Here is a 115,343-nt window from a genome sequence, read left to right as displayed (position 1 = left end):
CCGGTCAGGGTTACCTCAAGCTGGTCGACGCCGGCGGGGGCGGCCGTCTCGCTATCGCCCGGAATGGAAACGGGCGCTCGCGCGGTCGGCAACGGTGGAGCGAAGGTGGGCGGCGTGATCTGGCTCGCGGTCTGCGCGAGCGCCGGGATGGCAATGCCCGTCAAGATTACCGAGCACGCCAGATGTGGCGCCCAGGAACGCAAGGTTCCCGCCGGCTGCTGTCCAATCCTATCGCGCAAATGCTCCCCCTGCCGCCGGAAGCCACGCCGCCCTACAGCAGCTCGGCCGTTCAATATCCGTCGCAGCCGGTAGTTAAATTACGCGCTTTTTGGCCATTACATCTTGTAACATCATTTGTAATGAACGGAGGTAGCTTTCAGTAATCTGAAACGAGTCCCTAGAAGACTTTGATTTAGACGGACGAATATTCTATGGCCCGCCATCGCGTAGCCGCTGGCCTCGCGGCCGGAGGCAAGCGAGCGTGGCCATTCGTCGGTGCGGTTGTGGTTCGCAACGGCACGGCTGAGCCCAGCGCAATATCTTCAAGCTCTCAAGAATATATCTCCTCTGTGTTAGAGGGTTTATACGAGAGTTAAGAGGTTAAGCCCGGTTCACGCCGGTGCAATCCCGCCCAAAAGCACGATTCGCGCCCAATGCCGCGTTCTTGAAATATCGTCGCACCGTTCCTGAAGGATCGATGCCTGCGTTCCTGTTGTACCGTCTGATCGTTCCGAAAGTATCGTTCGCCGTTCCCGGAGTATCGAGACGCTGGCTAGGACGCGCATCTCAGCCCAGCGATTGAATCACTTCGGCTCCAGGCACGACGAGGGACGTTCAAATTCATTGAAGCTGGTGCGCGTTTCACCAGCGCTGGCGATGCACGATCGGTGAAGCCCGATACATCGGGAACGCCAAGCGGTCCGGAAGATGGCCGAGGGAGTACCCCCTGCCCTATCGCAGCGTGTGACGGTTCTTCGCGTCGAAGCGCCGGACGTATCCGATGAAGGCACTCTGGTAGCTGACCGGCGTCCGGGCCGGATCAGCTTCGATCCACGCGCGAAAATCGGCGTGGAGCGTCTGATAGTCCCAGCCGGGACATTCTGCGCGTAGCGTCGCCAGCGTCGCATCGGTGAGATCACCGAACGTCGCGCGACCCGACAGGCTCTTGACGCTGCGACGGATCAGCGCCGCGGCGTCGATAGCCGGTAGATCGGGCAATGGGGCAGGGGCGGGAGCAGGAGTTTCAGTCGGGACAGCCTTGGCAACGGAGCCGATAGTCGTCGTCTTTACCTCGCCCTCGGCCCGGCGGCGCATCCGCAGGTGCGGTTCACGCTTGCCCTCGGGTTGCTCGATTATCAGCGCATAGCCGGGCAGCTCATCGCGTTCGGCGATCCTGGCGATCTCGAACTTGAAGCGGCGATATTGCCCCTCCGCGCCCGACTTTTCAAACAACGTCGGCATCGAAATCGCAAAGCCGTTCTCGCCCGCGCCTCCGGCATGTTTGCGCGCGACCTTGTAGAGCCAGCGCTCCCGCCCACCGGTGATGTCGAAATAGGCGCGGTCGATCGACAGCACCCCGCCGGTCATCATCACGCCTTCCCAGAACCAGTTCGACAGCTCGATCGTCATCCCGCGCGAGCGCTCGGTCTTTTCGTCGACCAATTGCGTCCAGCCGTCCAGCCAGCTGAACGTCGCCTCGCGGCGGTTCTCGGCGCGAATGTTGGTCTTGACGGTTGTCGACACCAGCCGGTCGAGTGCCTGTCCGAGCAGTTCGTAGGCGCGCCCCGTCGGCTGGCGCCCGATCGCGCGCAGCAGGTCATAGGGCATCAGGTGCAGCTTCCGCGGCACGTCATTGACGCCACGCCGCGCCATGTCGGCGAGCATCGACGCGCAGTAGATCAGGATGTCGGCATCCCAGATCGTCGCCATCCCGTAATCAGGATTGGCGGAGACATGGACCCACAGCTTGCCGTCCGGGGAGCGATAGTCGATCGGTTTGACCCGCTTCGACTTGGCGAGGCTGAAGAACGGCCGCTCCATCATCTCACGCTGATCGCGCAGCGGCAGATCGGCGAGATAGGGGAGAAACAGATCGATCTGCTCGGAGCCCGTGTCGCGACGCGGCCGGCTCACGCGATGTTTCCCCGGGGAAACGCTCGCGACAGGTGACACGGTGCCTGGGATCGACGGCTGTTTCCCCGGGGAAACATCAACGCTGGAGCCCCTTCCCGCTCGCATCCAGATGCGCCAGCGCGTCGCGCAATGCCGCTACCAGTTCCTCGGTGTCGGCACCCGATCCCGCGTGAAGCCGGATCGTCACCCCCTGCCGGTTCGCCGACATAACGGTCAACGCGGTGCGTCCGTAGCGCGTGGCATAGCGATAAGGCTCGGCCTTCTCCTCGCCCGCCAGCATCTTCGGCGCATCGAGCAGGCGGCGAAGTACATCGGCGGCAGGGTAGGGGAGGTCCCCCGCCTCGCGCCGCTCGACCTGTTCCTTCGCGATCTGGCGCGCGACACCCGTGATCGCCTTCGCTGTCTCGCGATCGTCCAGCGCCTGCGCCAGCGCATAGGCCGGCTTCAACTGCACGTCGGACGGCGAGGCGAAGGCGGCGATCACCGCATCCGGGATCGTCGCCACCTTCAGCATTTTGGACAGCCAGCCCTTGGAGAGCTTCAGCCGCTCGGCCATCCGCGTCTGGTGGTTGCCATAATGCGTCTTCAGCGCGTCCAGATAATTGCGCGCACGCTCCAGATCGGAAACGTCGGCTCGCGCGCGATTCTCCAGATCCGCCAGCCGGAACGCCGCCTCGTCATCGAGGCTGGCGACCTGCGCGACGAACTGCATGTCGGGATAGCTATGCGCGCGCAGCCAGCTGATGGACCAATGCCGCCGTGTGCCCGCGATCACCTCGTAATCGCAGGCGGGATCGCCCTCGATCCGACGCACGACCGCGGGCACCTTCTGCCCACCCTCGGCGATGATCGAGTCGATCAGCTCGCGGCAATTTTCCTCGGTGAGATGCGCGTAGTTGCGTGCATTGCCGGGCCAGATCCGTACCCGCGCCGGATCGAGCAATAGCTGCGTGACCTGACGCACCTCGCCATTGGCCACGCGCGCCAGGGCGGACTCGCGTCCCAGCAATGTCGTCGCGCGCGCACGCTCGTGCGCCGGCTCGCGCGCCGGGGCGGGGGAGGGGGGACTCGTCCCCTCGTCTTCCGCATCGGCAAGCAGCGCCGCGAGATAATCCGACTGTTTACGCGCCATGGCCAACCTCCGGCGCAGAACGTAGCAAGAACGAAACGATGTAGGAAAGGGGGGTGGCGCTGCGCCGTCCGCCGTGTGTGTCAGGCCGCCGCATGGATCACCGCCTCCTCGCTGGCAGGCTCGACCCGGCCCCAGGACTGGCGCACCAGTTGCTCGACCTGGCGCAGCGCTTCGTCTAGGTTGGCGCGACACCGCTTGTGCGTCTTGGGCGTGCCGATCGGCTTCTCCAGCTCGTAGATCGTCATCATCCGCATCGCCGCATGGCTGATCTCGGCCGATTCCAGGATCGGCACGGGCAGCAGCGCCGCGCCGAAGCTTTGCTCCATGATCGCGCGCACCATCGCGTGGCTGGGATCGTTGCCGTCGAACTTGGAGCAGATCAGCCGAACGAACTGATAATCCACCTCGATCCCCGCCTGGGTGAGCTGGTGCAGCACCTGATCCATCATCGACAGGAACTGGACGGTCGAACAGAAATCGGGCGTCGTCGCCGCCAGCGGCACCAGCAGCGCGTTCGCCGCCTGCATCACTGCCAGGCTGATCGTGCCCAGCGCCGGCGGCGGATCGAGCAGCACCACGTCATAGTCGCGGGCAAGGTCCGACAGCCCACGCTTCAGCTTGCGGAAACGCGCGGCCAGCACCGATCCGCCGTCGCTGCCCGCCGCGGCCAGCTCATATTCGACATCGAAAAGCTCTAGGTTCGACGGGATCAGGTCGACGTTGGGCCAGGGCGTGCGCTTGACGGCATAGAGCAGGTCGGCCTGCGTCGGATCGATCGACAGATAGGGGTAAAGCGTTTCGTCGCGCTTGATGTTGAAATGCGGATTGAAGCCGAACAGCGTAGTGGTCGTCGCCTGGCTGTCGCAATCGACCACCAGCACCCGGTAGCCCTGCACCGCGAAATAATGCGCCAGATGGGTGGTGACGGTCGACTTGCCGACGCCGCCCTTGAAATTCTGCACCGCGATGATCGCCGGGACATCGAGCGGTGCGCGGGCGGGAGACGCGCCCAGCACCTCGCGCATGTTCAGCATATCCTCGACGGTATAGCCCAGCCGCCGGCCGTTCTCGGACGCCGGGGCGGGGGGCAGCCGCCCGTCGTCCTCCGCCATGCGGATGCGGTTGGTCGAACAGCCCAGCAGTTGCGCGGCCTCGGCGATGCCGATGCGCACATTGAGTCCCTTGCGACTGTCGGGCAGGAACGCCTTGCGGCGCAACCGCTCGATCATCCGCTCGCCTGCCTCGGCAAGATCGCCGATCTGTGTCAGCACTGCACCGTCCTGCGCCAAGCTCATACCCTTTGAAGCTTTTTACGCCCTCTTCCTGCCATAAATCGTTCAGAGGGACAAGGAAGCATGGTGCAGGATGCAGAACGTCGGAAATGGCGCGTTCAACCTGCCGATACTCCGCGTGGCAAACAGATTGGCCTGACCAAATGGTTGCGCTAACAAGTGTCTGAGAAACAAGGCCGCTGCGGCTCGCGCGACGGCCCGTGCGCCCGGGCGGCACCATGGTCGCGGAGTGACAGTCGGAGAAGATCGATGCTCAATCGCCGTGGTGTCATGGGTGGAGCCCTGACCGCCGGACTGTTCGCCAGCCCGCTTGCCGGCGCGGTCCGCTTCGGCTCCGACAGGGCATCCGCGTTCACGATCGCGCACGGCGGGGCCGTGCTCGCCGCCGTATTCGTCGATGCGCAGGATCTGCCGGGCGTCCGGCGCGCCGCCGACGATCTGGCCGCCGACATCGGGCGGGTCGTCGGTCAACCGGCGCCGGTCGTGTCCGACGCGAGCGGCTTGCCCCGGCGCACGATCATCGTCGGCTCGCTCGGCAACAGTCCTGTTATCGACGCGCTGGCGCGCGCGGGACGGCTCCGGGTCGATCGCATCCAGGGCAAATGGGAATCCTACCTCATCCAGACGCTGCGCAACCCGCTGCCCGGCGTTGAGGAGGCGCTGGTGATCGTCGGCAGCGACAAGCGGGGGGCGATCTACGGCGTCTACGATCTGTCGCGCGCGCTCGGCGTGTCGCCCTGGTATTGGTGGGCCGACGTCCCCGTGCCGCCGCGCAAGGATGTCAGCGTCGCTTATGGCGACTATGTTCAGGGCTCGCCCGCGGTGAAGTACCGCGGTATCTTCCTCAACGACGAGGCGCCGTGCCTGTCGGGCTGGACGACCGAGAAGTTCGGCGGGATGAACCGCCAATTTTACACCCGGCTGTTTGAGCTGATGCTCCGCCTGCGCGCCAATTATCTGTGGCCGGCGATGTGGAACAATGCCTTTGCGGTCGACGATCCCGCCAACGCCGTGCTGGCCGATGAATATGGGATCGTGATGGGTACGTCGCACCACGAACCGATGATGCGCGCGCACAAGGAATGGACCGACAACCACCGGCAATATGGCAATGGCGCGTGGAACTACGCGACCAACCGTGACGCGATCCAGCGCTTCTTCAAGGAGGGCATGGAGCGGAACGGCCGCAAGGAAGCGATCGTCACGATCGGGATGCGCGGCGACGGCGATACCGCGCTGGAAAGCACCGGCAGCATGGCGTCCGACGTCAAGCTGCTCGAAGGGATCATCGCCGATCAGCGGCGGATCATTGCGGAGGCGGTCGGCAAGCCCGCGTCCGAGGTACCGCAGGTGTGGGTGCTCTTCACCGAGGTCTACAAATATTACGACGCCGGGCTCCGGATCCCCGACGACGTCACGCTGATGTTCGCCGACGACAATGTCGGCAACCTTCGCCGGCTGCCCACCCCGGCCGAGCGAAAGCGCAGCGGCGGCGCCGGCATCTATTTCCATATGGACATGCACGGCGGCCCGTTTTCCTACCAATGGATCAACTCCAACCCGCTGCCCAAGATCTGGGAGCAGATGAACCTCGCCCATTGTTATGGCGCCAACCAGATCTGGATCGCGAACGTCGGCGATCTCAAACCGCTCGAACTGCCGATTGAATTCTTCATCGCGATGGCCTGGAACCCGGCGGAGGTGTCGAAGGATCTGATCGCCAGCTGGACGCTTGAATGGGCGAAGCGGCAATTCGGCGCGGATCATGCCGCCGAGATCGCGCTGCTCGCGTCGCGCTACGCCAAATATAATGCGTGGCGAAAACCGGAGCAATTGTCGCCGGCGACCTACAGCCTTGAAAACTATCGCGAGGCGGAGCGGGTGTGCGCGGCCTGGGCAACGCTGGAACAGCGCGCCGAAGCGGTCGATGCCGCGCTGCGTCCCGAACAGCGCGACGCCTTTTTCCAGCTCGTCCTCTATCCGGTGAAGGCGTGCGCGAACCTGACGCAGATGTACGTCGCCGCCGCGCGCAACGCCCGCTACGCGCAGCAGGCGCGCCTTGGCACCCGCGACGAGGCGGTGGAGGTCAGACGGCGCTTCCAGGCGGATCGTGCGCTGCGCGACCGGTACAATCACGTCATGGCCGGCGGGAAGTGGAACCATATGATGGACCAGACCCACATCGGCTATTTTCAATGGTATCCACCGGAGGCGGACATCATGCCCGCCGTTGCCGATCTCGACCTCGCGGCGGTGGACGGCTTCGGCGTGTCGGTGGACGGATCGGCGAATGCATGGCCCGGCTATTACCTGCCGCCCGCGCTGCCGGTGCTCGACAGCCTGACGCGTCGCCCGACGTATTTCGAGGTCTATCCGCGCAGCGCTGCGCCGGTCGCGGTGAAGGTCGCCGCCGATCGTGACTGGGTGATCGTCCGCGAGGCGGCCGCGTTCAGCGCCTCGCCGCACGACCGTCGCTACTGGGTCGACGTCGACTGGAGCCGCGCGCCGGTCGGCCGCGCCGAGGCGCGCATCACCGTCGAGGACGCGGGCGCGCACGCAGGCGAGGGCGCAGGTGAGGGCAGGGCAGGGAGTACGATCACCATCAAGCTCGTCGCGCTTCGCGCCACCGCGGAGCAGGAGCGGGCGGCGAAGGGAGCGTTCGGCGGCCTGACCGGTGCCTTCGCGATCCCGGCGGACGGCTATCAGCGGAACGTCGCGGCGAACGGCGTCCGCTGGGAGGCGATCCCCGATTACGGGCGCGTCGCGGCCGCAATGTCGATCTTCCCGGTCGACAGCCCGTCGTTCCCCGACCCGCAAACTGCGCCGCGGCTGGAATATGCGGTCTTTCTGCCCGAGGCGGGGGTCTACCGGGTCGATCTGGTGACGGGGCCGACGCTCGAGACGATCCCGGGCCGCAAGCTGGCCATCGCGGTCGGGCTTGATGACCAGCCGATGACGACCCGGGCCGTGTTCGGCACGGAGGAGGGGCGGCAGCAGGACTTCCTCGGAACGGCGCACCCGACCAGCACCGCCAACAACGCCCGCGCGATGCGTTTTTCGGTCACCACGGATCACCCGGGCCGCCATGTCCTGGCTATTTCCATGATTGACCCGACACTGGTGCTGCAATCGCTGATTATTTCGCGCGATAACCTGCTCCCGTCGTTCTTCGGGCCGCCCTGCAAGGGCATGCTTTGAGCAGCGAGGAATGCTTGCGCGTCGCCGCCCGGACCATCCTGGCGCGACGGTCGTTGCACAACATATGGCAGCGATTTCAGCACGATCGACGGACGCGGTCCGACCATTGACAGGATGGCGGCCGCGCCGGTTGCTGGTCACGCGCTCGGCGCTGACGTTCGATCATGGCCGAGCCATCATCGCCCGCGCAGAGGCGCAAGCGGTTGAGATCGTGCTGCTTAATGGGGACCGGCTGGCACTGGACCTGCCCGATGATCCGCGGCGCGCCTATGCGGCGGCGAAGTCGACGGTGGCGCTGGTTGTCGCCCCACCCTCGAAACGGCGGCTGCAACCCATTGCTCCCAGTGCAGATTGGCGGGTCGACCTTGCCGAAGGATGCCCGGCGCATTGCAGCTACTGTTATCTGGCGGGGTCGTTGAAAGGCCCACCGATCACGCGCGTTTATGCCAATCTCGACGAAATACTCGACGGGCTGCCGGCCTATGTGGGGCAGGGAAGCGTCACCTCGCGCAGCCGGGACCGGGCGCATGAGGGCACGACGTTCGAGGCCTCCTGCTACACCGACCCGCTGGCGCTGGAGCCGCTCACCGGTTCGCTGTCGACGGCGATCGGCCGGTTCGGCGATTGGGACGCCCCGGTGCAGTTGCGGTTCACCACCAAGTTCGCGGATGTGGGTCCGCTGCTCGGGCTCGATCATCGTCGGCGTACGCGGATGCGGGCATCGATCAACCCGACGACCTTCGCCCGCTTCGAGGGTGGCACCGCGCCGGTCGCCGCCCGGCTCAAGGCGCTGAGCGACATGGCGCGGGCAGGGTATCCGATCGGCCTGACGATCGCGCCGATTATTGCGGCGGCGGGGTGGCGCGAGGCGTATGAGGCGCTGTTGGTCGACGTGGCGGCGGCGCTGACGGGGGTCGCCGATCTCGATCTGACGATCGAACTCATCACCCATCGTTTCACGCCCGGATCGAAGGCGGTGCTGGAAAGCTGGTATCCGGGGTCTGCGCTCGACATGGGAATGGACGGGCGAACGACGAAGCGCACCAAATTCGGCAGCGAAAAGCTGGTCTATGACACGCCGACGATGCGGTCGCTCCGCGCGTTCTTCGAGGAAAGGCTGGCGGCGTTGCTGCCGTCGGCATGGATCCTCTATTGGACCTGACTGTCGTCTTCACGGCGGATACGCATGTGGCGATCAGCGCCCTTCGTACAGAGCACCGCCACGGAGCGAGGCAGAGCCGTGTCAAGAGCGCCGAGGAAGGGTCCGCCAGCGGCAAGGAGCAAGTGCCGGTCGGTGGTAAGCGGCTATGATGCGAGCCGGATGGCGTTCCTGCCCGCCGCCTTGGCGGCGTAGAGAGCTTCATCGGCGCGTCGAGCGAGATCGACGTATTCTTCGTCCGGCAACGCCGCCGCAACACCGATGCTGAGACTGAGCATCGTCACCGCACCCCGATCTATCGTCAAAGGCTCATGTCGGATCGCGGTGCAGAGGCGCTGGCCGATGATGCTTGCCTCGACAAGATCGACGGCTGGCAAGAGGATCAGGAATTCATCACCGCCCAGCCGCCCGATGATGTCGGTCGGCCTTACCTCCGCCGCGAGCACGCGCGTGAGATGGCGCAGCGCGTCGTCGCCGACCTGATGACCCCAGCGGTCGTTGATCGATTTGAAATGATCGAGGTCGATGGCGAGGAGGCTCAGCGCCTGCCCGTCTTCGCGGTGATGGAATACGTGCGCCACCATCGACGCGAAGCCGTAGCGGTTCAGCAATCCTGTCAGGGGATCGGTGCTCGCTTTCTCCATCATCTGCCGGTCATGCTCGGCCAGGGCGGCGGTCAGGCGCGCGCGCTCCGTCACTTCGGCTGCAATCGGCATGCAAGTAATGAGGAGGACACCCAGAAAAGCCTGAAACAGAAGCGCTTGCGCCACCGGGCCGTCGGCGAGGAATGTGATCGGCCCCTCCGCGCGCATCGTGGCAACGCCACCGATCAGCGCAACGATGACGACCGCCGCCTTCGTGCCCAGCCGACCCATCCGGAAGGTGACGAGCAGGACGGGCGGAAAAAGCACAAACAGGATCGGCCGAACGGCGACGAAGAAGACCCCATACGCGATGAGGGCGGTGATCATGAGCAGCCCGAACGTTTCGCAGCGCTCGGGCCATGTCTTGGCGCGGAAACAGTCAGCGAAGTCGCCACGAAACAGCGCCAGGAAGACGGGGGTGAAAATGATCAGGCCCAGACCATCCGCCAGCACCCACACCAGAAAGGACTGTCCGATCGGCTCTTCGAACACTAGGAAGGCGGTGGCAGCGCCGACGAGCCCGCTGGCGCCGGGGGCGATCAGCCCGGCCGTCGCCAGGAACCGCAGCGATCCTTTGGTGGTTTGCAGCAATCCTCCCGGCACCCCTGACGTGCCGATCAATCGCGCCGCAATTGCGATTTCGAGAAGGTTGGCGACCGAGTAGAGTAGCGGTGCGGCGAGCGTGCCTCGCGTCAGCAGATTGGCGGCAACGTTGCCGACGAACCCGGCGCTCAGGATCGTGAGCCAGCGCGGTTTCCGAGCGGCAAGAAGAAGCGCCAGCAGAATGGCGTTGGCGGGCCAGATCGTCGCAATGTCGTGGCCGTTGCTCGTGAGGTGGATTGTCGCCGCGGCTGCCAGAAAGTGGAGCACCGCAGCCGCAGGCCACAGCATCTTAGCACGAGTTTGGACAATCAATGGTGCCCGCAAATCCATCATCGCAGTGGTGACTCTTGATGATGAAAAACACCTTAACATCCTTGCCATGTGCCTGCCATACCACCCATTTCGCCGGCGCAGCGCGACGACGTGACACCTGCTGGCCGCTTTGATCGCCGCAGCTTTCCCAGCCCCCGCCCGAGCTCGTCTTCACCACGATCAGCGGCGTTGTGTGAGGGGAGCTGCCTATGTGTCAGATTGGAACAGGTGCGTGGACAATCGCTGAGCAGCCAATGCAACCATCTGATACATATCAAGAGATTACAGAACGGGTCGTGCAGCCTCCTCAGAGCTTACTTTAGGGAGAAGATCTGTGCGTAACGCAGTCCTTGCCACGGCGCTGACCATCGCCGCCTTTGCTGCCGGCTCCGCCGACGCCGCATCCTTCGTCAGCGGTTCCGGCGCGATTTCGCTTGATGCCAGCGACGATTTCTCGTGGACCACCAACTTCGCGGCAACCGCCGGTTCCGGGCTGGTCGGCACCACCGGGACGATCGTCTTCAACTTCCTCAGTGCCAATGCAGCCGGCACGTTGTGGAACTTCAGCTATTCGGTCGACAATACTTCGGTCGCGCCGAGCGCGATGTCCGAACTGTCCTCCTTTGGCTTCAACACGTCGGCAACACCATCCGCCGTCAGCACGGCTTCGGGGCTGTTCTCCGCCGGGATCAGCATCGGGAACTTCAACGGTCTGGGCAGCCGCAGCATCTGCCTGTACGCCGGCCCGAACTGCAATGGTGGCGCGAGCAACGGTGTCGAAGTCAACGATGCGCCGGCGAGCGGGACGTTCTCGATCGGCTTCGGGACGGGTACGAGGGCGCTCACGCTCGATGGCTTCGTCGCGCGCTGGCAATCGACCGGCGCGAACGGTCGGGGATCGGCCTCCGGTCCCGGCTCGGTCACCGGAGCTGTTCCCGAGTCGGCGACTTGGGCGATGATGATCCTCGGTTTCGGCGTCGTCGGCTGGTCGCTCCGCAGGCGTGCGGCGACGCGCTATGTGCTGCGGCCGTCGCTTGTCTGAGTTGCGGTTTGTTCGGAGGCAGACCGCGGCCATAATTCAGCGTGGTGTGTCTCACAATGATCCAGTCGGCATAAAGCCGTCGACAAGGATGTTGCGGGGTCGGATGACAATCCTCATCCTCCGAGACGGCTTTGAAGAGCCGGCGCGCTTCGCATATCTTCCCTTGAGGTGTGAAGCGCGCCACCCTCTTGATCAGAGTTCGACATCCTGCGCAGGCTAAACCTCGCCGCCCGCATCGGCCCTGCGCTATCGGCTGGCCGTCGTCGACAGGCGGTCGGTGATGGCGCCGCCATCGCTGCACCGGCCATTCGCGGGCCAGCGTCATTCACCGAATACCGATGCCGCGCTCGCGGGCCCAGATCACGGCTGCGCTGCGGCGGTTGACCCCGATCTTCGCATAAAGTCGGGAGACATGATTGCGCACGGTATTGCCCGTCAGGCCGAGCCGTTCCGCGATCGCCTTGTCGTCCGCGCCCTGGCAGATCAACTCGAGCACCTCGCGTTCGCGTTTGCTGAGATCGAGCGGGCCGCTCCGCTCGGCATCGCCGCCGCGCAGTGTCGCCAGCTTGTCCATGATCGAGCGGCTGAACCAGCTTGCATCCTTCATCACCGCCTCGATCGCCTCGACCAGCTCGAGTTCGCCATGGCGGCGTTCGGTCACGTCCTGGTAGAGCCACAGCGCGCAGCGCTCGCCCCGCACGTCGATGATCTCCGCCGAAACGAGGCAGTCGATCGGCGATCCTTCCGCCGGTAACAGGCGGACATCGCGCGTTCGTATGCCGCCACGCCGATCGAGCTCGTCTTCGATCGCTGCGCGCTGCGCGGCGTCGCTCCAAAGCTGGATCTCGTCCGCGTCATGCCCGATCAGCGTGCGCGCGCCGCGTCCGGTCAACTGCACAAAGGCTTCGTTGACGTCGACAATGCGATGGCCGGGCAGCACGGTGACGACCATCCCGCCGGGGGCGAGCCGAAACATCGTCGCAGCGCGATGTTCGCTCGATACCAGCGCCCGCTCGGCGAGCCGGCGCGGTTCGAGATCGGCGAAGGTGAAGAGCATGCAGCGCTGGTCGGCGACTTCAATCGGCTGACCGGCGAGGATGACGAGCCGGGAGGAGCCATCGGGCAGCGGCAGTTCCGCTTCGACCTGCGGGATTGTCGCGCCCTCCTGCAGCCGCTCCGCCACCAAGGCGCTGCGGTCGGTCTGTGCCAGGATATCGAGATCGCGCAGATGGCGGCCTTCGATGGCTTCGCGTGGGCAACCGCAGAGTTCCGCGAAGCCCGCATTGGCCCGGACGAAGCGCTGGTCGGACAGCCGCAGGATCAGCGCCGGCGCGGGATTGGCCTGGAACATCGCCTCGAACCGGGCCTCGGCGTCGTAGCGCTCCGAGACGTCCTGAATGACGAGGGCGAGATAGTCCGGCTCGCCGCCGTCGACGTCCATCACGACATCGTGCACCATATGCGTCCAGCGCGGCTCTGGAGTGTCAACAGGGGCCACGTCAACGACCACGTCCGGGAAGTTTTCGCCGGCGAGCATCCGCATGATCGGATAATCGCGCCGGGCGAGCCGCTGATGGTTGCGATAGCGCAGGCAGAAACGCTGGCAATAGTTGTCCGCGGTCGCGCCCAGTTCCTCCGCGGTTTGGACGCCGTGCATCGCCAGTGCCGCCTCGTTGGTGCCGATGATCGCACCGGACGGATCGACCAGGATGACACCAACCGTAAGCCCCGCGATCAGCTGCTCCAGATGACGCAGGGTGGGGGCGTGCGACGGATGCGGCTGCATGTGGGTCATGCGGCATCAAGCCGCTGTTGTCGCCTGAAGTTCCGGCGCTGCCCGCGCGAAAGTACCAACCGGATCGTGACGAAACTACCATGTGCGCGGACGCCGGCATTTACCGGAATTGAACGTCCCGCCCGACCCACGTGTTGAGCGCCAGCAGAGGCGATGGTCGGCAATTCCGCCGGTTCGCCCACGGAGGATGTCATGGGCTTGGTAATCTTACTCGTCGTCGGAGGGCTGATCGGCTGGGTCGCCAGCATCATCATGCGGACCGATGGACAGCAGGGCATCTTCCTCAACGTGGTGGTCGGCATCGTCGGCGCCCTGTTGGCCGGCTTCCTGCTGACCCCGCTCGTCGGCGGTGCGCCGATCACCAGCGGCGTTATCAGCCTGCCGTCGATCCTGGTGTCGCTGCTTGGTGCGGTGGTCCTGCTGGGCATCGTTAACCTCTTTCGCCGCGGTTCGGTTCGCTGAATGTCTCCGATAGTCACCTCTCGCCCTCACGCGTGCGGGGTGACTGTCGACGACCCACAATCAAGGAGCGCGATATGTACAGACACGTCACGGCCGCGATTCTCGCGGCGACGATCGCGACCGGCGCGTCCGCGCAGAATGCGGACGGATCGCACAACCCGGCGGTAAAGCATCCGGCCGCACATCGCGTCGCGGCACCGGCGAAGGGCCACAATTCCTTCACCGAAGCGCAGGCGCGCGGCCGCCTGGAGAAGGCGGGATTCACCACCGTCAGCGACCTTGCCAAGGATGGCAACGGCGTCTGGCAAGGCACTGCCGTCAAGAACGGCGCGAAGGCGACCGTCATGCTCGACTACAAGGGCAATATCACCACCCGCTAGGCCGTGAAGGTCATTCAGGAGACAGATCATGACGAGGACGATCACGCGTCTGTTCGACGATTACGCGGACGCCAAGGCGGCCGTATCGGCACTTGAGAGCCATGGCATCCCGCATGACGACATCAGCGTCGTCGCCAACAATGGTGACGGGCGGCATCAGGTGGGCGATGGCGCCCATGATGGCGTCAACGACCACGGCGATGTCAGCCGCGGCACCACCACCGGCGCCCTTCTCGGCGGTGCCGGCGGCCTGCTGGCGGGGCTGGGGCTGCTCGCCATTCCCGGGCTCGGTCCCATCGTCGCGGCGGGCTGGCTCGCCGCGACCGCAGCGGGCGCGGGCATCGGTGCCGCCGGTGGCGCCGCAACCGGCGGCATCGTCGGCGCGCTCAAGAACGCGGGACACAGCGACGATGAAGCCAACGTCTATTCCGAAGGCGTCCGCCGCGGCGGTACGTTGGTCAGCGTACGCACGAACGACGAAACCGCGCCGGGGCAGGTAGAGTCGATCCTCGACACTTATCGCTCCGTCGATGCAACGGAGCGCGGCAGTGCCTATCGCGCCGAGGGCTGGAGCGCGTTCGACCCGTCCGCTCCGACCTATACCCGCGACGAGATCGGGCGGGATCGCGCCTCTTCTTCGACGCACGGTCGCGTCATCTAGGACGAGCGCACTGCGGCAGCCGGGGTCGGATCGTGGGACGCAAATTGCCCGAGTTCGGCTGCCGCATTTGCGGGCGCGGTGCGGATCTGTTCGGCCACCCCGCCGCAATCCTTCTGGTCGCGTTATTCTGCGCGATACGGTTTCTGGTGGCGGGGCGGCCAGTGAAAATGCACTGACGCTGATCCTGTCGGTCTTGTCCATCACGCTCACGCAGATGGTCCTGAACGGCCAGCGCCGCAGCGAACAGGCGCTGCATCTGAAGATCGACGATATGGTCTATGCGATTCAGGGCGCCCGCAACGAGGTGGCCGGAATCGAAACGAAGTCGACCGGGGAACTGGATGCCCTGCGGCGCACCGGCGAAGCCGCCGAAGACGAACTGAAGCAGAGGACCTTTATCGTCGCGCCGGACTGATTGATTGGTCAGAAGCGTGGCGTCGGTCTGCTGTTCCGGGCCACGTCACGGCGCATTACGAAGCGCCAGCGCGACGGCGCTTAACCGAGGAGCCGGTCGATCGAACTGGCGGTGGTGATGGCGATCCGCTGTCCCGCCCCCAGCAACTGCTCGGCCTTTCGCACCTGCGGGTCGGTGCGCAGCCAGGCCTCGAATCTTCCGTCACCTCCGATGACCACCAGCGTGGTCGTGCTGCCGACCGAGCTTCGGATGACGCCCCCGGCTGCGGCGATGGCATGCGCCAGTTGACCGTCGCGCGGCTCACCGACGATAACGACACGTTCGCCGGACAGCGGACCCGATGGCGCCGCCCGCGGGGCGGGGCCGCCCGGCCGGACGGGGGCCATCCAGTCGGCAAGTGACAATCCCGTATGCTCGATCGCCCGCACCAGAACCCATCCGGCGGCGCGTGCATCGCTCAACGCGTCGTGATGGCGGTGTTCGACGCCGAGAAAGCGGGCGAGGTTGCCGAGCTTGTGGTTGGGCAGATCGGGCCAGGCCCGTTTGGCGACGCGAACGCTGTCGAGCCAGACCGCCTCGATCTCGTCGCAGCCGTGCATCCGGCACGCCGCCGCCAGCGCGCCCTTGTCGAACATTGAATGTGCCACCGTGATCGCGCCGGACAGATGCCCGTCGATCATGGCGTGGACATGCGCAAAGGTCGGCTGGCCCGCGACATGGTGCGCGCAGATGCCGTGGATGCGGCTGTTCATCGGGTGAAAGTCGTCGCACGGGTCGAGCAGCGTCTCCCACGCGAACAGCTCGCGTCCGTCGCGGAAGCCGACGATCGCGACCTGACAAATACTGCTGACGCGCGAACACGCTGTCTCGACGTCGATCACGACGAAGTCCGGCATCTGGTCTGCGCGTGATGGCGTCGTGATCATGCCAGCCCGATAGCCTGTCGGCCGCGCTCCGATAAGCTGCGCAGCGTGATCGACCAGCGCGTTGCCGTCATCGGCGCGATGCTGTGCTCCCACCCGTGACGTGCCTCGCCATGGAGGTGATAGACACCACGCGCGGGCAGCGGCAGCGTGCGACGCGCGAAGCCGTCGCCCGTCCGGCGGCGGAACCGCATCTCGGCGTGCGCGCCCAGCGAGACGCCGACCACATGCTCGAAGTGCGGCCGGTCGCGATGCCAGCCGATCCCCGCACCCGGGTCGTAGCGGATGAGCAGCGCCTGCCGCAGGGTGCCGGGCGGCAGTCCGGCAAAGCGTTCGGCGCGGTCGCGGATGCGCACGAGCCACGCGGGCATCGGATCGGTGACGGCAAGCGCGCCGCCGTCGAAGTCGTAATGCAGGCCGAAGCTGTGCGTCAGCCGCTTTCCCTCCCAGCCCTGAAATCGGAACGGCTGGAGGTCGAGCGCGTCGATCGCGGCGATCAGTTCGCCTTCCTCGGCCATGGTGACGAGGTCGTCCGCCGTCGCCAGACCGGGCAGAAGGGGAGTGTCGAAAAGATCACGCATGCGGCGCAGGCTCAAAGCGAAGGGCCGCTCCTTGCAGGAACGACCCTTCCATTGTCGGCCGGAGCCGGCGATTGTTCAGACGAGGACTCGACCCACAGAAGCGACCATGTGCTCGCCGTTCGCCGATGCCGGCGTATGACAATGAGACATTCGACCACCTCCTTTCCGTTGTTGATGTTGAATAACAGATTGTCACGCCGGTGGTTTTTTTCAAGGAGGCCACCGGCCGTCGCGAACGGGCGCCGGTTCGTTCACGTTGCCGGCCGATCCTTCACGACATCAAGGGCAGGCGAAGGCGTCGTGGCTCCTCAGGATCGCAATCGCGCGGCAGCGTTGGCGAGCGTGATGTACATCGCGCCTTCCGGCACGACATATTCGTTCTCGCCCCAGAAGAATGGCCAGTCGTCGCGGTTCTCTGGATAGTCGGGCTTGAGCAGCAGGACGCCGGGCACCACCCCGCCGGGGATGAACGAGAAATCCGCCCGGTTGCTGCCATAAGCCACCTCCTTCGATACCGCGCCCACGCCCGACACGAACGAGCGGTCCGACGCCGGATGATGGCCGTGGAGGAAATCAAGCGCGCGGAGAACCGGTGCGCCGTCGACGATCGCCGGAAAAGCCCGGTGAAGCGCGTCGGCGGTCAGGCCGAAATTGAGTACCGCGCCGCTCCCCGCCCAGCCGCCGGCGGTGATCGGCACGCCGAACGGATTGGCGGTCTCGACCGCTTTCGCGCGCACGGCCCACGCGCGCGCAGCTTCTTCGACCAGCAGTCGGTACCGGTCAGGCAAGTGCGGCAACGCTTTCACCATCGTCGTCGCGGTCGCATCGAAGCGGCGCAACATCGCCGGGGCAAGCGCTTCGACCCGCTCGGCATAGCGCTGGTCGCCGGTCGCGACGAGCAATTCGACCGCGGCGGTGAACTCCTCCTCGTCGATCGGGCCGCCGGTCGTGTTGCCGTGGCGGAACAGGTCGGGCGCATGGCGATGTTCGTCGACCCAGATCCGGCGCGCGCGATCGAGGCAGCGCGTCGCGAACGCCGGGTCGCGGTCCTTCCAGACGCGATAGGTGGCCGCCAGCGCCGCCGCTGATCCGTAATCGAGCGCCGACGCCTTGCTGGTGAACGCCCAGCGATCGTCCGGCGTGCCGCTGCGCCCGCCGCGCGTGTCATAGGCGCGCTGATAGGGTTTCAGCGCCGGGTCGTAGACGAGCCCGTCCGTCTTGCTCGCGGCATCGCCAAGGTGGGTATATTGGCCGACATCGGGTTCGACGATGCCGTGGATCGCATGACCGACCGCGCCGAACTGCGCGAGCAGCTGCAAACTGCCGTGGCGGATCTGCTGCAGGATGTCGGGTACGCCATCCGGCACGTGCATCTCGACCCGCCGCGTCGTCCAGTCGACCGATACCGTATCGCGATCGATCCCGAACGTCTCGGCGGCGTCCACCAGCTGACGCACGACCTGATATTGCGTCTGGGTGCGGATGTCGAAGTCGCCCGCGTCGAGCCAGCCGCCCACCGCAAGGCCGGGAATATGCTCGCCCGGCTTGAAGCGGCTGTCGGTGGTCGGGCCCTGCCGATAGAGGTCGATATGTTCGTGGTTCACCGGCGCCTGCCGCGCGTCGTCGCGGTGCGAGTCACCGTGCCAGACACGATAGGCTTCGTTGACCGTCATATGGTCCATGGCGATCGGCAGATAGACGTCGTTGGTGAGGTGCCACAGCCCGCGCAATGCCCCGGCGTCGATCGGGAACGCGGCGCTGCGGGTCGGGCCATAGTCGATCGCATAGGTTCCCGGCGTGGTCACGTCGCTGAAGTCGAAGCGCACATAGCGGTAGCGCAGGTAATTGCCCCACTCGCGCGTTGACCCGCCCGCGACCGGCGTGAAGTCGCCGCCCGGCGTCAGCCGCAACAGGCGCGGCCGCAACGCGCGCCGGTCGTCGCGGTCGAGCTCGATCGTCGCGATCTTGGGCAAGTCGCTTCGATAGCCGACCTGCGAATGACCGATGACCGGCGGGCGCAGCCAGTCGGGCACGCTGTTGGCGTCGAGCGTCCATTCGATCACCTTGCCCGTGCGACCGCCGGGCAGAAGCTGCCGAACGACAAACCATCCATTCTGTGCCTGATTGCGCCCGTCGAACAATGACACCGACCCGTCACGCGTCATGATGCCGACGCGGCGCGCCGGATCTTCTGGGGCAAGCACGAGCTGGCGCGCGCTGGCGATGGCGCGCGGCTCGGCGCCCGGACCGTCGCTGCGCCCGCTGGCAAGATTGCGCTCGGCGGTCAGCGTCATGGCGTCGGCGGGGTAGCGAGGAAAGAGCGCCGGCTTTCCATCGGCGGCATAGCTTTTGTGGAAATAGGCCGAGGGCACGAATTCGAGGTTCAGCCCCGCCTTTCCGACCTGCGCCGCGGGCAGCGGCCGGTCGAGCGAAACCGACAGGACGACGGACGCGCCGCGCCGTTGCGCCTGGATGGTGTAGCCGAAATCGGGATAGCGCATCACGACGTCGATCACGCCGTTCGCCTTGTCCACCCGCCGGCTGACGAAGGCGGCGGCCGGATCCCACTGGCCGGGCGTCGCCGACAGGCGCACGTCGCCGTTTGTGGCGGTGCGCACGCCCTGCTGGATCAGCTCGACGCCGCTGATCTTGGAATCGGCGAACAGCCCCTCGTTGACGTTCGAGAAGACGAGCCAGTTGACGCCGGGCGCCTCGAAATAGTCGGCGCGATCGAGGCGAAGCTGCGGTCGTTCCGGCGCCTGTGCCACGCTCGCACCGCTCGTCGCCAAAAGCGCGAGAATCATCCAGCGCTTACCACTCGAGCCCATCGACACCCCTCCTGATCATTTAGTTAGCGCTATCATATATCGAGCCCCGTCAATTGCCTATCGTCGAAGCCTTGCGCTGCATCAAAAATGGATCGTCGTTGCGAGGGGCAGGCATGAGGTCAGCCGGTCGGCGGCAAGACGACCCGCTTCCTCGGATCGCTCCCAGGCCATAAAGCGCGAGGCCAGCAGCCGACGTCGCCTGCAAGGTCGTGATGACGCCCGACCTCCTCATGAAGATCGCGCCGCAAGCGCCCGGCGACAGGACCAAGGCATAGAGCGCGAACTATATCGCTAGGTTCAGAACGACGCCGACGACCGCTGCGGTGATGGCGCAAAGCGCACTGGCAACCGCCGCATTGCCGCGCAGCCGTTCGATGAACGGGACGCCGAGGAAGATACACGGAAAGCACGCCGATGGCCCGGGTGATCAGCCGCTCATCGCCGATCGTTCCGCCCTGCTCAGGCTAGAGCAGGCCTTGCACCCGTGCGAGCACGTCGAGACGATCGCAAAAGCGCGCGGAAATCGGCGAAGTCGGTGCTGGTGCGCTTGAGCGCGTTATCGCGTTCGGGAAGCCGGGTCGCGCCAGATCCAGCGCAATGCGTCGGGAAGCAGCAAGCCTGCGTCCGCGTCGGAGTGCGCGCCGTCGGTCCAGACGTGATTGATGTCGTAGCAGGGTCCGGTTCCGCAGTCCGATCCGGCGTGCGCATTGGCCCATTCGAGCGCCTTCAGCATCTGCTGGTTCGCGAGGAACCAGTTGCCATGTTCGTTGTCGAGGTCGTTGCGGCCGTCCTGCAGGAAAATACGCAGCGGCCTGATCGCGGATTTGCGGATCAGACCGGGATAAGTGTCCCCGCCATAGGTTCGTGGCGTACCATCCGGCGCCAAGGTCAGCCCGATCGAGGTGTAGCTGCCGATAAAGCTGAGCACGTTGCGGAACTGGTCGGGATGGCGCCACGCCACGGTCCATGCCGCGATCGCCCCGCTCGAGGTGCCGCCGATCGCGCGTCGCCTGGGATCGTTGGCGAACCGCCAGCGCTTCGCGACTGCCGGCAACAGTTCGTCCAGCGTCAATCGCGCATAGTCATCGGAGAGCGAGTCGTATTCCTCGACGCGGTGGTCGGGATTGTTCATCCCCAGGTCGCCAGGATAATGGGCGCCGCGATGGCCGGGCGTGACGAAGATGCCCAGCGTCGACGGGATGCCGCCGGTGCGGATCAACCCGTCGAGCGCCGCCGGTATTTTGAGCGAGCCGCCGGGGTTCACCGCGCGTTGCCCGTCCTGGAACAGCAGCAGATTGGGCGGGCGGGCAGGGTCGTAGTCCGCCGGAACATACACCCAGTACCGTCTCACCGTCCCGGGATAGATGCGCGAGTGGAGTTCGAACGGACCGTAAAGCTGTGACGCTGCGCGATCCGCGATCGGTTGCGAAGGCGCCGGCGCGGCACTGGCGGCACTTGAGTTCGCCACGATCATGGCGGCGGCGATCAAGGCTGTTCGCACGTTTGTCTCCCGTTCCTTTGATCGGGCATCTACCGGAACCGGGCCCGGCGCGCGTCAGAAAAACGTGTGATCGCAGTTACCTCTATTGTCGGCGACCCGCGCTGGTGCAAACGTAAGCTCCTTCCAAGGGCAAGGGCTACAGGCGATGACCGGCAGCAGGATCGTGATGGCGGCGATGGTTATGCTCGGCGCGAGCGCCGCTGCGCCCGGCACCGCGACGGCGCAGTCCGGCGGCGACAGGCAGGCAGGTGACCCCACCGCTTTCGCCAGCGCTTCCGCCGTCCGCGCGCAGATCGCGACGATGCTTTCGACGATGAAGCCCGATCAGGGCTTCGCATGGCGCCCGCTGGTGCAGGACGGTCCCCGCGTGTCGGCGATAGAGATCTGGAAAAAGCCGGGGCGTCCCGCGGTTCACCCGGCCGAGGCCGAATATGCCATCGTTCTGGAAGGCACGGGGACGCTTGTCTCCGGCGGGACGCTGATCGCCCCGGTCACGCGGCGTGAGGGGCTCGTCGAGGGCGAGCGGATCGAGGGCGGCACGACGCGATCACTGCGGGCGGGTGACGTGCTCCTCGTCCCGGCCGGGGTTCCTCATTGGTTCGGGATCACCGGCGAGCGGCTCGTGTTGCTCGGCACCAAGCTTCCGGCGCGCCATGAGCGATAGCGACACTGCCCGTCGGCAATCGCCGATCAGGCACTGCAATGTCGCCCGCGCGGGAAGGCGGAATGCGTGCCATCTGCGATGATGTCGCGGGATTGACCGACACGTATCTGCTGCGGATCTACGAGCGGCTGTTCAGTCCCAGGATGAGGTCGGTCTTCGACAAGCGGTGACGGCGGAGACCGGCGCCGAATATTGGTGTGGATTAACGACAAGGCTACAGTCACCCGCCATGATGCTCGTCATCTGCCGGGGGGGCGAAGCTGTGAAATCGGTTGAGCGTCGACTTAACGCCATCGTCAACAATTCCACGATGGCGATCTTCCTCATGGACGACCGGCAGCACTGCATTTTCATGAACGCCGCCGCGGAGGCACTGACCGGTTATCGAGTGGAGGAGGTGCTCGACCGTCCCTTGCATGATGTCGTCCATCACCAGCACCCCGACGGGCGTCCCTATCCGCTGGCCGACTGTCCGATCGATCGCGCCTTTCCCGAGCGCGAGCGGATGCAGGGCGAGGAAGTCTTCGTTCACAGGAACGGGCATTTCTATCCCGTCGCCTTCACCGCTTCACCAATCTCGGGCGACGACGGGCAGCCGGTCGGCACGATCATCGAGGTGCGCGACCTCACCGCGGAAAAGGCGCGTGACGCCGCGCTGCGCGAGAGTGAGCGCCGCTTTCGCAACATGGCCGATCATGCGCCGGTGATGATGTGGGTGACGGATCCGTCGGGTCATTGCACCTATCTCAACCGGCAATGGTACCAGTTCACGGGTCAGACGCCGACCGAAGCCGAAGGGTTCGGCTGGCTTGATGCGACGCACCCCGACGATCGGCAACGCGCGCAGGGGGCGTTCGTCGCGGCCAATACCCGGCGCGAGCCATTCCGCGTCGAATATCGGCTGCGGCATGTGTCGGGTGATTATCGGTGGGCGATCGATACCGCCAGTCCGCGCTTCGGCGACGATGGCGCGTACCTCGGCTATGTCGGTTCCGTCATCGACATCCATGAGCGTCGGGAAGCCGAGGAGCGGCTGTTGCTCAGCGAGGAGCAACTGCGGCTCGCGCTCAAGGTGGCCGAGATCGGCCAGTGGGACGTCGACTCGGCCACCGGGCGGTTGTTCTGGCCGCCGCGCGTGAAGGCGATGTTCGGCATCTCCCCCGACGTGCCGGTGACGCTGGACGATTATCGCAACGGCGTGCACCCCGATGATCGCGAAAAGACGCTCCGCGCGTACGAGGCCGCGAGCGATCCCGATCAGCGCACGCTGTATGACGTCGAATATCGCACGATCGGCAAGGAGGACGGCGTCGTCCGCTGGGTCGCCGCCAAGGGACGCGGGCTGTTCGATGCGCAGGGCCGCTGCGTACGCGTCATCGGCACCGCGATCGACGTCACCGCGCGCAAGGCGGCCGAGATCCGTCTTCGGCAGCTCAACGAGCAGCTTGAGCAGGAGGTGGCCCGCCAGACCGCGGAGCGCAACCGCGTCTGGGAGATGAGCCCGGACCTGCTGGCGATCATGGGCTTCGATGGCTTCCTCAAGGCGATCAATCCGGCCTGGGAGACCACGCTGGGGCGCGATACCGCGACGCTGCTGACGATGCCGTTCCGCGAACAGGTGCATCCCGACGACCATCAGGCCGTGCAGGATGTCATGGGAAAGCTGCTGCGCGGCGAAAAGGTGGAGCGGTTCGAGGATCGGCTCGCCCATGCCGACGGAAGCTGGCGCTGGATCGCCTGGACGCTCGTGCCCGAAGGCGAGGTCTTCTACGCGGTCGGTCGCAACGTCACGCTGGAGCGTGAGGCCGCGCACGAGCTGATGCAGGCGCAGGAAGCATTGCGCCAGAGTCAGAAGATGGAGGCGATGGGGCAGTTGACCGGCGGTGTCGCGCACGATTTCAACAATCTGCTCACGCCCATTATCGGCTTTCTCGACCTTTTGCAGCGCAAGGGCGTGGCGGGCGAGCGTGAGCAGCGGCTGATCGTCGGCGCGATCCAGTCGGCTGACCGCGCCCGGACATTGGTCGAGCGCCTCCTCGCCTTCGCGCGCCGTCAACCGTTGCAGCCATCCGCGGTCGACGTGGGTCGGCTGGTCGAGGGCATGGCCGATCTGCTCGCCAGCACCACGGGGCCGCAGGTCCGTGTCGTGGTGGATATCGCTCCCGACCTGCCACCCGCGAGGGCGGACGCCAACCAGCTTGAGATGGCGCTGCTGAATCTCGGCGTGAACGCGCGCGATGCGATGCCGCGCGGCGGCACCTTGCGGATCAGCGCGACGCGCGACAGCGTGCACGCCGATCGCGGCATGCTCCGCCGCGGCCATTACGTCCGGCTGTCGGTGGCCGACACCGGCGCGGGCATGGACGAGGCAACGCTCAAACGGGCGATCGAGCCGTTTTTCTCGACCAAGGGGATCGGCAAGGGCACCGGGCTTGGCCTGTCGATGGCGCATGGCCTGGCCGGTCAGCTTGGCGGAGCGCTGACCATCAGCAGCCATGAAGGTCTTGGCACCAATGTGGAATTGTGGCTGCCGATCACCGCACGGGCTTCGGGCACTGTTGATCCGGTGACGATTGCGCTTCCCGCGGGAGTGGCGCGCGGGCGCGTGCTGCTGGTCGACGACGAAGATGCCGTGCGGGCCAGCACCGCGGACATGCTCGCGGAGCTTGGCTATCAGGTCGTCGAGGCGGCATCGGGCGAGGCGGGGCTGGCGCTCGTCGCGCAGGGGGTTTCGCCCGACCTGTTGATCACCGATCACCTCATGGCCGGGATGAGCGGGGTGGAACTGGTCTCCGCCGTCCGCGCGACCTTACCCGATCTGCCGGTGCTGATCGTCTCGGGCTACGCCGATGCCGAGGGGATTTCACAAGAGCTGCCGCGCCTGACGAAGCCGTTCAAAAGCGCCGAACTCGCCGCCGGCCTGTCGCGGATCTTGGCGACGAGGGCGGACGCGCAGACTTAGGAGCGTCACCCGCCCCACGCACCCCGGTGTTCTGCTCCGCGCGCCGTGCTAGGGGCGCCGGCATGTCGAAAACGCACAGCACCGAGGGCACCGTCGTCGTGGATGGCGCCACCTACGATTGGCGCCTCCAGCGTGAACCGCATCAATCGGATGACGAAGGATGGAAGGGAATGACGATCGCGTTGCTACAGCACGACAGCAAGCGTGAGGCATGGGTGGAGTTTCCGCCGCCCAAGCGGCTGTTGAAAGGCTTGCCGCGCGGTCGCCTGCAACTGGACGACGCCACGATCTCGCGCTGCGTGCGTGCCGCGTTGGCCGCCGGGTGGGAGCCGATGTCGCGCGGCAAGCCGGTGGTGTTTACCGTCGATGCGGAAGGCAATTAGACCGGCGATGCCGGAAACAGCCGTTTAGGACAGCGCCACGGTCGAACAGCGACCGAGGATCCGCCAGCGATCGCCAGGATTTTGGACCCGCCGTGAACTACCGTCATTCCTTCCACGCCGGCAACAGCGCCGATGTCGTGAAGCACAGCCTGCTCATCGCGCTGGTGCGGGCCTTGCAGCAGAAGCCGGGCGCGCTGACGCTGATCGACACCCATGCCGGCTGCGGGCTGTACGATCTTGAGGGCGATCAGGCCCAGCGCACCGGCGAAGCGCAGCAGGGCGTGATGCGGGTGGTGGACGACCCGCACCCGCTACTGGACGACTATCGCGCCGCGGTACAGGCGGTGAATGTCGCGCCAGCGCCGCGTTTCTATCCCGGCTCGCCACGGTTTCTGGCGCAGCTTCTGCGTCCGCAGGACCTGCTGATCCTGAACGAAAAGCACCCCGAGGACGCCCATACCCTGCGCGGCGCGATGCGCGGCACGTCGGCTGCCGTGCACGAACGTGACGCCTATGAATTCTGGCTGGCGATGGTGCCGCCCCGCACCGCGCGCGGCGTCGTGGTGGTCGACCCGCCCTATGAACAGACCGACGAACGCGCGCGGATCGTCACCACGCTCGCCGCGGCGTCCCGAAAATGGGCGCATGGCGTCACGGTGATCTGGTATCCGCTGAAGGACCGCGCGACGCACATGCGCTGGAAGGAGCAATTGCGCAGGCTCGGCATCCCGAAGTTGCTGACGGTGGAGCACTGGCTGTACGACCACGACCAGCCCGGCATCTACAACGGCGCGGGTCTGTTCATCATCAACCCGCCCTTTGCTTTCACCCAGATGCTGCCGCCGCTGCTGGAGGCGCTGCGCGTCGTGCTGGCGCCCGACGGGCACAGCGGTGAGATGACCGCCGACTGGTTGAACGTCTAGCAGACCCTCACACCGTCTGCCCCTGCGACATCCGGCGCGCAAAGGCGTTGCGCGTACGAAAGGCCGAAGGGCGGCGACATGGCGCGGCGCTACAGGCCGGCCCTTTCCGGCCGCTCGGGCGTCACCGTCACTGCCATCGTCACCCGGCGGTTCGCGGGGGCGACTTCCTCGTCCCGGGTCATGTCGAGCAGCGGCCGGCCGTCCGCGGCCCAGTGCACGCGGCGCACCCGCGCGTCGCGCCCGTCGCCGCCGACGCCGTTGCCCCAGGTGTGATAGACGTACAGCGGGTTGCCGTCCTCGTCGGTGGTGAAGGCGCCATGCCCTGGCCCCTGTTCATAGCCGCGGTAATCGGTGATCCCGGCGGGCATCGGCACGCTCTTCTGCAGCGGCGCCGGCCATTTGCGCCACGCATCGATGCGGGTGGGGTCGGCGTCGAGCGGCGCGGAGAGGCCGTTGACGACATAGGTCGGGCTGACCCCCGAGCTGGAATAGACGAGCGTCAGTCGCCCGTTGTGGGTGAGCGCGAACGCGCCCTCGGCGAGGTTTTCCTCGACCGAGGTCTGCGGCGCGATGATCGGCGTCGGCGCGCCGGTCAGCCGCGTCGGGTGTGCGGGATCGACCGGCGCGATCCATGTCAGCGGATCGCCGAGCGTGCCCGACGTCGGCAGATAGCGTTGCGACCAGATGTAATAAGCGCGCTTGCCGACCGTAAGGAACGACATGTCGAGGCTGATGTTCGCGGGCATCTCCGCGCGACCGAGCGGGGTGCCATCGGCCTTGCGGATCGCGGCGGGGCGCGACCAGTCGGCAGGGTTGGCGGGATCGCCGCCGTCCCGCAACTGGATGAGGTGCGACGCAACCCGCGACCATGCGCCGCCTTCGTTCGACTGGTCGTCCTTCGGGTTGAAGCACGGCGCGAACAGGATCGAGAGTCTGCCGCCGATCTCGTGGATTTCGGGGGCCCAGTAACAGCCGGCGATTACGCGGCCCTCGGTGGTGCGGTCGCGGCGCGTGCGGCGGTTGAGCAGGTCGATCTCGCGCGCCCGCCCGCCATGGTCGTCGGCAAGGTCCGCGATCCGGTCGGCCACGCGCAGCGGGAGGTGCACGGAGCCGACGTTGTCGTTGTCGGTGTCGTCGGTGGCGGTGAGCAGATAGCGCACCCGCCCGTTCTGCTTCCAACGATAGATGTCGGGATCGGCGCGATTATAGGCGAAGATCGCCGGATAAAGCCGTTGGCGGACCGTGCCGTGGACCAGATAGCGGCCCGGTCGCGTGAGCCGGGCGAGATCGGCGGCATCCCAGTCGACCGCGCGCGTCGCGGCGGAGCCGTCCGAATAGCCGAGCATCACCCGCGCGCCGGCGAGATCGGCATTGCGGCCAGTGGCGATCTTCTGGGGCGCAACCATGGCGGTGGTGTTGACGATGCGGCCGAAGTGACGGGTGAGGGCGGTCGCGGTGTCGGCGCTGATCGCGAGCGTGTCGGTGCCGGTAGCGGCGACCGCTCCGATCCGCGCGTCGCCGACGTTGCCGGCCGAGACGATCCGCCGGCGCCGCCCGCCGTTGTCCGGCTGCCACGTCGCGCGCTGCCATTCCGTCCGCGCCAGATCGGCGACCGTCGTCCAGCGCGGTCGCGCATCGCGATCGGTCCACGACACGAGGTAGCGGCGCGTAGCGCTGTCCCACACGGCTCGCGGCTTTACCACGCCGTCGGCGCTGCGCAGGTCGAGCGTACCCAGCTCCTCGAAATCGGTTGGTCGCGCGGGATCGCTGCGGAAGACGACCGTCGCGGTCGCGGCGGGATCGGGGGTGCCGTCCATGTCGACGCGCGTCGCGATCACGCCCAGTGCGCCATCGGCGAAATAGAACAGCGACGGATCGGCGACACCGCGCAACGCGACGCGGTCGACTCCGATATAGTCGCCCTTCGCGAACGCCACGCCGTAATCGTCATTGAGCGGCGTCATGCGACCGTCGGCATCGCTGAGCGCGAGATGCACGCTGCGCGCGACGGTCGGCTGGTTTGCATCATGCGCGCTGGTAGGTGTGCGCGCATAGGCGTTGAGCCGGCGCGCGCCGTGGCCGAGCACGCGCACCGTGAAGCGCTTGGCGAGCGTTGTCCCGTCCGCCTGCGTCAGCCTGCCGGCGAGCCGGACGACGCGGTCGACCGTCCCGCGGTTGGTGAGCACGCCGTCCTCCAACGGTCGGTCGTCCGCGCGCCACGTGGCGGCCAGCCCGTCCGGCACCGGCAGCCGCGAGCCGGATGCCAGCACCGGCGGCACTACCCAGCGCGCCGCCATGGTCGGCGCGGTGGCGGGTGCCGCACCGATCAGTGCGACGGGCAGCAGGAGACGGGTGATCCTCAACGTGTCATCCATCCGCCGTCTCCTGATCGCGATGTGTCCCATCCGCTGTATCGCGATGCCCCCGACATGATCGTCGCTCAAGAACCACCTTTCGGATTTCCGTCGCCCCGGAGCAGGTCCGGGGCGACGAACGAGCAACGGGCCGAACGCCCTAGAAGCGGAACCGCACGCCCGCCGACAACAGGCTCGCCTCCCAGCGTACGTCGCGCGGATAGCGCGCGTCCTTGACGTAGCTGTGGTACGGCGTGCGCAGCAGGTTGGTGGCGTCGACAGTCAACGTGATATTGTCGTTGACGTTGTAGCTCGCCGAGAGATCCAGCCGCCCGACCGCGTCCGAATAGACGGTGGTGAACACACCGGGCGCGCCGAAGCCGTCCACGTTGGCGCTGCGATAATTATAGGCCAGCCGCACGCTCGCCGGGCCGAGTTCGTACAGCCCGATCACGTTGAAGCTGTACTTGGACACGCCCGGCAGCGTGTTGCGCCCGCCCGCGAAATTGGCGGCGGCGGGGACGACCTGCTCGCCGTCGATATAGGTGAAGTTTGCCTGCGCGCCGAGCCCGCGCAATGGCCCCGGCAGGAAGTCGAAGAAGGTGGTCGCCGCCGCCTCGACGCCCTTGATCGTCCCCGAGCTGGAGTTCGACGGGCGATAGACGAGGATGTTGCCGAACGGCTGGACGTTGACGACCTGCGGCAGCGAATTGATGAACCCCTCGATCTCGCGATAAAAACCCGCGACCGACACCGACCCGGTGCGCGAGAAATAATATTCGAGCGACGCGTCGTAATTGTTCGAGCGGATCGGCTGCAGGTCGGGATTGCCGCCGTTGCCGGTGTACGAGATGTTGCCGCCGATCGTCCCCTGCGTGATCGTCAGCGTCGGGTTGATCTGGTTGAAGCCGGGGCGGGTCAGCGCCTCGGTGCGCGACAGCCGCAGCTTGAGCCGGTCGGTGAAATGCAACTGCGCGCTGATGTTCGGCAGTACGTCGACATATTGCGTCGAGGAATCGATCGGGACGAGCTGCGTCTGGTTGGTGCCGGGGATCGGCAGCGAGTTGGTGCCATCGAGGCGGTTGCGCGTGATGACGACGCGCGTGCCGATCACGCCGTCGATCGGGAAGCCGACGTCGAACGCATAATCGAGCTGCGCATAGCCCGAGAACACCTGCTCGCGCGCTCGGAACGACGCCAGCGGGTCATAGCGCGGCTCGTCCGACGCCCACGCCGCCTGCGTCCCGGCATCGGCGTTGAGCCGGGCGAGGCCGTCGCGGACATAGCCGCGCACGTCGTTGAGCTTGTCGTTGAACAGATAGGCGTCGGGCGCGTACCAGCTCCGGAATTGCTGGACGTCGTCGCCGCGGAAACCGGCTTCGATAATTCCGCCCTGCGACACGGTCGGCACCTTGCTGATGACCTCGCGCAGCCCCGACAGCCCGGCATAGCGCCCGCCGAACTCCGACCGCGCATTGCGATCGGCGTAGCGCACGCCGAGCCGGAACTTGGGGAACAGTGCCGAGCCGGTGTCGATCAGCGCATTGCCCTGCCATTGCCACTGGCTGCCCTCGGAGCGGCGACGCTCGTCATAGACGCCGCGCACGTAGAAGCTGTCGGGATTGGCGAAGTCCACCCCGCTGGGGGTGAAGTTGACGCTGCGCTGGTCGTTGAGCCGCACCGCGAGCGACAGCGGCGACACGGTCTGCGTCTCGAAGCGGCCGAAGGTATTGCTGACCACCGAGCGCGTATAGGCCAGATCGGTGGTGAAGACCGCGTTGCCGACCTCCCATTTCGCGCCCAGCGCGCCCTGATAGGTGTCGGTGCTGCTGTCGCCGAACTCCTTGGTCGGGCCGTTGACGATGCCGAGGTCGATGTCGAACGATTCCAGCGTCGTGCCGTCCGGGGTCAGCACCGCGTTGCGGATCGTCGGCGGGGTGCCGCCGGTGGTGCTCGACTGGATCGGCACGCCGAAGAAGTCGTTGGCGTTCTTGTTGCGATACGCCTGCCACAGCCCGTCGGCGTAGATCATCAGATTGTCGGTCGGCTGCCATTGCAGCGAGCCATTGACCGACGGCCGCTGCCGCGTGCCGCGCCCGTAGAACAGCCCGATGTCCTGCGGGAAGGTGAAGTCGCGCCCCACCGAGGCGGGCAGAATCGCTTGCGCGGCGGGAACATTGTCCTGAAAGCCCTGGTAGCGGACCGAATTGAGGTAGCGCGTCTGGGTGAAGGAGACGTTGAGCAGTGCGCCGATCTCGCCGATCCCGGTCTGCCAGCGGTCGCTGACCAGCAGGCTGCCGATCGGGTCGAGCTTGCGGCTCTGGTCGTTATACACCCCGCGCAGGGCGCCGGCGAGTTCGAAGCCCTTGAAGTCGAACGGCCGGCGCAGCCCGACGTCGAGCAGGCCGGCGATCCCGCCTTCCAGATTCACCGCGGTCACCGCCTTGAACACGTCGACGCGCGCTACCGCCTGCGCCGGAAAGTCCTGGATCGCGACCGAGCGTCCGTCGGCGGTGAAGATCTCGCGGCCGTTGACGGTCGTCTGGACGTTGGGCAGCCCGCGGATCAACACGCCGTTCGCCTCGTCGAGATAGCGCGTCACCTGCACGCCGGTGATCCGCGCGATCGCTTCGGAGGCGTTGTTGTCGGGGAATTTGCCGATGTCCTCGGCGACCAGGGCGTCGACGATCGCGTCGGAATTCTGCTTGATGTTCTGCGCGCTGCTCAGGCTCTGGCGGATGCCGGTGACCACGATCTCCTCGGGCGCGTCGGCGGAGGGCGGCGTGGTGCCCGGCTCGGGCGCGGTCTGCGCGGCGGCAGTGGTCGCGGCGACGGTGATCGCCAGTGCGGCGCTCGAGGCGAGCAGGCGCGCATTCATCAGCATGAACATGATAATCCTCCCATTTTTATGTCGTTTTTGCTTGTCGTTCGGCGGTGCGGATCACGGCATCGGCGTTACCGTGATCCGGTCGATGTTGGGGGCGAAGCGCGAGCGCAGCAGCACGCCCGGCCACACCTGCGAGGCATAGCTCTTGCCGTCCCAGTTCGGCTGTTCCTCGCCGGCGATACGCACCGTGTTGCGGCCGGCGCGCAGCGTGACCGGCACGGTCATCTCCCACCAATTGTTGCGGTGGAAGCTGTTGGGGAAGGTCGCCAGCACCGGCGCGGCACCGTTCACCGCGATCCGCGCGACGCGCGCCAGCGGATCGGGATTGTAATGCGTCGCCTTCGACTGTTCGTCGTTCGAGAAGCGCAGTGTCAGCGCATAGGTCCCCGCGCGCGCGACGCGCACGTCGGGGAAGGTCAGCGTGTTGCCGTTGCCCGGCGCGCCGCCGATGTCGAACACCGCCTGCCCGCCGCTTGCCCGCGACGCCGCCGCGATCCGCGCACTGCCCGCGACCTGCGCCGCCTCGGCTTCGTAATGCTGCGCACCGACGGCCGGCGTCGACGTCACCTTCAGCCCGCTGCCGCCGGTCACCATCACCTTGTTGACCCCGCCAAGCAGGAACGCGCGGTCGCCGCGCACCACGCGCCCGTTGACGCGCAGCACCCGTCCGCCCGCCGTTGTCAGCCGTGCCGGCCCGTCCTGCGCCGCATAGACCCAGTACGTCGCCGCCGCGCCGTCGCGCTTGGCATCGCGCGCGTCATAGACCTGCGCCGCCTCACCCGGCGCTTCCGTCAGCGTGATCCGGTCGACCAGCGCATTGCCCTGCGTCCGCCCGCGCCCGTCGCGGCTGCGCGTCGTCAGTGTCACGACATGCCGCCCCGTGCCCAGCGTCAGCTCGGTATCGGCATGATCGAGCACCGCCGGCTTGTAGCCGAGCGGCAGATACAGCTCGCCGACCTCCTTGCCATCGACGCGCAGGAAGACGTTGGTCGCGCCCTCCGCCGCCGCCAGCGGGTCCTTGTTGAAGGTGCTGGCGAGCACGCGCAGCGCATAGCGGCCCGCGCGCGGCACCTGCACCGCAAAGTCGAGCGCGGCATCGTTGCCACCCGCGAAACCCTCGACCGAATAGCCGCCGGACGTATGGAAGCGCGACACGTCCTTGGGCGATCCCTCCGGCCCGCGCACCTTCAGGCCGCTGCCACGCCGCGTTGCCGCCTCCGCCTCGTAATCTTGCCGCCACGGCGCGGACGGCGCGGGCAGGGCGGCCCCGGCCGGCGTGAGGACCAGCTCATAGGCTGATTCCTCGCGCAACGCCGGCAGATCACCGCGCCCAAACGTCAAAGCGATCGCACCGTCCGTTACCGGGACGCGCCGGTCGGCGACAATGACCGGCGGGGCAGCGTCGCCCAATTGCCCGGTCCACGCGATCTCGCGCACGCGCACCTGCGCCGCCGCCCCGAACAGCGCGGGCAGGTTCGTCAGCGCCACCGTCGCCGCACCGCTCTTCCCGCCGAGCAGCACGCGCGCCTGCTGCCGAGCCGGGTCGAGCGTTGCGACCCCCTGCAACGTATAGCTCTGGTCGCGATGCGGCGGTGTCACCGCCAGCGTGTGCCCGCTCATCGTCGCATAGGCGTTGAGGAGCCACCATTGCCCGTTGCCGCGGTTCGCCTGCACCGCGCTGTCGCTCAGATTGCCGTCGATGTTCCAATAGGCGATGTCGGCATCGACCTTCGCATCCTCGATCGCCGCGACCCACTGGATCATCTGCCCCGGCACCGAGCTGTGGTAATTATAGGCATATTCGTTGATGTTGATCGGCAGGTGGCGCCCCTGCCACTTCGTCCCCGCGAACAGCCGGTCCTCCCATGCGCGATACTTTCGCACGCTGGTCCGCACCGTCGCCGGGTCGCTCAGCTCGTGCCACGTCACCACGTCGGGCATCGTGTCGGCGGCGATGGCGTGGCGCAGGAAGCCCTCGACCTGATCGAACAGGATGCTGGTGTTCGGCCCGGCGATCCGCGTTCCCGGCGACGCCTGCCGCAGCGCGCGCACCGCACGGTCCCAGGCGTCGAGGAACACCGCCGGCTCCTTGAGCCAGCTCACGCCGTTGCAGCTCTTGGCATCAGCGCTGAACATGTTGCCGTCGGGCTCGTTGAACGGCACGAACACGATCCGGTCGCGATAGCGCGGCGGCAGCGCGCGGACCTGCGCGGCCTGCCGCTTGAGCACCTCGATGTAATTCGTCACCGATTGCGCGCAGTCGCCGCTCTTCCACTTGTACGGAAACTCGCGGAAGATGTCGGTCATATAGATATAGGTGTCGCCGCCCGATGCATCGGTCAGCAGCGTCGACACCTCCAGCGCGTCGGCGCCGGGATGTTGCGGCCCGTCCTGCGCTTTGGTCGATACCGTGCGCAGATTGATGCCTTCGAGCAGATTGGGATGCGGCAGCCGCGCATCGTAAAGGCCGTACAGCGTCCCCGACGCGCCGCCGTGGAACGCCCCGGTGTCGCTGCCCATGTCGACGGTCAGCCGTTCGGGCGCGTCCTGCGCCAGCGCGGGAGCAGCAGTGGTGGAAAGCAAAGCGGCAACAGCGAGGGCGCGCATCGGTCGAAACTCCGGGAGGGGCGGGGCGGCGGTCATGCCGCGCGCGCCGCGTTCATGCGCGCGATCGTCGCGCGGTTGAGGATCAGCCGGCTGATTGTCACGGCGAGCAGCAGGTGCATCGCGGCGGGCACCAGCGTTGATAGCGCGCGGATGCCCGTCAGCGACAAGGGAGTCTGGTTGCCCGCGCCGGCCTTGTAGGAGACGATCACCAGCACCGCGCTGATCAGCGCCCCCGCGACCGCCCAGGCCAGCTTCACGAAGAACTGGTTGAACGCGAAGCTCATCCCCGACGAGCGCATCCCCAGCTTCCACTCGCCATATTGGTCGGCAAGCTGGATCAGCGTGAAGTGCAGCGGCAACGTGCAGCCCAGCACGATGCAGCACAGCCCGACCAGCACCAGCCACAAGGTCGGATAGTCGCCCGGCACAAAGAAGGCGGCGACATGCCCGGCGACGAGGATCAGATTGACCCAGATATAGATCGTCCGCACGTCGTAACGGCGCGTGAAGAAGGTGACGACGATCGAGCCGATGAACCCGCCGATCGTTGCGATGCCGAAGAAGAACGCCTGATAGGTCGTCCCGCCGTTCAGCACATAGGTGATGAAATACAGTGCCGCGCCGCCCTTGGTGTTGAAGATCGCGATCAGCAGCAGCGTCATCGCGAAGGTGATCCGCAGCTGGTCGTTCTTCAGCGTATTGGCGATCGCGACGCGCAGCGGCGGTTCCTCGGCGGCCGCGAAGGTGACGCGCTCGCGCACGAACAGAAAGCAGATCAGGAACATCGCCACCGCGGCGAGGCTCAGGATCGCCACGCCGTCGCGATAGCCGCGCGCGACGTCGCCCGCGCCCAGCGCGCGCACCATGATCGGCAGCCCGACCGAGACGGTGAACGAGGCGATCGCCACCATCGCGAACCGCACCGACTGGCACGCGACGCCTTCCTCGGCGCTGTCGGTCATCCGCGTGACCAAAGCGCAATAAGGGACGTTGTTGAGCGAATAGGAGAAGGCGAGCAGAAAATAGGTGATCGCGGCATAGGCGACCTTGCCGTCCTGCCCGAGATCGGGCGACTGGAAGGTCAGAAAGCAGCTCAGTCCGACCGGAATCGCGGTCCACAACAGATACGGGCGGAATTGTCCCCAGCGCGTCTTGGTGCGGTCGGCCATGATCCCGATCAGCGGATCGGAGATCGCGTCGAAGATGCGCAGCGACAGGAACAGGATGCCGACCACGCCCGGCGCGATCCCGAACACGTCGGTATAATAGAAGGTCAGGAAATTGGCGATCAGCCCGGTGATGATCGTCCCGCCGGCGTCGCCGAAGCCATAGGCGACCTTCTCGCCGAACGGCACGCGCGCGACAGGTGTCGGCGCGGTGTGGACCGGCGCGGCGTCGCCCTGTTGCGCGATCGTCGTCATGCCTCGGGGTCCACGAAGACATCCGCGATGCGTGCGCCGGCGCGAACGAACACCGGCAAGCGGTCGCGCGGCGCGGCGCAGCGGATCGTCGCGTCGCCGACCATTTCCGCCCCGGTCCATGCGTCGACCCACGCGCCCGCCGGCAGCCATACGTCGCGCGCCGCGACGCCCGCCTCGGTAATCGGCGCGACCAGCAGGTCGGGGCCGAACATATATTGGTCGTCAACCTCCCAGCTGCGCGGCTGCTCGGGATAATCGTAGAACATCGGCCGCATCGGCGGGTCGCCCGCTTCGTGCGCGATACGCATCAGCCCGGCGACATACGGCCGCAACCGCTCGCGAAGCGCAGCGAAGCGGCGCAGGATCGCGAACACGTCGTCGCCGAAGCTCCACAATTCGTTGCCCGCGCCGGTATCGCATTGCGCGACGCCGTCGCGGAACGGCTCGGCGGGCGGGGTGATCGGATCGCGATGCCCGTGCATCCGCAGCACCGGGGTGAACACCGCCCATTGGAACCAGCGGATCATCAGCTCGTGGAACGCCGGATCGTCGACGTCGCCGCCGTGGAAGCCGCCGATATCGGTCGTCCACCACGGGATGCCCGCCATCGCCATGTTGAGCCCGGCGCTCAACTGGTTGCGGATCGCGGTGAACGAGCTGTGGATGTCGCCCGACCAGATCAGCGCGCCATAACGCTGGCTCCCCGCCCAGGCGCAGCGCACCAGATTGACGGTGTCGGTCGTGCCCTCGGCGGCCATCCCCTCATGGAGCGCCTGCGCGTAATGGAGCGGATAGGCGTTGCCGACCGCCAATACCTCGCCGGCATGATAGCGGTAGTTATCGAAGTCATAGGCGCCATATTCGGGCTCCGCCTCGTCGAGCCAGAACAACGTCACGCCCTTGTCGCGATAGTTGCGCTTCAGCGTCTGCCACAGGAAGTCGCGCGCGCCGGGGTGCGTGACGTCGAGGAACCGGGTGTTGCCGAGGAACTCCTGCTGAACGTCGACGCCGCGGTTGGCGCGTACCAGATAGCCGCGCTCGGCGAGCGCCGGGTAATTCTCCGAACGCGGATCGACGGTCGGCCACACCGATACCATCAACGCGGTGCCCATCGCCGCCAGCTCGGCGCACATCGCCGCCGGGTCGGGCCATTCACGCGCGTCGAACCGCCAGTCGCCCTGCACCGGCCAGTGGAAGAAGTCGGCGACGATCACCGCCAGGGGGATGCCGCGATCGCGATAGGCACGCGCGACCGTCAGCAGCTCGTCCTGCGTGCGATAGCGCAGCTTGCTCTGCCACAGTCCCAGCGCATAATCGGGCATCATCGGCGCGGTGCCCGTGACCTGCGCATAATTGCGGACGATCTGCGCGGGCGTGTCGCCGGCGGTGATCCAGTAATCGATCTCATGCGCGGCGTGCGCGGTCCAGATCGCACCATTGGTCGCGAAGCACGCCTCGCCGACCGCCGGGCTGTTCCACAACATCCCATAGCCGTGGCTCGAGACGACGAACGGGACGCTCGCCTGCGAGTTGCGCTGCGCCAGTTCGAGCACGCAGCCGGCGAGGTCGAGGTTGGGTTGCTGGTACTGGCCCATGCCGTACAGCCGCTCGCCCGGCCGGGCCTCGAACCGCACCGTGATCTGCGCCGCACCGCCCGGCAGCGGACGGAATTCGCGGCCCGCCAGACCCAGCGCGCTGATCGTCTCGACCGCCTCGCTGCCGATTGTCCAGAATTTGGTGACCGTATCGCGCTGTCGCCACTTTTCCTCGATCAGCACGCGTCCGTTGCGATCCAGAAAGCGCACCCGGCCTTGTAAATCCAGCTCTGCCGTGATCCCGCCGCTGCGAATACGTGCGACCGAACCGTCCCGTTCGATCGTCGCGGCAACCGGCTCGATGTCGAGCAACGCCCCCGGCGCGGCGGGGCGGGCGGCGTAGGTCGAGGCGCGCAGCCGCAATCCGCTCGGGCCATGCGCCTCGATCCGCACCCAGTCGCCATCATAGGCCCAGGCGATCGCGCGCTCTTCAAGCGTCAGCGTATCCACGCTTTTCTTCCTCTCCCCGCTCGGCAGTTCCGAGCCGTAAACGTTTCCGGTCTTGTGCGTTTGACGTGAGTGTCTGTCAAGGGCCTTGCGTCGCAGGCGTGCGGCGGCGATCAGGCGCGGATGGACATTCGGGCGCTTGCCGGCCATCTGGGCTTGTCGATCGGCACGGTCTCGCGCGCGCTGAATGATCGTAAGGATGTCAGTCCCTTAACCCGGCAGCGCGTGCTGGAGGCGGCCTCGGCGCTCGGCTACACGCCCAACCAGTTCGGTCGGACGCTGCGGAGCGGGCGGACGGCCACGATCGGTTTTATGCTGACGCTGGAACACGATAGCGCGGTGCACGGAGACCCGTTCTTCATGGCGCTGCTCGAAGGCGTGCAGGCCGGGCTGGTCGACCACGGCCTCGATCTGGTGATTCTGCTCGCGCGAAAGGGCGAGGACGGCGAGACGTTCCTCCGCCGCCACATCGCGCGCGGCACCGCCGACGGCTGGTTGCTGTCGGGCACGCAATATCAGGACGCCCGCATCAAGTTGCTGTCGGAGCGCAATATTCCCTTCGTCGCGCTCGGTCGTACCGCTTCGATCGAGGATTATTCGTGGATCGACCTCGACTTCGAGGGCGTCGTCGCGGAGGCGATGGCGTTGCTGCTCGCCAGCGGCCATCGCCGGATCGGACTGGTGACGCCACCGGCGACGATCAACAACAGCCATATCGTCGTCGCCGAATATCGCGCCGCACTCGCCAGGGCCGGGCTCGCGGCGGATGAGGCATTGATCCACCGCGGCGACACCGACGAACATGATGGGGAAGCGGCGACGCGCGAGTTGATGGCGCTGGAGCAACCGCCGACCGCATTGTTATTGATGGGAGAAACCGCCCCGGTCGGTGCCTATCGCGCGCTACGCGGGCTGGGCCGCGAACCGGGCCGGGACATTGCGGTGATCGGGTTGCGCGACAATCCGACGTGTCAGGCCCTCTCGCCCGACCTGACCTGTTTCACCCTCGATCTGAACGCATTGGGGCTGGCGCTTGCCCGCGAACTGGTGACGATGATCGAGGGCCGGGAGAGTGAAGTGATCGAGCGCCTGCAGATGCGCTGGCCGATGCAGCTCCGCCTCCGGCAGAGCCATGAGGCAGGCAATTTGCCCCGAACCTGATCGCCCGTGCAATATTCTTTTGTCTGACCTCAACAAGTTACGGGCGACGCTCAACCTGCGGTGAAGGTCGCCCGCTGGTCAGGTGGACTATGAGACAGCCTCATCTTTCGCAGCCGCGGCGCCGTTGAGCGAGGCCGGCTTGGGAGACGGCGAACCGGAAGCGATGGTGCCCGATAGCATGCCGTTCAACGACCCACCGGCGATACCGAGCTCTGCCATCAACCCGTCGATCAGCGGCCCGCCCACGCGATAGCGCATCGCCGCCGACACCGCCGCATCGGCAAGATTGGCCTGACCCACGCTGCCGCCCGTGTCAGCGCCGGGTACGTCACCGTGCAGGCCGCGGGCGTCGACGATGCTGATGCGGTCGATACTCTCCATCGGCTTGCTCGCGGCGGCAATGATCGCGGGCAATGCCTCGAGCATCGCCTTGCGGATCAGCAGCGCGGTCTGCGCGTCGCTGAGGATATTGGTCGCTTCGTTGAGCGAGGCCTGACCGGCGGCATCGACCTTGAACGCCGCCTCACGACCCTGCGCGCGGACCTTTTCGGCCTCGGCTTCGGCCTGGGCCTCGGTTCGCAGGGCAATGGCCCGCGCCTCCGCGGCTTCTTTCTCGGCGGTCGCGGCGACGGTGATCTGGACGGCTTCCTCCTGCGCGCGCTGTGTGGCGGCGATCACCGCCACGTTCTTGTTGCGGTTGGCGATTTCGGTCGCCTTGGCCGTGGCGACGCTTTCTTCCGCACGGACCGCGAGCGCCCGCGCCTCGTTGGCGGCGGCGGTCGCGGTCGACTCCTCCTCGGACTTCTGCGCGGTCTGCACCGCGGTGGTAATGCGCGCGATCTCGATGGTCCGGTCACGTTCGATCGTCGCGGTCTGGATCGCGCCGTCACGCGCGATCGTGGCGGTCTTGATGACCTTGTCCGCCTCGGTTTGCGCGACCGTCTGCGCCTGCGTGGCGGTGATCCGGGCGATTTCGGCCAGACGGGTCTGTTCCGCCTCCGCGGTGGCGATTGCGGTCGCCTGCTCGGCGCGGCGTGCGGACAATGTCTGTTCCTGCAGCAAGCGCGCCTGTTCGGCAGCCTGTGCGATCTCCAGTGACTGGTTGTTCGCCTCCAGGTTGCGCTGCTCGATCGCGACGCGGTTGGTTGCGACGATATCGTTGCGGGTTTTCTTGCGCTCCTCGATCGTCCGGGTGAGCACGGTCAGCCCTTCGGCGTCGAAGGCATTGTTTTCGTTGAAATGCTCGAATGCGGTCTGATCGAAATGGGTGATTGACACCGACTCGAGGTGAAAGCCGTTCATGTCGAGATCGGTCAGCAGCGCTTCCTGAACCTTCTGGATGAAATCGGCACGATTGGCGTGGAGATGCTCCATCGTCATTGTCGCGGCGACCGACCGCAAGGCGGAAACCAGTTTGCCGTCGAGCAGCGATTTGACCGCGTCGGGGTTGTTGACGGAATCGCCCAGCGTCTGCGCAGCGGCCGCGATCGATTCCGCATCTGGCTTCACCTTGATGTGAAACAGACCGACGACATCCACGCGCAACTTGTCGAGCGTGATCAAGGCGTCCTTGTTGAGCCGCGATACCTCCAGCTTCACCGTCGTCAGCCGAACCTGCATCAACTCGTGCAGGACGGGAATGACCATGATCCCGCCGTTCAGGACGACCTTCTCGCCGCTGAAACCGGTGCGGATCAGCGCGACGTCCTTTGTCGCGCGGCGATAGAGGCGGGTCAGGATGATGCCGATGACGACGAAGGCGAGCAGGATGATGCCCGCGTAGATCAGGACGTTCACGAGCGACGCAGGCATGTATTCCCCCCAATTTCCCAGAACTTGTCAGATCGAACGAAGAAGTGGATCCTCCTCGGACAACGCGAAGAAGCGCTGCCCCTCCCGACGGACCAGCAGGACACGTTGCCCCGCGCCGATGACGACGCTGTCCTCATGCGGCTCGACCATGATGATATGCGCCTGTCCGTGCTGGTCGACGACCTTCGCGCGCGCCGGTGCGCCCCGCCGGGCCGCGCCTTCGAGGATCGTGCCCCGGCGCCGCAACAGGTCATCCGTCGAGATCACGGTGCTCTCATAACCCGGCATGATCCGCGCGAGGCCTGGCGCCACGATACTGTTGAGCAGCCCGCCCCCGATCAGCGCGGCGGCCGAGGCGAGTGGCCAGGCGAGCGGCGTGCCGAAGAAGGCTGATACGCCTTGCTGAAGCCCGACGCCGATCAGGGTGAAGCAGCCAAGCAGTGAAGTAAGCCAGATCAGCATGGGCAATTCGCCGCTCAGGCCAAGCCAGTCCAGCACACCGTCATGTCCGTCAACGCCGACGTCCGCATCCAGATCGAGATGGCCGAGCCCCAGCCCGATCGCCTCGATCAATCCGATCCCGACCATGACGAAAAACGCGACCGCGAAGGGCAGGTAGGCCGGGGTCAGGAAGAGGGCGAACATCGACACAAACTAACATGCAGGCGGAATCATGCCAGACGTTACACCTGCGTTTCTCTCGCCCACGAAGAGTTTGTCGATCAACTGTTCGGCTGCCGGTCGACGCCCTGCGCGACGACCGGCAGTTCCGGCGATCGGTCAGTTGCGCAGGCTGTCGGGCACCACGCCACCGTTCTCCGCCAGCTTCGCCATAACGGCCTTGTGGAGTGCGATATTCTGTTCGGCGGATCCGTCCGCGCCGGCGTGCACGTTGAGTTCGCCCGCGAGTTCCTTGCGCGCCGCAAGGCTGGAATCGAGATCGAGCAGCTTAAGAAGATCGACAATCGAGCTTTGGTAATTGCCACCGCCATCCTTCATCGATGCCATTTCCGAGAGTACCGCGCCGACATCGACGCTCTGTGCGGCGACGGGCTCGGCCGCCGGGGCCGCTGCTGCCGTGGGCGTCGGCTGGGCTGGGGCGGGCGTAGGCTGCGGCGAGGGTGCCGCCGGACTGGAGGATGCCGCGGGCTTGTTCTGCCCGTGGTGAAAAATCTTGCTCATGATGTTGCCAAAGATGCTCATCGTGCCTGTTCCTGCATAGCGGCCGCATGAACGCGGCACGCCGGTGAACGATGTGATCGCTCGCTAGGGTCCATGGACCGGGAACGCGGCGGGAGCATGTGCGCTTAACCGGCTACGCGCCGACGCGTTTGAAAGGCTTGTACATGACCATCCGGACAACGATCATCGCCTCCACCGCGCTGCTTGCGCTCGCCGCCTGCGGCAAGAACGCCGACACCGCCCAGAACAGCACGGTCGCGAATGCGCAGATGGGGGATACGGGGGTCGCGAACAGCGCGACGCCAGTCGCGAGCGCGGCGCAAGACTTCGCCAACACCGCGGCTGCGAGCGACGCATTCGAGATCGCCACCTCGCAGGCCGCTCTGACGCAGGGCTCGTCCGCAGCGGTGAAGACCTATGCGCGCAAGATGATCGACGCCCACACTGCGTCGACGGCGAAGCTGAAGACAGCGGCGGCCGAGGTCAGCCCGGCGGTGACCCCCGACGCGACACTCACCGCCGAACAGCAGCAACAGCTCGATCAGCTGAAGGCGCTGAGCGGATCGGCTTTCGATCGCGCATACATAACGCAGCAGAGCGCGGCGCATCAGCAGACTCTGGACGCGTTGAAGGCCTATGCGGCCAGCGGCGACGCACCGGCGCTAAAGACGTTCGCGACCGGTCTGATCCCGACCGTCACCGCGCATCTCAACATGGCGAAGGGTCTGAAGGCCTGAGGCTGACGCTCGGTTGACCAAGCGTGCCCTTCGGCAGAGCGCCGGAGGGCACCGGTCGACCGCCCGACCGGACCGGTCAGCGCCAGCGGGTGGCGCGCCGGATCGCGCCGTCGACCGGTACGTCATGCAACTGCCGATGCCGCGCTTCCACCAGGCTGAACAGCCCGAAAGCCAGCAGACCCGCGCCGACGATCAGGTCATAGGGATTGGTCAGCCAGGCGAGCACCCGCGCCATGCCCCCGGCCTCGTCGACCTGCTCCTCCAGTCCTGCCCGCGCCAGCAGATAGCCGCTGATCAGAAACACCAGACCGCGTGCCGCATAGCCAGCGCGCCCGCTCCATTGCACCCACGACCGACGCGCCACCGCCGGGTCGAGATAGCGCAGGAACGACCCTTTCGCGGCCTTGGCGAGTTGCACGACGCCAAGCCCGGCCAGCACGAACGCGCCGAATAGCACCAGCGCCCAGCCGCCCGGCAGCTGCAAGGCGGTGCGCGCGCTTTCCTGGGTTCCGTCACCCGCCGAGGCGGTACCGCGCATCAGCGCGACCGCTTGCCACGCCAGGAACAGGTGGATGGCACCGCTTACGCCGGCGCCCACCCGCTCTGCCGCACCCTTCCGATCGCTCCCGTGCCGCTCCAGGTCGAGCGCGGCGTCGGCGAGCCGCCAGATTCCGTAGGCGGTGAGCCCGAGCGCGATGACTGCCAGCAGCAACTGCCCCCCGCCTCGGCCGAGATACTCGATCGCGCCACTGGGATCTTCGGCCCGGCCCGTGCGCATGATCAGCATGGCGATGACGATGTAGAGCAGGCCGCGCGTCGCGAAGCCGATCCGGGTAAGGGCCGTCAGGCGCGAGCTGGCAGTCATTCAAATTCCTTTCGCCCGATAAAACAGGAATTTTGCCGCCTCGTTCCGCCGGAGCAACGATTTGGCCGCCCCGGCGTCTTACCGACAGGCATGCGCCGACTTTGCTCTTGCCGCTGCGCCGCAAGGAAGCCTTCGCTCGCACTGCGCGTTCCTTGCGCAGCCGACGTGGCAAGATGGGACACTGATGAATGGGATTGTTGCGAGCGTTTGGTCTGATCGCAATCGTCATCACGCTGGTCGTCAGCGCGGCGGCCTATGCCAATGGCCTGCCGATCGCGGCGTTGGCGCCGATGGGTTTCGCCGTGCTGGCCCTGCTTCTGGTGCTGCCATTCCCCGCCTACGAGCGGGTGAGACGAAGCCGGGTGCTGATCGCGTGCCTGTTCTATACGGCCGCGACAGCAGTCTCGTGCGGCATCGCCAATGCGATCGAGCTTAATGCCACCAATCTCTTGCTGTCGGTTGCGCCGGCGAGCGGGCTGATCCTTTCGCTCTGGGCACGCCGGACCTGGGAACGGCGACGGCGTGTCGGCTTCTCCAATTACTACGACGCCTGATCGGTTGAAGCCGCCCGTGTTCGCCTACCATTGTCGCCGGAACGCGCGGATTGCGGCGACGGTGTTGCGGCGCACCTGCGCGGACGGACGTGCCGGAATGACACCGTCATCAATGGTCGACGCGTCGCTGACCTGAACAACCGCCGGTCTGGCTTCCCGAGGCCCGGCAGGCGGGAGAGTCTGCGCCAGATCGCTTGCAGGCCCGAAGGTGGCCGAACCCTGATCCACCACGACAGGCGGCGCGTTGTTCCCGCGGACCACCGCGGCTACGTCGACCGGCGGCGTGCTTCGCCGTGCCCATGTCTTGCGGCGGGAGCGTAGCAGGCGCTTGCCGCCGTGTTTCCCGTCGGCGGTTGCCTGAGGCGCGGGGGGCACGTCGGTCGAAGGTGCCTCGGCGGGAACGCTGGCGAGGATCTCCGCGCGAGCAGCGCGCGAATTTGGCGCGATGGGCGCCGCAGTTTCGGAAGCGGGTAGCTGCCCGTCGCGGGGAGGGGCCATCAGAAAGGCGGTGGTTCCCAGCATGGCAACAAACACGGATACGCCGATAGTCGCCGATGCGCGCGGCGAGCGTAGCGCGCTGGCGATGACATCCCGCCACCGCCTTGGTCGACGGTCGATCGATGGCGCTCGCCCACCCTCGGGCAGTCGAAGGATCGCCGACAAATCGGCGTTCAGCCGGGCATCGTCAAAGGCGTGCAGATTTTCCATTAGCGCCCTCTCCAACCGTCGCCGACCGATCGTTGCATGTGGCTCTCGACGCCGGCGGTGTCCACGAACCACACCTCGCCGCGCTCGATCCCGACCGCGGTGAGGCGGTCGGTGCGAAAGGCTCCGGTGTCGACGCCGATCCGGTTCGCCCGCACGTCGGGCCCGTCGTCAGTGATCGAGTGTCCATGCACCACCGTCATGCCATGATCCAGCTCAGAGTCGAGAAACTCGTCGGTTATCCAAAGCATGTCATTGGGGTCTTGTTGCCTCACAGGCACGGCGGGCCGGATCCCGGCATGGACGAACAGATAGTCTTCGTGCTGATGGCAAAGCGGCAGTTGATCAAGCCACGCCAGTGCCTCCGGGCCCACCGTCCGCGCCGCGTGGCGCAGGTCGGTCTTGGTGGCATCGGCAGTAACGGCGGCGGAATCGACCCCCCAGCCGATCAGCGTTTCGCGCCCGCCGAACTCCAGCCAGGCGCGATAGGTTTTCAGATCGCCGCTCAGCGCCTGCACCATCATGGCCTCGTGATTGCCCTTCAGGACCATGAAACGATCGCTGGCCGCGGTCAGCCTCATGCACCCTTGCACCATCGCCGCGCCATCAGCGCCCCGATCGATGATGTCGCCCAAGAGGATGATCCTTGCCGCGGCGTCGACTCTGCCTTGCTGATCGCGGCCGATACGCGCGATCAGCCTGGTGAACAGGTCGAGCCGGCCATGAACGTCGCCGATCGCATAGATGCGCTCGACCGGTTCGTCGTTAGGTTTCGAAGACATGGCGGCCAGACGTTTTCGTCACATTCCCGCTCGCGGGCCCAGCCCGATCGACAGCGCGGCCCCGCCCGAGATCGCGGCGGCACCGCTCGACAGCCCGGTGGTGACGAAGCCGGTCAGGCGAAACGGGGTTCCCGCGATCCGCTGCGAGGCCCCGGCGAACAGTTCGTGCGCCGCCGACACCTGGCGGGTGGCCGCGCTCGAATAATGGTAGGAGGCGACCAGGAACGCCTCGCTGCCCAACCCAAGCGACGCGCCCGCCGAGGCGGCCGGGCCGTCACGCAGCACATAGGCGTCGGTGTCGCCCAGAAAGCGGTACGTAAACGAGGCGAAGGGCGTCACCTTGCCCAACGGCACGGACACGTCGGCACCCAGCGCATAGTCGTTGGAACCGCTGGAAAGACCGCTGCTGCTGCTGGCGGTGTTGAGCTTGGCGCGCGCCGAAAGCTCGACCTCCACCGGCAAGCCGGTCGGCGCAATCGTGTAGGCGGCGCCGACCGTCAGGTCGCCGAAGCCCTCGGTCGTCCTTTTCGCGATCGCCGTATTTGGCGCGATCAGCACCGGCGTCGCGTCAATCCCGGTGAAGATGGTCGAACGACTGCGGATCTGCATCCACGGCAGCGAGGCGGACAAGGTCAGGTTGTCGATATGTACCCGGGCGCTGGCCGCGGAACTCCAGATGGTGGTGGTGGAGCCGGTGCCGAACTTTCCGGCACCGTAGAGCGTGCCTAGCGACACGTCGACCGTCGAACCACCGCCGTCCAGTCGTTCCATCGCCTGTGGGACGCTGCTCGCCGAGACGGTCGCGGTCGCGCTCGACGGCGAAATCGCGGTCGGGCTGTCGAGGCTGACTCTCTGCAAGGACGGACGATCCCCGCCCGTGCGGTCCTGCGCCAGCGCCGGGGTCGCGATCAGCGCCGTCAGTGTCGCAGACCAACGTAACGTCCTGTTCTTCATGCCACCTCCTTTTTGCTACGGTAGCACGACCATCGCGACAAGCCGCGTGCCGATCGGCGGCAGATCGCTCCTAAACGTCCGTCCTGGCGCGAATATCCGTCCTGTCGCCGGGCGCCCGCCCAATCACGCATCGACCGGCCTGCGCCGAAGCGTCAGTCGCGTAATCTCGGGCGGCACGCCGAGCCGGAGCGCGAAGCCGGGCCACAGCCCCGTGCCGTTGCTGACATAGAGCGTCATGCCGCCGACCTCATACCGACCGGACACGAAACCGGCGTTGCCCCGCGCGACGAGCCAGTCGAGACCGACGATCATGCCGCCATGCGTATGCCCCGATAATTGCAGCGCGATGCCGCGTGCGGCGGCGTCACGCGCCTTGCGCGGTTGATGGTCGAGCAGCACGATCGGGGCATCGGTCGGCGCGCCGCGCAAGGCGGCATCCAGGTCGGGGCCCGCCTCCCTGACGCCCGGTGCGGACAGATCGGTCACGCCGGCGATCACCAGCGCGGCGCCGTCGTGCTCGATCACCGCATGGGCGTTGGGGAGCATGCGAAAGCCCATCGCCGAGAGCTGGCGCATCCACGCACGATAGTCGAAGAAATATTCGTGATTGCCCGGAATGGCGTAGATGCCGTCGGGCGCTTGCAGGCCGCGAAGCGGCTCGATGTCGTCGCGACGCATCGCAACCGATCCGTCGATGAAATCGCCGGTGACGACGATCAGGTCCGCGCCGGCGTCGTTGGCCCGATCGACCACTTGGCGTGCCCAGGCCGCGGTGAACAGGCGGCTGATGTGCAGGTCGGTCAACTGGACGATGCGATAGCCGTCGAAAGCGGCCGGAAGGTACGGAATTTCAACGCTGACGTCGCGTACCGGCGGCACCCGGATCGCGTTGGCCACGCCGATCGCGGCAAGGATCGCGGCCAGCGCGGCCACGCCCCCGCGCAACGCCACCGGTTCGCGGACGACCTGCTGGCGAACGACCATCGTTACCAGCGCGCCCAAGTCGACGATAATCTGGAACACGGCCAGCAACACCAACGCCCCGAAAGCCCAGTTGAACAGGACCACCACGAAGCGCGGGAATTCGGGAGCGAATACCGACCCCGACGACAGTCTGCTCCACAAATGGAATTGCGACGCGCCGAACAGCAGCAGGCCCGTCGCTATTCTGGTCCACAAGGGCAATGGCAGCGGCCAGAGCCAACGGACCGAAACGATCAACGCCGGGACGGCGAAAACAAGGTTGAAGATAGTTCGCGCTCCATAATGCGTCGACGCGGTAGGCAGCGGAGAACAGGCGCGGGAAGGCCGCCCTTCCTCAGCCCGAACCGTGTATCACCCGACCTGCACGCCTTTCCAGAAGGCGATGCGACCGCGTATGTTCTCCGCCTCTTCCATGGGATCGGGATAATACCAGGCTGCGTCAGGATTTTCGGTGCCGTCGACATGCAGGTCGTAATAACGCGCCACGCCCTTCCATGGGCAAATGCTGGTCGTCTCGCTTCGGCCCAGGATTGCGGGATCGACGGCGTCCACAGGAAAGTAATGGTTGCCCTCGACGACGACGGTATCGTCGCTTCTGGCGATGAGCGTGCCGTTCCACCGTGCCTCAACCACGATATGTCTCCGATCGATCTGACGCACCGTCGCGTCGCATCACGGGGCTGAACGAACGCCGGAACCCGAAGCTCCGGCGTGGCTTAGGCGTCCTGTCAGAACACATATACGGCGATCCCGGATTGTCTTCGCCTAGCGCTCGTCACTGACCTCTGCCATTTCGACGACGCGATGTTCTCGCGCGCTGATTTCTGCGGCAACTCCCATCTGAACAGCGCGTAAGCCGTCCAGGGCGGTGACTTGCACGGTGCCTTCGCCGCGGATGGCGTGTGTAAAGGCGAGGTGTTGAAAGAAGGAGGCGCCTTCGTGGCTGCCGGCGGCGCGCGCCACCGGGTCGATGGCGACATGCGTGCGTTCGATGCGCTTCTCCCCCCGAAAGCCGACGCGGGGGCTAAATACCAGTTCTCCCGGCGGAATCAGGACGTCGAGACGCGCCTTGTCGCCCGTGGCGCTCATTTCTTCCTGATGTTCGGCGCCGTCCGCGAACATCGAAAGGTCGAGCATCGCGCGCACCCCGTTGGCGAAATCGACGGTGGTGAAGCTGTTATCGATGATGTCGGGGCGCTTTCCGTCGTACAATTCGTCGAGATGGTTCACGTCCGTCGCGCCCGAACAATAGATGCGTACCGGTTCCGAGCCGATAATAAGGCGCATCAGATCGAAGAAGTGACAGCATTTCTCGACCATCGTGCCCCCGGTGTTGCGGGCGAAGCGGTTCCAGTCACCGACTTTCGACAAGAACGGAAAACGATGCTCGCGGATCGAAAGCATCCTGAGCGTACCGACCCGTCCGGCATGGACCTGTTCGATGAACGCCGCGGCCGGAGGCATGAAGCGATATTCCATCCCGGTCCAGAACGGTCGCGGGTGCGCGGCGGCGCGCTCGACGATCCAGCGGGCGTCGGCCAAGGTGGTGGCGAGCGGCTTTTCGCAGAGGATCGCGGCGTCCATCCCGAACAGCGGCTCCAGCACCGCGCGGTGCGTGTGGTTGGGGGAGGCGACGACGATGGCATCGACCTGCGCGGCCCGCGCGAAGGTGGCGACGTCGGCGAAGCTCTCCACCGCACCGGCGCGCTGGCCAAGTGCCTCCCTTGCCCAGCCGAGCGAGGTGGCGACCGGATCGACGATCGCGACGACCTCGGCATCGGGGAGCAGCGCGATGTTGCGGAGGTGCTCGACCCCCATCATGCCCGTGCCCACCACGCCGTACCGGATTTTTGACGTCATCTTCGGTCCTTGCTTTCGCCTTGGCGTCACGCTTTCCTGCTGATCGCCGCCCTTCGACAAGAGGGCAAAGCTTTGCGGCGGCAAAGCGGCGGCATCTGGCGAGCGCTGCCGCCCGGTGGCATGAGCGCGGCCGGACAGGCTGATGGAGAGCAATGCCGTGACCACCACCCCCGGGCCTTGCGAGATCAGCTGGTTCTCCGCGCTGTGCGACGACGATTACGAGTTTCTGGGCGTTCCCGACCCGGCGCTGCAGTCGACATGGGAGCATTGCCGCGACATCGTGGTGCAGGCGGAAACCGCCGGCTATGACAATTGCCTGCTGCCCTCGGGCTATGCGCTGGGGATCGACACGACCGCCTTTGCCGCGGGGATCGCGCCGCTGCTGCGCCGGATGCGGCTGTTGATGGCGGTGCGGATCGGCGAAAGCTGGCCGCCGCAACTGGCGCGACAGATCGCCACGATCGACCGGATGCTGGGCGGACGGCTGACCGTCAACATCATTTCCAGCGACCTGCCCGGCGAGACGCTCGACAGCGCGCCGCGCTACGCCCGCACGGTCGAGGCGATGCACATTTTGCGCACCTTGCTGGACGGCAAGCCGCTTGATCATGACGGCGCCTTCTGGAAGCTGAAGCTCGCTCCGCCACGCGTGACGACGCTGTCGGGACGGTGTCCGTCCTTCTATTTCGGCGGCCTGTCCGAGGCCGCACGCGAGGCGGCGGCGCAGGGTGCCGACGTCTATCTGATGTGGCCCGACACGATGGACGGCGTGCGGGCGATCATCGCCGACCTGCGCGCGCGCGCCACGAAGCATGGCCGCACCCTGCGCTTCGGCTACCGCGTGCATGTCGTGGTGCGCGAGACGGAGGCGGAAGCGCGCGCCGCGGCGGAGCGGCTGCTGTCGAAGCTGGATGACGCGACCGGGGCGGCAATCCGGGCGCGCTCGCTCGACTCCCAGTCCGCCGGGGTACGGCGGCAGGCGGAGCTGCGCGCGGGGGCGGACGACGGCTATGCCGAGGAAAACCTCTGGACCGGCATCGGGCGGGCGCGATCGGGCTGCGGCGCGGCAATCGTCGGCGATCCCGATCAGGTGCTCGCCAAATTGCAGGCGTACCGCGCCGCCGGGATCGATGCCTTCATCCTGTCGGGATATCCGCACGCCGCCGAGGCCGATCTGTTCGCCCGTCACGTCCTGCCGCGGATCGACCATGCGCCGCTGGTATTGTGAACCGCTTGGCGGTGCGAAAGGGATTGTTGTTCGTCGCCTGCGTCCTCGCGCCGCCATGCTGAGCGCATGAGAAACGTTGCTGAACTGAGCGGACGGCACCGCGGTCTCCTGTTCGCCCTAGCGATCACCGCTGGCGTGCTCAACCTGGTCGACCGGCAGGTGATCGCGGTGCTGAAGCCGGTGATCGCCACCGATCTGGGCTGGAGCGACGACGATTACGGAACGCTCGCGGCATGGTTCCAGGGCGGCGCGGCGGTCGGTTTCCTGTTCAGCGGCTGGATCGCGGACCGGCTGGGCGTGCGCTGGGCCAATCCGGTCGGGGTCGCGGCATGGAGCGTCGCGGCATTGCTGCACGGCTGGGCGCGGTCAATGACCGAGTTCATCGCGGTGCGGGTGGCGTTGGGCGCGACGGAAGCGATGGGAACGCCGACCGGCATCAAGACGATCGCCGCGGTGCTGCCGCCGCGCTGGCGCTCGACCGGGTTTGGCGCGGGCAATGCCGCCAACAGCCTCGGCGCGATTCTCGCCCCGCTTGCGATCCCGGTACTGGGGCTGTGGCTGGGGTGGCGGGGGACGTTCGTCGCCGTCGGTATCGTCGGGTTGCTCTGGGCCCTGGCATGGTTGGGGACAGCGCACGGCGTCGCCTTTTCCGCGCCGAAAATGGCGGATGCCGCATCGCCGCTGCCCTCCGAACCGATGCTGCGCGATCGGCGGACATGGGCGGTCGCGGGCGCCAAACTCCTGTCCGACGCGACATGGTGGCTGCTGTTGTTCTGGCTGCCGGATTTCTTTCACCGCCAGTTCGGTCTGTCAGGCGTGGCGCTGGGCGTGCCACTGGCGCTGGCATACGGCGGGGCGGCGATCGGTTCGCTACTGGGGGGCGTGATCCCGACGCGATTGCTCGGGCGCGGCGCATCGCTGAACCGGGTCCGCAAGGGCGTGCTGCTGGGCGCGGCGCTGGCGGTGATGCCGATCCCGCTCGCGCTGCTGACGGACAGCTATGCGGTCGCGGTGTCGCTGATGGCACTGGCGCTGGCGGGGCATCAGGCGTTTTCGACCAACGTCTTCGCGATGATCGCCGATATCGTCCCGCAGCAGCGGGTCGGGCGGGTCACTGCATTCGGATCGTTCTGCGGCAATATGGGCGGCGTGGCGATCGCCAAGATTGCCGGGCTGACGCTGGCGGCGGGGCTGGGATACCTGCCGCTGCTGGTGTTCGCCAGCGTCGCCTATCTGGCGGCGTGGGGATGGATTCAGGTGTTGCTGCCACGGCTTAGCCCGATCGAGACGGATCGGTAGGTCGGGATGACGTCAATCCGATCCGTCATTGCTGCGCGACGCTCGCAATGACGGCCGTTGGTTTCACGGGGGGACGAGGATGGCGGCAGCGGGCAGAAACCAACGAATGGCCCTAAAGCCGGCCTGTATCCGTACGATATGCTTCTTTATACCCGATCTATGAAGTAGGCTTTAGCGTCCGCCACGATCTGAAAGGGGACCCGATGATCGATCGACGCCTGTCCGTGCTGCTTGCCACCACCGCCTTCTCGCTGTTCGCCTCACCCGCCATCGCACAGGACGCGTCCGCGCCGCAGGGTTCGACATCCGCCGGGACGCCCGCCACGCCATCGGCCGCCGAGGGCGACGTGGTCGTCACCGCGCGCTTCCGCAACGAATCGCTCCAGCAGGTGCCGATCGCGATCACCGCGGTCGACGGCAAGTCGCTGGCGGAGCGGCAGCTGAACAATCTTGAGCGCATCGCGGCGTCGATCCCGTCGGTCGGGTTCCGCAGCGGCGCGTCGAACAAGGATCGTACCGTCTTCATCCGCGGCATCGGCACGATCACCACCTCGCCGGGGGTCGAGCCGTCGGTGTCGACGGTGCTGGACGGCGTGGTGCTGACCCGCCCCGGCCAGTCGACGCTCGATCTGGGCGAGGTCGAGCGGGTCGAGGTGCTGCGCGGGCCACAGGGAACGTTGTTCGGCAAGAACGCCTCGGCGGGCGTCGTGAACATCGTCACCCGCAATCCGACCGACGAATTTCACGCATTCGGTGAGGCGGGCGCGACCACCGATCAGGAATATCGCATCAAGGCCGGCGTGTCGGGTGCGATCGTGCCCGGCAAGGTGCAGGCGCTGATCGGCGGGCTTTACAGCGACTTCGACGGTAATTTGCGTAATGTCGTCACCGGGCACGACGCCAATGGCTCACGACGCTATGGCGCGCGCGGCAAGCTGGTGGTGACGCCGTTCGACGCGCTGAAGCTGACCGCGATCGGCGATTATCTCAACACGCGCGAGACGGTGGCGGGTGTCTATCAGTCGACGCAGCAGATCGCCTATCCGACCGGCGCGATCACCAATTCCGCACCACTCGCCGCCGCGCTGGCGTCGCAGGGGATCGTCGCGGTACCGGGCAATCGCCGGCTGGCCACCAATCTCGACACCAATGTCCGCGACGAGAATTACGGCGGGTCGCTGACCGCCGATCTGTCATTGGGCGATTATCAGCTGACCTCGATCAGCGCGTGGCGGCAGTGGCTGAACCATCAGCGGCAGGATTATGATCAACTGGCGCAGTTGACCACGACCTTTCCGTCGGGCGTCGACGACGGCAGCGTCGACAGCCGGCAATTCTCGCAGGAGTTGCGGCTGACCTCGCCGCGCGGCGGGCTGATCGATTACGTGCTCGGCGCCTATTACCTGCGCGCGCAGACCGAAGAGCGCTATCAGCGCGCGCTGACGACGCTGGCCGGGACGACGCAGACGTCGACCACCGGTGTCGCGAATTACGGCATCACCAACCACAATTACGCGGTGTTCGGGGAGGCGAACGTCAACTTCACCGAGCATTTCCGCGCGATCGCGGGCTATCGCTCGACGTGGGACTCGCTTGATTTCACCCATGTCCGCACGTCGAGCAACGACCCGACCAACAGCGGGGCGGCGTCGCTCGATCGCCCGGGCATCCGCGCGTACCACAATGCCAGCGGGAGCACCGATGCGCGCGGCGACAGCTATCGGCTCGGGCTGCAGCTCGACATCGGCGCGCACGCGCAGACGTATTTCACCTATTCGCGCGGCTATAAGGGGCCGGCGTACAACGTCTATTTCAACATGCGTTCGCTCAACGCCACGACGCTGCTCGACGAAGTGCCGCTGAGCCCCGAGACGTCGAACTCCTATGAGGGCGGCGTCAAGGGCAGCACCGCCGATCGCGCGCTGAGCTATGCGGTGGCCGTCTTTACGACCGATTTCGACGGCTATCAGGCGAACTTCACTGACTCGGTGGGCGGTGCGCCGGTGACGCGGCTGATCAATGCCGGGTCGGTGCGATCGCGCGGGGTGGAGGCGGACGTGACGTTGCGCCCGATCAGGGGCCTCACCTTCGACCTGTCGGGTGCCTATACCGACGCCACGGTGCGCGACTTCAACTGCCCGGTCGGCGCGCCGGTCAGCTGCAACATCAACGGCCAGCCGCTTCCCTATGCGCCCAAGGTGCGGCTGTTCGAGAATGCGACCTATCGCTTCGGGCTGACCGACAGCCTGTCGCTGGAGCTGCAAAGCGACGTGACGTTCAGCAGCAAGGTGCAATATTCGCTGGCGCAGACGCCGAACACGGTCCAGCCGGCCTATGCGATCTGGAACGCCAGCGTCGCGCTGCTCCATCCCGGCGACGGGTGGCAGCTGCGCGCCTATGTCAAGAACATCACCGACTCGCCTTATGCGAGCTTCCTGACCAATGGCACCTTCGCCGGCACCGTGCGGTTCGTGCCGCGCGACGACCAGCGCTATGCCGGGCTGTTGCTGCGCAAGGATTTCTGACGATGGGCGATGAGACGACGCGTCGTGGCGTGCTGCTGGCCGGGACCGGCGGCGCGTTCGGGCTCTATTCGATGGCGGCGGGGGCGGTGCCCGCGCCGAGGCGCTCGCGTCGCTTGCCGAAGCTGCCGGGCGTCAAGCCGCGCAACATCCTCGTCGTACTGACCGACGACCATCGCTACGACGCGCTGGGGTTCATGAAGGCGCAGGCGTTCGGCGACACGCCGACGCTCGACCGGCTGGCACGCGAGGGCACGCATTTTCGCAACGCCTTCGTCACCACGGCGCTGTGTTCGCCGAGCCGCGCGTCGATCTTCACCGGGCTGTACGCGCATCAGCACAAGGTGGTCGACAACAACCATCCGATCCCGCCGGGGCTGGTCTTCTATCCCGAATATCTGCAGGCCGCCGGCTACGACACCGCGTTTATCGGCAAATGGCATATGGGCGACGAAGGGGACGCGCCGCAGCCGGGGTTCGACCATTGGGTCAGCTTCAAGGGGCAGGGGAGCTATCTGCCGAGCGCCGACGGGCTGAACGTCGACGGGCGGCGCGTGCCGCAGAAGGGGTATATCACCGACGAGCTGACCGGTTACGCACTCGACTGGATCGGCAAGCGCCCGGCGGGGCGGCCGTGGATGATGCATCTGGCGCACAAGGCGGTGCATTCCGAATTTATCCCGGCCGAGCGCCACAAGGGCCGGTACGACAAGGAAACGTTCCGCTATCCGGCGTCGATGCAGCCCGGCGCGCCGGGGCGGCCGATGTGGGTCGAGAACCAGCGTAACAGCTGGCACGGGGTCGGCTTTCCGTACCACGGCACGCTCGACATCGGTGACTATTACAAGCGCTACATGGAGACGCTGCTGGCGGTCGACGAAGGGCTGGCGCGGATCATGGACCTGCTCGAGGCGCGCGGCGAGCTGGACGACACGCTGATCCTGTACCTCGGCGACAACGGCTTCATGTTCGGCGAGCATGGCCTGATCGACAAGCGCACCGCCTATGAGGAATCGATGCGCATCCCGATGCTCGCGCGTTGCCCGGCGCTGTTTCCGGCGGGCAGCGTGGTCGAGCAGGTGGTCGCGAACATCGACATCGCGCCGACCATGCTGGCGGCGGCGGGGTTGCGCGCGCCCGAGGGCATGGCCGGCAGCAACGCGCTGCCGCTGGTCCGCGACGCGCACGCGCCGTGGCGCAACGAACTACTCTACGAATATTATTGGGAGCGCAATTTCCCGCAGACGCCAACCGTCCATGCGCTGCGTGAGGACCGGTACAAGTACATGCACTTCCACGGTGTCTGGGACATCGACGAGCTGTACGATCTGGCCGAAGATCCGCACGAGACGAACAATCTGATCGCGCGGCCCGGACATGAGGAACTGGCGGAGCGGATGAGCGGCAAGCTGTTCGCGCTGCTGGAGAAGACCGACGGCATGTCGATCCCGCTCAGCGCCGATGCGGGGGTGCGCAATGCGCTGCGCGATCCCGCCGGGCCGGCGCAGGCGCCATTCCCGGCGATGCTGCAGCGGCGCGGGATCGATCCGCGTTGACAAGCCAGCGCCGCGATACGCCGGCGTCGAGCGGAGAAAGACCAGTGTTCAGGGACATCGCTCCGCTGAGTAGCGCTGATCGCGGTCCCCGACCCACCGGTTGATCGTCATCAATGGCGCAGTTTTTCCGACTGGGTTAAGCCGCTGTGATGAAGATCGAAGACGTCAGTTGACGACATGGTCGCCCGCCGCCCGCGCCGGTGTCGCCATCTGCGTGCCGGCGCGCAACGAGGCGGACATGTTGCCGCAGCTTTTCGCCGCGATCGAGCGGCTCGATCGGTGCGGGGTGGCACCGATCCTGTGTCTCCTTCTCGACAGTTGCGACGATCATAGCGCGTCGGTCGCGCGCAGCTATGCCGAACAGGCATCGTTGCCGGTCCATGTCGCACGCGCGCACCAGACGGAGCCCAACGCCGGCCGCGCGCGGCACCGTGCGATGCAACTGGGCGCGCGAGCGCTGAACGGCACCGGAATCCTGCTGGCGACCGACGCCGACAGCAAGCCCGAGGTCGACTGGTTGCAGGCGATGGTCGCCGCGCTCGGCCATGCGGAGGTCGTCGCCGGCCGGGTGAGAAGAACCGTCACGCAGCCTCATCCGACACAGGATCGCATCGAGCGCTATTACGAAGCGCTCCATGCCAGGCGGCGTGTCCTCGATCCGGTGGCATGGGAGGCAGCGGCGACCCACCATCAGACGAGCAGTGCCAATCTGGGGATCTCGGTCCACCATTATCGCTCGCTGGGTGGGTTCCAGCCGCTGACCGCCGGCGAGGACGCGCGGCTCGCCGACGACGCGGCGCGTGCGGGGATGCGGGTCCGGCGCGACGCGGCCAGCGTCGTGCATACGTCCGATCGGCGAACGGGACGGGTCCTGCACGGTTTCGCGCACGGGCTGCGCACCCTCGACGGCGCAGGCGACGGGATCGAAGTGGCGCATCCCGACGATGCGACATGGCAATATCGCGGCCATGCGTCGGCGCGCCGTGCGTACCGGGATGGCGAGCTGGCGGACCTGGCGGACGCGATCGATATCCCCACGGACCATCTCCGCGGCGTGATGCGCGACAGCCCGAACGCCGAGGCCTTCGCGATGCGTGTCATACCCGTGCCGCTCGGCGGCATGCGCCGGGTGACGCTGCCTGTGGCCGAGGCTGCCCTGGCGGCGATGTCGTCCGGGCGGCACGCTGCGTGACCGACCTGCGTCGCGCCATCGCCATTCGCTCGGCATTGCTGCCCGACCTCGGCGACCCGTCAGACGAAGGCGCATTGCTGCAGTTGCTCCGGCTCCTTTACGCGACCGGCCGCCTCGACCTGCCGCTGGGCCGCCTCTTCGAAGGGCATGTCGACGCATTGCAGATTGTGCGACGGTACGGCACCCCGCGCCAGCGCGATGACGTGGTCGCGATCGTCGCGGGCAGCGGCGCACTGGGCGTGTGGAACGCGGATCTTGCCGGCGAGCCCCTGCGGCTAGCCGACAATCGGCTAACCGGTGGAAAGAGTTTCGCCAGCGGGGCGGGGGTCCTGTCGCATGCGCTGGTCACCGTCGATGCGGAGGGCGGCCGCCAGCTGTTGCTGCTCGACCTCGCCCGCACGACGCCCGCAGTTGACCGCTCCTTCTGGCATGTAACCGGCATGCAGCGGTCGGAAACGCACGTCGTACGCTGGTTCGACGCGCCGATAAGCGACCACGACCCGATTGGGGCACCGGGCGATTACGTGTGCGAACCGTGGTTCAGCGGCGGCGCCTTGCGGTTCGCGGCCGTGCAGGCCGGCGGCGTCGCCGCTCTGCTCGATCATACGACGGCGCATCTCGTCGCAGCCGGTCGCGCGGACGATCCGCATCAGAAGGGTCGTCTCGCCGCGCTATATGGCCTGGCCGAAGCGGCAGCGGGGGCGGTCCGCACCGCCGCGGCGGGCTGGTTCGGTGCGCCGGCGTCGCGCTTGCCTCTGGTCGCCGCGGCGCGTGCGGCAGTCTATGCGGCCGGCGGTCAGGCGATCGAGCTTGCCGAACAGGCGGTGGGGGTACAATCGCTGTTCGTCGGGCATCCGCTTGCCGCGGTCATCACCGACCTTTCGGTCTACCTTCGTCAACCATCGCCCGATGCGCAGCGCATGCAGGTGGGGGCGGCCCTGGCCGCCGGGAACCTGAAGGCGAGCCTGTGACATCGTGGCCTGTCATGCCGCGTCGGTTGCTCGTGGTCGCACCGCACCCGGACGACGAGACGATCGGAGCGCATACGCTGATGGCCCGGATGCGACGACGTGGTGTCGCGGTGCGCGTTGTCGTCGTCACGGATGGCGCCGCCTCACATCCCTACAGCGTCCGTTGGCCACGCCGGCGGCTCGTGGCGGAGCGTCGGCGTGAGAGCCGGCGCGTGTTGCGGCAGATCGGTGTGACGGCGAGTGCGGTGACGTTCCTCGACCTTCCGGACGGTCGGCTTGTCACGCAAGCGGCGACCGCGCGTCGCGGGCTGGCGCGCGCGGTCGCCGGTCGTGGCGCGGCGCTCGTCGTGGCGCCGTCCCACAGCGACGACCATCCAGACCACCGCGTCGTCGCTGCGTGCGTGGCAATGCTTCGGCAGCCGGGTCTACGGACGCTGTCGTACCCGGTCTGGCCGGCGGGCCAGAAGATCGCGGGCGCCAGGCATCTGTTCCTTACCACGCAGGAGCGGCTGGCCAAGCGCCGCGCCCTCCTCACCTACCGCACGCAGACCGGGCGCATCGCCGACGACCCTCAGGGTTTCGCGATGACACGACGGCAGATCGCTGCCTTCACGAGCGCGCAAGAGACATTTGCGGAACGACGACGATGAGGCCGATCACGCTGGACGGCTTCGACGCCAAGTTCGCGGCCGATGACGATCCATGGTCGACGTTCACCGGCCACGACGAGGTGGTGAAACGTCGCGCGATCCTGCGCGCGATGGGGCCGGGACCGTGGGGGCGCATCCTCGAGATTGCCGCCGGCAACGGCTCTAACAGCGTTGCGATCGCCCGACGCGCGTTGCGCCTCGACGCCACCGAAGCGACGGCGAGCGGCACGGCGTTGGTGGCGAAGGCGCTGGCGCAGCGGCAGCGGGCGCGTGCGATCAGGCTGGCCGTCCCCGCACGGCTGCCGCGCGCACGCTATGACATCATCGTGGTGGCCGAGGTCATCTACTATCTGAACGAGCGCGACATGGCGCAGACCGCGCGCGATGTCGCCGCCGCATTGCGTCCCGGAGGAACCCTGGTGCTGGCACACCATCGGGTCGATTATCCTGACTTCGCGCAACATGCCGCGAACCTGCAGCGTGCCTTCCTGGCCGCGACCCGTCGTCGCTGGCAGGTGCGGGTCGGTCGGCGCACGGGCCGCTGGATCGTGCTTGCGTGCCGGCCCGATGACGGGGTGCAGGAAAGGCGGTCCTGTGGCAATCTATGATGGCAGGTCGTCCGTCAGCCAGCATTGTCACGGCTGTTCCAATTGCTCGGCTGGCGGTGCTCCCGTGCCCATTCACCTGTACCGGTGACTGAAGCCGGGCTCATCGACGCGCCGCCTGGTCAATCGGGGATCCTCGAAGAGATCGCGGATGGCTCGCTGCCGGAACCTGTTCCACCAACGCTGCCAGCGATGCTCCGCCGCGTCGTGGAGGAGGTGGCAACGCTGACAGAGCGCAGCGAGGTTGGAGCGCGCATTGTTGCCGGGATCATGGTCGAGATGCGCACAAGCGAGCACGACCTTGGTTGTCCGAACAGATGAGAGGGCGAGATAGCCAGACAACGATGTCCGCCTTCCCCGCTGTGACCGCCAATACCCGGACCTGGCATCCCACCACCGGCCATCTCCCAGGTGGATCACCCGACGCAAGTGAGGGCGACCACAATGATCACACCGCGAACCCGCGCGCTTGAAGCGCACGACCGCCGACAACTGCACCCAGTCGATCGGATAGAGCCAGCGGTTCTCGGGACGGATCGGCATTTCGATTCTATGAGTCAGCGGCCTCAAGAACGAAAGGGAAAACTGATCACACGGCCAGGAGCCGCGTCCGCAGGGACGAAGCGGCAAATTGATGCCCGGTGCGACTATTGGAGGCGCGTCAGCACCTCCTGCCAATAATCGAGTTCACGTCCGAAGGCCTGTAGCGGGATCCGCTCGTCCGTGCCGTGCGCGCGGCTGTCGTCGGGCAGCACCAGCCCGAGGCTGCCGGCGCCCCAGGTGGGGATGCCGGCGCGGCGATATTCCCGTCCCTCCGTCCCGCCCGACGACATGGTCGGGTGGAGCGTCGCACCCGGATAGGTGGCGGACAGGCCGGCTTGGAGCAACGCCGTCACCGCCGCGCGCGGCTCGGACACCGGGCTCTCCACGGCCTCGTCGACCAGTGTGATGGCGGTGTCCGGTCCCGCCGCGCTGGCCAGCCCCTGCCGTACCGCCTCGACCGCGACGCCCGGCAGGATGCGGCAGTTCACGGTAGCCGTCGCGTTCTGCGGCAGCGCGTTGGGCGCGTTGCCGGCCTCCAGCATCGTGGCGACGCAGGTGGTCCACAAGATGTTCGACACGTCGGGATAGCGGCGCACGACGTCCAGCGCCCGGGCGTCGTCCGGCACGGTCGTCAGCCGGGTCAATGCCTCGCCGAGCGCCCCGCCGCGCTCCGCCGCGATGCGGGTCACCATCGCGCGGGTCACGCTGTTGAGCTGGACCGGAAAGCGCGTGCTCTCGATCCGCGTCAACGCATGCGCAAGTTGGTAGATCGCATTGTCGTCGCGCGGCACCGAACTGTGACCACCGCGATTCCTGACCGTCACCGCGAAGGTGGCGTTGGTCTTCTCGGCGGCCTGCATCCCGAAGGCGATCGGGCGCCCGTCCGCCGTCACCGACCCGCCGCCCGCGTCCGAGTTGAGCGCATAGGCCGCCCGCGCCACCCAAGGATGCGCGATGACCGCGCGGGTGGAGCGCATTCCGGTTTCCTCGTCGCCGGAAAAGGCGAGCAGCAGATCGCGGTTCGGCCGCCATCCGGCCCGGCGCAGGCGCACGAACGTTTCGACCAGCACCGCGACGCCGAACTTGTTATCCTGCGTGCCGCGTCCGTAGAGATAGCCGTCCTTTTCCACGGGCTTGTACGGGTCGGTCGCCCAGTTGGCCGCGACCGCATCGACCACATCCATATGCGCGAGCAGCGCCACCGGGGGGAGCTTCGCGTCGCGCCCCGCGTAGCGCACGATCAGCCCCATCGTCTGCTCGCCATCCACCGTGACCGGCCGGCGCACGATATCCTCCGGCGCAAAGCCGGCCTTCGTCAACTTCGCCGCGAGCACGTCGACCAGTTCGGGAACGCGCCCACGTCGCTTGGCGGTCGGGATGGCGACCAGCTGCTTCAACAGCGCCACCGCCTCGGCGCGATCGGCCTCGGTGGGCGAGGCAAGCCTGCCGGTTGCGGCTACAGCGGGCAGCGGTGCCGCCGCCAGGGAGAAAACAAGCGCAATCCGCAGCATCGGTGTCTCGTCCTTTTTGACGACGGGCGAGGCAGGTGGCGCTTCGCCCGGTCCCGTCACATCAGAAGCGCAGCGAGGCGCTGGTGAACAGATACCGACCCGTGGCATCGTAGAATTGCGGGTAGGTGTTGCCGTTGCCGCCATCCTCGATCGCGGAGGTGGTGGTGAGCGGCGGCTGCTTGTCGAGAAGGTTGTTGACGCCCAGCGTGAAGCGGACGTTCTCCCTGGCATCGAAGGTGAAGGCCAGATCGAAATAGCTGCGGCTGTTGAGCTGCCTGTTCAGCGCGGCGAAGCTGCCCGAAAGCGCCGGCTGATCGCTGGTCTGCGCGATCTTCACCGCGGAGATGTAGCGCCAGGTCAGGTTCACACCGACACCACCCGGCGTGTTCCAGGTCGCCAGCATCCGGTGACGCCACTCGGGGCGCGGCCGCCCGCACAGGCCGCCGTACAGGCCCTTGCAGTCGTACACGTCCGCGGCGGGCGAGCCGGGCAGCGGCACCGTCTCATATTCCGCCAGATAGGTACCCGCCAGATTGAACGCGAGGCTGCCGAACCGTCCGCTCGGGACGCGATAGTCGAGCGCGACGTCGATCCCGCGCGTGCTCAGCGAGCCGGTGTTGACGTTGAAGCGGCGGAAATAGCCGGTGTCGTTGAGGAACAGCGTCCCGCCCGCGCCGCGATTGATCAGCCCGCAGAAGAACGCGTCACCCGTGCCGAGACAGTTGGTGAGCGCCAGATTGGGGTTCACGCTGCCGACCAGGTTCTTCACGCGGATGTCGAAATAGTCGACCGACAGCGAGAGGCGCGGTACGAACGTCGGCTCGAACACCAGCCCCGCCGACCAGGTATCGGCCTTCTCCGGATCGAGATCGCGGTTGCCGCCGATCAGCGAGTTGAACTGGCCCGCCGGATTGTCGATGATCCGTCCGTATTGCGCGGCGGTCACGCCGGTGCGGGCGCATTGCTCGGCGGTGGCGAAGGGAGTCTCGCCGGCGCAGGGATCGTAGAGGCCGTTGGCAAGCTCGGTCAGCTCCACCTCGAACAAGGACTGGGAAGCGAACAGCTCGACCACGTTGGGCGCGCGCACCGCGCGCTGGTAGCTGCCGCGGAACCGCGCGGAGCGTGCCGGCGCCCAGTTGAGGCCGAGCTTGTAGGTGTGCGTCTTGAAGCCCGTGTCATAGTCCGAATAGCGATACGCGCCTTCGAACGAGAGCAGGTGGAAGAACGGCCGTGACTCGACGAACGGCACGTTCAGCTCGCCGAACACCTCCTTGGCGGTGGTCGAGCCGCTGACCGGAAATTCCGGCGACGTCGAATTCTGATACACTTCGTCGGGCAGCAGCTCGAGCGTGTTCTTGCGATATTCAACGCCGAACGCCACGCCGATGCCGCTGTCGGCCCAGGGCAGGATCGCGCCGTACTTGCCCAGGTCGCCGTTGAGCGAGGCGACGATGTTGGTCAGCCCGGTGTCGCCGATAATGCTCTTGGCCTCGGCGATATAGCCGACCGCGGCCGCGCTCGCCGGGCGTCCGCTGAAGTAATCGAGCGGGGCGCAATTCGGATCGTCGTTGGCCGAGACCGCGTCGGCGTTGATGGCGCACACCGCCTGGCCGAAGGTCGCCGAGCCGGCGCGCCGGTCGACCACCGCGTTCAGCGCGTTGGCGACCCGCTGCACGTTGGCATCGCCGGTGAACCGGCTGCGATAGTCGACGCGCGCATAGCTGGCGTAGACGTCATAGCTGAAGGCGCGATCAAGCTGGCCGCGCACGCCGCCGACGATGCGGAAGGTGGAGTGGCGGATGTCGTCCTGTCGCGCGCCGCCTTCCACGTTGCGTCGGCTGATCAGGATGCCCGGCGCGATCGCCGCCGGCCCGACATAGGCGCCGGCCGCGTTATAGTTGCTGGCGGTCGACAGCCCGGCCGCGCCGCAGACGAACTGGACCTGCTGCGCACTGAGCAGCGGGTTGTCGCAGTTGAGGCCGCCCGCGCTGCCCAGCACGCCGCCCGACACCGTTCCCGGCGCGATCTGCGCGGTCGAGCGGTCGTTCATGTAGCTCAGTTCGAAATAGGGGATCAGCCGTTCGCTCAGCTCGATATGGCCGATCGCACCCAGCGTGTAGCGCTCGTCTGGGCGCTGATAATAGTTGGAGGGAGCGAAATTATACGTGCGGCGCCCGGCGATGAACTGCCCATTGTCGACGCGGAACTGCGTCGGCACATTCGCGACCGCGCCGGTGTTGGCGATATTCGCGGGATCGTTGAAGCCGGAGCCGCTGCACGCATAAGTGTCGCCGCCGTTGCCGGCAGTTCCCAGGGCGCACGCGCTATAGTCATAGTCGGCCTGCAGGATCGGTCGAATCTTGCGATAGGTGGCGTAAGCGGTGATGTTCCCGCGTCCATCGGCCATGTTGGTGCCCATGACCGCCGAATAATCCTGCGTGAAGCCGTTCCACACCGACTTGTCGGGTTTGGGATAGGCGCCCGGCACCAGCCGATCGTTCGTATCCAGCAAGTCGCGCAGCTGACGATTGCCGTTGCTGTGCTGGTAGATGCTGAGCCCGGCGTTGAGCTTCAGCCCCTCGAAATTGTCGATGAGGTTGAAGTTGACGACGCCGGCGATGGCGTCCGAGCCATAGACCGCCGATGCGCCGCCGGTGAGCACCTCGACATTGCGCACCAGCGCGGCGGGCACCTGGTTGAGATCGGACGGCACCGCCTTGGGACTGCCATAAGGCAGCCGCTTCCCGTTGACGAGCACGAGCGTGCGGACCGGCGTCAGCCCGCGCAGGTCGACCTGCGCGGTGCCGGTCGCCTCGTTTGAATTGGCGGACCCCTGCGCCGCGAACACCTGCGGCAATTGATTGACCAGATCCTCGCTGCGGGTCGCGCCGCGGGTCACGAACTCCTCGCCGGTCACCTGGATCACGGGGCTGATGCTGGTGGCGTTGGCGGACCGGATGCGCGATCCGGTGACGACGACCGTGGCGCCTTCCCCTTCGGGATCGTCAAGCCCCGGATCCGCAGCTTGCGCCTCGATCGGGGGGGCGGGGGTCGTCTCCTGCGCCGCGGCGGGGAGCGCGATCACGCCCCACATGATGGTGGTGGCCAGCAGGGTCGAGCGATGCCTGTTATTCACGTCCCATGTCTCCCTTTTTGGGCGCGCACCGCCGCGCTGGCGGCGGGCGCGCGTCTATCCGCGACGCGCCGCCCCGTATGGGCGGGCGCCTGTTCCTCCGGTGATCGCGGCCGTTGTCGGCCGTCGTGCGTGGGTCTTCAGTATCGCCAGCTGGTGAGGTCGGCGCCCTTTGGAGCACTGGCCTCAATGCGCTTCAGGATCTTCGGCAAGTAGAAGCTGTTGTAGCGCAGTCGTCCGATCGCATTCGACGTGGCATGATCGCCATTCCAGCAATGTTCGCGGCGATCGCCGTAATCGACCTCGCCGCGATAGGCGGGGCTGGCCGTCTTGAGAAAATCCTCCATGAGATAGACGGCGTTGTTGAGATAGAAATTGTCCATATCGCCGACGTAGATGTGGATTTTGCCCTGCAGCTTGGGGGCCAGCGTCTTCCAGTCGCGCTGTAGGATATGACGAAGGTCATAATTCTCACGCCAATAGGCAGCGACCTCCTTGTCGATCACGCCGGTACGCTTGTCCCAGATTCGCTTGGGATAGCCGTCGTCGCCCTGCGGTGAGTACACCGCTTCCCAGATGTCCCACTGGCCGCCCGACCGTGACCTGTCGCCGAGCACCAGCTCGAGCCGGTTCTCCTGCTCGATCGTATAGGGCACATGGTCCAGCCAGTCGCGCTTGCCCGGATGCTCGACGCTGCCGAACGGGCCATCGTAGCGAAAGGCGTTGGCGTCGTCGTAGATGTTCACCGTCATCGTCTGGCGGAAGTCGATCGGATCGGGGCAGGCGGCGAAGGCACCGTTATACTGGTCGGGATATTTGATCTGGACGCCCAGCGCTTCCCAGCCGCCGGTCGAGCCGCCGTAGAGAAAGCGCGACCAGCCCGCCCCGAGCCCGCGATACCGCCGCTCCAGCTCTGGGATGAAATCATAGGTGATGGCGTCGCCATACGGCCCGAGATTGGCCGAGTTCACCGCATAACTGTCGTCATAATAGGGATTGGAATGGTCGATCTCGACGACCAGATAGCGCGGGAATTTGTCGGACACCCACTTGCGGTAGAAATCATACGCTTCCTGCTGCTCGTCGCGATTGTAGCAGGGAAGGCCGAAGCGCTCGCTCGGCTCGCATTTCAGCTTGGGGTCCGGCGGGGTGGTGCGGAAACCGCCAAAATCGTCCGGGAAATGCCCGTGGAAGATCATCAGTGGATAGCGCGCTTCCGGGTGCTTGTCGAAATCGCGCGGCACGAGCACATGCCCGCGGATATAGATGTCGCGACCCCAGAATTTCGACAGCCGTTCGTTGCGCACCTTGAAGTGACGGACGAATTCGGTGTCCCTGGGTTCAGCGATCGGCGGGTTCACCTGATCCAGTTCCAAGGGGATCGTGGTGCGTCCGGCGGGGTCGAAGTCGATCTGGCGCGGCGTACCGAAGAAATTGCCCGGCTCCAGCCGCCAGTTCTGGCCCGCACCGCGCGGGGCGGGCAGCTTCACCGTGCGGCCGTTCGACAGTTTGTAGGTATCGTAGCGGTGCAGCACCGGCTGCGCCCAATAGCGGCCCTTGGGCACCTGCGTCGTGCTGAGCGCCGGAAAGCCGAGTACGTCGGCACCGACGGTCGCGGATTGCCCGCGACGCAGTCCGTCGACGGTCACGCCGAACACCTGTGCGCCGAAATAATCGGGGCGCACCTGAAAGCGTGGTTCGGTCGCCTTTTCCTTGCTCAGGATCACCAGCACCCGCCCGTCGACGCCATCCGCCACCGCAGTTGCCGGCAACGTCACCCGGAAATCGTCCGCCAGCGCCGGCGTTACCGCCATCAGCGCCGCTGTCACCCCTGCCGCCCATCGCTTCGCCATTGCCCCATCCCCCTTTTTCAAGCCGCCCCGCACCCGTCCGTCACTCGGACGGGATCGGGGTGATCTCGGTTTGCCGCCCGTCGAGGAAGCGCACCCGCCGCCCGTCGTAGAAGGCGTTTTCCTCCGCGCGGAACTGCACTTCCTGCCCGCCCCATTCCGGCACCGGCGCATAGGCCGCCAGCTCGATCGACCAGGCGGTGTCGGCATGGATCGGATACTCACCGCGCTCGTCGCCGCTTTGCTTGTCCCAGAAACCGATCGCGGTGCCGGCGGCGTGGCCGTGGTAGCCGAGTGGGTGGGTGTAGATGGTCGGCTTCAACCCGGCTGCGATCGCTCTGGCCCGCGCCGCCGCCAGCACCTGGTTGCCGCTCTTGCCAACCTCGAACGATGAAAGCAGCGCGTCCTGCACTCCGTTGGCCGCCTTCAGGCCCGCCGCCAGACCGGCGGGCACCGCGCGCTCGCCCGGCTTGAGGACATAAGCGAGATGCTGCGTGTCGGTGTTGAGCCGCAGATAGGTGATGCCGAAATCGGTCCACAGCAGGTCGCCCGGCTGGATCACCGTGTCGCCCTCCAGCATGGTCGACGCGCCGCGGCGGATGATCCCGACCGAGGGCTGGAACCATGTCGACAGCCCCAGGTCCGACACGCGTTGGCGATACCACCAGACCACGTCGTCGCTGGTGGTGCGGCCCGGGGTGATGACCTTGCGCGAAAACGCCTCGCCGATAATCCCGTGCGCCAGCCGGACGATGCCGGGATAGATTTTCATCTCGGAGGGGACGCGGGTTTCCAGCCAGCCGACCGCCAGCCGGTCGCCGGGAATGATCCGCCCGCGCAGGTCGGGCGACAGCGCCGCGGTCATTTCGTTATACTGGCTGAGCGTCATCCCGTCCGCGAAGGCCGAGACGGCGGAGGTGTTGATCGCGATCTTGCGCGGGTTGCGCGCGGCGATCAGATCGGCGACCGCCTTCCACTGGTCGGGCTGCTTGTCCGGATCCCACGCCGGGCTGAACAAGCCGCCAAGCCCGTAGCGGCTGACCGTCAGCCGCTCGATCGGCTTCCCCGCGCCGGGATCGAAGAAGATCAGGATCGTGCGCCGCCGCGCGTGCAGGCTCTCCGAGTTGAGCATGGTGGCGACCACCGGCTCCTCGAAATATTCGCGCGCCATCAGCACCCACATGTCGACGCCCTGCGCGCGCATCAGCTTCGGCACGACCGTGTCGAGCCGTTCGGCAAGGATCGCGTTCTGCAGCTGGGCGCGGTTGCGGATCGAGAGGACACCGGGCAGGGCCGGCGCGCGCTGCTCGATGTCGCTCATCGGCAGGATCGGCGCCGCGACCGGCGCCTGCGCCATGCGCTGGCCCATCTGCGCGCGCGACGGCCCCTGCGCGGCCGCCACCCCGACGAGCGCCGACGCCCCCAACAACGCCGCCGCATATCGCACCGAGATGGACCCCTTGCCCCACGCCATCGCCTGAACCCCGTTTTTATAGCTGTTGCGTGAAAATGAACGTAACCTTATGCCACTGTCAAGCGGTCTTATTTGCTGTCGCGCATAGGGGTGGCCGATCGTCGTGCCGGCGGGCGCGGAGCATGGCGGAGCGGCCCGTCCCGATGGCCGAATGGATGAGGCGGCGAGCGGCGCCGCAGAGAGGATGCGCAATGACCGGGAACCGGATGTTCGATCCGACCAGCGAGGCGTTCCGCCTGGCCACGTCGCCTTTCTATCTGATCGCGCACGCCGATTACATGTACCACCGCAACATGGATGCGGTGCTTGCCGCGCATGGCGCGAACAAGGCGATGTACCGGATCATGACCGTCCTGCGCGACCATCAGCCCTGCCGCATGACCGACCTTGCCGACATGGCGCTGATCAAGCGACCGACCGTTAGCCGCATCGTCGAGCGTATGGTCGAGCTGGGCCTCGTCCATGCCGCGCAGAGCGAGGAGGACAGCCGCGCCACCGACGTGCGGATGTCGCGCGAGGGGCGCGCCTTGCTCGACACGCTGACCCCGCTCGTCGCACCGCTGTTCGTGGAAGCGACCGCAGGGCTCAGCCATGACGAACTGCAGCGTTTCGTCGCGACGTTGCAGATCATCGGCAGCAATCTGTCCCGCGCGGGCGACCGGAAGACGCCGGAAAGTTGACATCGCCGCCGCCCTCCGTCGATACGTTCATTTGAACGCGAACCGGGGGGCGCGGCATGAACATACGATCGGAGCGGAGGCGGTGAGCCGCCCGCATCGCGACGCCGGCGGGCCTGACCGGGTGGACGCGGCATCCTTTTGGCAGACGCACGCCGGTGAAGCGGCGTCGCACCCGCCGCTGCGCGGCGGCGTGGAGACCGAATTCGCGATCGTCGGGGCGGGGATCGCCGGCCTGTCGCTCGCGCTTCAGCTTGCCGAAGCGGGACGCGAGGTGGTGGTGGTCGAGGAGAGCGTGCCGGGCGCGGGCGCGCTGGGCGCCTCGGCGGGAATCGTCGCGCCGCAGCTGGTGCGCACCACGCCGCGGCAGGTTCTTTCCCGCCTTGGGCGCGACGTCGGGGGCGGATGGCTCCGGCTGGTCGGGGAGAGTGGCGGCCATCTGTTCGGCCTCATCCGTGAGCACGGCATCGACTGCGACGCCCGGCCGCATGGCTTCGTCGCCCCCGCCCGCGGCGCGGACGCGCTGCGGCGCCTGACGTCCGTGGTCGAGGAATGGCGGCCGTTCCGGCAGGATCTCACCATTCTGGACGCCACCGGCGTCGCCGCCCTGACCGGCACCGAAGGCTATACCGCCGCCGTACTTGACGCGAGCGGAGGCGGCATCGATCCGGTGCGGCTCGCGCATGGGCTGGCCGATCGGCTGGTGACAGCGGGCGGGCAGCTCTTTCATCATAGCCCGGCGACCGCATTGACCCGCGAGCAGGACGCGTGGCGTCTCGTGACGACTGGCGGGTCGGTGCGTGCGGCGCGGGTCATCCTGTGCGCCAATGGCGGCAACCACCGGCTGCACCCGCTGCTGCGTGAAACGGTGCTGCCGATGCGGATCCACGAACTGGTCACGCACCCGTTGTCCGCGGCGATGCGCGCGGCGGTATTGCCGCGCGGGCAGGCGCTCACCGATCTGGAACACGACATCTTCTCGATCCGCTGGATCGCCGGCGATCGATTGCTGACCTATTATCCCGTCGCCGCGCACGCCACCGCCACTGCCATCGAGGCGGCGGTAAACAAGCGGCTGCGCGACATGCTGCGCTATCACGAGCCGGTCGGAATCGCGCATCTGTGGCAGGGGGTGGCATGGATGAACAGCAGCCTGCTTCCCCGCGTCGTGCGGCTCGACGAGCGGTTGCTGGCGGTGCAGGCGTGCAATGGCCGGGGCATCGCCACCAACGCGATCGTAGGGCGGGAGGTCGCCAGGATGCTGCTTTCGCCAACGACGTACCGCCCGCAAATCGCTTTGGACGTGCCGCGTCGCGTGCGCGGTTTTGCGCTTGCCCGGCACCTGCCAACCGTGCTGTTGCATGGCGCACGGGCGATGGCGCGATGGTCGCGGCGGTAGGGTCTGCACTCGATCCAGCCAGGGGGCGGGAACGGATGATTGAGACGGTCATGTTGCCGGCGGTGCTGGCGCTTGCGATGCTGGGTGCCGGGCTCGACATCGATCTGCGCCGTCTGCCGAACGGCCATATCGCCGCGCGCACGATGTTCGCGGGTCTGGTCGTGACGGTGATCCTGCTGCCGCTCGCCGGCCTTACGATCGCCGCATGCTTCCGCGACGAGCCGGCGATCGCCTTCGGTCTGGCGCTGCTGGCGGTTTCGCCGGCCGGCCTGCTGGCCGGGCCGATGGCGAGCGCGGCCGGGGGCGCGGCGGGGACGGCGGTCGCGCTGACAGCTTCCTCCAGCCTGCTGTACCTGGCGGCGGCGCCGCGGCTGATCCCGGCGCTGGCGATCTGGTTCGACGTGCCCGCCGGCACGGTGGATCTGCCCGGTCGTGATATCCTGACAGGTATCTCGGCCATCTGCGTGTTGCCGCTGGTGGTCGGCGCGGTCATTCGACTCGTCGCGCCGTGTCACGCCCGCTCGTCCGGGCGGATCATCGCGTCGCTGATCCGGCCACTGCTTGGCTGCGTGCTGACGTATATCCTGATCGTGAACGTCGATGCCTTGTGGCGCTGCTCGGCCGGCCTGCTGGGCGCGACGTTGCTCCTGAACCTGCTGGCGGTGCTGCTCGCGGGCGGCGTGGCGGCCGTCGCGGCGTGCCGCCCTGTCGATCGCCTCGCGATCGAGGGCGCGTGCCTCATCCGGCAGGAAGGCACCGGTATTTTCGTCGCCGCCGTCGTCTTTGACGAGACCACGGCCGCATTGCCCCTGATCGTCAACAGCGTCACCGCGCTGATCGTCGCGCACCTGCTGCGCTCCTGCCGACGAAGCGGACGCTCGTCCCTTGCCGCGCGAGCGACCGTCTAGGGTAACGGCGATTGACGTGAAATAACGACAGGCGACTTTTCATCGTCATCGATCCTGCTAGCCATGGCTCATGCTGAGATTACGGATCAAGCGTCATGAGGCGGCGATCGAGCGCATGTTCGATCGTCTGGCTGCGATAGAAGCATCCATTGCGGGGCTGGGCGACGAGGACCTGCTGGATCTCGCCGACATCTTCGCGGATGCCGGGGAGTCCCCGCTGCGCCAGATGGCGCGGGATGAGATGCATCGGCGCCAGATTACCTTGTGACGCTTCAATCCCGCTCGGACAGGCCGTACCGTCCTAACCGGGCAGGCTGAGCGGTCGGGTGCGCGGCGCCCGGCGCCATTGCGAGACGTCGGCGGTCAGCAATTCGGCCGTCCGCCGGATCAACCGGCGCAACGCGTCGAATGCCGGTACCTCGTCCTGCGCGATCCGACGCAGCGCGGTCAGGAACGTCGCATCGCGTCGGTCGCTATAGCGGTCCGGACGTTGGTGTCCGTGGAGACGTACGATGGCCGAAACCGGAACCGCGACCCTTTATCGCATGGTGTTGCCCGAGCACGTCTGCCCGTTCGGGGTCCGCGCCAAGCAGATGCTGGAGGGAGCCGGCTTCGAGGTCGACGATCGCCTGCTGACGTCGCGCGAGCAGGTCGACGCCTTCAAGGCGGAGCATCATGTCGCCACGACGCCGCAGGTCTTCATCGACGGTGAGCGCATCGGCGGCAGCGACGAACTCGAACAGTATCTCGCACGCGGATAGGCTGGTGGGTCATGGCGGCGACGCACTCAGCGTCCGGCCGCCATGAATCTGTCGGCAGTGCGCAGCGACAGCGCCATGATGGTCAGCGCCGGGTTGGCTGCCAACGCGCTAGGGAAGATAGAATTGTCGCAGATCAGCAGGTTCGGGACGTCGAAGCTGCGGCCGTCCGCATCGACGACCGCCTCGTCGCCGCTGTCGCCCATCCGGCAGGTGCCGATCGTGTGCGCCGAGCGGTCGATCGCCAAAATATCGCTGGCGCCCGCCGCCTCCCAGATCGCGGTCATCGTGCGCCGGGCGTGACGATCGATGCCGCGTTCGTTGGCGTGATAGCCGAAGTCGACCCGCGCCTTGCGGTGGCCGAAGGCATCGACCTCATCCGATAGCGTCAGGCGATTGTCGGGATGCGGCAGGCAGTCGCCATTGATGCCGATTCCTGCCAGTCGATTGTAGTTGCGGAGCAGCCGCTGCAAACGCTCGCCCCACAGCCCGGCGCCGCGCGCCAGCCCGTTGGCGAGGTTGACCGGCAGGACACCGAGGCTCTGGATCAGATAGCCGCCGGCGAAATCGGCATCGGCGGGCCGCAGCAGATCCTCGGTGATGAGCGACGAGGGATAGCCACGATTCATGCGCATCTCGGCGTCGAAGCTGCCCCAGACCTGCGTCGCGACATGCGCCATGAAGTTCCGGCCGACCTGCCCGCTCGAATTGGCAAGGCCGAGATTGAGCAGCAGTCGTGGCGTCTCTACCCCGCCTGCGCACAGGAACACCGCGCGGCAGCGCTGACGCCGCTCCTCGCCGTGCTGGCGATAGACGACCCCGGTGATGCGACCGTCGCCATCGAGATCGAACGACAGGGCGCGCGCACCGGCGCGGATCTCCGCACCATGCGCGACGGCGTGCGGCAGATAGCTGGTGTCCATGCTGGTCTTGGCGGCGTTGCGGCAGCCCTGATGGCAGGTGCCGCAGTTCACGCATGCCTGCCGCTGTCCCCAATGCGGTTGCTCACGGTCGCGCGAGACCAGCGCAGCAGGGGCGTCGACGGCGGTGATCCCGATCGCCGCGCAGCCACGCGCCATCGCGTCGGCCGAGGCGTTGCGCGCGACCGGGGGGTAGGCGTAATGGCGGCTGGCGTCCCACGGGTAGGACCGGGGCCCGGAGACGCCGGTAAACGCCTCGACGCGACGGATATAGTCGATCAGTTCGGCATGAGCGACCGGCCAGTCGGCGCCCTCGCCGGTCATCGTCTTCAGTTGCAGGTCGCGCGGGTCGGGGCGGGGACAGAAGGCGCCCCAATGCAGCGTCGAGCCGCCGACGCCCATCCCCGAATTGTTCGAGCCGAACGCAGTCGGATCGTCACCCCCGCTCAGCCGTTCCTCCATCCAGTAGATGTCGGCGGCCAGCTCGTCGGCGACATGCTCCTCCGGGCGATGCGTGCGCCCCGCCTCCAGCGCGACAACGGACAGTCCGGCCTCCGCCAGCCGTGCCAGCAAAGGTGCGCCACCCGCGCCGGTGCCGATCACCACGGCATCGATGACATCATTGTCGGCGAGCGGTGCGCGGCTCATGCGTTCGTCTCCGCGGCGTGCTGCCATTGCTCAATGTCGTTGGCGGCGGTTCGGACGAAACCCTGCTTGCGCGGACCATCGCCGCCGACCGCGAAGCCGTCGTAGCCGATCGCCGCCATCGCGGCGGGAGTCGCCATCCATTGCCGCACGATCTCCGCGCGGACATCCTGGAACCACAAGGTCATCTGCGCGGGCGAGAGCAGGTCGGTGCCGGCCTGCCCGGCGTCGATCCGGGTCAGCCAATCCTGCTGCTCCGGCGCTGTCAGCGCGGCGAAGCCGCCGGTCAGCGCGTCGAGCGACGCCAGCCCGTGCGCCCAGGCGTCGGGATCGGGCGGAAGATCGGCGAAGCGCCAGCCGTCGCCGGGGCCATGCACCGTCGCGCCGACGCGCGTCGCCAGCGCGCGGTCCGCGCCCAGATCCGGCAGGACCTGCGCGACCAGCGCGGTGACGGCTTCCAGTTGCGCGGCCGACCAGCCGGTGGCCTGCTCGGGTAGCGGGCGGGTCCGCCCCAGCATCGCGGCACGGGTGCGGCGGCTGACGCGCTCCGATCCGAGCAGGCGGACGAAACCGGCCGGCAGCGCGGTCTTCGCCACCGCAGCGGCATGGCCCGCGATCAGTCGTGCCAGCGCCTCGGGTTGCTCGTAGGGGATCAGATGCGCGGCGCCGTCGACGACGCGAAGCTCGGCGGTCTCGTAGAGCGGAAGGTTGAGACGGCGCTGCGCCGCTTCGCCGAGATCGCCGTCCTCCCCACCCGCGACGATCAGCGCGGGGATCGTGATGGGCGCGGCGACGTCACGCCAGTCTTCGCGGCTGCCGCGCTCCAGCCAGCCCAGCCACGCCTCGCGGCTCGACCGTTCGACGTCGGCGATCGCCTTTTCATGCAGCGCATCGGGCAGCGGCGCGGCGATGTTGGCCGCGACGAACGTCTCGGCCTCCTCCCGCCCGATCGGGCCATCCGCAACCCAGCCGATCATCTGTGCGCGACGCTCATCATCGATCGGCTCGGGGGAGGGGGGTGACGCGGCGACGAGGACGACGCCCAGCACGCCCGCCAATCCGGCTTCCCCCGCCATCGCGCGCGCCGCGACCAACGTGGCGATCTTGCCGCCCATGCTGTGCCCGACCAGCACGCACGCGGTGAGCCGCTCGCGCTGAATGATTGCGGCAAGTTCGTCCGCCATCGTGGCGACATCGGCATAGCCGTCGGCGGCGCGAGTGCCGAAACCGGGCAGGTCGAGCGCCAGGCACGGATGGTCGGGCAGATGGCGGCGCACGCTATCCCACGCCCGGCCGCTTGCGCCGAGCGCATGAAGAAAAACTAATGTCGGTTGGGTCACATGGCCTCGCCCAGCTAGATCCCCTGCTGGACGATGCAGGGCCGCTCCTGTTCCCCCGCCATCGGGCAGAACAAAAATTAATCCGAATCAGGATCATGGCTGCGAATGTTGTTGGCACTCAGCGCAGTCGAGGGAACTCTCCGCCGCAGCGAACGCTTCGGCAACAAGTCTCATCAACGCTGGAGTGAGTTCGTGACCAAAACCGATCAGGCACAGCCGATATACAAGATCGAATATCGTGAGATCCAGCCGTTCGGCACGTTGAAAGACCTGCCGCTCGGCCTGTCGGACAATGCGCGCAAGCAGAGCGTCTCGATCTTGAATCAAGTCCTTGCCGACACGATAATGCTACGCGACCTCTACAAGAAGCATCATTGGCAGATGTCGGGGGCGACCTTCTATCAACTGCACCTGCTGCTCGACACGCATTACGAGAAGCAGGCCGAACTGGTCGACATGGTCGCCGAGCGGATCCAGGCACTGGGCGGGATCAGCATCGCCACGCCGCATGATGTGGCCGAGATGACCCGAATCCCGCGTCCGCCGCGCGGGCGTGAGGACGTTCCGACGATGCTGGCCCGGCTGATCGATGCGCACCGGATCGTACTGGAAGAGGCGCACGAAGGCGCCAAGACCGCCGATGAGTCTGGCGATGACGGCACCAACGACCTGCTGGTCAGCGACATCATTCGCACCGGTGAGCCGCAGGTGTGGTTCATCAGCGAGCATCTGGCCGCGACCGACCTGCAGCGCACGCGCTGACTGGCACCAGTGACGAGAGGTGAAGCGATGGCGACACGTGATCTGACGAGCGGCATCGCTTCCTCCGATCTGGCGGAAGGCCAGATCGTCGCGGGCGAGGTGGATGGCGCAGACGTGGTGCTGGTCCGGCACAAGGGTCGGGTGTGCGCCCTGTCGGGCAAATGCACGCATTTGCAGGCACCGCTCGGCGGCGGGATCGTCGTCGACGGCACGATCCGCTGCCCCTGGCACCACGCCCGCTTCGATGTCGAGACGGGCGAAGCGGTCGGCGCACCGGCCTTCGCGCCGCTCGATCGCTTCGCCGTCTCCGAAGAGGACGGGCAGGTGCGGATCTCGCCCGCTCCGCTGACCGCCGGGCGCGTGGCGGCCGCGCCGCCGTCCGCGACGGGGCGCATCGTGATCGTCGGGGCCGGCGGTGCGGGACATGCCTGCGCCGAAATGCTCGCGCGGCATGGGGCGGGCGACGGCGTCACCTTGATCGGCGACGAACCGGACGCACCCTACGACCGCACCTTCTGTTCGAAGCAATATCTCGCCGGAAACGCCGACCGCAACGATGCTGCGCTGCCATCGCTGGAGGGCGTGTCGTTGCGGCTCGGCCTGCGCGTCACCGGCATTGATCGCGATGCACGGACGGTGTCGCTGAACGACGGCGCCACGCTCCCGTACGACACATTGGTCCTCGCGACCGGGGCTGAGCCGTCTTCCCCCGATTTCTATGGCGCGCAACGCGACGATGTTCACCTGCTGCGTACGCTGGCGGACGCCGACCGGCTGATCGCCGGGACGGCGCAAGCGGCGCGCGCGATCGTGATCGGCAGCAGCTACATCGGGCTCGAGGTCGCCGCCTCGCTGATCGGGCGCGGGCTGGAAGTGGCGATCGTTTCCGATACCGACCTGCCGCTGGAAAAGACCGCCGGACCCGAGGTCGGGGCGATGATCCGCGACCTGCATGTGTCGAAGGGTGTCACTTTTCATGCCGGGCGTCGGGTGGTGCGCTGGGACGGCACAACGGCGCTGCTGGACGACGGCACGTCGATCGCGGGCGATCTGCTCGTCGCGGGCACGGGAGTCGAACCGCGCGTCGATTTGGCGCGCGCCGCCGGGCTGGCGCTCGTCGATACCGCGGAGGGCGGCGGGGTGTGCGTCGACGATCACCTGCGTACCGCCGATCCCGCCATTTATGCGATCGGCGACATCGCGAGCGCTCCCGATCGCCGGCTGGGCCATCCGATCCGTGTCGAACATTGGGTGGTGGCGCAGCGTATGGGACAATGGCTGGCGCGTCATCTGCTGGGGTACGGGCAGGACGGCTATGACGATGTCCCGTTCTTCTGGTCGGGGCATTACGATCTCAGCCTGCGCTATGTCGGCCATGTCGCCTCGCCGGCGGATCGTGCGATCGATGGCCACGTGCAGGCGCAGGATTTTGCTGTCCGGTTTCACGAGGACGGTCGGGAGCAGGCGGTCCTCACCGCCGGTCGCGATCGACTGTCGCTCCAAAAGGAACACGAATGGGAGCGTGGCTGAGCGATCGCCTGCCGCCCGCCGACGTTACCGCAGCCCCATCAACCGCAATGCGCGCAATACCGTGCCATGCGTGACGGGCCCGCCGCGCGGCGCGACCAGCCCCGACGCCTGGCAGGCCATTACCAGCGCGCGCGTGTCGGGAAAGCTGTCGAGCCGGCCCGTATCCGCGCGGTGCCGGCGGATCGTCGCCTCAAGACAGCGGATGATCGGCTCGGCGCGCGCATAGGCACTGGCCCGCCGCGCGCCATGCCGAAGCTCCAGATCACCAATACCGTCCATCATCGCGGCGGTTCTTAGCACCTTGATCGGCAAGCACCATCCGCCGCGCGCCGACCGGACCGGCCACCGCGATCAGGGTCGCAGCAGCGGCCGGGCGGTGAGAAGCGCAAGACTCCTTGCCAGTTCGTCATTGCGGAACGGCTTGCTGAGCCGTGCCGTCGCCGCGTCGATCCCCTCCGCCTCCGCATAACCCGACACGATCAGCGTGCGCAGGCGGGGCAGGCGCGCCGACAGTTCCTGCGCGAGTTGCGCGCCGCTCATGCCCGGCATCAGGTGATCGGTGACGAGCAGGTCGGGCGACAACCCCGCCGCGACCAGCTCCAGCGCTTCGGCGGCGGAACACGCCTCGACGATGCGATAGCCGAGGTCCGTCAGCATATCGGCCGTGCTGGCGCGGACGAGCGATTCGTCATCGACCAGCAGCACCGTTCCCGAACGCTCCACCGCCGCCTCGACCAGCGGCTCTTCGGCAATAATCGTCGCCGCCACCTTGCTCAGCGGCAACCACAGGATGATCTTGGTGCCTTCGCCCGGTGCGCTGTCGATCGTCAGCCCCCCGCCGAGCTGCGCGGCCAGGCCGTGCACCATTGAGAGGCCGAGCCCTGTGCCCTTGCCGACGCCCTTGGTCGAGAAGAACGGCTCGATCGCGCGCCGCCGGGTCGCGTCGTCCATCCCGGTTCCGGTGTCGGTGACGCTGAGGCAGACATATTGGTCAGCCGGTACGTCGCGCTTCTCGTGCGGCTCCACGACGCAGCGTTCTGCCTTCACCGTCAGCGTGCCGCCCGATGGCATGGCGTCGCGCGCGTTCACCGCCAGGTTCAACAGTGCCATTTCAAGCTGGTTGGTGTCCACGTGCGCCGACGGCAAATCGGCGGAGGCGTCCACCTGCAAGGCGATCATCGGCCCCAGCGTCGAGCCGATCAGATCGGCCATGCCATGGATCAGTTGCGCGATGTCGACCGCGACCGGCTGGAGCGGTTGACGGCGCGCGAAGGCGAGCAGCCGCTGCACCAGCATCCGGGCGCGCTCGGCCGATTGCAGCGCGCCGTCGATCAAGCGACGCTCGCGCGCGTTGCCCAGCTCCTTGCGGATCAGCATGTCGAGCGAACCGATGATCGGCGTCAGCAAATTGTTGAAATCGTGCGCCACGCCGCCGGTCAGACTGCCCATCGCCTCGACCTTCTGGCTCTGGCGCAGCGCCTCCTGCGCGATCGCCAGTTCGGCTTCCGCCGCGATCCGCTCGGAAATGTCGATCGCCTGATGAAAGGCGCCGATCACCGCACCCTCCCCGTCGTGCAGCGGGGTGAAGCTGATCTCCCAGGTCGACTCGCCGGTCTCCGGGCGCCCGAACCGTTCCGTGACGGTGAAGCTGTCACCGGTCAGCGCACGGCGCATCAGCGCGCGCAGCGTCTCGCCCTGTTCGGGAAGGAACTGATCGGGAAACACGTCACCGATTTGTGCCTCGAATCCGTTGAGCCGCCGGAATTCTTCGACATGCGCCTTGTTGCAGGCGACCAGACGGTAATCGGCGTCGAAGGCGCAGATCGGCGCGACGGTCGCTTCGACGATGTCGCGATAGCGCCGCAGCTCGACCGTCCGGTCGACGACCTGCTGTTCGAGCGTGTCCTTCATCCGGCGCAGCGCGACCTCGGCGCGGGCGCGCTCCACCGCGACCTTCACGCGTTCGCCGACGCCCTGGATCAGCCGCTCCTCGATCGCGGTCCAGACGCGCGGCGTCGCGCTCTGCACGGCGAGCAGCCCGACCCATTCCTCTTCCTGGAACAGCACGACATCGACAAACGCGCCGACCTGTCGCTCGGTCAGCCCGGCGCGCGCACCATCGCTCAGCCGCTCGTCGCCGCCCACGTCGCGCACGACGACCGGCGCGCCGGTGCGATAGGCGGCGAGCAGGTCGGGGCCGAAGCTCTCCAGCGAGTGCGTGCCGACGATCGTCGCCACCTCGCGCGTGTAATCATGCTCGACGGTCATCCAGCCGCGCGCGGTGATCTCGGCGTAAAAGACGCGGCTCGCCGCCAGTTCCTGCCCCAGCCGCTCGGCGGTGAGCGCCATGATCTCCTCGGGCGTGGCGCAGCCGCGAAGATCGTCGGCGAGCGTCAGCTTGAAGGTGGCGAGACGCTCCGTGACGACGCGCTGGGTGGTGTCCGCAACAACGCACAACGCGCCCGCCGGCGCGCCGTCCGTCCCGATGATCGGAGAGTAATCGAGATCGAACCAGCGGGTTTCCGACCGGCCGTCGTGGCGGACGCTCATCTCGCGGTCGCGAAGGCTCAGCGTGTCCCCGGCAAGGCAGACCTGCAGGGCATGATCGTCAAACGCCGAACCGGCCGGGTCTCCGTCCCGCGCCGACGTGCCGAGCAGGGCGGGGTGCCGGTCCCCGACCAGCGCGGCATAGGCATCGTTGTAGAGAATGATGCCGTGCTCTCCCCACGCCACGACGAGCGGTGCGGGCGAGCGGAGCACCATGGCAAGCGTGGTCGCGAGACATTCGGGCCAGCCGTCGGCTGCCCCCAGCGACGTGGACGCCCAATCCCGCGCCGCAATGAGCGCCGCGCATCCGGCCTTTTGACCCGGCGAAACGGGTCGAGGGGCCGGGCGTCCTGTCTGCTGATACTTGGGGGGGATAGTACCGACTCGCTTGCTGTGGCACCGGCGCCTGCACGTCTGCGGCGAGGTCCGCCGGTCGCCTAGCAGAGCGACGAGCAGAAATCTTGTCTCAACAGCGATCAAGATGTGCCATGCCGGAGAAGGATCGCGACCCGCGATACCGATCCCTTGCCGGCGACACGCGGCAGGATGCCGCGCGCGATCGGGTCCTTGAACCAGTACAGACCTTGGCGGTCGGCCTAGTCCGCTCGATGACGCAAGGTGTTCTGGAAGCCGTCATTCGCCTTCGTCATCTTGGCCAGCTTGCGCAGATAGGTGCGGACGTGCCGTTCGAAGCGGATGTCGTCGTTAAGCCCGGTCGCGGGATAGTCCTCCTGTGCGATCAATTCCTTGAGCCGGGCGGCGAACGCCGTCTGGTCGCTGGTGCAATCCGCGCCCTTCAGCGTGCGGCACACCCATTCCTCCGCAGCCGCCTTGTCGAAGTCGTCCCGCGCTTCGTAACCGCGCCGGTCCGCCGCCGCCTGATCGAGCCGCGCGGCCTCATATCGTCGCTCCAGCCATTTGCGCACCAGCGCCGCGTCCCAGGGTTTCGCCGCATCTGTCATCACTGAATTCCGATCCGCCCGTCATCATGCGACACCATGGCTGCGAGCCATATGACGCGGCGCATCGGTGCGCTACAGGCGAGGCCATCAAAGACAGTCAGATCGCATCATGGCCAGACGTTCCAAGCACGACCCCTACGATCATCTTCCGCAGGAAGAGGACACGCCCGCGCCGGTGCCCTGCTGGCTGTGCGGCCGGCCGACCGGCAAGACCATCGTCTGGCATCATCCCGTGCCGAAGAGCCGCGGTGGTCGCGACGTCGTGCCGATGCATCCGATCTGCCAGCAGACCCTGACCGCCAATTTCACCAATTCCGAATTGCAGCGGCATGGCATGGACGTGACGGGACTGCTCGACAATCCAAACGTCCGCAAGTTCGTCGACTGGGTGGCCAAGAAGGACCCTGACTTCACCGCGACGGTCACAAAGAAGCAGCGGTGATGCGGGCGGGGCCAGGTGCCTGGTCCCGACATCGATGGGGCGGGCGGATGCACCAATTGCCGACCGGTGAGCCAAAGGACAGGACACTTTCTCGGACCTGCCTCCGAAAGCGGGTCGCTCGCCGCAACGGCGTTGACGCCTTGATCATTAGCGACAACTGACTTCGCTCCCTGAGGTCGGCGCAGCGCTGGCACAGATCGAAAGAGCGACGCCTGTGCCAATTCTGTCAAAGTTCGGGTTTCGCTCGCACGATCTCGCCATCGATCTGGGCACCGTCAACACGCTGGTCTATGTCGCCGGACGCGGTATCGTCATCGACGAACCATCGGCGGTCGCGCTGGAGCTGCGTGACGGTATCCCGCGCGTGTTCGCGGTTGGCGCCGACGCGAAGCTGATGATGGGCAAGACGCCCGAGAACATCCGCACGATCCGTCCGTTGCGGGACGGGGTGATCGCGGACCTTGATGTCGCCGAGCAGATGATCAAACACTTCATCGACAAGGTTCACGGTGGGGCGAGCCGCCTGCAGCGCCGGCCGCGGATGGTTATTTCGGTGCCGACAGGCTCGACGCAGGTCGAACGTCGCGCGATCAGACAGGCGGCGCTCAGCGCGGGTGCCTCCGAGGTGCGGTTGATCGAGGAAGCGTTGGCCGCTGCACTCGGCGCCGGCCTCCCGATCACCGCTCCGACCGGGTCGATGGTCGTCGACATCGGCGGTGGCACGACCGAGGTCGCGGTCCTGTCGCTGAGCGGGCTGGCCTATAGCAGCTCGGCGAGGGTCGGGGGCGACAAGTTCGACGACGCGATCATCTCCCATATTCGACGTCGGCATAACCTCCTGGTGGGAGAGGCAACCGCCGAGCGCATCAAGATCGCGCTCGGCGCGGCTAGCCGGCCGCACGAGGCCGAACGGCGGTTGCGGGTGAAGGGGCGCGATCTCGTCGATGGAATTCCGAAGGAGATCAGCATCGGAGAAGCCGAAATCGCCGACGCGCTTTCGGACCTGGTCGGCCAGATCGTCGAAGCCGTTTTGCGGACGCTCAGCGAGGTGAAGCCGGAACTGGCGGCCGATGTCGTCGATCAGGGCATCGTCCTGACCGGTGGCGGTGCGATGCTCGCGCGCCTCGACGAGGTGCTCGGCATGGCGACCGGTCTCCCCGTCATGGTCGCCGACGCACCGCTGCTTTGTGTCGCGCTGGGGGCGGGCCTCGCACTGGAGAACGCCAGCCTGAGAGAAGCGCTGTCCGAGGGATGAGCGGAGGAGGCTTCACCAGATCGGGGACTGGTACGCTAAAGGGCTGCCTTTCGTAACGGCTCCGGCTTCTTCTCGTTGGGCAGGATGCGCGCGAGGTGCTCGAGAACCGTCCGCCGATTGAAGGGCTTCGACAGGAAGGTGGCCTTGTCCGGCATGTCCCCGGCGTTCGGGGAAACATGACCGGAGGCGATGACGATCTCTATTCGCGGCCAATGCTCGGCAACGTGGCGCGCAAGGGCGAAGCCGTTGGTTCGGCCGGGCATGTCAACATCCGAGAAGAGCAGCACCGTTCGCTCCCAATGGTCGCCCAAATGCGCCAGTGCTTCGTCACCGTCGAAGCACTCGTGAATGCGGAAGCCCGCCTCCTCGAGGATGTACGCCGTCTCCATGCTGATAATGGGGTCGTCTTCGACGACAACGGCATAGGGCGTGGTTGAAAGCGGCATGCCGCCCCCAACCTTCTGCAATCGCACAAGTTGCAGGATCAACCTGGATCAGCCGCTTCGTTGCTGGTGAGCGAATAGATCATCAGCGCGGCTTCGTACAAGCCGCATGGCTGCCGGCTCCCCAACCCGGCCGACCGCCCGAAGAAGCCGCTACCGGTGGTAAAACTCTGCCACCATCAGCAACTGGCGTATCGCACGCAGTTCCGCGTCCAGATTCAGCGAGAGCTTGTCCACGGTCGCGATCATGTCAGCCTTGTACCATCGCCACTCCGATCGCGGCACGCGCAACCACCGCGTCTGGTATGCAACGAACTCCTGCCCCAATTCCATGCAGTCGATCTTCATGCCTCTGGCGACGATCTTGCTCGACGTGGGGGCGTAGGCCACGATCGGATCGAAGATGCTGCCATGCTTCAGGCGCTGATAGCGCTGGAAATGCTGTCCGAGCGCGGTTCGCCGATCCGTGAGCAAGGCGCATGCGTCGACACGGTCGTTTGTCACCAACATTCGGGCGCGCCGCATCATCAGGCTCGCCCGCATCACGTAACGCTCGACCTCAATGCGCAGCGCTTTCCGCTGATCGCTGGACCCGAAGAGGATCGGTGCCTCGGAAAGTTCTCCGTCGGTCACGCGGTCACGCCTTGCTTGATCGAAGCCGCTTCCTTGGCGGCCATCATCATGACACCCGAGAGGATGGCGTAGGCGCTCGCCCATGCCGCTTCGGTCGCACTGTCGAAGCGCGCGCCGAGCGCCTCGCGCAGCGTCTCGATGAGCGCCGCGCCAACGATCGCGTAATGCCGCTCCTCGACACCATATCCGACATGCCTGATGGCCAGCGCCCGCGCCACCGGCACGACCCGGTCGAGTTGATCGAGGGCGTCGACGACGGCCGCGAGCGTGATAAACAGCTTGCGGCCTTGATCGTCGATATCGCCGCGGAACATTGCGCGCGTCTCCGGCGCGAGCGTGAACAGCCGTTCGTAGAAAGCGTGAGCAGCGCCAGCGGCTGAAGGCAGCACGTGAGCGAAGCTTTCCTGCACCAACTCGATCTGATCGCTGGTCATCATTATACGAAAGTACCGCTTAAAGGAGATTGTCGGGTTAACGCGGCGCGGTGCGTGCGCCGGTCGGATGGAGGCTGAAACAAGGAGGGTCGGGGTCATTCGGGCTTGGTCGTCCATCGTCGTGGCCCGGTCAGAACGATGACCAGTCTTCCTGTGCGGTCGGCCGCAGCGCGGCGACCCGCGGCGCCGAGCGCACCACCTCGAGTCTGGAACGCTGCGCGCCGGCACCATGATGCTGCGGAGCCGGCGGGCGGCCGCTCTTGCCGACAAGCGTGAAGCGCGCGACTTCGGCTGCCAGATCCTGCGCTTCCGAGGCGAGGGTGCGCGTTGCCGCAGTCGCCTCTTCCACCATCGCCGCATTCTGCTGCGTCACGCCGTCCATCTCGGCAATGGCGGAATTGACCTGCTGAAGACCGACCGCCTGCTGCTTGGCCGAGGCGGCAATCGTCGAGACGATCGTGTTGATCTCCTCCACCCGACCGATGATGCCGCGCAATGCCGACCCGGTGGCGCTCACCAGCTCCACTCCGGCCTCGACCTGCACCGTGGAGGCGGCAATCCGCGCCTTGACGTCCTTGGCCGCATCCGCCGAGCGCTGGGCGAGCGCGCGCACCTCGGAGGCAACCACCGCGAAGCCCTTGCCGGCGTCCCCGGCGCGCGCCGCCTCGACGCCGGCGTTGAGCGCGAGCAGATTGGTCTGGAAAGCGATCCCGTCGATGACGCTGATGATCTCGCCAATCTCGACCGACGTGCGCTCGATCCCGTCCATCGCGGTGACGGCGCGCGCGACGATCTCGCCCGACGAATGCGCCTCGCCACGCGCCTGCAGCACCAGCGCGCTGGCCTTGGTCGCCCCCTCGGCGGTCTGGCGGACGGTCGTCGTGATCTCGTCCATCGCCGCGGCGGTTTCCTCGAGTGCCGCCGCCTGTTGTTCGGTGCGCCGGGACAGATCGTCCGACGCTGCGCGGATGTCGGCGCTGCCGCTGTTGATCCCGTCCGCGACCACCGATACGCTGTTCAGCGTCGAGGCCATTGCCGTCATCGCGACGTTGAAGTCGTGCCGGACCGTTTCGAACTGCGCGGCGAGTGGCACCTTGATCTCAAGCGTCAGATCGCCCGACGCCATTCGTCCGAGCCCGGAGCCCAGCGCCTCGACCATCGCCTGCGAGTCCGCGGTGGCGCGACGGATCATCTCGGCATTGTCGCGGAAGACCCGCATCGCCCGGCTCATCCGTCCGACACAGTCGCGATGGTCGGAGAACAGGATGTCGGCATCGAGATCGCCCGCCGCGAGCGCTTCCATCCTGACCACGGTCGTCACGTAGGGATCGCTGATCAGCTTGCCGCTGTACCAGGTCAGCAGAACCGGCAGCGACGCCAGCCCCGAGCCGCCCAGCATGATGCTCCACACCTCGGTCGCCGGCGACATGGCCGCCATGTAGATCAGGCTGAGGCTCAGCGCCGCGACCAGGATCTGAAAGGCGACAACTACGCGGAATTTGACGCGGATCGGGGCGTTGTTTTGGAACCAGGCAATCATCTTCGTACTCCTACCGGCCGGCAGAACTAGCGAAGCTCAATAAATTTCCATTGGCGAAATAGTGATTTGCATCGATATTTGTGATCGAAAACAGATGGTTAAATATATCCACGATGCTTCCGTCAAACTTAACCATTAAAGGCGGCCGATCGGGCCCAGTATTACGGGTATTTCATGTCGTCAGGTGCCTAAAGGTTTACCATTGACATCTTCTTACCGCGGCAACGGCATCGGACGATGCCAGAACTGTTAAGGATCTGTTAAATTGCTTCAGGGCCAATGGAGCCTTTAGGCAAATGCACGGTTTCCGGTTTTGCCCGGATCATCGGAAGCGAGCCGGAGCAGCGAAGCCTTTGGCGGGCATCGTGCGGGAACTGGCGGCTCCCGGTCGTATGCATCCGCGGTCCGGGTGAGGATTGATCCCCCTTGCGGCGACGCTTCCGCGAGCCGCCAATCAAGCTTTCGGTGCTTCCGCCCCGGCAATCGGCCGCTTCATCAATCGTCGCATCGCATCCACGATTTGAAAGCGGTCGATCGGTTTGGGATAGAATTCCGCGCGCTCCGGCAGCGACACGCTTTCCCGCGTGAAGTAGGCGGCGGTCAGAATGATCTCGATCGGTGGCCAGCGCTTCCGGATCGCCGCCGCGATCTCGATTCCCTTGCGACTGCGCGGCATATCGAGGTCCATATAGACCAGACGAATATCCAGCCGCTCTTCAAGCAGCGTGATGGCATCGGCGCTGCTCATCGCTTCCACCGCTTCGAAGCCGGCGTCCTCGACCATGCTGATCGCATCGATCCGCAAAATCGGCTCGTCCTCGACGATCAGCACCGGCCATCGTGTCAGGGCTTGAGACTGTCCCATGTCGATCTACGCGTTATGCCTCTTGAACCTGATACAGCGGTGCGGTTGCCTCTACGGACAAGCCTTCCGGTCCATAGGAAAGCGTAACGCCGCCGGAGCCGGTTAGCCCCATGCGGATCAGGCGCGATCCAAAACCCTTGCGGGTCGGCTCGCTCGCCGGCGGTCCACCGCGCTCCGCCCAGCGCAGGCGCAGTATGTCCTTGTTCCCGTCGCTGGTGACGGCCCACGACACCGTTACCCTGCCGGCGGTCGCCGTCAGCGCCCCATATTTGGCGGCGTTGGTGGCCAGTTCATGCAGCATCAGCGACAAGGACAAGGTGGCCCGTGGCCCGATGATCACCTCGGGGCCGGACAGCAGGAAGCGATCTTCGCCGAACGTTGCCAACGCTCCCTTTGCGACATCGCCCAAACCTGCGGTCGACCATTGATCCCGCGTCAGCACGTCGTGCGCTGCGGCGAGAGCAGTCAATCGCTTTCCGAACGAGGCAACCGCCTCCTGATCCTCCACCTTGTTCAACGTCTGCTGCGCGAGCGCCTGCACGACGCTCAGCGTGTTCTTGATGCGATGGGCCAGTTCCTCGTTGAGGAGGAGCTGCTGCTCGGTCGCGGCGTCGCGATCCCGTTTGGCCACAACTTCGGACGTGGTTTCCGCGACGACCAGGAAAATACCTGCAACCCGCCCGTCGACATCCCAGAGTGGGCTGTGCGAGTGCGTGAAGAACGCTTCTTTCGGTACGCCGTCGCGATCCGGCGTGTAGCGTCCATTTTCGACAAACACCGTCTTGCCGGCGAGCACCTGATCAAAGACGGGTGTCAGCTGATCCCACATCTCCGACCACCACTCGCGTGCCGGCTGTCCCATATGTCCGGGATGTTTGCGGCCGAGGCTGGGCGCATACGCGTCATTGTAAAACGTGAAGAGCGCCGGCCCCCAATGCACCATCATCGGGAACCGGGAGGCGAGCACGATCTGGACGGCCGTCTTCAGCGGCGCCGGCCAGCCGACCGGATCGCCCAACGGATGATCGGTCCAGTCGATCGCCCGCAAGGTGTTGGCGCAATCGCCGCCGATGGCCGCAAACGGATGATGTGGGTCGCTGAGTACGGGATCAGTCACAACCCGGCCTTATTGCTCTCTCGGCAGCTATGCAGCTGTTTTTTTTACCCGTTTGCCTTGCCATCGCGCGATCTCGCGGGACTGGAGGTCCGGTCGGCCGCTGGCCATCGGACGATATGATGACGTTCCGCAGGCGGCGATGCGGCCGGTTCTCTCCAGAACGAACGGTTCGCTCACCACTCACTTGCAGGATCATCGCCGACACCCCAACTATGCTGCAACGCACAACGATCGCGTGCGCGGCAGTCGCATCGCGGGTCAGATGCTCCTCACTGCCAGCAAGGAGCACCGCCATGCGCTCGATTTCCAGCACGATCGCTCGCCTTCGGAATCTGACACCCGCCACATTTCCCGCCACCGGGCGGGACAGCAATCTCACGCCACTGGAAGGTAGCGGCAGAAATCCGGGCGCCTTGCGCGCGCTGCTGCACGTGCCATCGGGCCTCTCTCCGGAAGCCCCGCTGGTCGTAGTGCTGCACGGATGCACACAGACGGCGGCGGATTACGACCATGGATCGGGCTGGTCCGAGCTTGCCGATCGGTTCGGCTTCGCGGTGCTGTTCCCTGAACAGCAGCGGGCGAACAATCCCAATCTGTGCTTCAACTGGTTTTCGCCCGAGGACACGCGGCGCGGTAGCGGTGAGGTCGAGTCTATTCGCGAAATGATCGTTGCCACGGTCGAACGCCACGGGCTCAATCCGGCGCGAGTTTTCGTCACAGGCCTGTCGGCGGGCGGGGCGATGACCTCGGCGATGCTGGCCTGCCATCCCGAGCTCTTCGCGGGCGGCGCGATCGTCGCCGGCCTGCCGTTTGGCTCCGCACGCGGGGTGCCCGAGGCGCTGGAGCGGATGCGCGGGCGCGGCCACGATCGCGCCAGCCTCGGTGAGCGGGTGCGGGCGGCATCGCCGCACCGCGGCCCGTGGCCCGCCGTGTCGGTCTGGCACGGCAGCAGCGACGCCACGGTCGACGCGGTCAACGCCGCGATGATCGTGGACCAATGGCGCGGGCTTCACGGCGTCGGTGAGCCTGATACGACCGAGCGGGTTGCGGGGCACGTCCACCGGACCTGGCGCGATGCCGCGGGTCGTGCGGTGATCGAGGAATATGTGGTCGCTGGCATGGGGCACGGCACTCCGCTGGCGACCCACGGCGACGATGCCTGCGGATCGCCCGGGCCGCACATGCTCGACGCCGGGATCTCCTCCACCTACCGCATCGCGGCCGCATGGGGCATCGTTCCCGCGATTGCGCCGCCCCGGCCTGTGGCGACGCCCACCGCCGCGCCCGCGCCCGCGCCCGCGCCCGCGTCGCCCGCGCGTCTGGACCCGGCGGCAACGATCAGCGAAGCGCTGCGCGCCGCCGGGCTGATGAAGCCGTGAGGGTGCTCGTACGGCATTACTCCCCTGCCGCGCTGCCCGCTCCGTCCGCTCAAGCGTCGTCCGCACACCTGCACGCGCGCTGAAATGGCGGACAAGACGCCGAAAACCCATATCGTGGCCGCATGTACCTACCGCAAGCAGCATCGGCACAACGTCAGAGTGCCCTTTCGCCAAGCTGCTACTAAGGTGAAGTTCACGCCAAGCGCGCCGCTGGAAAGTGGAACGACTCGATCCTTTCTTCGGGAATCTCACCCGATGCCCGATCGCCTGTCAGATCAAGACGGCTGAACTCGTCATCGCTTCCAGTCCGCAGCATACAGAACAAATGTCCGCGGTTTGACCGCAGCCATTTGGCTGCACACGGCCGAAACCGGATTGCTCAGCAATGCTTCACCAGAACATACCCAAAACGGGCTAGCGCGAAATAGCGCGATGATGAGATTTAAACAGGTCATTGCCATATAAAGCGTCATGATGATTGGCGATTAGCAGATCTGTGCTTGCATCAGACTGCACCCTTGCGATGCTTAATCTACGCCTGAGCGGGATGGGAGAGGGAGAGGGATCCCGTCCCCGCTCGAGCGGGGTGTCCCAACCTGGATCAATTTGAGCCGTCGGTAACGCGCGCGGCTATGTAACTCATGTTTGACAGGTCGTTATCCTTGTTACAAACTAACACTAACAAAAGTGTAACGTAGCGGTCTTTGACGAACCGGGGGGACTATGATGAGCGGCGTGACAATCACCGATAACCTGACGACTTTCGGCACAGCCGGCACAACCGACCTCGTGGCAGGTTGCGCCTGCGCCTTCTGCGCGGCGATGTCGGGCAGCGGCAGCGCAACGCCGCACGTAACGAGCGACCCGACGATCGCTCGCAGCGGCGCAGAGATGCTCACCCAGCATTATTCGGATCAGGGCTTCTATTATTACTCGGGCGACCGGAATATCGACGCGGTTCTGATCGGATCGCGCTGGACCGCGACCACGCTCACCTTCTCATTCCCCGATAATGGTGATGTCTACGGCAGCAGCTATGATTCAGGGCAGAATACCCAGCATCTGCCGTTCAACGCCCTGCAGCAGGCGGCGGCGCGCCAGGCGTTCAATCTCGTATCGAGCTATACCGGGCTGAAGTTCGTCGAGGTCGCAGCCAACGGTCCCGAGCGTCCGGACTTCCGGTTGTCATCGACGGCGTCGGGCAACGTCGGTTCGGCGATGGGCTATTTCCCGCACACGGTCGACAATCTGGGCGGCGACATCTGGTTCGGGCGAACGGCACAGCCCTATTATGAAGCGCCGCAGCGCGGCAACTGGGGCTTCGTCACGATCATGCACGAGATCGGGCACACGCTCGGCCTTAAACACGGTCATTCGGACTACACCGACGAGGATCTCGGCTCCTTCTTCGGGCTGGACGAGCCATTCCACGGTTCGCGTGCGCTCGAATATGACCGGGATGGACAGCCGTGGTCGATCATGTCGTACACGACGTCGCCCAATACCACCTCGACCTTCAACGGCGATCAGCAGAACCAGGCGCAGACGTACATGATGTACGACATCGCCGCACTCCAGTATCTCTATGGTGCCAATTACGCGACCAATGCCGGCGACACCGTCTACCGCTGGGATCCGACCACCGGCGCCTTGTCGGTCAACGGCGTGTGGCGCGACGCGCCGGCGGGCAACAAGGTGCTGGAAACCGTCTGGGATGGTGGCGGCAACGACACCTATGATTTCAGCAATTACACCGGCAACCTGTCGATAGACCTGCGTCCGGGCGAGTTCTCGACACTCTCCAGCGCGCAGGTCGCCAACGCACTGGCCTATGTCGACGGCGACGCGCCGATGATCGGCAATGTCGCCAACGCCTTGCTCTACCAAGGCAATACCGCGTCGCTGATCGAGAACGCGATCGGCGGCAGCGGCAATGACCGGATTGTCGGCAATCAGGCGAACAATCGCCTCGAAGGCGGCGCCGGAGACGATCTGCTGGTCGGCGGTGCGGGCAGCGACATGCTGATCGGCGGCGCGGGCAACGATGTCGCTGATTTTTCCGACGCAAAGACCGGAATCAGCATCACCTTCAACAACAATACGGCCGATATCATCGTCGCCAACGGCAATGATCGCGACGTGCTGCGCCAGGTCGAAGGGGCGATCGGCACGGCGTTCAACGATACGCTGATCGGCGATCGTTCGGACAATTTCCTGTCCGGCGGCAGCGGCGGGCGTGACTATCTGAATGGCGGCGCCGGCAACGACACGCTGGTCGGCGGGGGTGATACGATCGTCTATGCCGATCGTCCGGATCTGGTCGAGACGACCCCGTGGAACAATCAGTCGGCGGCAGGGGCGGTGAAGCTCGACGGCTCGTTCGATCTGGTTCACGCGAACTTGGTCACGCAATCGACCGTGCTGCCGCACGCGACCGTGCGCGCGACCGGGCCGGGGGGCGGCGCAGACTATTACAGCTTCACCGGCGCCGCCGGGTCGAAGCTGATCCTCGATCTGGACAATGTGCCGCCGTCGATGACCGCAATCGAGCTGCTCGACGCGCGCGGCAATGTGCTCGCGAGCAACTATGGCATCGACCGTACCGATGCCGGCAGCCGTTCGGGCGGCGCGCCGTGGCTCGAGGCGATGATCCCGGCCGATGGCGTCTATTATGTGCGCGTCGGCGGCATCTTCAGCAGCTATGACGACGAGGGCGTCGCGACCGAAAACCTCGGCGGCTTCGCCTATGACATGCCCTATATCCTGAACGTCTCGCTGGAGAATGCCGCGGTAGAGAGCAACGTCACCGCGGTCGGATCGGCACGGATGTATGGCGGCGACGGCGACGACCTGATGGTCGCGGCGAGCGGCGACGATCTGATCTCGGGCGGCGCGGGCAACGACACGCTCTCCTACGCCAGGGCGCGCGGCGGTGTGACGGTCGACCTGAACGTCACCAAGGCGCAGAACACGGGCGGGTCGGGTACCGACACGATCAACGGCGTCGAAAATCTGATCGGCTCGCATTTCAACGATGTCCTGACCGGCACGGGAGGCGACAACGTCATCGCGGGCGGCGGCGGGCACGATATCCTGAACGGCGGGGCGGGGCGCGATACGATCTCCTTCGCGGGACTGGATCGTGGCGTGACCTTCAGCCTCGCCGCGCAGGGGAGCGACCAGTTCGTCCAGCTCGGCTCGTCGGTGCTCGCAACCGGGTTCGAGGACATCCTCGGCAGCGCAGGCAACGACACGCTGATGGGCGATGCGAGCGCGAACACGATCAAGGGCGGCGCCGGCGACGACGTGCTGGTGGACAGCGCGACCGGCCTGTCGACCGGTGCAGACACGATCGACGGCGGCGCAGGCTTCGATACGGTCAGCTTCTTCGGCCATAACGACGGCGTCTTCGCGCGTCTGACCGGGCAGGGCACCGGCGTGGTTACCGCACGGGCGAACGGGGCGACGCTGGCGACCTTCGCCAATGTCGAGGCGGTCGAAGGCGGATACGGCGACGACATGCTGATGGGCGATGCCGGGAACAACACGCTCAGCGGTCGGGAAGGCTCGGACCTGCTCGTCGGCGGAGCGGGTAACGACGCACTCGACGGCGGCTTCGGCGACGACGTTATCGACGGTGGCGAGGGCAATGACACCGCGGTGTTCAGCGCGAACGTCAGCCACTTCGTCGACCTGACGCGCACCGACCCTTACGACACCGGCGAAGGGACCGACCTGCTGATCGGCATCGAGAACCTGCGTGGCGGGGCAAGCGACGACAGCTTCTTCGGCGACGCCAACGACAACATCTTCTACGATGCCGGCGGCGACGATCTGTACGTGGGGCGTGGCGGCACCGACACCATCGACTATTCAAAGACCGGCGGGCTCCTGAAGGTCGACCTGACCGTCACGTCGCAGCAGAATACCGCGAGCGGCGGCTATGATCTGCTCGATGGGATCGAGAATGTCGTTGGCGGCGATCACGGCAACATCCTGTTCGGCACCGGCGGCGCGAACCGGCTGATCGGCGGCAGCGATGTCGACGTGCTGATTGGCGGGCAGGGAGACGACTGGCTGGAAGGCGGCGATGGCGACGACCTGCTCGTCGGCGACGAGCAACTGCGTATCGCCAATGCGGTCGCGGCCTCGAACAACGACACGTTGATCGGCGGCCGCGGCGCGGACCGGCTGATCGGCGGCGAAGGCGACGATCTGTTGATGGGCGGATCGGGCAACGACGTCCTGATCGGCGGTTCGGCGATCGTCTCGCAATACGGCAATCATTTCGTCATCGACGGCCTGGTGTTGATGGACGGCGGGTTCGACACGCTGGACGGCGGCGAGGGCAATGATCTCGGCGTGCTCTACTATGCAGGTCGCAGCGAGGCGATCCATCTCAACATGCAGGACACGCAGGCGACCAACGTCGTCTATGCCGATGGCGTGGCGCATGGATCGGTGACCAGCATCGAAGCGCTGCGGTTCTACGGCGGCAACGGCGACGATTGGGTCGAGACCGCCGACGGCTATGACGTGCTGCAGGGCGGCGCGGGCAACGATCACCTTTCGGCGGGGTCTGGTGATGACATCGTCAGCGGCGGCGCGGGTGACGACTGGCTCGACGGCGGCGTCGGCAACGACACGGTCAGCTATGCCGGCGCCACGGCAGGCGTGACGGTCGACCTGCGTCGCACCGACGCGCAGGACACCGGCGGCGCCGGCGTCGACACGATCCTCAACTTCGAAAACGTCACCACCAGCGCGTTCAGTGACACGATCTACGGCAACGATCAGTCCAACCTGATCCGCGACGGGCTGGGCGGTGACGACCGGATCTACGGCTTCGGTGGCGACGATATCCTGGGGGTCGCGCGCACCTACGGCCAGCCGGCACAAACCGTCTACGTCGATGGCGGCGACGGCAACGATCTGGTCGAATATTTCTCGATCCCGACCTACAACCGCTTCGTCCAGCCGCGCTTCTATCGCCAAACCGATACGGTGACACTGATCGGCGGCAACGGCGACGACCGGATCAACATTTCCGGGCAGAAGACCGGCTATGTCGATGCCGGCGCGGGCGACGATGTCGTGGGGATCGGGATCGGCGGGCTCAACCCGTCGACGCTGGAGGTCACGCTCGGGACGGGGCAGGACACGCTGGCGATCCTCTATGCCGACAATTTCACGGGTGAGCTCGACCGGACGAACATCATCCACGACTTCCAAGCAGGCGCGGACGGCGACAAGGTCGATCTGTCGCAGATCCTCGGAGGCTGGTTCACCGGGGTCAATCCGTTCTCGATCGGGCAGATGAAGCTCGTTCAGGACGGGACCAGCGTACAGTTGCAGGTCGATATGGATCGCGCCGGAACCTATTTCCAATGGCGCACGATGCTGACGTTCGAGAACACGAAGGTCGAGGATTTCACCGCCGACAACTTCTACCGCGTCGATGGTGACGGTGTGTTCACGCCGATCGTCGTCACGCCGTTCGATCCAAAGGGCGGGGCGGCGACTCCGGTCACCGACACGACCGGCATCGTGCCATTGTCCGACGCGACCCCCGCGCTGTGGGCCTCGGCCGACACGCTGGACGGGCAGGTGGCGGCGGTCGGGCAGACCAACGCGGCACCGGTCACCGGCACGCCGCTGTCCGATCCGTGGGTAGATACCTCGTCCGCACCGACTGGCTCGGTCGCGTCCGCGCACGACAGCGGCCTTGCGGCGGAGATGTTCGATCCCGCGCAACACTGGGCGCGCTTCGCGATGGACGCGCACCTTCATCTGGCATGAGGGCGGGCGGCCCCGGCACCGCGCCGGGGCCGCCATCGTCGGCGTCAGCGGGCGAGCAGCGCCGCAAGGCCGGGCGGTTGCGCACGCCGCAGCTCGAGCGCATCGAGCGGGGAGGGCGGAACCGCCTCCGGACCTTCGGCACGAAGCGCGACGAGCCGGATATCGGTCTGGAGCAGGCCATGGATGACGCAGCTGAGAAAGCGGCTGTCGGTGTAGACGGCATTTAGGACGTGCGCGGGCTCCAGCCGCACCTGTGCCAGCAGCATTTCAGACGCGTCGGTGACGAGGATCATGCCGAGCCCCGGCCAGCGCGCCACCACCTCCGCCGGCGGCTGCCCCTTGTATGGCATCGTCGCAGAGACATCCTCGCGCCGGTAGGCGATGCCGGCGATCTGTACGCCACGCTTCTGTGCCGCCACCAGATCGGCTTTGAAGAGATCGTAGAGCGGCGGCATCATGTCGAGCATCACGGTTTGTTGCACGCTCGCCAGCATCGCGCGCGCGCGCTCGATCGTCTGCGGGACCGTTCGGAGCCGCGACAGCGTCTCCTCAGGGGGCGGGGCATGAACCGATTGCAGAGTCGTGAGCGCCGTCTGGATCCGCTCGTCGAAACCATGGCGGAGGCTGGCGAGCAGCTGCGCGGGCGGCACGGGAACATAGGTGGCCGCCTCACCGCTATCGCTTTCGTCGAGGATCGCGCCTTTCTGTGTCAGCGCGTTGAGCGCCTGATAGACGTTCGCCGGCGCACGGCCGAGGCGCTGCGCCAACCGGTAACCGGTCGCGGGCGATTGCCGGAGCAGTTCGCAATAGACGTTTGATTCAAGCTGGTTGAAGCCGAGCGCCGTCAACGCCGATTCAGGCTCGTTCATCGTCGGCTACGGTCAGATATGATCATCGCCACGTGTTTACGGCAAAGTGGATCGCGCGCAAACCACTGCGCGCGATCCGTCATTCCCCGCGTGGTCGATCAGGCTTGCTGCGCCTGCAATCCTGTCCGGCGACGGCTGCGAAGTGCAGCGCCCGCCACGCCGAAGCCGAGGATCATCATCGCCCAGGTTGCCGGCTCAGGCACGGCAGCAGCCGTTGTGATCGTCAGGCGTGACGACGAACCGCCCGCTGTGGGTGTGAGATCGAAGTCGCCGGTGTTGAAGCGGATATTGTTGCCTGCGCTGCTGTACAGCACTGGTCCAGAGAATGCGGCGAGGTCTCCGGAGTCGGCATCGGTCAGACGCAGGCCGCCATCTTTGGCACCGGAGAAGAAGTCGATGTCGAACGTGGGACCGGCCGAGCCGGCCTGAAGCGAGGCAACGCCAGCGTAAACCAGACCATCGTCGTCATTCGCGTACGGTTTGTCATCGGTGTCGATCGACCAGGAATAGTCGCCGAACCTGAAATCGAATTGCGCTGCCTGCGCCGGGATAGCCGCAAGGATGGCCAGCGAAGCGACGCTGATCTTCTGCCACTTTTTCATCATGTCCCCCTGTTTCTGAGCCGCCACTTCAAGGTGCCCAAGGTATTATCTAAATATAATACCCGTACGAGGGTCAAGCTTTATGCTCGCGTCGAAAGGCCGCACGATCGCTCGCCGAGGCAAAGAAATGTCCGATTTTGAGACCCTGTGTCATCCGTCGCAAAGACGATTGAGCCGCAGGAGGGATGTCCGCGGCGACACAGCATCACTGCCCGGACGCCGGCGGGTGCCGCCAAATTCGGAACGACACAGATGACCTCTGCGATGATGCCGGAGAGACAATCGGCCCGCGCCATGGCCGCGTAGCGGTTCGATGAACGGGACGCCGACCACGCCACGGCGGCCGGTCGCGATCGCGAGGCCGATAACGTGTCGGGCTAATTCGCCGGCCCCGGTCGTGCATGAGCCGTAGCTGACCGCGGAATACAGCGCGCGTTCACGGCGTCGTCGCTAGCCAGACGCCGAAAGGCGACGATAATGCCCAGCGTGAACCCACCAGCCTCAATACACTCGGCCGCCCGTTTGTCCGATATGGCACACGAGGTGGCAGACGACATGGTCGCCATCTTTGGTGAGGGACAGCGTGGGGTCGACGAAGAGTTGCTCCGTGCGGACCGTCACATCGGGGCACCGCAGGGCAAGCGACCACCTTCGCGCCTGTTGACCATCACGCTACTCAGTGTCGCCGGATTTGCGGCGGCGATCGGGAGCGGTGTGGTCATCGGAAAGAACACGGTAGGCGCCGCCATCGTTGGCCCTTCAGCACTTCCGAAGACGGCCGCCGCGCGGCCTGCGCCCATGCCCGCGTCGCGTTTCGAGGGCAGGACGCTGAAATCGACGGCGTTGCCGCCCGAGGCGATATCAAACGCCATGGTGGCGTCGGCTGGGCCCTCAGACGTGCCCGCGAGTGCGATAGCGGTCACCAAGCGCCTGAAACAGGCCAAGAGCACGTCCGCCCCGCAGCGCCTTGAGTCTCTGGATTCGCGTGGCAATGGTGAGCGGGCCGACGTGTTGTTCCGTCGCACACCGCACGTGATCCAGGACCAACCGGCAAGCCCGCCGGCTGCCATCGCCGCTCGGTCGCGAGCGGATTGCTATGACGACACCGACTGCACGAACGTCCGGCTATCTGCCGCCGACGGCGACGTGGCGCGCGCCTATGCAGAAGCGACCCGGTCGGGGGTGCGGGTGCGTGATCTACGCGACTATCGCGGCGAGTGGATCCGCGCGCGAAATGTCGCGGCGTATCGTCCGCGCGAAGCACTGCGGATCTACGACATGGTCGCGGCGGACCTGCGCACGCTGGCCGATGCTGCGGTCGCCGATGATCGGACGCCGTGGCAATGATCGCGTTCCGGCGCGAGACCCATCGTCCACGGCGCGGCGCGCGCAGCGGAGGCCGCCCCCTCTACGCGGTGGGTGACGTCCATGGTCGCTACGACCTGCTGCGCGCGCTGCTGGCCGAGATCAGCCGTGACGCCGCAGAGCGCTATTCCGGTGTAACGCCGATGCTGGTGATGTGCGGCGACTATGTCGATCGTGGCCCGGACTCAGCCAAGGTGCTGACGGCACTGACGTGGCTGTCGCGATCCCGCGCGGTGGACGTGACACTGCTGGAGGGCAATCACGAAGCGATGCTGCGCATGTTCATCGATCAACCGGCCGCACATTCACGCTGGCTGTCGTTCGGCGGTGCGGAGACGCTGGTATCCTACGGTCTGAACGTGCCCGAGGGGGAGCTGGATAAGGCAACCTTAACGATGCTGCGCGATCGGCTGCTGGATGCGATGCCATCCTCGCATTATCGTTTGCTCGACTGCTTAGAGCCGATGGTGACCACAGGTGACTATGCCTTCGTCCATGCCGGCGTGAGGCCGGGGGTGGGATTGGCGGCGCAGCACCGCGAAGACTTGCTTTGGATACGCGCCGAATTCCTCGACCATCCCAATCCGTCGACCGCGGTGATCGTGCACGGTCATACCTGGGAAAATGATCGCGCGACGGTGCTGCCTCACCGGATCGGCATCGACACTGGAGCATACAAAACTGGCGTGCTTACCGCCTTACGGATCGAAGACGAGGCGATCGACGTGATCCAGGCGGTCGACGACAGCATGGCGTCGTAGCATCCGCACCTTGACCGACGGTGGAGCAGTTCGCTTTGGAACGGCCGAAAGTGGCTCTGTGCGCTGGCAGCGCCAGCGAGATCGCCACGAACTCCGAGCGTGGGATATCGGTGATCCGGTGATCACCGATATGATCGAGACTCAGCGGGCTGGCGCGCCCTGCGCGGGAGGCAGGGCGGTGATGTCGGATGAGTCAGCCCAGAGATTTATCCCGCCGTCCTCGGCCGCCTTGTCGATCGCGGCGAGGTCGCCAGCCGAAAAGTCGAGCGCCTTGACCGCGTCGAGCGAATCGTCGAGCTGCTCGACGGTGCGCGCGCCGATCAGTGCGGAGGTAACGCGCGAATCGCGCAGAACCCACGCGATCGCCATCTGCGCCAGCGTCTGCCCGCGCCCCGCCGCGATGTCGTTGAGCGCCCGGATCGCCGCGAGGTTCTGATCGGTCAGCATCCCCTGCGACAGCGAGCCGCCGCGGCCGGCGCGTGCGCCCTGCGGGATGCCGTGCAGATATTTGTCGGTCAGCATGCCCTGGGCCAGCGGCGAGAAGGCGATGCAGCCGGTGCCAAGGTCCTCCAGCGTGTCGAGCAGCTCGCGCTCGATCCAGCGGTTGAGGATCGAATAGCTCGGCTGGTGGATGAACAGCGGGACCTTCTCCTCGGCGAGGATCTGCGCGGCCTTGCGGGTCAGCCCTGGATCATAGGAGGAGATGCCGACGTACAGTGCCTTGCCCTGCCGGTGGAGCTGGACCAGGGCGCCCATTGTCTCTTCCAGCGGGGTCGCCGGATCGACGCGGTGCGAATAGAAGATGTCGACATAGTCGAGCCCCATTCGCTTCAGGCTCTGATCGCAGCTGGCGATCAGATATTTGCGTGACGAGCCGATGTCGCCGTAGGGGCCGGGCCACATGTCCCAGCCCGCCTTGGTCGAGATCACGAGTTCGTCGCGGTGCGCGCGCAGATCGGCGGCGAGCACGCGACCGAAATTCTCCTCCGCCGATCCGTAGGGCGGCCCGTAATTGTTGGCGAGATCGAAATGGGTGACGCCACGATCGAACGCGCGGCGCAGGATCGCACGACCGGTTTCGAACACGTCCGCGCCGCCGAAATTCTGCCACAGGCCCAGGCTGATCGCGGGCAGCCGCAGCCCGCTGCGCCCGGTGCGGCGATAGGGCATCCGGCCGTCATAGCGGTCGGGAGAGGCGGCATAAGGCGGGTCGAACGGCATGGATGCTCCTTTTCAACAGCTTAACGCATGGCGGCGCGCGCGTTTCAACCAAGGCGTGTTAACCGTGCGCGGCGGATGTCGCGAGTTGTGCGTACCAATCGGCATAGCCCGTGTTGCGCGCCAGGCGACGGTTGAGGTCGGGCGTGCCGTCGGTCCACCAAACCGGGCCGCGCTCGCCGAGCGCGACTTTGGCCGCGTCGACGCGCGAACGGGCGGCGCGGCGTGCGACGGGATCATCGCGGCGTAGCGCGCTCTGCACCGCACGGCGCGCAGCCATCAGTTCCACCACGAGCGCCTGCCGCGTGTCCTGCGACAGCGCGGGGTTGCTCATGCGCCACAAGCGCCCCCGCACCACCATGTAGCGGCCATCTGGCGTGGTCGGTGGATTTCCCTCTGTCATGCCTGCTGCCTCGTTCCGACCAACAGGAGCCGGACGATCCGAGGGCGTGGTCGTTCCGACCGGCGCGATCAGGCGAGCGGGGCGGTCGGGGAAGCAAGCGCCGAGATGATCGTGGGCAGGAGATGCGCGACGACCAGCTCGATCGCGCGCGCGTTGGGGTGGAGGCCGTCTGGCAGGGTCAGCTGAGGGTGACCCATGACGCCGGGCGGGAAGAACGGGGCGTGATCGGCGCCATGGCGCGCCGCGAGATCGGCATACATGCCGTCATATGACGGGGCATGGGCGCGCAGGAACGGCGGCACCTCGAAAGTGGTCAGGAAGATCGTGATGCCGCAAGACGTCAACGTGCCGAGGATCTCGTCGAGGTTCGCCTTGGTGCGCGCCGGGGCGACAAAGCGCAGCAGGTCGTTCGCGCCCAGCTCGACGATGGCGAGATCGGGCTTGCGCTTCAGGCCGCTCAGCACACGTGGCAGGCGGCGGAGCGCGTCCGCGGTCGTGTCCCCCGACACGCCGGCATTCAGCACCGTCGCATCGGGGTGACGGTCGCGCAGCGCCTGTTGCAGCTTCGCTGCAAATGAGTCGCGTGTCGGCAGGCCGTAGCCGGCAGTCAAGCTGTCGCCGAGCGCAAGAACGTGAAGTGTAGAGCAGGCGGGCATCGCGCGTATATATGACCGCCGCCGCAAAGATCAGCCCGCCGCCGCAGGCATCATGCGTCAGATCTGCAAAGCACCGACCTCTCACGGAGGAAACGGGATTACGCAGGCGTGCGTGTCAATCCGTTTGAAGTGGCGTGTTTGCGTCAGTGAGAGCATTGTCGATCAACGTTTCCATCGCGCGTCTGGCAGCCTCGCCATCACCCGCGATCAGTGCCCTAAATACTGCGTGATGGTCGGGCATCGGATCGCGCATCTGCCGCCGCTGGTCGCGCGAGAAGCGCGTAGTCCACTCGACAGCTGCCGCAATCGAGTTGGACAACGTCAGCAGCGGCTCGTTGCGCGTCGCGTCGAGCACCGCGAGGTGGAACGCCTGGTCGGCGGCGCGGCCCTCGGCGGTCAGCAGCCCGTGCCGCTCCATCTCCTGCAACGAATGGCCCATCCGCGCGAGCTGCCGTTCGTCGCGCCGCTGCGCGGCCAGCGCGGCGGCGGAGGGCTCGACGATCCGACGCAGTTCGAAGATGCCGTCGATGAAGTCGCGGGTCGCGCCGCCCTCGAACATCCAGCCGAGCACCTCGATGTCGAGCATGCTCCATTTCGCGCGCTCGTTGACGCGCGTCGCGCTCTTGAGCCGCTGCTGGACGAGTCCCTTGGCGGCGAGCACCTTCAGCGCCTCACGATAGGCGCCGCGTGACACGTTGTTCTCGGCGCTGAACCGCTCCTCGCTGACCAAGGCGGTGCCCGGTGCGAGTCGCCCGGTGACGATCGCCACGCCGAGATCGTGCGCGATCCCGCCACGGATGTCGTCGGGACGGACGGAGGCGGGCGGCGCGATCATCGTTTCACCATGCTCGACCACCCCATCGACCGTCAAGCATTCTGACCCGCAATGTGGTATGACGAGATTAGCCAACATCCTCACATACAATCTTCGTCACGACCACATCTTGCCAATCTCGTCGTACTAGATTAAGCCAACCTCATAAGCGGTCAAACCGCAATCAAAGGGAGAGGATCATGGCGGCAAGGCGGTTCCGGCACGCAACATGCGCGTCCGCGCTCGGGTTGGTACTGACGGCGCTGTCGCCAGCCGGCGCGCAACAGGCGGCCGATCCGCTCGCCGGCGTCCCGCCGACCGAGACGCCGCAGCCGGGGCAGACCGGCGGCCGTCCGGATCAGGCCGGGACCGATCAGTCCGCGGACGCCGGGGCGGCGGAGGACATCGTCATCACCGGCGTGCGCGCGAGCCTGTCGTCGGCACAGTCGATCAAGCGCAACGCCAAGCAGATCGTCGACTCGGTGGTTGCCGAGGACATCGGCAAGCTGCCCGACAACAATGTCGTCGAGGCGCTCCAGCGCGTGCCGGGCATTCAGGTGTCGCCCCGCGCGCGTGGCGAATCCGCGACGGTGCTGATCCGCGGGCTGCCGGACGTCGTGACGGTGGTCAACGGACGCAACATCTTCTCGACCACCGGGCGCTCGCTGTCGCTCGCCGACGTGCCCGCCGATCTGGTCGCCGGGGTTGACGTCTACAAGTCGCGTGCCGCCGACCAGATCGAGGGCGGGATCGCCGGGCTCATCAACGTCCGCACGCGCCGCCCGTTCGACTTCAAGGGCGCCGAGGTCGCGGTCGCCGCGCGGCAGGTGTACAGCGAGCAGCCCGATACGATCGATCCCTATGCGAGCCTGTTGCTCAGCAACCGCTGGTCGACCGGGATCGGCGAACTCGGCGCGCTGGTCAGCGTGTCGTTCCACCAGACCCGCTACCGCGACGAGACGATCTACGGCGGCGGGTTCTTCGGCTACAATCTCGACAACACGCGCGCGCCATACACGCCGGGCTTCCCGCTCGATCCGCGCGGCACCAGTGCGTCGGAGCCGCGCGTGTTCCGCACCGACGTGATCGGCGCGATCGACCGGATCGGCAAGCGCGAGCGCCCGGCGGTCAACGGATCTTTGCAATGGCGCCCCGATCCGCGGCTGACGATCACCGCCGACGGGCTGTTCTACGGCTTCCGTGATCGCGGGAACAGCAACCAGAATTTCACCTCGCTGGAAGGACGGCTGGCCGCGCCGCTGACCTTCAAGGGCGATACCAAGCTGGTCGATCGGATCAGCACATTGGGCAGCCGGGTCGCGGTGTTCGGGGCGGTGAACGACAATGTCGCGGATCGCTACCAGGGGGCGCTGTCCGCCGAATGGCTCGCCGACGGCTGGCGCGTCTATACCGAGGGATCGTACACGCGCTCGGTGGCGACCGATCGGGTCGCCTCGGTCGACGTCGATTTCATCGCGCGGCAGACCAATGGCTTCTTCAATTTCGAGGGCAGCGGGACACCGCGCTTCGAGCTGCCGTTCGACGATATCGCCGATCCGTCGCGCTATTTCCTGTCGCGGCTCAACACGCAGCGCACCGAGGGCAAGGGCGAGGAACTGACCTTCCGCAGCGACATCGCCTATACCGAGCCGCTCGGCGTGTTCACCGAGCTGGCGGCGGGCGCGCGCATCAACCGGCGCAACGCGGGCTCGCAGGCGTTCAACCAGATCCTCAACTGCTCCGCGACCGGCGCCTTGCGCTGCTACACCGCGCGCGCGGTCGACGTGCCCGGGTTGATGACGACGACGCCCGGCGACTTCTACGACGGCGTGCGGCCGTTCGTCCGGCAATGGGCGTCGCCGTCGACACAAGGCGTGCTCGACAATGTTGGCTTGTTGCGCCAGCGGTTCGGCGCCGCGCCGGGCGATCCGGGCTTCCAGCAGACCCTGGGCTTCAACATCGTCGAGAAGAGCTATGCCGGCTATGTCCAGGCCAGCTTTGAGGTCGGGCGGCTCGACGGCCAGATGGGCGTGCGCGTTGTCAAGAACGACATCACCTCCAACGCGTCGCGCGCGGTGCGCGGCGTCGTGACGCCGATCACGATCAGCAGCGACGGCGTCGACGTGCTGCCCAGCATCACCGCGCGCTACAAGCTGCGCGACAATCTGTTCCTGCGCGCCTCGGCGAGCAGCACGATCACGCGCCCGAGCTTCGCACAGCTCAATCCCGCACTGACGCTCACCCCGCCGGTACCCGGCCAGCAGCCATTCGGGCGCGGCACCAGCGGCAATGCCGAGCTGAAGCCGGTCCGCTCGACCAACTTCGACCTTGCCGCCGAATGGTATATCGACCGGTCCAGCTCGATCACCGCGACCGTGTTCCGCCGGTCGGTGACCGGCTTCATCCAGTCGGTGACCAGCAACGTGCAGATCGACTATCTCGGCACCGACAACGGCACCTATCAGGTGGTCAGCCCGCAGAATTCCGGGTCGGGCAGGCTGACAGGGATCGAGGGTGGCTTCACCTATTTCCCGCGCTTCCTCGACGGATTCGGGGTCAGCGCCAACGGCACCTATATTGACGGCGTCAACCGCGCCTTCTCGCCGCTGCCCGGCCGGACGGGGTTCCTCGAGATCCCGTTCGAGAACGTCTCGAAATTCTCGGCGACCGCGACGCTGATCTACGAGAAGAACGGCCTTTCGACGCGCGCCTCCTACGTCTGGCGCGACTCGTACAATGCCGGTCTGCACTTCACCGGGGTCAATCCGAACGGGATCACCAACGGCGCGATCAACAACCTCGACGTCTCGATCGCCTACGATCTGAACCCGAAGTTCACGGTGGTGTTCGACGCCACCAACATCCTGCGCGACCTGTACCAGACGTCGTTCACCGATCCAGCGCTCTATCCGCGTGATACCGTGCTTTATTCCCGTATGTTCGCGGTCGGCATCCGTGCGCGCCTGTAATTCACACGACAAGAGAGGATCCCCGATGCGCCCCTATCGCCATCTGCTCGCCCCGTTGCTGTTCGCGGGCACATTGCTGGCCGCGCCGGTCCACGCGCAGTCGCCCGCCGCCGCGCGCCCGGTGCGGATCACGGTCGACACCACGCAGACCATCGGCAAGCTGCCGCCGATCTGGCGCTTCTTCGGCGCCGACGAGCCCAATTATGCGACGATGAAGGACGGCAAAAAGCTGATCACCGAACTCGGCAAGCTGAAGCGCGGCGACATCTATTTCCGCGCGCACAACCTTCTCAACACCGGCGACGGCACCGCCGCGTTCAAATGGGGCAGCACCGACATCTACAACGAGACCCCGGACGGCAAGCCGATCTACAACTGGACCAACGTCGACCGGATCATCGACACCTACCGCGCCGCGGGGATCCACCCGTATCTGCAGATCGGCTTCATGCCCGAGGCGCTGTCGTCCGCGCCCGCCGGCACGCCCTATCGCCACGACTGGCGGCCGGGGTTCGACTATAAACGGATCATGTCCGGCTGGGCGTATCCGCCCAAGGATTATGACAAGTGGCGCGAGCTGATCTTCCAGTGGGCCAAGCACAATGTCGAGCGCTACGGCCGCGCCGAGGTCGAGCGCTGGTATTTCGAGATCTGGAACGAGGCGAACGGCTGGTACTGGAAAGCCAGCCACGACGAATTCTACAAGATGCACGATTATGCAGTCGACGGCATCCGCCGCGCGCTGCCAACCGCCCGGGTCGGCGGCCCCGATGCCGCCGGGGCGGGCGGGGCATTCATGGACGGCTTTCTCCAGCACGTCACCGCCGGGCGTAACTATGCCACCGGGCAGATCGGGACGCCGACCGACTTTCTCGCCTTCCACGCCAAGGGCCGCCCGACCTTCGTCGACGGCCATGTGCGGATGGGGATCGCGCAACAGCTGAAGGAGGCCAATGACGGCTTCACCAAGACGCTTTCGAACCCGGCGCTGGCCGGCAAGCCGGTGGTGATCGGCGAGAGCGATCCGGAGGGCTGCGCCGCCTGCCCGGGGCCGGCGAACGCCTATCGCAACGGCACGATGTATTCGAGCTATACCGCCGCCAGCTTCGCGCGGATGTGGGAGCTGGCGGCGCGGCGCAAGGTCAACCTCGACGGCGCGCTGACCTGGGCATTTGAGTTCGAGGACCAGCCGTGGTTCGCCGGCTATCGCCAGCTGTCGTCGAACGGCGTCGACCTCCCGGTGCTCAACGTCTTCCGGATGTTCGCGCAGCTCGGCGCCGACCGGCTCGCGGCGACCAGCGACGCGCAGCTGCCGCTCGACACCGTGATGCGCGACGGCGTGCGCGCCGCGGCGGATGTCGGCACGATCGCGACGCGCACCGCCGATGGCAAGGTGGCGGTGCTGGTCTGGCATTATCATGACGACGACGTGCCGGGCGCGGACGCCGCGGTGACGCTGGCGCTGCGCGGCGTGAAGCGCGGGGCAGGCGCGCGCGCGACGGTGTGGCGCGTCGACGGCGACCATGCCAACGCCTTCACCGCGTGGAAGAAGATGGGGTCGCCGATCGCGCCCGACGATGCGCAATATGTCCAGCTCGAACAGGCGTCGGTGATGCAGCCGCAGCCGCTGGCGCTGACCGGCGCGGCGGGCGGTGCCACCACCGCCACGCTGGAGGTGCCGCGGCAGGGGGTGGCGCTGGTCGTGATCGATGGCCAGTAGCGCGCCGGCGGCGCGCGGCGGCTGGGGGATCGCCTTCGTCGTCGCGGTCGCGATCGCGATCAGCTATCTCGACCGCCAGACGCTGCCGTGGGCGATCGCCAGCATCCAGCGCGACATCCCGATCGGCAACCAGACCAAGGCGCTGCTCGATTCGGCGTTTCTGGCCACCTACGGGCTGATGTATCTGGGCGGTGGCTGGCTGCTCGACCGCGTCGGGACGCGGCGCGGCTTCGTCGCGATCATGGCGTTCTGGTCGCTGGCCTGCGCCAGCCACGGCGTGGCCGGCGGGGTCGCGGCGCTGATCGTCAGCCGACTGTTGCTGGGGATGGGGGAGGGCGGAGGCTTCCCGGCCGCGACGCGCGCCGTGGCGGAGCGCTTCGCGCCCGAGCGGCGGGCGACTGCGCTGGGCATCATCAACGCCGGCACCTCGGTCGGGGCGGTGCTCGCGCCGCCGCTGATCGCGCTGCTGCTCACGCATGCCGACTGGCTGGGGCTGGCGAGCTGGCGCTGGGTGTTCTTCGTCACCGGCGCCCTCGGGCTGGCTTGGGCGCTGTGGTGGGCGGTGGTCTACCGTGATCCGCCGACGGCACAGGCGATGGCGGTGGGCGCGTCCGCCGGGCCCGGCGTGCGTGCGCTGCTGGCGCGGCGCGCGGTGCTGGGGGTCGTCGGTGCCAAGTTCCTGAGCGACGGCGCGTGGTATTTCTACCTGTTCTGGCTGCCCAAATATCTGTTCGAGGCGCACGCCTTCGACCTCAAACAGGCCGCGACGATCGGCTGGATCCCCTATGCCGCGGCCGGGGTCGGCAGCGTCGCGGCCGGCGGGCTGTCGAGCCGGCTGCTGGCGCGTGGCGCGTCGGTGAACGCCGCGCGCAAGATCGCGCTCGGCGCCTGCGCGGCCTGTATGCCGTGGGTGATGTTCGTGCCGCACGCGCCATCGATCGGCTGGGTGATCGCGCTGTTCAGCCTCGCCTTCTTCGGCCAGCAGGGCTGGTCGACGCTGGTGATGACGCTGCCCACCGACCTGATCCCGCGCGCGGCGCTCGGCCGGCTCGCCGGGCTGGTCGGGATGGGCGGCGCGTTCGGCGGGATCGTCATGGGGCAGGCGGCGGGCTGGGCGCTCGATCACGGGCTTGGCTACGCCCCGGTGCTCGCCACCGCCGCCTCGCTTCACCTGCTCGCCTTTGCGCTCATCTGCCTCGCCGTCCCGCGCATCGCGCGGCTCGATTTCAGTTCCGGTTCCAGGGGAGTCCTGTCGTGAAGATCACCGAAGTCCGTACCCGCGTCGTGCAATGGAAGGGGCAGACGCAGGCGCTGCCGCCGCATTTCTGCACCAACCCGATGGATGCCGTTTCGCCGATGCTGTCGCGCGAGACGATGGGCAGCTTTACGTTCCACGGCTGGCTGATCGTCGAGGTGTTCACCGACAAAGGACTGGTCGGGATCGGCAATGCGGCGCTCGCCCCGATGGCCGCCAAGGCGCTGATCGACGGCGCGCTGGCGCCGCTGATCCTCGGCCACGATCCGTGGGACACCGAATTCCTGTGGCAGCACATGTACCGCAAGACGATGGCGTTCGGGCGCAAGGGCGTGGTGATGGCGGCGATCTCCGCGATCGACATCGCCTTGTGGGACCTGATGGGCAAGGATGCGCGCCAGCCGTGCTTCCGCCTAATGGGCGGGCGTACCCGTCCGCGCATCCCGGTCTATGCCAGCCGGCTCTATTCGGTCCCACTCGACGAGCTGGCCGCGGAGGCGACACGCTACAAGGCGCAGGGGTTCAGGGCGATGAAGCTGCGCTTCGGCTGGGGCCCCGACGATGGCGCGGCCGGCATGGCACGCAACGTCGCGCTGCTGCGCACCGTGCGCGACGCGGTCGGCGACGAGATCGACGTCATGGCCGACGCCTATATGGGCTGGAGCCTCGACTATGCGAAGCGGATGATGCGGCTGATCGAGCCTTACAACCTGCGCTGGCTGGAAGAGGCGATCATCCCCGACGACATCCACGGCTATCACGAGCTGCGCCGCTTCGGCACGACGCCGATCGCGGCGGGCGAGCATGAGTTCACCAGCTACGGCTTCCGGCAGCTGATCGAGGCGCGGGCGCTCGACTATATCCAGTTCGACACCAACCGTGTCGGCGGGCTGACCGCGGCGCGCAAGATCCAGGCGCTGGCGGAGGCGCATTCGATCCCGGTCGTCCCGCACGCCGGGCAGATGCACAATTACCATGTCGTGATGGCCAGCCTGAATTCGCCGATCGCGGAATATTTTCCCAAGGTTGACGTCGAGGTCGGCAACGAGCTGTTCTGGTATGTCTTCAAGGGCGAACCGGTCGCCGAGGACGGCTATGTCTCGCTCAGCGACGACGTGCCGGGTCTCGGGCTGGAGATCGACGAAGCGGCGCTGGCCAATTTCGAGGTGACGGCATGACGAACGGGAAGATCGCGTTTCTGGGGCTGGGAACGATGGGCGCGGGCATGGCGCGCCGGCTGGTGGCAGCGGGGTTCGACGTGGCGGTCTGGAACCGCTCGCCGGCGAAGGCGGCGCCGCTCGCTGCGGCCGGCGCGCGCGTCGCCGACACGCCCGCCGCGGCGGCTGCGGGCGCGGGGATCGTGGTCGCGATGCTCGCCGACGATCCGGCCTCGCGCAGCGCGTGGCTCGGCGCGGACGGCGCGCTGGCCGCAATGACGCCCGGCGCGGTGGCGGTGGAGTCGAGCACATTGACCATCGAATGGGTCCGCACGCTCGGTGCCGAAGCCGCCGCAGCGGGCATCCGGTTGCTCGACGCACCGGTCAGCGGCAGCCGGCAGCAGGCCGAGGAGGGCAGCCTGCGCTTCCTGGTCGGCGGCGACGCCGACGCGCTGGAGCAGGCGCGCGCCGCGCTGGAGGCGATGGGCAGCGAGATCGTTCACCTCGGCGCGTCCGGCAGCGGAGCGGTGTTCAAGCTGATCAACAACTTCCTGTGCGGCGTCCAGGTCGCCAGCCTCGCCGAGGCGGTGGTGATGGTCGAGCGCAGCGGGATGGACGCCGCGCGGATCGTGCCGCTACTGATCGCGGGCGCGCCGGGCAGCCCAATCGCGAAGCTGATCGCGCCGCGGATGCTCGAGCGTGACTATGACCCGCGCTTCTTCCTGCCGCTGATGGCGAAGGACCTCGGCTATGCCGAGGCGGCGTTCGCCGCGCAGGGGCTCGACCTGCCAAGTGCCGCGGTGGCGCGCGCGCGCTTTGAAGCGGCGGCCGATGATCATGCCGGCGACGACATGGCGGCGGTGGTCGAGGGCGTGCGCCGCGCATGATCCGCGCCGCGCTGCGACGGGGCGCGTGGCTGGCGGCGCTGGTGCTCGCCGGCCCGGCGATCGCAGCCGAGGCGCGCTGGCTGTCGGACGGGGATCGCGATAATCAATTCGATCGGCAACCTCGGCGGTTATCTTGGGCCCTTCGTGATGGGACTGGTAAAGAGCCAAACCGGGCGCACGACTGGCGGCCTCTATGTTCTCGCCGCGTCTCTTGCCGTCCCGGGCCGCCCGATCCTGTAAGGTCCCGATCGCCTTGCGAGCAACTCCCCCTTCCAGCTCAATCGCACTAGCCCTGCTTGCAACAGCCCGTCGATCGCAGCGTGGACCTGAGGCATCGCTTCGCGCCAGTCCGGTGCAATTGCTCGCGCGATTTCACTTGGGCAAATCGTTGCATCGGGTGCTCGAGACGCAAGCATGGGCAGCGTCACGGTTCTTGGGTCGCTCATCCGCTTTTGCTCATGCCCCGTCGTTCCCCCGCCGCGCATTGTCTCAGTCGCTCTTCGTCAGCACGAACGCGATGAGGAAACCGATGACGGCAATCAGCCCCGAATAGTCGTGTGTCGCCTCGGTCGCCTCCGGGATCATGGTGTCGACCAACATCGCAAGGATGGCACCCGCCGCAACCGCCGTGACGCCTGCGATCAGATCCGGGCTACTGCCCGCCAAAGCGACATTTCCGACCATGGCGGCGATGGCGGACGCGACAGCTATCCCGCCCCATACGCCGAAGACATAGGCCGGCGAGCGCCCGGCCGCCTTCATACCTGCGGCACTCGACAGCCCCTCCGGGACGTTCGACAAGAAAACCGCGGCAACCGTCACCGCGCTCACGCCAGCGCCGCTCAGCAAACTGACGCCGATCACGACCGACTCTGGTATACCGTCGAGCAACGCGCCGATCGCGATTCCCGCACCGGAGTCGCTCCTTGCGTCGGGTTGGCTCTCCTGTGGGTTTGATCCGGAGCGCTTGCGATGCTTCGCGCCGCGTCTGGACACGATGATGTTCGCCGCAGTGTAAATGACCGCGCCGCCGAGGAACCCCGTTGCGGTGGAGTCGAACCCGCCTTGATGGAAAGCCTCATCCATCAGGTCGAAGGCGACCGCCGAGATCAGAACGCCCGCGCCGATCGCCATGATGGAAGCGATCAGACGCTGCGGCAGGGTGGCGAACCAGGCAATAGCAGCGCCGAGTATCAACGCGGATCCACCGACGAGCCCCCAGAACCCGGCCTCCCAAACTCCTGACATCGCGCGTCTCCCTTGCGGCTCAGGTAACGTGGATGGGAAGATGGCGCATCCCCTAGTAAAAAGGCGCGATGCTTCCGATCTTTCCCTCACGCGCGCCACGCTCCATGATCGCAGGACCGCCATGATCGCTTTGCTTATCCAAGTCGCGCTCGCGGCCCAGTGCACCCCGGCGGATTACCTCTGCAATTTGGGTCGCGCGCCCACTTACAGCGAGCAAGAGGCGGGCCGCATGGCAGCTCAGCGTCAGCAAGCGGAGCGGGAGCTCATCGAACGGCAGGCTACCGCCACGAGGTCCGCGATTTACAGCCAGGCCGAGGCTGCGCGCGCGCTCCCGAACAGGGTGGACAGCCTCATCGCTGACGATCGCTGTGACGCTGCCGCTGATACGACTCTCATTGGCGGCAATGCAGGCATGGCTCAACAGGTCCGCACGCGCTGCAGGCCATGACGGCTCCGTTACCACGCCCGGCGTCGCGTTGAGCCATCGCGGCGCGAGAAGCTGCGCCTCACGCGTGTCCACGCCTGAATAAGGAGGGTGGCATGCGGGACATCCGGACGCGGAGGCATTCAAGGCCGGGGTAGTACAATTATCCTGCGGGGAACGGCGGATAGGCTTGTGGCGAAATGTGAGAGCCCGGCGATCCCGACACGACAACGGCATAAAGGGCATTGCCGACCGAAGTTCGAGCGCCAATTTCAATGACAAGTTGAGCCGCGACCATCACCGCGATGCCCCAGAACCACGCTCGATGAACCGTTTGATCACGCCGCCAGTCGATGAGGACGCCGGCAAATGGGAAAACGAGCATCGCAGCGAAGATGCTTGGGCCTGTATAGGGAATCAGGAGGGGCGCCGGAAGCAGTCGTCCGAGTGCTGGCCCCATGATCATGGCCATTCCGCATAGATGCAGTCGCTTGTGCCAATCGGTTCGTCGCCGGAGCACGATCGCCCAGGTCGACAATCCGGCGAATGTCAGGACCCCGACTGGGTTCATGATAAGGAAGTAAGCCGGCTGGAAGAAGAAGGGCGCATGGCCCGAGCGCACCATGCGGACTGAACCGCTCCGGGTTTGTCGGAGGCTGCAACATTATCGCCGGACATTTCAGCACGACGTGCAACTTGCGAAGCAGTGCCGTTCCCATCATCCTGTCGTGGCCCAGCTTCGTCGCCAGCACCGCCGCGGTCAGCATCAACCAACCGGCCTATCCGGCATCGACCAATATCCTCAGTGCGCGCCAGGCCACCGCGACGACCGATGGTGCTCATGCCGGCTGCAGGTCGTTCGTCACGATTTCGCTCACAATGCCGTCGGCGATCCGAATTACGCGGGTAGCTCCCGCTGCGGCCCCACCGCGATACGGGTTATAGGCAGCGCGCGTATCACATCCATCACCGCCTGCTCTGCCGCCGGCTCGGTTCGTCAACTCGGCGCCGGAGCCGCGGCCCGGTTACGCTCAGCATTTCGGCGAGCCCGGGTTGATGGTGTTCGCCGCTGAGGTGGGGCTGTCGATCATCTGGTTGGTGCCGCTGTAAGAGCGGCCAGCCCGATGCAGTCCAGCAGCCTATGCAGGCGACGATCCAAACGGCGATGTACAATCGCCCGTCGACGTAGGGCAGCGCGGCATAGGCGTTGAAGAGCCAGATGAACAAGGCGGCGAACAGGAGGATCCGCTTCCAGGTGAGGCGATCGGTGATCCGCCGCAGGCTCCGCTCGACGTCTTCAAGAGACTGCGGACGGTTGTCGCGTTCGATTGGCTGCACGGCGCTGTCCTCCATCATCGTCAACGTCGTAGCGTGGCAGTTTTCATGAAACCCGCAGCGAGCGATCTACCCTCGCGAGCTATAATTGATGGTCATTCGCGAATTTGGCTAGCGATGCTGGCGGCGCGACATGCCTGGGTAGGTTAGGCGGTATCGATCATGAAAGCGGATAAGATATCGTCGCGCTGCTGCTTCGACAGGGTGATCGTCGGCGGAGGAGACGTGGCTGGCGTTGTAGATCGTCAAAAGGCGAGCAGCGGTCGAAAGTCAGCAGGCCAGGTGTCGCGCAGCGGCGCCTCAATCGCGGGCAGTGCCTCGTCAGGCGTAATTGTAGGCGCTCGCAATCGTAGCGGCGTCTGCTCGCCAACAGCACGATTTCCTGCTCACGCTCTCTGCCACTTCCGCATGGCACCGTCGGCGCTGCTCGCAATAGGATCTGCCTGCTCACATTATCGCTTCGGGCGGATGCCAAAGGCGGGTTCCTCTCACGAGCCGGATCGTCCCATTTCTCCGACTCCAACCTGCCATTTCGGGAATGGGCAATCGGGAACATATTTTGGGAAAGCGGCTATCCCCTACTATCCAGCACGCCTTGCGACCGTCAGCCGTCCCGACCACCCTTCCTAATCGGGGATATCGTCAAAGCACCGCAACCGCCGTGCCGAGTATCTCGACGCGTGGTGGCAGGTGGTCGACAGGAAGGCAGTGTCCAATCGCTACGCAGTGCTATTGCACGGCGGTCCAGCGTGCGCCCGTTCAGGCGCGCGCCACCCAACCGCGCCAAGTGAAGGCGGCATAGAATAGCTCGACCTCACTGAAGCCGGCGTCCCGCAGACACGTCGCGTCATCCTGCGGCGTCAGCAGGGCGAGGCTTGCAGCGACCGCTTGGCGCGCTTGTTCGGTCTGGGCTGGATCGGCACCCGAGGCGACCGCATAGGCCGCATAGCGTTTCAGCCAGCGGGTGCGGGCGGGTTCGTCCTGCGGAAAGCTCGAATGGACGACCACCAGCGGTGCGCCCGACGCCATCCGTCGATGCATCTCGCGCAGCGTCCGCACACGTTCGTCGCGGTCTAGGAAATGGAGCGTAAGGAGACAGGTGGCGGCGTCGAACGGGCCAATGGGCGCGTCGCCGATATAGCCTTCGACCAGATCGGTGCGACCGGCATCCTTGCCCAATGCCCGGCGTGCCAGATCCAGCATCGGGCCGGCGGGATCGACACCGGTGAAGCGCCAGCCATCTTGCGGTTGCGCCAACGCCGCGAGTTCAAGGCCACCCCCTGCGCCCAGCACCAGCACATGCGCGTCAGCGGGCGCATGTTCGGCTAGCAGGATTGCCGTCATGCGGTGAACCGCGTCCAGGCCGGGGGTGAAGCGCCGAGGCCCGTCAGCATAGTGGGCGAGGCGTTCCGGGTCGGAGAACATGTCGAGGAAGATACGGTTGCTGTCTGGCATCAACTTTATCCGCTTTCAGATTTCGAGACGAAGTGACGCCCGGACCGTCCGGGGTGCGCCAGGATATATCCACAAGGCGCTGTACGAGCTGGCGGCATATCGTTGATCGAGCAAATTGTCGGCCTCGAGACGGAAGCGCACCCCCTCGACCAGCGGCGCTTCGATCGCCGCCTTTACCTTCACATATGCGGGCAGCACTACCGGATTGGCCGTGAGCGATCCCGCCCGATCACCGACATAGGCTACGCCCGCGCTCAACTGCCAGTCGCCACGGGTAGTAGAGATGCGATTGACCACCAGCAATGTGCCCGAGTGCTCCGGCACGTTCAGCACATCCGGTGTCGGAAACGCGGTGTCATCCGCCTTTGCATCGAGCCACGCATAATTCGCAACGATCTGCCAGCGATTGCCGAGCCGAGCCGAAGCGTCGAACTCGATCCCACGGCTGACGATGCTTCCAACGGGCGCAAGGAAGTTCGCATCAACCGGATCGGTCGTCAGGATGTCCTGCTTGCGGATGTCAAACCACGTCGCCGCCAGGTCGATACCGGGCAGCTTGGCCGCGACACCCACCTCGTAGCCGCGACCTTTTTCCGGGCCGAAGCCCTCCCCATTGCGATCGGTGCCGGTGTTCAGCGAGAAGTTCTCACCCCAATTTGCATGCACCGCCATCGCGTCCGTGACGCGGTAGCGTGCAGCAACGCGGAAGTTGACCGGCTCGTCAATGTTGCGACCGACACCGCCGGTATTGTTGTTGACAATCTTCTGCCGGTACGGATCGATCCGTGCGCCTCCAACCAGTGTCAGCCGGTCGGTGACGTCCCACATGTCCTGCACGTAGAAGGTGCCCGCCCAGCGGCTCTCGTCGTTGTTGGTGAAGGGGCGCAACGGAGCTGCGACCGAAGATCCATCGACGGGATTGTACAGGTCGATCGCGTAAGGATTGGCAGCCGAGGGGTTGATGCGCAACCAGCGCTCGCCATAGAAGAAACGATAGCCCTTCACGCCTGCGCTGACCCGGTGCCGCCCGATCTGTCCGGCGAGCTCTAAGCGCGCTGACAGGTCATCGACACTAAAGTCGCGCGACCGGCGCTGTCGCCACAAGGCGTTCCCGACGATGCGCGACTGGTCGGCAGACAGGCCTTTCAGCGTTCCCGTCCGCCAGACCACTCCGCTGTTCAGCGTCCAGCTTCCGCCGAGTTCCGCCAGACCGGTCACCTGGTGCTGGTCCTGTCGTGATCTGGTGATGCCGTTCGATGGTTCTCCGTAATAATTCGAGCGCGGCAATGCGTTGGCATCGCCGTCGATCGCCGGAATGCCGCGGTCGAACGGCGTGTCATACTGGCTGAACTCACCGGTGTAGGTGAGACGTAGCGCATCGCTCGGCTGCCAGGTCAGAGAGGGCGATACAACGCGCCGGCGCAGGGTGACGGTGTCGCGCCATCCATTACTGTCCTCACCTGCGACCACGATCCGGGCGGCCAGTGTCCGGCTCAACGGGCCGGTCGCGTCGAGTTCAACACGGCGCGTGTGGAACGAGCCATAACTGACCATCGCGTTTGCATGCGGCGTAAAGCGTGGCACTTTGGTCACGATGTTGACCCTGCCGCCGGGATCAACATCTCCGAACAGTGCCCCGGCCGGCCCTTTGAGAACCTCGACCCGTTCGGTCGTCGCAGGATCGCGCGGCGGTGCCATGCCGCGGTTGGCGAGGAAGCCATTTAAATAATATTCCGCGCCTCCGTCCGGGGTGCCGAGAAATCCACGAACGGCAAAATTGTCGATAACACCGCCACGATTATTCTGTTGGCTAAAGCCGCTGACGAGTTCGAGGGCGTCGCTTAGCCGGTACGCTCCCGCGGCATTCAGAATGTCGCGTTCGATCGATCGGCTTGATTGTGACATGCGCTCGGTGACGCGATCCGACGACAGCGTTCGATCGACGGTGTCGCGGGTGCCCAGCACGACGATCTCGTCTTCATCATCTTTCTCGGGTGCTTCCTGTGCGGCCACGGCAAAGGGCGCGAAACCAAGCGCAAACGTGAGGGCAACTGCGGACGTACGCAGTCGTGAACGAAGAGGCATGTAAGACATTGCTGCTCCGGAATGCCGCGCACGAACCGGCGCCGCTAGGGTTGCGATATGTTGCAACGTATCATAGAGCGATCCTGCTGCAACGCAACAGCATCTGAGTATCTACCTCTGGGGTTCAGAGGTATGCCATCGCCGGGCACACCGGATAGGCTGCCACTGGATTTCAGGAATTCCGAAGTGGAAGTCCTTTGCGCTTTAACATAGCTCACCTTTTCAGTCTCTTCCTGTGTAAGCGCTAAGTAGAAATGACACCGCTCCGCTAGATAGAAAAGGCACACAGTGCCAGCGGGTCGCCGGTGTCATGGCCATCCTCGGCAGCGAG

General features: G+C 66.3%; 94 protein-coding genes and 1 pseudogene (1 of these 95 running past the window's edge). 42 read left to right on the top strand and 53 right to left on the bottom strand.

Annotated elements, in window-relative coordinates; genetic code table 11:
* The 4 genes from ACI2JO_RS17130 to ACI2JO_RS17115 form a co-directional block, all read right to left on the bottom strand.
* Positions 1-164 carry the start of a POTRA domain-containing protein gene (locus ACI2JO_RS17130; protein ID WP_404721821.1) on the bottom strand. Its footprint begins 424 nt before the window's first position, so only the first 164 of its 588 coding nucleotides appear in the window; it begins with the start codon at positions 162-164; its stop codon lies beyond the left edge, outside the window.
* Positions 165-951: 787 nt separating this feature from the next.
* Positions 952-2,133, bottom strand: a complete 1,182-nt coding sequence (locus tag ACI2JO_RS17125) for a replication initiator protein A (protein WP_404721820.1) — start codon at positions 2,131-2,133, stop codon at positions 952-954.
* Positions 2,134-2,209: 76 nt separating this feature from the next.
* Positions 2,210-3,265 carry a ParB/RepB/Spo0J family partition protein gene (locus tag ACI2JO_RS17120; RefSeq protein ID WP_404721819.1) on the bottom strand — a complete coding sequence of 352 codons (1,056 nt, stop codon included), beginning with the start codon at positions 3,263-3,265 and terminating at the stop codon, positions 2,210-2,212.
* A gap of 80 nt (positions 3,266-3,345) precedes the next feature.
* The gene (locus ACI2JO_RS17115; RefSeq protein WP_404721851.1) at positions 3,346-4,494 is read right to left on the bottom strand and encodes an AAA family ATPase; all 1,149 of its coding nucleotides are present in this window, start codon (positions 4,492-4,494) and stop codon (positions 3,346-3,348) included.
* Between the two features lie 312 nt (positions 4,495-4,806).
* Between ACI2JO_RS17115 and ACI2JO_RS17110 the strand changes: the two genes are divergently transcribed.
* Together ACI2JO_RS17110 and ACI2JO_RS17105 are read left to right on the top strand one after the other, a co-directional pair.
* Positions 4,807-7,755 (top strand): glycosyl hydrolase 115 family protein, encoded by a 2,949-nt coding sequence (locus tag ACI2JO_RS17110; RefSeq protein WP_404721818.1) that lies wholly within the window; start codon positions 4,807-4,809, stop codon positions 7,753-7,755.
* Positions 7,756-7,885: 130 nt separating this feature from the next.
* Positions 7,886-8,917 (top strand): SPL family radical SAM protein, encoded by a 1,032-nt coding sequence (locus tag ACI2JO_RS17105; RefSeq protein WP_404721817.1) that lies wholly within the window; start codon positions 7,886-7,888, stop codon positions 8,915-8,917.
* 143 nt (positions 8,918-9,060) lie between these two features.
* Here ACI2JO_RS17105 and ACI2JO_RS17100 read toward each other — a convergent pair whose 3' ends face one another.
* Positions 9,061-10,494, bottom strand: coding sequence for a diguanylate cyclase (locus tag ACI2JO_RS17100; protein WP_404721816.1), 1,434 nt, complete (start codon positions 10,492-10,494; stop codon positions 9,061-9,063).
* A gap of 313 nt (positions 10,495-10,807) precedes the next feature.
* Here ACI2JO_RS17100 and ACI2JO_RS17095 point away from each other — a divergent pair, with 313 nt between their 5' ends.
* On the top strand, positions 10,808-11,515 hold the full coding sequence (locus ACI2JO_RS17095) for a cistern family PEP-CTERM protein (protein ID WP_404721815.1): 708 nt from the start codon (positions 10,808-10,810) through the stop codon (positions 11,513-11,515).
* 325 nt (positions 11,516-11,840) lie between these two features.
* Here the strand turns inward: ACI2JO_RS17095 and ACI2JO_RS17090 are convergent, their stop codons facing one another.
* Positions 11,841-13,310: a PAS domain S-box protein gene (locus ACI2JO_RS17090; RefSeq protein ID WP_404721814.1), complete on the bottom strand. Its 1,470-nt coding sequence runs from the start codon at positions 13,308-13,310 to the stop codon at positions 11,841-11,843.
* Positions 13,311-13,502: 192 nt separating this feature from the next.
* Here ACI2JO_RS17090 and ACI2JO_RS17085 point away from each other — a divergent pair, with 192 nt between their 5' ends.
* The 4 genes from ACI2JO_RS17085 (at position 13,503) to ACI2JO_RS17070 (ending at position 15,228) form a co-directional block, all read left to right on the top strand.
* Positions 13,503-13,772 carry a GlsB/YeaQ/YmgE family stress response membrane protein gene (locus ACI2JO_RS17085; RefSeq protein ID WP_404721850.1) on the top strand — a complete coding sequence of 90 codons (270 nt, stop codon included), beginning with the start codon at positions 13,503-13,505 and terminating at the stop codon, positions 13,770-13,772.
* Positions 13,773-13,846: 74 nt separating this feature from the next.
* Positions 13,847-14,152 carry a hypothetical protein gene (locus ACI2JO_RS17080; RefSeq protein WP_404721813.1) on the top strand — a complete coding sequence of 102 codons (306 nt, stop codon included), beginning with the start codon at positions 13,847-13,849 and terminating at the stop codon, positions 14,150-14,152.
* A 28-nt stretch (positions 14,153-14,180) separates the two neighbouring features.
* On the top strand, positions 14,181-14,813 hold the full coding sequence (locus ACI2JO_RS17075) for a general stress protein (protein ID WP_404721812.1): 633 nt from the start codon (positions 14,181-14,183) through the stop codon (positions 14,811-14,813).
* Positions 14,701-15,228, top strand: a complete 528-nt coding sequence (locus ACI2JO_RS17070; protein WP_404721811.1) for a low affinity iron permease family protein — start codon at positions 14,701-14,703, stop codon at positions 15,226-15,228. Before ACI2JO_RS17075 ends, ACI2JO_RS17070 begins: the two co-directional genes overlap by 113 nt.
* A gap of 80 nt (positions 15,229-15,308) precedes the next feature.
* Here ACI2JO_RS17070 and ACI2JO_RS17065 read toward each other — a convergent pair whose 3' ends face one another.
* The 5 genes and pseudogenes from ACI2JO_RS17065 to ACI2JO_RS17045 form a co-directional block, all read right to left on the bottom strand.
* Positions 15,309-16,154: an exonuclease domain-containing protein gene (locus ACI2JO_RS17065; RefSeq protein WP_404721810.1), complete on the bottom strand. Its 846-nt coding sequence runs from the start codon at positions 16,152-16,154 to the stop codon at positions 15,309-15,311.
* On the bottom strand, positions 16,151-16,732 hold the full coding sequence (locus ACI2JO_RS17060; protein ID WP_404721809.1) for an alpha-ketoglutarate-dependent dioxygenase AlkB: 582 nt from the start codon (positions 16,730-16,732) through the stop codon (positions 16,151-16,153). The genes ACI2JO_RS17065 and ACI2JO_RS17060 overlap by 4 nt, the downstream gene beginning before the upstream one ends.
* 308 nt (positions 16,733-17,040) lie before the next feature.
* Complete coding sequence (locus ACI2JO_RS17055) at positions 17,041-19,560, bottom strand: glycoside hydrolase family 9 protein (protein WP_404721808.1); 2,520 nt, start codon at positions 19,558-19,560, stop codon at positions 17,041-17,043.
* Positions 19,561-19,609: 49 nt separating this feature from the next.
* Positions 19,610-19,969, bottom strand: a pseudogene (locus tag ACI2JO_RS17050) (hypothetical protein); the annotation flags it as partial.
* A 147-nt stretch (positions 19,970-20,116) separates the two neighbouring features.
* Positions 20,117-21,061, bottom strand: coding sequence for an alpha/beta hydrolase (locus ACI2JO_RS17045; protein WP_404721807.1), 945 nt, complete (start codon positions 21,059-21,061; stop codon positions 20,117-20,119).
* A 145-nt stretch (positions 21,062-21,206) separates the two neighbouring features.
* Here ACI2JO_RS17045 and ACI2JO_RS17040 point away from each other — a divergent pair, with 145 nt between their 5' ends.
* The 5 genes from ACI2JO_RS17040 (at position 21,207) to ACI2JO_RS17020 (ending at position 25,993) form a co-directional block, all read left to right on the top strand.
* On the top strand, positions 21,207-21,725 hold the full coding sequence (locus ACI2JO_RS17040; RefSeq protein WP_404721806.1) for a cupin domain-containing protein: 519 nt from the start codon (positions 21,207-21,209) through the stop codon (positions 21,723-21,725).
* Between the two features lie 38 nt (positions 21,726-21,763).
* Positions 21,764-21,895 carry a hypothetical protein gene (locus tag ACI2JO_RS17035; RefSeq protein WP_404721805.1) on the top strand — a complete coding sequence of 44 codons (132 nt, stop codon included), beginning with the start codon at positions 21,764-21,766 and terminating at the stop codon, positions 21,893-21,895.
* Between the two features lie 59 nt (positions 21,896-21,954).
* On the top strand, positions 21,955-24,687 hold the full coding sequence (locus ACI2JO_RS17030; protein WP_404721804.1) for a PAS domain S-box protein: 2,733 nt from the start codon (positions 21,955-21,957) through the stop codon (positions 24,685-24,687).
* A 62-nt stretch (positions 24,688-24,749) separates the two neighbouring features.
* Positions 24,750-25,070, top strand: coding sequence for a hypothetical protein (locus ACI2JO_RS17025; protein ID WP_404721803.1), 321 nt, complete (start codon positions 24,750-24,752; stop codon positions 25,068-25,070).
* Positions 25,071-25,162: 92 nt separating this feature from the next.
* Positions 25,163-25,993, top strand: coding sequence for a 23S rRNA (adenine(2030)-N(6))-methyltransferase RlmJ (locus ACI2JO_RS17020; RefSeq protein WP_404721802.1), 831 nt, complete (start codon positions 25,163-25,165; stop codon positions 25,991-25,993).
* Positions 25,994-26,082: 89 nt separating this feature from the next.
* Here ACI2JO_RS17020 and ACI2JO_RS17015 read toward each other — a convergent pair whose 3' ends face one another.
* From ACI2JO_RS17015 to ACI2JO_RS16995, 5 genes are all read right to left on the bottom strand, one after another.
* Positions 26,083-28,368 (bottom strand): family 43 glycosylhydrolase, encoded by a 2,286-nt coding sequence (locus ACI2JO_RS17015; protein ID WP_404721801.1) that lies wholly within the window; start codon positions 28,366-28,368, stop codon positions 26,083-26,085.
* A 139-nt stretch (positions 28,369-28,507) separates the two neighbouring features.
* On the bottom strand, positions 28,508-31,237 hold the full coding sequence (locus ACI2JO_RS17010) for a TonB-dependent receptor (RefSeq protein WP_404721800.1): 2,730 nt from the start codon (positions 31,235-31,237) through the stop codon (positions 28,508-28,510).
* A 51-nt stretch (positions 31,238-31,288) separates the two neighbouring features.
* On the bottom strand, positions 31,289-33,841 hold the full coding sequence (locus ACI2JO_RS17005; RefSeq protein ID WP_404721799.1) for a cellulosome protein: 2,553 nt from the start codon (positions 33,839-33,841) through the stop codon (positions 31,289-31,291).
* Between the two features lie 32 nt (positions 33,842-33,873).
* The gene (locus ACI2JO_RS17000; protein ID WP_404721798.1) at positions 33,874-35,262 is read right to left on the bottom strand and encodes an MFS transporter; all 1,389 of its coding nucleotides are present in this window, start codon (positions 35,260-35,262) and stop codon (positions 33,874-33,876) included.
* Complete coding sequence (locus ACI2JO_RS16995) at positions 35,259-37,307, bottom strand: TIM-barrel domain-containing protein (protein WP_404721797.1); 2,049 nt, start codon at positions 37,305-37,307, stop codon at positions 35,259-35,261. Before ACI2JO_RS16995 ends, ACI2JO_RS17000 begins: the two co-directional genes overlap by 4 nt.
* Positions 37,308-37,376: 69 nt before the next feature.
* On the opposite strand from ACI2JO_RS16995, the gene ACI2JO_RS16990 reads away from it, so the two are divergent.
* Positions 37,377-38,465: a LacI family DNA-binding transcriptional regulator gene (locus ACI2JO_RS16990; RefSeq protein ID WP_404721796.1), complete on the top strand. Its 1,089-nt coding sequence runs from the start codon at positions 37,377-37,379 to the stop codon at positions 38,463-38,465.
* Between the two features lie 87 nt (positions 38,466-38,552).
* Here the strand turns inward: ACI2JO_RS16990 and ACI2JO_RS16985 are convergent, their stop codons facing one another.
* From ACI2JO_RS16985 to ACI2JO_RS16975, 3 genes are all read right to left on the bottom strand, one after another.
* Positions 38,553-40,277 carry a flotillin family protein gene (locus ACI2JO_RS16985; RefSeq protein ID WP_404721795.1) on the bottom strand — a complete coding sequence of 575 codons (1,725 nt, stop codon included), beginning with the start codon at positions 40,275-40,277 and terminating at the stop codon, positions 38,553-38,555.
* Positions 40,278-40,304: 27 nt separating this feature from the next.
* Positions 40,305-40,922 (bottom strand): OB-fold-containig protein, encoded by a 618-nt coding sequence (locus ACI2JO_RS16980; RefSeq protein ID WP_404721794.1) that lies wholly within the window; start codon positions 40,920-40,922, stop codon positions 40,305-40,307.
* 135 nt (positions 40,923-41,057) lie between these two features.
* Positions 41,058-41,480, bottom strand: coding sequence for a DUF3597 family protein (locus ACI2JO_RS16975; RefSeq protein WP_404721793.1), 423 nt, complete (start codon positions 41,478-41,480; stop codon positions 41,058-41,060).
* 143 nt (positions 41,481-41,623) lie between these two features.
* Here ACI2JO_RS16975 and ACI2JO_RS16970 point away from each other — a divergent pair, with 143 nt between their 5' ends.
* Entirely contained in the window at positions 41,624-42,196 is a 573-nt protein-coding gene (locus tag ACI2JO_RS16970) for a DUF4142 domain-containing protein (RefSeq protein ID WP_404721792.1), read from the top strand.
* Positions 42,197-42,272: 76 nt separating this feature from the next.
* On the opposite strand, the gene ACI2JO_RS16965 is transcribed toward ACI2JO_RS16970, so the two are convergent.
* Positions 42,273-43,061 carry a DUF1206 domain-containing protein gene (locus ACI2JO_RS16965; protein ID WP_404721791.1) on the bottom strand — a complete coding sequence of 263 codons (789 nt, stop codon included), beginning with the start codon at positions 43,059-43,061 and terminating at the stop codon, positions 42,273-42,275.
* A gap of 188 nt (positions 43,062-43,249) precedes the next feature.
* Between ACI2JO_RS16965 and ACI2JO_RS16960 the strand changes: the two genes are divergently transcribed.
* Positions 43,250-43,615, top strand: coding sequence for a hypothetical protein (locus tag ACI2JO_RS16960; RefSeq protein ID WP_404721790.1), 366 nt, complete (start codon positions 43,250-43,252; stop codon positions 43,613-43,615).
* 24 nt (positions 43,616-43,639) lie between these two features.
* On the opposite strand, the gene ACI2JO_RS16955 is transcribed toward ACI2JO_RS16960, so the two are convergent.
* The 6 genes from ACI2JO_RS16955 to ACI2JO_RS16930 all read right to left on the bottom strand — a co-directional run bounded on the left by ACI2JO_RS16955 (position 43,640) and on the right by ACI2JO_RS16930 (position 48,900).
* Positions 43,640-44,149 (bottom strand): hypothetical protein, encoded by a 510-nt coding sequence (locus ACI2JO_RS16955; protein ID WP_404721789.1) that lies wholly within the window; start codon positions 44,147-44,149, stop codon positions 43,640-43,642.
* Between the two features lie 173 nt (positions 44,150-44,322).
* The gene (locus ACI2JO_RS16950; RefSeq protein WP_404721788.1) at positions 44,323-45,102 is read right to left on the bottom strand and encodes a metallophosphoesterase family protein; all 780 of its coding nucleotides are present in this window, start codon (positions 45,100-45,102) and stop codon (positions 44,323-44,325) included.
* Between the two features lie 18 nt (positions 45,103-45,120).
* Complete coding sequence (locus tag ACI2JO_RS16945; RefSeq protein ID WP_404721787.1) at positions 45,121-46,056, bottom strand: hypothetical protein; 936 nt, start codon at positions 46,054-46,056, stop codon at positions 45,121-45,123.
* Positions 46,057-46,179: 123 nt separating this feature from the next.
* Positions 46,180-47,241, bottom strand: a complete 1,062-nt coding sequence (locus ACI2JO_RS16940; protein WP_404721786.1) for a metallophosphoesterase — start codon at positions 47,239-47,241, stop codon at positions 46,180-46,182.
* 150 nt (positions 47,242-47,391) lie between these two features.
* Positions 47,392-47,673 carry a DUF427 domain-containing protein gene (locus ACI2JO_RS16935; RefSeq protein ID WP_404721785.1) on the bottom strand — a complete coding sequence of 94 codons (282 nt, stop codon included), beginning with the start codon at positions 47,671-47,673 and terminating at the stop codon, positions 47,392-47,394.
* A gap of 132 nt (positions 47,674-47,805) precedes the next feature.
* Positions 47,806-48,900 carry a Gfo/Idh/MocA family protein gene (locus ACI2JO_RS16930; RefSeq protein WP_404721784.1) on the bottom strand — a complete coding sequence of 365 codons (1,095 nt, stop codon included), beginning with the start codon at positions 48,898-48,900 and terminating at the stop codon, positions 47,806-47,808.
* Between the two features lie 157 nt (positions 48,901-49,057).
* Between ACI2JO_RS16930 and ACI2JO_RS16925 the strand changes: the two genes are divergently transcribed.
* The 9 genes from ACI2JO_RS16925 (at position 49,058) to ACI2JO_RS16885 (ending at position 59,244) form a co-directional block, all read left to right on the top strand.
* The gene (locus ACI2JO_RS16925; RefSeq protein ID WP_404721783.1) at positions 49,058-50,128 is read left to right on the top strand and encodes an LLM class flavin-dependent oxidoreductase; all 1,071 of its coding nucleotides are present in this window, start codon (positions 49,058-49,060) and stop codon (positions 50,126-50,128) included.
* A gap of 66 nt (positions 50,129-50,194) precedes the next feature.
* The gene (locus ACI2JO_RS16920) at positions 50,195-51,427 is read left to right on the top strand and encodes an MFS transporter (RefSeq protein ID WP_404721782.1); all 1,233 of its coding nucleotides are present in this window, start codon (positions 50,195-50,197) and stop codon (positions 51,425-51,427) included.
* A 203-nt stretch (positions 51,428-51,630) separates the two neighbouring features.
* Entirely contained in the window at positions 51,631-53,952 is a 2,322-nt protein-coding gene (locus ACI2JO_RS16915) for a TonB-dependent receptor (RefSeq protein WP_404721781.1), read from the top strand.
* A gap of 2 nt (positions 53,953-53,954) precedes the next feature.
* Positions 53,955-55,505, top strand: a complete 1,551-nt coding sequence (locus ACI2JO_RS16910) for a sulfatase (protein WP_404721780.1) — start codon at positions 53,955-53,957, stop codon at positions 55,503-55,505.
* A gap of 169 nt (positions 55,506-55,674) precedes the next feature.
* Complete coding sequence (locus ACI2JO_RS16905; RefSeq protein ID WP_404721779.1) at positions 55,675-56,697, top strand: glycosyltransferase; 1,023 nt, start codon at positions 55,675-55,677, stop codon at positions 56,695-56,697.
* Positions 56,694-57,668, top strand: coding sequence for an acyl-CoA dehydrogenase (locus ACI2JO_RS16900; protein WP_404721778.1), 975 nt, complete (start codon positions 56,694-56,696; stop codon positions 57,666-57,668). The genes ACI2JO_RS16905 and ACI2JO_RS16900 overlap by 4 nt, the downstream gene beginning before the upstream one ends.
* Positions 57,669-57,682: 14 nt before the next feature.
* On the top strand, positions 57,683-58,318 hold the full coding sequence (locus ACI2JO_RS16895; protein WP_404721777.1) for a PIG-L deacetylase family protein: 636 nt from the start codon (positions 57,683-57,685) through the stop codon (positions 58,316-58,318).
* A complete protein-coding gene (locus ACI2JO_RS16890; protein ID WP_404721776.1) occupies positions 58,315-58,926 on the top strand; it encodes a class I SAM-dependent methyltransferase in 612 nt (203 codons plus the stop codon). Before ACI2JO_RS16895 ends, ACI2JO_RS16890 begins: the two co-directional genes overlap by 4 nt.
* Before the next feature lie 24 nt (positions 58,927-58,950).
* Positions 58,951-59,244 (top strand): hypothetical protein, encoded by a 294-nt coding sequence (locus ACI2JO_RS16885; protein WP_404721775.1) that lies wholly within the window; start codon positions 58,951-58,953, stop codon positions 59,242-59,244.
* 326 nt (positions 59,245-59,570) lie between these two features.
* Here ACI2JO_RS16885 and ACI2JO_RS16880 read toward each other — a convergent pair whose 3' ends face one another.
* The 4 genes from ACI2JO_RS16880 to ACI2JO_RS16865 all read right to left on the bottom strand — a co-directional run bounded on the left by ACI2JO_RS16880 (position 59,571) and on the right by ACI2JO_RS16865 (position 67,434).
* A complete protein-coding gene (locus ACI2JO_RS16880) occupies positions 59,571-60,977 on the bottom strand; it encodes a M20/M25/M40 family metallo-hydrolase (protein WP_404721774.1) in 1,407 nt (468 codons plus the stop codon).
* A gap of 61 nt (positions 60,978-61,038) precedes the next feature.
* Complete coding sequence (locus tag ACI2JO_RS16875) at positions 61,039-64,113, bottom strand: TonB-dependent receptor domain-containing protein (RefSeq protein ID WP_404721773.1); 3,075 nt, start codon at positions 64,111-64,113, stop codon at positions 61,039-61,041.
* 137 nt (positions 64,114-64,250) lie between these two features.
* The gene (locus tag ACI2JO_RS16870) at positions 64,251-65,963 is read right to left on the bottom strand and encodes a hypothetical protein (RefSeq protein ID WP_404721772.1); all 1,713 of its coding nucleotides are present in this window, start codon (positions 65,961-65,963) and stop codon (positions 64,251-64,253) included.
* A gap of 40 nt (positions 65,964-66,003) precedes the next feature.
* The gene (locus tag ACI2JO_RS16865; RefSeq protein ID WP_404721771.1) at positions 66,004-67,434 is read right to left on the bottom strand and encodes a M24 family metallopeptidase; all 1,431 of its coding nucleotides are present in this window, start codon (positions 67,432-67,434) and stop codon (positions 66,004-66,006) included.
* Between the two features lie 191 nt (positions 67,435-67,625).
* On the opposite strand from ACI2JO_RS16865, the gene ACI2JO_RS16860 reads away from it, so the two are divergent.
* The 5 genes from ACI2JO_RS16860 to ACI2JO_RS16840 all read left to right on the top strand — a co-directional run bounded on the left by ACI2JO_RS16860 (position 67,626) and on the right by ACI2JO_RS16840 (position 71,179).
* Positions 67,626-68,114, top strand: a complete 489-nt coding sequence (locus tag ACI2JO_RS16860; RefSeq protein WP_404721770.1) for a MarR family winged helix-turn-helix transcriptional regulator — start codon at positions 67,626-67,628, stop codon at positions 68,112-68,114.
* Positions 68,115-68,196: 82 nt separating this feature from the next.
* Positions 68,197-69,510 carry an NAD(P)/FAD-dependent oxidoreductase gene (locus ACI2JO_RS16855; protein ID WP_404721769.1) on the top strand — a complete coding sequence of 438 codons (1,314 nt, stop codon included), beginning with the start codon at positions 68,197-68,199 and terminating at the stop codon, positions 69,508-69,510.
* Positions 69,495-70,418, top strand: a complete 924-nt coding sequence (locus ACI2JO_RS16850; RefSeq protein WP_404721768.1) for a bile acid:sodium symporter — start codon at positions 69,495-69,497, stop codon at positions 70,416-70,418. Before ACI2JO_RS16855 ends, ACI2JO_RS16850 begins: the two co-directional genes overlap by 16 nt.
* A gap of 115 nt (positions 70,419-70,533) precedes the next feature.
* Positions 70,534-70,686 carry a hypothetical protein gene (locus tag ACI2JO_RS16845; RefSeq protein WP_404721767.1) on the top strand — a complete coding sequence of 51 codons (153 nt, stop codon included), beginning with the start codon at positions 70,534-70,536 and terminating at the stop codon, positions 70,684-70,686.
* A 244-nt stretch (positions 70,687-70,930) separates the two neighbouring features.
* Positions 70,931-71,179, top strand: coding sequence for a glutaredoxin domain-containing protein (locus ACI2JO_RS16840; protein ID WP_404721766.1), 249 nt, complete (start codon positions 70,931-70,933; stop codon positions 71,177-71,179).
* Positions 71,180-71,205: 26 nt separating this feature from the next.
* Here ACI2JO_RS16840 and ACI2JO_RS16835 read toward each other — a convergent pair whose 3' ends face one another.
* Together ACI2JO_RS16835 and ACI2JO_RS16830 are read right to left on the bottom strand one after the other, a co-directional pair.
* Positions 71,206-72,744 carry a GMC family oxidoreductase gene (locus ACI2JO_RS16835; protein ID WP_404721765.1) on the bottom strand — a complete coding sequence of 513 codons (1,539 nt, stop codon included), beginning with the start codon at positions 72,742-72,744 and terminating at the stop codon, positions 71,206-71,208.
* Positions 72,741-74,081: an alpha/beta fold hydrolase gene (locus ACI2JO_RS16830; protein ID WP_404721764.1), complete on the bottom strand. Its 1,341-nt coding sequence runs from the start codon at positions 74,079-74,081 to the stop codon at positions 72,741-72,743. Before ACI2JO_RS16830 ends, ACI2JO_RS16835 begins: the two co-directional genes overlap by 4 nt.
* A 192-nt stretch (positions 74,082-74,273) precedes the next feature.
* Between ACI2JO_RS16830 and ACI2JO_RS16825 the strand changes: the two genes are divergently transcribed.
* Complete coding sequence (locus ACI2JO_RS16825; RefSeq protein WP_404721763.1) at positions 74,274-74,843, top strand: Dps family protein; 570 nt, start codon at positions 74,274-74,276, stop codon at positions 74,841-74,843.
* Between the two features lie 27 nt (positions 74,844-74,870).
* On the top strand, positions 74,871-76,373 hold the full coding sequence (locus ACI2JO_RS16820) for an FAD-dependent oxidoreductase (RefSeq protein ID WP_404721762.1): 1,503 nt from the start codon (positions 74,871-74,873) through the stop codon (positions 76,371-76,373).
* Between the two features lie 24 nt (positions 76,374-76,397).
* Here the strand turns inward: ACI2JO_RS16820 and ACI2JO_RS16815 are convergent, their stop codons facing one another.
* From ACI2JO_RS16815 to ACI2JO_RS16805, 3 genes are all read right to left on the bottom strand, one after another.
* Positions 76,398-76,655 (bottom strand): hypothetical protein, encoded by a 258-nt coding sequence (locus ACI2JO_RS16815; RefSeq protein WP_404721761.1) that lies wholly within the window; start codon positions 76,653-76,655, stop codon positions 76,398-76,400.
* Positions 76,656-76,724: 69 nt separating this feature from the next.
* Complete coding sequence (locus tag ACI2JO_RS16810) at positions 76,725-79,136, bottom strand: PAS domain-containing protein (protein WP_404721760.1); 2,412 nt, start codon at positions 79,134-79,136, stop codon at positions 76,725-76,727.
* 380 nt (positions 79,137-79,516) lie between these two features.
* The gene (locus tag ACI2JO_RS16805; RefSeq protein ID WP_404721759.1) at positions 79,517-79,882 is read right to left on the bottom strand and encodes a hypothetical protein; all 366 of its coding nucleotides are present in this window, start codon (positions 79,880-79,882) and stop codon (positions 79,517-79,519) included.
* 109 nt (positions 79,883-79,991) lie between these two features.
* On the opposite strand from ACI2JO_RS16805, the gene ACI2JO_RS16800 reads away from it, so the two are divergent.
* Both ACI2JO_RS16800 and ACI2JO_RS16795 read left to right on the top strand, forming a co-directional pair.
* A complete protein-coding gene (locus tag ACI2JO_RS16800) occupies positions 79,992-80,324 on the top strand; it encodes a hypothetical protein (RefSeq protein ID WP_404721758.1) in 333 nt (110 codons plus the stop codon).
* Between the two features lie 214 nt (positions 80,325-80,538).
* Positions 80,539-81,579 carry a rod shape-determining protein gene (locus tag ACI2JO_RS16795; protein WP_404721757.1) on the top strand — a complete coding sequence of 347 codons (1,041 nt, stop codon included), beginning with the start codon at positions 80,539-80,541 and terminating at the stop codon, positions 81,577-81,579.
* 35 nt (positions 81,580-81,614) lie between these two features.
* Here the strand turns inward: ACI2JO_RS16795 and ACI2JO_RS16790 are convergent, their stop codons facing one another.
* The 6 genes from ACI2JO_RS16790 to ACI2JO_RS16765 form a co-directional block, all read right to left on the bottom strand.
* Positions 81,615-82,067 (bottom strand): response regulator, encoded by a 453-nt coding sequence (locus tag ACI2JO_RS16790; RefSeq protein WP_404721756.1) that lies wholly within the window; start codon positions 82,065-82,067, stop codon positions 81,615-81,617.
* A gap of 108 nt (positions 82,068-82,175) precedes the next feature.
* Positions 82,176-82,655 carry a hypothetical protein gene (locus tag ACI2JO_RS16785; RefSeq protein ID WP_404721755.1) on the bottom strand — a complete coding sequence of 160 codons (480 nt, stop codon included), beginning with the start codon at positions 82,653-82,655 and terminating at the stop codon, positions 82,176-82,178.
* Positions 82,652-83,188 (bottom strand): globin family protein, encoded by a 537-nt coding sequence (locus ACI2JO_RS16780; protein WP_404721754.1) that lies wholly within the window; start codon positions 83,186-83,188, stop codon positions 82,652-82,654. The genes ACI2JO_RS16785 and ACI2JO_RS16780 overlap by 4 nt, the downstream gene beginning before the upstream one ends.
* A gap of 31 nt (positions 83,189-83,219) precedes the next feature.
* A complete protein-coding gene (locus ACI2JO_RS16775) occupies positions 83,220-84,629 on the bottom strand; it encodes a methyl-accepting chemotaxis protein (RefSeq protein WP_404721753.1) in 1,410 nt (469 codons plus the stop codon).
* Positions 84,630-85,083: 454 nt separating this feature from the next.
* Complete coding sequence (locus tag ACI2JO_RS16770; protein ID WP_404721752.1) at positions 85,084-85,461, bottom strand: response regulator; 378 nt, start codon at positions 85,459-85,461, stop codon at positions 85,084-85,086.
* Between the two features lie 46 nt (positions 85,462-85,507).
* A complete protein-coding gene (locus ACI2JO_RS16765; RefSeq protein ID WP_404721751.1) occupies positions 85,508-86,611 on the bottom strand; it encodes a sensor histidine kinase in 1,104 nt (367 codons plus the stop codon).
* A gap of 293 nt (positions 86,612-86,904) precedes the next feature.
* On the opposite strand from ACI2JO_RS16765, the gene ACI2JO_RS16760 reads away from it, so the two are divergent.
* A complete protein-coding gene (locus tag ACI2JO_RS16760; protein WP_404721750.1) occupies positions 86,905-87,990 on the top strand; it encodes an alpha/beta hydrolase family esterase in 1,086 nt (361 codons plus the stop codon).
* A gap of 735 nt (positions 87,991-88,725) precedes the next feature.
* Positions 88,726-93,789, top strand: a complete 5,064-nt coding sequence (locus ACI2JO_RS16755) for a M10 family metallopeptidase C-terminal domain-containing protein (RefSeq protein ID WP_404721749.1) — start codon at positions 88,726-88,728, stop codon at positions 93,787-93,789.
* A gap of 44 nt (positions 93,790-93,833) precedes the next feature.
* Here ACI2JO_RS16755 and ACI2JO_RS16750 read toward each other — a convergent pair whose 3' ends face one another.
* Both ACI2JO_RS16750 and ACI2JO_RS16745 read right to left on the bottom strand, forming a co-directional pair.
* Positions 93,834-94,658, bottom strand: coding sequence for a TrmB family transcriptional regulator (locus ACI2JO_RS16750; RefSeq protein WP_404721748.1), 825 nt, complete (start codon positions 94,656-94,658; stop codon positions 93,834-93,836).
* A gap of 98 nt (positions 94,659-94,756) precedes the next feature.
* A complete protein-coding gene (locus tag ACI2JO_RS16745) occupies positions 94,757-95,263 on the bottom strand; it encodes a PEPxxWA-CTERM sorting domain-containing protein (protein WP_404721747.1) in 507 nt (168 codons plus the stop codon).
* A gap of 540 nt (positions 95,264-95,803) precedes the next feature.
* On the opposite strand from ACI2JO_RS16745, the gene ACI2JO_RS16740 reads away from it, so the two are divergent.
* Both ACI2JO_RS16740 and ACI2JO_RS16735 read left to right on the top strand, forming a co-directional pair.
* Complete coding sequence (locus ACI2JO_RS16740) at positions 95,804-96,607, top strand: hypothetical protein (protein ID WP_404721746.1); 804 nt, start codon at positions 95,804-95,806, stop codon at positions 96,605-96,607.
* Positions 96,604-97,386: a metallophosphoesterase family protein gene (locus ACI2JO_RS16735; RefSeq protein ID WP_404721849.1), complete on the top strand. Its 783-nt coding sequence runs from the start codon at positions 96,604-96,606 to the stop codon at positions 97,384-97,386. The genes ACI2JO_RS16740 and ACI2JO_RS16735 overlap by 4 nt, the downstream gene beginning before the upstream one ends.
* A gap of 141 nt (positions 97,387-97,527) precedes the next feature.
* Here the strand turns inward: ACI2JO_RS16735 and mgrA are convergent, their stop codons facing one another.
* The 4 genes from mgrA to ACI2JO_RS16715 all read right to left on the bottom strand — a co-directional run bounded on the left by mgrA (position 97,528) and on the right by ACI2JO_RS16715 (position 100,534).
* Positions 97,528-98,607 (bottom strand): L-glyceraldehyde 3-phosphate reductase, encoded by a 1,080-nt coding sequence (gene mgrA, locus ACI2JO_RS16730; RefSeq protein ID WP_404721745.1) that lies wholly within the window; start codon positions 98,605-98,607, stop codon positions 97,528-97,530.
* A gap of 58 nt (positions 98,608-98,665) precedes the next feature.
* Complete coding sequence (locus ACI2JO_RS16725; protein ID WP_404721744.1) at positions 98,666-99,007, bottom strand: hypothetical protein; 342 nt, start codon at positions 99,005-99,007, stop codon at positions 98,666-98,668.
* Between the two features lie 68 nt (positions 99,008-99,075).
* On the bottom strand, positions 99,076-99,663 hold the full coding sequence (locus ACI2JO_RS16720) for an arylesterase (RefSeq protein ID WP_404721743.1): 588 nt from the start codon (positions 99,661-99,663) through the stop codon (positions 99,076-99,078).
* Positions 99,664-99,778: 115 nt separating this feature from the next.
* Positions 99,779-100,534 (bottom strand): FadR/GntR family transcriptional regulator, encoded by a 756-nt coding sequence (locus ACI2JO_RS16715; RefSeq protein ID WP_404721742.1) that lies wholly within the window; start codon positions 100,532-100,534, stop codon positions 99,779-99,781.
* Positions 100,535-100,677: 143 nt separating this feature from the next.
* Between ACI2JO_RS16715 and ACI2JO_RS16710 the strand changes: the two genes are divergently transcribed.
* From ACI2JO_RS16710 to ACI2JO_RS16690, 5 genes are read left to right on the top strand one after another with little or no spacing between them, the layout of a single operon-like run.
* The gene (locus ACI2JO_RS16710; RefSeq protein WP_404721741.1) at positions 100,678-103,446 is read left to right on the top strand and encodes a TonB-dependent receptor; all 2,769 of its coding nucleotides are present in this window, start codon (positions 100,678-100,680) and stop codon (positions 103,444-103,446) included.
* Between the two features lie 25 nt (positions 103,447-103,471).
* Positions 103,472-105,166 carry a beta-xylosidase gene (locus ACI2JO_RS16705; RefSeq protein WP_404721740.1) on the top strand — a complete coding sequence of 565 codons (1,695 nt, stop codon included), beginning with the start codon at positions 103,472-103,474 and terminating at the stop codon, positions 105,164-105,166.
* Complete coding sequence (locus ACI2JO_RS16700) at positions 105,156-106,424, top strand: MFS transporter (protein WP_404721739.1); 1,269 nt, start codon at positions 105,156-105,158, stop codon at positions 106,422-106,424. The genes ACI2JO_RS16705 and ACI2JO_RS16700 overlap by 11 nt, the downstream gene beginning before the upstream one ends.
* Positions 106,421-107,599: an L-rhamnonate dehydratase gene (locus tag ACI2JO_RS16695; protein ID WP_404721738.1), complete on the top strand. Its 1,179-nt coding sequence runs from the start codon at positions 106,421-106,423 to the stop codon at positions 107,597-107,599. Before ACI2JO_RS16700 ends, ACI2JO_RS16695 begins: the two co-directional genes overlap by 4 nt.
* On the top strand, positions 107,596-108,465 hold the full coding sequence (locus tag ACI2JO_RS16690; RefSeq protein ID WP_404721737.1) for an NAD(P)-dependent oxidoreductase: 870 nt from the start codon (positions 107,596-107,598) through the stop codon (positions 108,463-108,465). Before ACI2JO_RS16695 ends, ACI2JO_RS16690 begins: the two co-directional genes overlap by 4 nt.
* 191 nt (positions 108,466-108,656) lie before the next feature.
* Here ACI2JO_RS16690 and ACI2JO_RS16685 read toward each other — a convergent pair whose 3' ends face one another.
* The 6 genes from ACI2JO_RS16685 to ACI2JO_RS16660 form a co-directional block, all read right to left on the bottom strand.
* A complete protein-coding gene (locus tag ACI2JO_RS16685) occupies positions 108,657-108,881 on the bottom strand; it encodes a DUF3253 domain-containing protein (protein ID WP_404721848.1) in 225 nt (74 codons plus the stop codon).
* Positions 108,882-108,954: 73 nt separating this feature from the next.
* Complete coding sequence (locus ACI2JO_RS16680; protein ID WP_404721736.1) at positions 108,955-109,836, bottom strand: ZIP family metal transporter; 882 nt, start codon at positions 109,834-109,836, stop codon at positions 108,955-108,957.
* A 464-nt stretch (positions 109,837-110,300) separates the two neighbouring features.
* Positions 110,301-110,762: a hypothetical protein gene (locus ACI2JO_RS16675; protein WP_404721735.1), complete on the bottom strand. Its 462-nt coding sequence runs from the start codon at positions 110,760-110,762 to the stop codon at positions 110,301-110,303.
* 341 nt (positions 110,763-111,103) lie between these two features.
* Entirely contained in the window at positions 111,104-111,493 is a 390-nt protein-coding gene (locus tag ACI2JO_RS16670) for a hypothetical protein (protein ID WP_404721734.1), read from the bottom strand.
* 738 nt (positions 111,494-112,231) lie between these two features.
* Positions 112,232-112,927 carry a class I SAM-dependent methyltransferase gene (locus ACI2JO_RS16665; protein ID WP_404721733.1) on the bottom strand — a complete coding sequence of 232 codons (696 nt, stop codon included), beginning with the start codon at positions 112,925-112,927 and terminating at the stop codon, positions 112,232-112,234.
* A gap of 15 nt (positions 112,928-112,942) precedes the next feature.
* Positions 112,943-114,940: a TonB-dependent receptor gene (locus tag ACI2JO_RS16660; protein ID WP_404721732.1), complete on the bottom strand. Its 1,998-nt coding sequence runs from the start codon at positions 114,938-114,940 to the stop codon at positions 112,943-112,945.
* Between the last annotated feature and the right edge of the window lie 403 nt (positions 114,941-115,343).

This window comes from Sphingomonas sp. NPDC079357, from assembly GCF_044901155.1.
In the GTDB taxonomy this organism is placed as follows: Bacteria; Pseudomonadota; Alphaproteobacteria; order Sphingomonadales; family Sphingomonadaceae; genus Sphingomonas.
This window is presented reverse-complemented; position numbering and strand designations above follow the sequence as displayed.

Coding starts and splice junctions, on each gene's coding strand:
- ACI2JO_RS17120 (WP_404721819.1), bottom strand. CDS start 3,265: ATGGCGCGTAAACAGTCGGATTATCTCGCGGCGCTGCTTGCCGATGCG.
- ACI2JO_RS17115 (WP_404721851.1), bottom strand. CDS start 4,494: ATGATCGAGCGGTTGCGCCGCAAGGCGTTCCTGCCCGACAGTCGCAAG.
- ACI2JO_RS17110 (WP_404721818.1), top strand. CDS start 4,807: ATGCTCAATCGCCGTGGTGTCATGGGTGGAGCCCTGACCGCCGGACTG.
- ACI2JO_RS17100 (WP_404721816.1), bottom strand. CDS start 10,494: ATGATGGATTTGCGGGCACCATTGATTGTCCAAACTCGTGCTAAGATG.
- ACI2JO_RS17090 (WP_404721814.1), bottom strand. CDS start 13,310: ATGACCCACATGCAGCCGCATCCGTCGCACGCCCCCACCCTGCGTCAT.
- ACI2JO_RS17085 (WP_404721850.1), top strand. CDS start 13,503: ATGGGCTTGGTAATCTTACTCGTCGTCGGAGGGCTGATCGGCTGGGTC.
- ACI2JO_RS17080 (WP_404721813.1), top strand. CDS start 13,847: ATGTACAGACACGTCACGGCCGCGATTCTCGCGGCGACGATCGCGACC.
- ACI2JO_RS17075 (WP_404721812.1), top strand. CDS start 14,181: ATGACGAGGACGATCACGCGTCTGTTCGACGATTACGCGGACGCCAAG.
- ACI2JO_RS17065 (WP_404721810.1), bottom strand. CDS start 16,154: ATGATCACGACGCCATCACGCGCAGACCAGATGCCGGACTTCGTCGTG.
- ACI2JO_RS17060 (WP_404721809.1), bottom strand. CDS start 16,732: ATGCGTGATCTTTTCGACACTCCCCTTCTGCCCGGTCTGGCGACGGCG.
- ACI2JO_RS17055 (WP_404721808.1), bottom strand. CDS start 19,560: ATGGGCTCGAGTGGTAAGCGCTGGATGATTCTCGCGCTTTTGGCGACG.
- ACI2JO_RS17040 (WP_404721806.1), top strand. CDS start 21,207: ATGACCGGCAGCAGGATCGTGATGGCGGCGATGGTTATGCTCGGCGCG.
- ACI2JO_RS17035 (WP_404721805.1), top strand. CDS start 21,764: ATGTCGCCCGCGCGGGAAGGCGGAATGCGTGCCATCTGCGATGATGTC.
- ACI2JO_RS17030 (WP_404721804.1), top strand. CDS start 21,955: ATGATGCTCGTCATCTGCCGGGGGGGCGAAGCTGTGAAATCGGTTGAG.
- ACI2JO_RS17025 (WP_404721803.1), top strand. CDS start 24,750: ATGTCGAAAACGCACAGCACCGAGGGCACCGTCGTCGTGGATGGCGCC.
- ACI2JO_RS17015 (WP_404721801.1), bottom strand. CDS start 28,368: ATGGATGACACGTTGAGGATCACCCGTCTCCTGCTGCCCGTCGCACTG.
- ACI2JO_RS17010 (WP_404721800.1), bottom strand. CDS start 31,237: ATGTTCATGCTGATGAATGCGCGCCTGCTCGCCTCGAGCGCCGCACTG.
- ACI2JO_RS17005 (WP_404721799.1), bottom strand. CDS start 33,841: ATGCGCGCCCTCGCTGTTGCCGCTTTGCTTTCCACCACTGCTGCTCCC.
- ACI2JO_RS17000 (WP_404721798.1), bottom strand. CDS start 35,262: ATGACGACGATCGCGCAACAGGGCGACGCCGCGCCGGTCCACACCGCG.
- ACI2JO_RS16985 (WP_404721795.1), bottom strand. CDS start 40,277: ATGCCTGCGTCGCTCGTGAACGTCCTGATCTACGCGGGCATCATCCTG.
- ACI2JO_RS16980 (WP_404721794.1), bottom strand. CDS start 40,922: ATGTTCGCCCTCTTCCTGACCCCGGCCTACCTGCCCTTCGCGGTCGCG.
- ACI2JO_RS16975 (WP_404721793.1), bottom strand. CDS start 41,480: ATGAGCATCTTTGGCAACATCATGAGCAAGATTTTTCACCACGGGCAG.
- ACI2JO_RS16970 (WP_404721792.1), top strand. CDS start 41,624: ATGACCATCCGGACAACGATCATCGCCTCCACCGCGCTGCTTGCGCTC.
- ACI2JO_RS16965 (WP_404721791.1), bottom strand. CDS start 43,061: ATGACTGCCAGCTCGCGCCTGACGGCCCTTACCCGGATCGGCTTCGCG.
- ACI2JO_RS16960 (WP_404721790.1), top strand. CDS start 43,250: ATGGGATTGTTGCGAGCGTTTGGTCTGATCGCAATCGTCATCACGCTG.
- ACI2JO_RS16950 (WP_404721788.1), bottom strand. CDS start 45,102: ATGTCTTCGAAACCTAACGACGAACCGGTCGAGCGCATCTATGCGATC.
- ACI2JO_RS16945 (WP_404721787.1), bottom strand. CDS start 46,056: ATGAAGAACAGGACGTTACGTTGGTCTGCGACACTGACGGCGCTGATC.
- ACI2JO_RS16930 (WP_404721784.1), bottom strand. CDS start 48,900: ATGACGTCAAAAATCCGGTACGGCGTGGTGGGCACGGGCATGATGGGG.
- ACI2JO_RS16920 (WP_404721782.1), top strand. CDS start 50,195: ATGAGAAACGTTGCTGAACTGAGCGGACGGCACCGCGGTCTCCTGTTC.
- ACI2JO_RS16915 (WP_404721781.1), top strand. CDS start 51,631: ATGATCGATCGACGCCTGTCCGTGCTGCTTGCCACCACCGCCTTCTCG.
- ACI2JO_RS16910 (WP_404721780.1), top strand. CDS start 53,955: ATGGGCGATGAGACGACGCGTCGTGGCGTGCTGCTGGCCGGGACCGGC.
- ACI2JO_RS16895 (WP_404721777.1), top strand. CDS start 57,683: ATGCCGCGTCGGTTGCTCGTGGTCGCACCGCACCCGGACGACGAGACG.
- ACI2JO_RS16890 (WP_404721776.1), top strand. CDS start 58,315: ATGAGGCCGATCACGCTGGACGGCTTCGACGCCAAGTTCGCGGCCGAT.
- ACI2JO_RS16880 (WP_404721774.1), bottom strand. CDS start 60,977: ATGCTGCGGATTGCGCTTGTTTTCTCCCTGGCGGCGGCACCGCTGCCC.
- ACI2JO_RS16870 (WP_404721772.1), bottom strand. CDS start 65,963: ATGGCGAAGCGATGGGCGGCAGGGGTGACAGCGGCGCTGATGGCGGTA.
- ACI2JO_RS16865 (WP_404721771.1), bottom strand. CDS start 67,434: ATGGCGTGGGGCAAGGGGTCCATCTCGGTGCGATATGCGGCGGCGTTG.
- ACI2JO_RS16860 (WP_404721770.1), top strand. CDS start 67,626: ATGACCGGGAACCGGATGTTCGATCCGACCAGCGAGGCGTTCCGCCTG.
- ACI2JO_RS16850 (WP_404721768.1), top strand. CDS start 69,495: ATGGTCGCGGCGGTAGGGTCTGCACTCGATCCAGCCAGGGGGCGGGAA.
- ACI2JO_RS16845 (WP_404721767.1), top strand. CDS start 70,534: ATGTTCGATCGTCTGGCTGCGATAGAAGCATCCATTGCGGGGCTGGGC.
- ACI2JO_RS16840 (WP_404721766.1), top strand. CDS start 70,931: ATGGCCGAAACCGGAACCGCGACCCTTTATCGCATGGTGTTGCCCGAG.
- ACI2JO_RS16835 (WP_404721765.1), bottom strand. CDS start 72,744: ATGAGCCGCGCACCGCTCGCCGACAATGATGTCATCGATGCCGTGGTG.
- ACI2JO_RS16820 (WP_404721762.1), top strand. CDS start 74,871: ATGGCGACACGTGATCTGACGAGCGGCATCGCTTCCTCCGATCTGGCG.
- ACI2JO_RS16815 (WP_404721761.1), bottom strand. CDS start 76,655: ATGATGGACGGTATTGGTGATCTGGAGCTTCGGCATGGCGCGCGGCGG.
- ACI2JO_RS16810 (WP_404721760.1), bottom strand. CDS start 79,136: ATGGTGCTCCGCTCGCCCGCACCGCTCGTCGTGGCGTGGGGAGAGCAC.
- ACI2JO_RS16805 (WP_404721759.1), bottom strand. CDS start 79,882: ATGACAGATGCGGCGAAACCCTGGGACGCGGCGCTGGTGCGCAAATGG.
- ACI2JO_RS16800 (WP_404721758.1), top strand. CDS start 79,992: ATGGCCAGACGTTCCAAGCACGACCCCTACGATCATCTTCCGCAGGAA.
- ACI2JO_RS16780 (WP_404721754.1), bottom strand. CDS start 83,188: ATGACCCCGACCCTCCTTGTTTCAGCCTCCATCCGACCGGCGCACGCA.
- ACI2JO_RS16775 (WP_404721753.1), bottom strand. CDS start 84,629: ATGATTGCCTGGTTCCAAAACAACGCCCCGATCCGCGTCAAATTCCGC.
- ACI2JO_RS16760 (WP_404721750.1), top strand. CDS start 86,905: ATGCGCTCGATTTCCAGCACGATCGCTCGCCTTCGGAATCTGACACCC.
- ACI2JO_RS16750 (WP_404721748.1), bottom strand. CDS start 94,658: ATGAACGAGCCTGAATCGGCGTTGACGGCGCTCGGCTTCAACCAGCTT.
- ACI2JO_RS16745 (WP_404721747.1), bottom strand. CDS start 95,263: ATGATGAAAAAGTGGCAGAAGATCAGCGTCGCTTCGCTGGCCATCCTT.
- ACI2JO_RS16735 (WP_404721849.1), top strand. CDS start 96,604: ATGATCGCGTTCCGGCGCGAGACCCATCGTCCACGGCGCGGCGCGCGC.
- mgrA (WP_404721745.1), bottom strand. CDS start 98,607: ATGCCGTTCGACCCGCCTTATGCCGCCTCTCCCGACCGCTATGACGGC.
- ACI2JO_RS16725 (WP_404721744.1), bottom strand. CDS start 99,007: ATGACAGAGGGAAATCCACCGACCACGCCAGATGGCCGCTACATGGTG.
- ACI2JO_RS16720 (WP_404721743.1), bottom strand. CDS start 99,663: ATGCCCGCCTGCTCTACACTTCACGTTCTTGCGCTCGGCGACAGCTTG.
- ACI2JO_RS16710 (WP_404721741.1), top strand. CDS start 100,678: ATGGCGGCAAGGCGGTTCCGGCACGCAACATGCGCGTCCGCGCTCGGG.
- ACI2JO_RS16705 (WP_404721740.1), top strand. CDS start 103,472: ATGCGCCCCTATCGCCATCTGCTCGCCCCGTTGCTGTTCGCGGGCACA.
- ACI2JO_RS16700 (WP_404721739.1), top strand. CDS start 105,156: ATGGCCAGTAGCGCGCCGGCGGCGCGCGGCGGCTGGGGGATCGCCTTC.
- ACI2JO_RS16690 (WP_404721737.1), top strand. CDS start 107,596: ATGACGAACGGGAAGATCGCGTTTCTGGGGCTGGGAACGATGGGCGCG.
- ACI2JO_RS16685 (WP_404721848.1), bottom strand. CDS start 108,881: ATGCTTGCGTCTCGAGCACCCGATGCAACGATTTGCCCAAGTGAAATC.
- ACI2JO_RS16680 (WP_404721736.1), bottom strand. CDS start 109,836: ATGGCGGTCCTGCGATCATGGAGCGTGGCGCGCGTGAGGGAAAGATCG.
- ACI2JO_RS16675 (WP_404721735.1), bottom strand. CDS start 110,762: ATGGTGCGCTCGGGCCATGCGCCCTTCTTCTTCCAGCCGGCTTACTTC.
- ACI2JO_RS16670 (WP_404721734.1), bottom strand. CDS start 111,493: ATGATGGAGGACAGCGCCGTGCAGCCAATCGAACGCGACAACCGTCCG.
- ACI2JO_RS16665 (WP_404721733.1), bottom strand. CDS start 112,927: ATGCCAGACAGCAACCGTATCTTCCTCGACATGTTCTCCGACCCGGAA.